Origin of the sequence: Paenibacillus caseinilyticus (assembly GCF_027533645.1) — a bacterium.
GTDB classification, from domain to species: domain Bacteria; phylum Bacillota; class Bacilli; order Paenibacillales; family NBRC-103111; genus Paenibacillus_G; species Paenibacillus_G caseinilyticus.
This window is the reverse complement of record NZ_JAQAGY010000004.1, coordinates 57,672-173,014: the sequence shown is the minus strand read 5'-3', so window position 1 is coordinate 173,014 and position 115,343 is coordinate 57,672. Positions and strand designations below refer to the sequence as shown.

The following is a 115,343-nucleotide window of genomic DNA, read 5'->3' as shown; positions in this document are numbered from 1 at the left end:
GCTGCCGGCTGCCCTGATCCCGGCACAGCTGATCCGGCTGCGTGCGATGCCGCTCACGGTGAACGGCAAGGTGGACGAAGCCGGGCTCCTGTCAGCAGGCCATGCAGCTGCTGCGGGCGCCCAGGCCTCATCGCCTTACGTGACCCCGGTGACGGAGACGGAGAAGGTGCTGGTCCGCCTGTGGGAAGATCTGCTCGAGACCTCGCCGGTCGGGGTCCGCGACTCCTTCCTGGAGCGGGGAGGCCAGTCCCTGAAAGCGGTGACCCTGCTGTCCCGCATCCATGAGCGGTATGGGATCGACGTGCCGATCAAGGTGCTGTTCAGCGAACCGACCGTGGAACGGCTGGCCGCCTATATCGATTCGGCCGAGCCTGCGTCCGGTCCGGGACGAACGCCGATTCCTGCCGTGTCCCCGCAAGCCTTCTATCCCGTATCCTCCGCACAAAAACGGATGTATGTCCTGGACCGACTGGAGGGCAGCGGCATCTCCTACAATATTCCGGTTGTGCTGTCCCTTCGCGGAGAACTGGATGAACAGCGTCTCGGCCTGGCGTTCACTGAGCTGATCCGCCGCCACGAAGCGCTCCGCACCTCTTTTCATACGGTGGAAGGGGAACCGGTGCAGCAGGTGCACGATACCTTTGATTTTCAAATGAAGGTTATGGACGGAGAGCAGAGCACCCGGGAGGAGATCCTGGCTTCATTCAACCGGCCCTTCGATATTTCCCTGCCATGCCTGCCGCACGTGGGGCTGGCCCGCCTGGAAGAGGAGCATCACCTGCTCTTCATTAACATCCATCATATTGCGGCGGACGGGACATCGCTCGGCGTGCTCGTCCGGGAACTGACGGCCCTATATGACGGCAGCCATCTGCCTGCTCCCCGTACCCAGTACAAGGATTATGCGGTATGGGAGCAGAGAGGGGAAGGGGCGCAGCGCAGCAGAGCGCAGGAGGCCTTCTGGCTGGAGCAGATCACGCCGGACTGGCCGCTGCTCCACCTGCCTGCCGACCGCCCCCGGCCGCCTGTACAGAGCTTTGCGGGAGATCAGCTCCACTTCTCGCTGCCGCAGGAGGCGGCGGCTTCGGTGCGGAGACTGGCTGCAGAAGAAGGGGCAACGCTGCAGATGGTGCTCCTGGCGGGATTCAAAAAGCTCCTGTCCCGCTATGCCGGCAGTGAAGATATCGTGGTCGGCACGGGAGCGGCGGGACGGACGCATACGGATACCGAGGCGATGATCGGCATGTTCGTCAATATGCTCGTTCTCCGCAGCCGCCCGTCGAGCGGCAAGACCTTCCGTGCGTATCTAGCCGAGATCCGGAGCCTCTCGCTGGATGCCTATGCGCACCAGGAGTATCCGTTCGAAGAGCTCGCCCGGCGCTGCGGACTGCAGCGGGAGCCGGGGCGCAGCCCGCTGTTCGACGCGGCCTTCGTCGTCCAGAACATGGACCTGCCGGACCTCCGGCTGGGGGATCTGTCCGTCGAAGCCGTGCCTTATACGGGCGGCACCTCCAAGTTCGATCTCACGCTCTTTGTCTGGGAGCGGGGGGAAGAGATCCGCTTTCAGCTCGAATACAGCACGGATTTGTTCGACCGCTCCACGATGGAGAGATTCAGCCGGCATCTGGTGCGGGTGATCGGGGAGGCCGCCGGACAGCCGGACCGTCCGATGTCCGGGATCGAGCTGCTAACGGAGGATGAACGCAGGCAGCTGCTGGCGGAGCGCGGGAACATGCCGGCGGAGTATCTGCCCGAGGGGACCCTGCACTCCATGTTCGAAGAGCAGGCAGACCGGACGCCGGAGGAGACCGCCGTCGTCAGCGGGACGGATTCGTGGACTTACCGGCAGCTGGAGGAGGAGGCGAACCGGATTGCGGCGCTGCTCCGGACCTGCCCGGACGCGGGGCAGGAGCACCCTGTAGCCGTGCTGATGCAGCCGTCGCCCCGCCGGATTGCGGCTATCCTCGGCATCCTGAAGGCCGGTGCGCCCTATGTGCCGCTCGATCCGGATCTGCCGGCCGAACGGATCCGCAATGTGCTCGGCGATGCAGGATCGGGCGTGGTGCTGACGGACCGTGCCCAGCTGCCGCTGCTGAACCGGCTGCAGTGGGAATGCCCGGCCTTCCGCGCCTACCTCTGCCTCGACAGCTACGAGGTGTATGCCGAGACGGAAGGCGAACACAACGACCTGATGGCCGAAGCGCTCTGGGAGCAAGTCGGCGAACAAGCGGACGACGACATCACCGGCGGCGGCTGGACGAGCAGCTACACGCGGGAGCCGCTCTCCCGCGAGGAGATGGACGAGTACGGCGAGAATGTGCTGCAGAAGCTCCGTCCGTACCTCCATCCGGAGCTGCGCGTGCTGGAGATCGGCTGTGCCACAGGGATCTCGATGTTCCGGATCGCCCCTAAGGTAGGTCTGTATTACGGTACCGATCTGTCGCGGGTCATCATCGAGAAGGACCGGGAGCGCGTAGAGCGGGAAGGACACCAGAACATCCGGCTGCAGTGCCTGCCTGCCCACCGGATCGGCGAAGTGGAGGAAGGAGATTTTGACCTCATCATCCTGAACAGCGTGGTGCAGGTGTTCCATGGCCACCATTACCTGCGCCAGGTGCTTGCCCAGGCGGCAGGGCTGCTGAAGGCGCAGGGGATGCTGTTTATCGGCGACGTCATGGACCAGGACAGCAAGGCGGACCTGCTGGAGTCTCTGCATGCCTACAAGCGGGCACACCCGCAGGCACTTACCAAAACGGATTTCCATTCGGAGCTGTTCCTCTCTCGCGGGTTCTTCGAGGATTGGGCTGCTGACCACGGCGGGGTGAGGGGGCTGGATTTCTCCGCCAAGCTCGGCACGATCCCGAACGAGCTGACCCGCTACCGCTATGATGTGCTGATCCGCATCGACAAGGGGGCGGCCGCTCTTCCTGCCGGCCGCAGCCGCCCCAAGTGGAAACACCAATGGGGACGCACGGAGCTGGAGTCTTTCTCTGCTGTACGAGCCGGCGCTTCAGGTGATCCGGACCCGGGCAGCCTGGCCTATCTCATCTATACCTCCGGCACGACCGGGCGCCCCAAGGGCGTGATGGTCGAGCACCGCAGCGTCGTGCAGCTGGCCCGCTGGCACATCCGGCACTTTGGCTTAACCGCCGCGGACCGCTGTACGCTGTACGCCGGCTTCGGGTTCGACGCCGCGGTCTGGGAGCTGTTCCCCGCGCTGCTCTGCGGGGCCTCCCTGCATATCGTGCCTGCCGCCCTCCGGCTGGAGATGGAGGGACTGCGGGACTATTATGAGCGAGAAGGCATCACCGTGTCGTTCCTGCCCACGCAGCTCTGCGAGCGGTTCATGGAAGGGAAGGCGCCATCCCGTCTGCGTGCTCTCCTCACCGGCGGCGACCAGCTCAAGCAGTACCGGCCGCAGCCGTACCAGCTTCACAACAATTACGGCCCCACCGAGAATACCGTCGTTACCACAAGCTGCCTCGTGGAGCGCCAGGAGTCCCTGATCCCGATCGGCGCTCCGATCGACGGAGTCCAGATCTACGTGCTCGGCCCCTATGGCCAGCTGCAGCCGGAAGGCATTCCCGGCGAACTCTGCATCGTAGGGGGAGGATTGGCCCGCGGATACTGGCGTGCCCCGGAGCTCACCTTGGCTGCGTTCGTCCCGGATCCCTTCACGGAGGGCGGCCGCATGTACCGGACAGGCGATCTCGTGAGACGGCGGCCGGACGGGAATCTGGAATTCCTGGGACGGCTCGATACCCAGGTGAAAATCCGCGGTTACCGCATCGAGCTCGGCGAGATCGAGAGCCGGCTGCTTCAGCACCCGGCCATTCGGGAAGCTGTTGTCGTCGCCAAAGAGACCTCCAGCGGAAGCAGGGAGCTGTGGGCTTATATCAGCGCCCCCGAAGGGCTGACGGAAGCGTCGATCCGCGAGACGCTCTCCCTGACGCTGCCGGACTATATGGTTCCCGCTCGGGTAGTGCAGCTGGAACAGCTTCCCCTGACGGTGAACGGCAAGGTGGACCGGCGCGCACTGGAGCGCACCGCCGATCGAAGCAAGGGTGCATCCTTCGTCCCGCCAAGAACCGCGATGGAATCCCTGCTGGCGCGGATCTGGGAAGAGCTGCTGGGCAGCGGTCCCATTGGGATTTACGAACCGTTCTTTGAGCTGGGGGGCGACTCGATCAAAGGGATTCAGATGGCCGCGCGCCTGCACGCCGAGGGCTTCCGGCTCGAGATGAAGGAGCTGTTCCGCCACGGGACCATTGCCGCCCTGGCCCCGAGAGTATGGCCGCTCGAGAAGGAGCTGCCCCAGGAGGCGGTCGAAGGCGAGGTGCCTATGACCGCCATCCAGAAGTGGTTCTGGAGCCTTGGCTTGGCGGACCGTCACCACTGGAATCAATCCGTCATGCTGTTCCATCCGCAGGGGTTCGACGAACCTGTGCTGCGCGAAGTCTGGACGCTGCTCACAGGACATCACGATGCGCTGCGGATGCTCTTCCGCGAAGCGGAGGACGCCCCCGTGCAGTGGAACCGCAGCATCGAAGCGGCGCAGGGCCGTGCGTTCCGGCTCGAGTCGTTTGACTTCCGCTCGGAGCAAGAGCCGCAGCACCGGATCGAAGCCGAATGCCGCAGGCTGCAGGCGGGCCACAATCTCGCGGAGGGACCGCTGATCGCACTGGGCCTCTTCCGTACGGCGGAAGGGGATCATCTGCTGGTCTCCATCCATCATCTGGTGATCGATGCCGTCTCGTGGCGCATTCTCCTGGAAGACTTCGGAGCAGCCTACGAACAGGCGATGCAGGGCCGGGAGATCCGGCTGCCGGCGAAGACGCTGTCCTGGCAGGCGTGGTCGGAGCAGGTTCATGCCTACGCTTCCTCTCCGAAGCTGCTTGCCGAAATCCCGTATTGGTCCAAAGTAGAACAGCTGACGCAGGAAGCCGGCAGGCTGCCTCAAGCAGGCGCGGGGAAGATAGAGGAACGGGGAGACTCCCGCACGATAGAGCTCACGCCCGAAGAATCCAAGCGGGTTGCCGCTGATTGCCACCGGGTCTACCGCACGGAGATCAACGATGTGCTGCTGACGTCATTGGCACGGGCCGTGAACGGATGGACTGGGGGTTCCGTTACCGCTATTGAGTGGGAAGGACACGGCCGGGAGCCGGCCGGCGAGGAGCTCCCTGTCTCCCGGACCGTCGGCTGGTTCACCTCCGTGTTCCCTGTGGCGCTGAGGCTGGAGCCCGGTCTTCCGCCTGGCGACTGCCTGATGGAGGTCAAAGAGGCACTTCGGCGCGTGCCGAACAAAGGGATGGGATACGGCATTCTGCGTTACCTGACGCCGGAGCATCTGCGCAAGGGGCAGCACTTCGGCGTCAGACCGGAGATCAGCTTCAATTATCTCGGCGACATCGGCAGCTCCGCCGCATCGGGAGATCCGCAGGGAATCGGGATTTCGCCGCTCTCGGGTTATTCGGGCGACCAGATCTCCCCAGCCGCTGGTCCGCTGAACCGGCTGCTCGTCAGCGGCTGGATGTCGGATGGGAGGCTGCAGTTCAGCTTCGGATTCACACCCGGGGACTTGGAGGAAGCCGCGGTGCGGAGGCTGGCGGACGCCTTCCGCTCGGAGCTCCTGCTGCTGGCGGACCACTGCCTGGCGCAGCAGGAAGGGCTGCCGACGCCTTCCGATCTGGGCTGCACCCGCCTGTCGATCCGTGAGCTGCGAAGCTGGGAGGCCGAGCTGCGCGGGCGCAGCGCAAAAGCTTCAGATGAAGCCTCATCAGAAGCCTTATTCGAAGCCTCATTAGAAGCCTCATTAGAAGCCTCATCTAGAGCCATATCGGAAGCTTTATCGGAAGCCATATCAGAAGCCTCATCGGAAGCTTCATCCGAACTCCCGGTCATCGAGCGGATCTACCCGCTGTCCCCGCTGCAGGAAGGCCTGCTGTTCCACGCGCGGTTCGATCCGGACTCGCCGGCTTACTTCGAGCAGCTGACGCTCTCCTTCGAGGGCCGGCTGGATATGCCGGCATTCGCGGAATGCGTCCGGGCTATCGCTTCGCGTCATGATATCCTGCGCACGGTATTCCGCCATGGCACCGAGGGAGGTGCGCTTCAAGCCGTACTTACCCGGAGGAGCCTGGAGGTGAGATACGAGGACTTGCGCAGCTTGACCGCGGAGGAGCAGCGACGCCGGATCCAAGCTTTCCAAAGGGAAGACCGGTCGGACGGCTTTGATCTCAGCAGCGGCGGGCTCATGCGGTTCGCCGTGTTCGGGACGGGGGAAAGCACCTTCGAGGTCGTGTGGAGCCATCATCATATTCTGATGGACGGCTGGAGCGTCGGCATCCTGCTGCGCGAATTTCAAGCCCTGTATACCGCAGCCATCGCCGGCCGGCCAGCCGCGCTGCCGCAGACGGAGCCTTACCGCCATTTCATCGAATGGCTGGAGAAGAGAGACAAGGAGCAGGCCGCAGCCTACTGGGAAGAGGTGCTGGCCGGCTGCGAACAGCAGACGGGCGTGCCGGCTTTGGGCAGAGTACAAGCCTCATCTGGAGGTCAGACGTATCTCCAGCGCAATCACAGCTTTTCCCTGGGCCCTGAGCTGCTCCGGCGCCTGGAGGCGGCCGCAGCCCGGAGCGGGGCCACGATGAATCTGCTCCTGCAGTCCGCCTGGGCGCTGCTGCTGTCCAAGTACAACCACACCACCGATGTGATCTTCGGTACGGTCGTATCCGGGCGTCCTGCCGGCCTGCCCGGCGCCGAATCGATGGTCGGACTGTTCATCAACACGATACCAGTCCGCCTCCGGACAGGGTCCGCGATGACCTTCCAGGAGCTTCTTACCCAAGCGGTTGCGGGCTCGGCCGCTTCTGCACCGCATGATTGGTTCCCGCTCTCCGAGATGCTCGGAGGCCAGGGTGCCGGACTGATATCCCACCTGTTCGTCTATGAGAACTTCCCCCTGAAGGGCACCGGGCCGGAAGACGGGCCGGACTCCTCCGCACTCCGGCTCCAGGAGGTCGAGCTCTACGAACAGACGAATTATGACTTCAACCTGCTCGTGCTGCCGGAGAACGGGCTGACGATCAAATTCGCATTCAACGCTCTCGTATACAGGGATACCGACATCGGGCGGATCGAAGACCACCTGCTGCGGCTGCTCGAGGGGATTGCCGCAGATCCGGCGGCTGGGCTCGGCGCCCTGGGCATCCTGTCGCCCGCAGAGCTGCAGCAGACAGTAATGGCATTCAACGAGACGGCCTCCCCGTATCCGCGGGACATGACGCTGGACGGATTATTCCTGGCCCGGGCGGAACAGGCCGAGGGGCGCACGGCGCTCGTCCACGGTCATCAGTCGATGACCTACGGTGAATTGAGGCAGCGGTCCGCCGCATGGGCCGAGGCCCTGCGCGAGGCCGGGATCGGACGCGGACACTGCGTGGCGTTGATTGCCGGGCGGGGCTTCGACGCGGCTTCGGGGATGCTGGGCATTCTCCTGGCCGGTGCGGCGTATGTGCCTGTCGACCCGGATTATCCGCCCGAGCGGCAGGCTTATCTCGTCCGGCATTCGGAAGCCGCTGCGATCCTGACCGATGCTCCGCCGGTTTTTGACACGGCAGGGCTGCCAGTCCTCCGGATGGATCTCGGACCTTCCGGAGGAAGCGCTGCAGGGACGGCTGCGAACGGCCGTGTGATTCACTCTGCATGGGGGGGAGAACGGAGCCCAGACGACCTGGCTTATGTGATCTACACCTCAGGCTCCACCGGTCAGCCCAAAGGCGTACGCATCCGGCACCGTTCAGCGGTCAATCTGATTCACTGGGTGAACGGAGCCTACCATGTGAGTGCAGCCGACCGGCTGCTCTGGGTGACTTCGTTGTGCTTCGATCTGTCGGTCTACGACCTCCTTGGTATCCTCGCCGCCGGAGGGACCGTGGTCATCGCGGACAAGGAAGACATTCAAGACCCCGCAGAGCTGTGGAGGCTGCTCCGGGAGCAGAAGATTACCTTCTGGGATTCGGTGCCGACCACCCTTAGCTACCTCGTCCAATCGCTGGAGGAGGCAGGGGATGAGTGCAGGCAGCACGAGCTGCGGCTTGCGTTCCTGAGCGGGGATTGGATTCCCGTGACGCTGCACCAAAGGCTCGCCCGCCGCTTCCCGGAAGTTCAAGTCGTGGGACTCGGGGGAGCAACGGAAGCCGCCGTCTGGTCGAACCACTATCCGATTCGCGGTACCTGCGAAGGACAGACCAGCATCCCTTACGGGAAGCCGATCGCCAACACCCGCTATTATGTCCTCGACCCTTATGGACAGCCGGTACCCGCCGGCATGACGGGAGAGCTGTGCATCGGCGGCATCGGGGTGGCGGACGGTTACATGAACGACCCCGATCGGACGGCGGCTGCTTTCGTACGGGACCCGTTCCACCCTGACGGCCAGGCCGGTGCCATGATGTACAGGACCGGGGACTTCGGACGGCTGCAGGAGGAGGGGAACCTCGAGTTCCTCGGGCGCAAGGACCATCAGGTCAAAGTGCGCGGCTACCGGATCGAGCTCGGCGAGCTCGAGCAGAGACTGCTTCAGCATGAAGCCGTAGTAGCGGCAGCAGCCACCGCACGGCCCGGCACCGGAGGGACGCAGCTCTGCGTGTATCTGGTGTCGGAGCCCCGGCTGACCGCTTCCGAGGTGCGCGAATACTTGGCCCGGACGCTGCCGGTATATATGCTTCCGGCGCAGGTGATCCCGCTTGCGGCGATGCCGCTGTCGGCCAACGGCAAGATCGACCGCAGCAGGCTGGCCCAGATCGGCGCCTCGATGACGGCGGAAGGGCAGGAGCCGCGAACGGAGACAGAGCGGCGGCTTGCGGCGATCTGGCGCGAGCTGCTCGGCCTGGAGCGCATCGAAGTGAGGGAGGACTTCTTCGCCATCGGCGGGCATTCGCTGCTCGCAGCGGCGCTCACCGTCCGCATCCGGGCCGAGTTCGGCATCGAAGCGCCCCTGCCGCTGGTCTTCCGCTGCCGCACCATAGAGACGCTTGCCGAGCAGCTCGAGAGCCTGGAGCGGATGCGCGGCACGGCCGAGCAGCCGGTCGTCCGGCTGAACGAGGGCGGAGGCACCGGCAGCATCTTCTGCTTCCCGCCGGTCGCAGGCTATGGCTTCGAGTACCGAGGCCTGGCTGACGCCCTGCCGGACTATACGTGGTTTGCTTTTGATTTTCATCCCGGCGCCCCCTCGGAGTTACCCGAGGATCGAGCTGAAGCATACGCGGATTGGGTCCGGCGCATGCAGCCGGATGGTCCCTATGTGCTTCTGGGCTATTCGGCCGGCGGCAATCTCGCGTACGAAGTCGCAGCCATCCTCGAAGCGCGCGGAGAAGAGGTGGCCGGGCTGATTCTGATCGATACGGCGCGCAAGGATGAGGCGATCCAGATCTCCGAAGAGCAGCTGCACCTGGGGACGGAGGAAGCGCTCCGGGGAGCGGAGGCACGCTATGGCGGCCTGCTCGCGGTGCCGGCACTCCGGAGGGAAGCGGCGGAGCGGATGAACGGCTACCGCCGCTGCCTGAACGGGATAGTGAACTCGGCCCGGCTTCACGCACGCATTCATCTTCTCGAAGCGGAGGGCTCGGGCGTATCCGCTTCGTGGAACAAGGCGCCGGCTGCGGGATCTATAGCCGTCCACCAGGGCAGCGGCACGCATACCGACATGCTGGAGCGGGAACATCTGGCACGCAACGCGGAGATCCTGCATCTTCTGCTGAGCCCATCTGCCGCGGGGCAGCAAGTCCTGTAGCACCGCGCCCCGCTGACTTCTTCACCGGCTCACTCGGCGGCCCCACGGGTAGCGGATCCTTCGGACCCGGCCGGGCCGCCGATTCTTTTTAGTAGAGAGCAGCTTCAAGCAACACGCGGTTCAACGTCAAGCCCCAAGACAACAATCCACCCAAGGACGGAAGAAGGGACAGGCCGAATGACCTCAAACATTGAAATTCAAAACATATACGGGTTAACTCCGCTTCAGGAAGGCATGCTGTTTCATTCCCGGACGGAAAACGGGAGCGGCGCCTACGTGCAGCAGCTCCTGATCCGTGGGAGCGGGTACCTGAACTTGGACGCTGTCCGCAGCAGTTATCAGGACCTTGCTGCCCGCCATGATATTCTCCGGACCGTCTTCCGCACCTCGAACACGGACAAGCCGCTGCAGGTCGTACTGAAGGAACGCCATGTGAGGGTGGAAGAAGAGGATTGGAGCCGCATGCCGCCTTCCGAGAGGGAGAACAGGCTGAAGGACTATAGGGAAGAAGAGCGCAGACAAGGGTTCGATCTCTCCAAAGAAGTCCCCATGCGCCTTACGGTGATCTGGATGGAGGCGGATCGCTGGGCGCTCCATCTCAGCTTCCACCATATCCTCCTCGACGGCTGGTCGCTCGGTCTGCTGCTCAGAGAACTGTTCAACCGATACACGGCGTACCTCGGCGGAGATGCGTATGCGCCTGCTTCCACGCCTTTTGCCTTCGGGAGGTATCTGCAGTGGCTCTCCAGGCGGGACGGGAAGAAGGACGAATCCTACTGGCAGGCGTATCTCTCCGGTTACGAAGGTATCACAAGCCTGCCCCGTGCACGATCTTATGCGCCCGAGGCCGAAGCCTATGACACGTATGCGTTCTCCTTCGATGAAGAGCTCACCTCCGGGCTGAACGCCCTCGCCCAGGCACACGGTGTGACCCTAAGCACGGTGTTCCAAACGCTGTGGGGCGTGCTGCTGCACCGCTATGGATGTACGGAGGATGCGGTATTCGGATCCGTCGTATCGGGACGGCCGGCCGGACTTCCGGGGATCGAACAAGCCTTGGGCCTGTATATCCACACGCTTCCCGTCCGGGTGCGTGCGGGCAGTCAGAGCTTCGCCGAGCTCTTGCAGGAGGTCCAGCGGGATGCCCTCGCCTCCGCCGAACACGAATCGTACCCGCTCTATGCCATGCAGGCCGCCCGGAAGGAACGCAGCCCGCTCTTCGATCATGTGGTGGCCTTCGAGAATTATCCCCTAGACCGGGATACGCTCCTGGATGCATCGTCAGGCTGTACGGTCACGGACTTCGAATGGCACGAGCAGACCCACTATGACGCCCATGTGATCGTGCTTCCGGGCCGGGAACTGACCGTCCGCTGCTACTACCGGACAGCCGTCTTCGAGCGGGAGGTCTTCCGGCGGCTGGAGGGCCATCTGAGCCGTCTGGCGGCTTCGGCGGTCCGTCATCCGGAGCGTCCGGCAGGGGAGCTGGAGTATGTGACGGAAGCGGAAAAGAATGCTCTGCTCGCGTTGGCCCGGGGGGAAGAGGGGGACTATCCGCGGGAAGCGACGCTGACCTCGCTCTTCGAGTCGCAGGCTGAGCGGAACCCCGGGAAGACGGCCGTGGTATGCGGCGGAGAGCGGCTCAGCTACGCGGAGCTGAACCGGCGTGCCAACGCTCTGGCGCATACGCTGCGGGAGCATGGTATCGGCCCCGGCAAGCTGACGGCTCTGCTGCTGGAGCGCTCAGCCGATACCGTGGCGGCGATGCTCGCCGTATTGAAGGCTGGCGGCGCCTATGTTCCGGTCGATCCCTCGTATCCTGCAGAGCGGATTCGCTTCATGCTGGAGGACAGCCGGGCCGCCGTGCTGATGACCGATGGCTCTCTCCCTGGCGGATGGACAGCCGGGCAGAAGGAGGAATGGCTGCCGGACAGCATCGAGTCGGTGATCCACACGGGGAGCATCGGGCAGGCAGAAGACGGGGAGGCGGGGGAGCGGACGGCGAACCTGCCGGCGGTACACGAGCCCCATGATCTCGCCTATGTCATCTATACTTCGGGGACGACCGGCACGCCTAAGGGCGTGATGATCGAGCACCGGCATGTGGTCCGGCTGCTCGTGCATGATCACATGCCGTTCGACTTCGGTCCGGACGACGTGTGGAGTGTGTTTCATTCCTTCAGCTTCGACTTCGCGGTATGGGAAATGTATGGGGGGCTGCTCTACGGAGGCACCTGCGTGATCGTGCCGAAGGAAACGGCGCAGAGCCCTTCGGCCTTCCTGCAGCTCTGCAGGGAAGAAGGCTTGACTGTGCTGAATCAGACGCCGACCGCCTTCTACGCCCTCATCCAGGAAGCCTGCGGCCATGAAGGGAACCCGCCGGGGCTTGCGGTACGCATGGTGATCCTGGGCGGCGAAGCCCTTCAGCCGTCACGTCTAGCGCCTTGGGCGGCGGCCTACCCGGCCGTGCGTCTTGTCAACATGTACGGGATCACCGAGACCACCGTACACGTGACCTGGAAAAAGCTGGGACCGGCGGACCTCGCCTCCGGGACGAGTGTCATCGGCCGGCCGATCCCTACGCTGGCCTGCCATATTCTGGACGAGCGGCAGCAGCCGGTGCCTGTGGGCGTAGCGGGGGAGCTCTATGTCGGGGGTGCGGGCGTGGCCCGGGGCTATCTGAACCGGGATGAACTGACCCGGCAGCGGTTCCTGCCCGATCCAGATCTTCCTGGAGGGCGGCTGTACCGGACGGGAGACCTCGTCAGACGGCTGGAGAGCGGAGAGCTCGAATATCTCGGCCGGATCGACGGGCAGGTCAAAGTACGGGGCCACCGGATCGAAACCGGCGAAATCGAACACCGGCTGCTGCAGCATCCCCTGGTGCAGGAAGCATTCGTAGCGGCTCTGGAGCAGGAAGGTCAGACCGAGCTTGCCGCCTACCTGGTGGCGCACCCGGAAGCAGCCGAAGAGCTCAGGGCGAACCCGTCAGCCTTGCGCGCCCACGCGGCAGAAGCCTTGCCGGAATACATGCTTCCGTCGTATTGGATCGTGCTGGACCTCCTGCCGCTGACGGTTAACGGCAAGATCGACCGCCGGGCGCTTCCTCTTCCTGAGACTGGCAATCGCCATGCCGAATACGCCCCTCCCCGGAGCGAGAATGAGCGCCTGCTTGCCGGGCTGTGGCAGGAAGTGCTCGGCGTGGAGCGGGCCGGCATCCACGACGATTTCTTCGCGCTTGGCGGGCACTCGCTGAAGGCGGCGCGGCTCGCCTCGCAGATCTCCAGGCACATGGGTGTCCAGGTGCCGCTCACACGGATCTTCGCCGAGCCCACGCTGGCCGGGCTTGCGGCGGAAGTGGAGGCTTTGAAGGAAGCTGCGGGTAAGGGTCTGAAAGAAGGTTCAAATGAAGGTTCAAATGAAGGTCCGAATGAAGACTTGAATGAAGGTTCGAATGAAGACTTGAATGGAGCTTTGAATGGAGCGGCCATGGCTGGCGCCATTCCCCAGGCAGAAGAGAGAGCAGATTATCCGGTCTCCATGGCTCAGGAGAGGGTGCTGCTTGCAGGCCAGTTCGATCTCGCGGGAACCGGCTACAACATCCCAGCTGCGCTGCTCGTGGAAGGGCCTGCGGATGATCGGATCTGGAAGGAGGCATTCGACCGGATTATCGAGCGGCATGAATCGCTGCGGACGACCTTTCATCCGGAAGGAGACGGCTGGGTGCAGAGGGTACATCCGCCTTTTGAACTGGAGATCCCGGTATGGACCACCGAAGAGGGGGATCTGCCGACCCTGATCCGCCAGCGGATCCGGCCCTTCGATCCGTCCCGGCTGCCTCTGATCCGCGTGGAGCGGGTGGAGCTAGGACCGAACCGTTCGCTGCTCTTCCTCGATCTCCACCACGTGGTCGCGGACGGCACCTCGCTCGGCATTCTTATCCGGGAATTCACGGAGCTGTGCCAGGGCCGAAGCGTAGAGGCGCCAGCCGTGCAGTACAAAGATTACGCGGTATGGCACCAGTCCCGGTGGAGGAGCGGAGCGCTGAAGGAGCAGGAAGCGTATTGGCTGGACCGGCTGCAGGAGCTTCCGCCGGCATTGGAGCTCCCGGTCCTTGGCGCTGTGAAGGAGGATACCGTCATATCGGCGGGCGATGGGGATGGGCAAGAGGCCGGCTCCCTGCGCCCGGATGGAATGGAAGCATCAGCGCAAGCGGCCGAACCCGCCGCCGAGGCTGGCCTGCATCCGTTCCGGATCGGTAGGAAGATGACGGACCAGCTGAGGCAGCTCGCCAAAGAAACCGGCACGACGCTGTACTCTGTGCTCCTGTCGGTCTTCGGAGCAGTGTTTGGCAGAACGGCGGGGCAGGACGACTTCCTGATCGGGACGGCGGCGGCAGGCCGGCCTCACGCCGATCTCGAGCGCACGTTCGGCATGTTCGTGAATCTGCTGCCCCTGCGGGTGCGCCCGGAGGCCGGCCTCCCGTTCCGGGACTATCTCCGGCGCACGGGAGCAGAAGCGCTGTCCGCCTTCGAGCACCAGGAATACCCCCTCGAGCTCCTAGCCGGGAAGCTGAACATCGACCGGGCGCCGGGGCGGCATCCGTTCTTCGAGACGGCCTTCGTGATGCAGAACATGGAGCTGCCGGAAGTCCGGCTGCCGGGGCTTCACCTTCGTCCCTATGAGCTGGAGCACCGCGCGGCGAAGTTCGACTTCACCCTCCACGCCTGGGAGGACGCGGAGGGAATCCGGCTGCTGGCGGAATACCGCGTCTCCCGGCACGCTGCGGAGACGGTCCAGAAGCTGATAAGCCGGTTCTATGCACTCGCAGCCGGCGTGGCGGCGGCTCCCGACAGCCGGATCGGCGACCCGCGGCTGATGCCTGAGGCAGAGCGCCTGCAGCTCGCCGGCTGGAACCGTGTCAGCACGCGGCCGGTGGACTCGCGTACGATTCCGGCGCTGCTCCTGGAGCAGTCCCGGCTGGTGCCAGACCGTACGGCGGTCGAATGCGAAGGGGAGCGCCTGACCTATCGGGAGCTCCAGGAGCAAGCAGAACGTATCGCGCGGGGCCTGCGGCGGCGCGGCACAGGACGCGGCAGCGTCACGGCATTAATGACGGGCCCGTCGATCCGGCTGGCCCCGGCCCTGCTCGGCATCTGGCTCGCCGGCTCGGCTTATGTGCCAGTAGATCCCGAGACACCGCCGGAGCGGCTGTGCGGCATCCTGGAGGACAGCGGGGCAGCCGCGCTGCTGACTGCAGCGCAGACGGCCCCAAGCGCCATGAGCCTGCTTGCGGAAGGGGCATTCGGCGCAGCCGCCGTATATGATCTCGATGAGCTGCTCCGGGACGCGGAGGGGGGACATGGCAGTGACAGCCTTCACCCGGATGCTCTGCCGGAGCCCGTGGACCTGGCTTACCTCATCTACACCTCAGGCACCACGGGTGTGCCCAAGGGGGTACCCATCCGGCATGCAGCGGCTGCCGGAACCCTGCTGTGGCGCAGGGAGGAGTACGCGCTGACCGCGGAGCATGCCGTGCTCCCGCTGCTCGATTACACGTTCGATGCGTTTATCAGCTCCTTTTTCACCCCGCTGATCAGCGGCTCCCGTGCCGTGCTGCTGGGCAGGGAGGGCCGCCGGGATCCGCAGCGGATCCGGGAAGCCGTGGAGCTCTCGCGCATCACCCATCTCGTCTGCGTACCGAGTCTGTATCAGGCGCTGCTGGATGTATTCGGGGAGCAAGAAGCCAAGCTCATCCGCACGGTGACCTTGGGCGGAGCGCCGTTGACCCGCACCTTAGCCGCCAAGAGCGCCGCCTGGAGTCCCGCAGCCGAGCTCGTGAACGAATACGGCCCGACAGAGAACAGCATCGTCACCACCATCCTGCGGGATGCCGGGCATCCTGAGACGCAGGGCATCGGACGGCCTGCCGCCGGGAGCCGGGTCTACATCCTCGACGGCGCCGGAGCCCTGCTGCCGCCAGGCACGCCGGGCGAGCTGTGCATCGCGGGCCCGGGACTTGCCGAGGGCTATTGGAGACGGCCGCAGGAGACCGCCGCCGCATTCTTCCGGAGCGGCTTCGTGGCCGAGGAACGGTTGTACCGTACGGGCGACCGGGCCCGCTGGCTGCCGGACGGCACACTGGAGTACCTGGGCCGCCGGGACGAGCAGGTCAAGGTCCGGGGCTACCGGATCGAGCTCGCCGAGATCGAATCGGCTCTGCTCCGGCTGCCGGGCCTGCGGGAAGCCGCCGCTGCCGTGCTGGAGGAGGAGAACGCCTCCCGCCTGTGCGTGTACTTCACCGCCGGGGAGACCCGCAGCCCGGCGGAATTGAAGCAGGCGCTTGCCGCTCTGCTGCCGGATTATATGCTTCCTGCCTACTACGTGCAGCTGGAAGCCCTGCCGCTGACTGCGAACGGCAAACCGGACCGCAGGTCGCTGCCGAAGCCGCAGCGCAGCCATGCCCCTGCGGGCCGGTATGAGGCGCCGCGCACGGAGCAGGAGCAGGAGCTCGCCTCGCTGTTCGCCGAAGTGCTGGGGCAGGAGCCCATCGGGCTTCACGATTCCTTCTTTGAGCTCGGCGGCCATTCGCTCAAGGCGATGGGGCTGCTCACGCGGATCGAAGCCCGCTGGGGCCGCCGCCTGCCTCTGGCGGAAGTGTTCCGGCAGCCGACCGTATACGGGCTGGCCAGCTTGCTGCCGGGCACAGGAGGAGCACAGCCGGAGAGCGGGGCCACTGCCCTGCAGGCCATCGCTCCGGCCGCTCCCGGCACCTCCTACCCCGTCACTCCGGAGCAGCGCAGGCTGCTCGCCCTGCACGGGCTGGAAGGCGCATGGCTCGCCTACAATATGCCGACCTTCCTGCGCCTGAAGGGGCCGCTCGATAAGAGCCGGCTCGCCGGGGCATTCCAGGAGCTCATAAGGCGGCATGAGGCGCTTCGGACGTCATTCGGAACGCTGCAAGGGGAACCGGTCCAGTACATCGCCAGTGAGGTAAATCTGGAAATGGAACTGGAGCTGGAAGCCTTCGGTCCGGAAGAAAGTGAGGCTGCCGGGCTGGAGCGGATCAAAGAAGCCTTTGTGCGGCCGTTCGACCCGGGACAAGCCCCCCTCTTCCGTGTGGGACTTGCCAAATGCCGTGAGGATGAGCACCTGCTGCTCATCGATCTGCATCACCTGATCGCCGACGGCACATCGGTGAACCTGCTCCTCCAAGAGTGGCTGGAGCTGTACGAAGGCCGTCCGCTGCCGGGGCCCGTGCTGCAGTACAAGGACTATGCCGTATGGCGCGGCACCGCAGCCGCAGCAGAGATCCGGGAAGCGCAAAAAGCCTACTGGCACAACGCTTTGGCCGGCGGGCTGCCCGTATTGGAGCTGCCGTCTGACCGGCCCCGTCCCCGGGAGCAGTGCTTTGAAGGCGCCCAGCATCTGTTTGACCTGAGCCCTGAGCTGTCTTCCCGTATCCGCAAGCGGGCACAGGAGAGCGGAGCGACCTTGTACATGCTGCTGCTTGCAGCCTATGGCCTGCTGTTGGCAAAGCATGCCGGTCAAGAAGAGATCATCGTCGGCACGCCGGTATCCGGCCGGCCCCGCATGGAGCTTGACCAGGTAGTCGGCATGTTCGTCGGCACCCTGCCGCTGCGGCTGCATCCCGAGCCGCAGAAGCGCTTCGGCACCTACCTCGAAGAAGTGAAGGACACCGTGCTCGGGGCGCTGGCCCACCGGGATGTGCCGTTCGAGGAGATCGTGGAGATGCTCGGGGTGCCCCGCGACGTCAGCCGCAACCCGCTGTTCGATGCGATGTTCGTGCTCCACAATATGGAGCTGGCCCGGCTGCAGGGGGAAGCGCTGATCCTGCTGCCCGAAGAGGCGGGACAGCGTACGGCCAAGTTCGATCTTACGCTGGCCGCTTATGAGGAAGGCGGTGCGATCCGCTTCGTGCTGGAGTACAACACTGCGCTGTTCGGTTCGCAGACCGTGCAAGGGTGGGCAGAGCGCTTCGTCCGGCTGCTGGAATCGCTCACGGCTGCGGGAGCGGATTCGCACAGCCTGGGGGCGGCGGATCTGCTCAGCGGAGAAGAGAAGCGCCGCCTGCTGTACGGGGATCAAGGAGCTCCAGCCGGAACTCCGCGCTATCCTACGGTTCATGCGTGGTTTGAAGCCCGGGCGGCTGAGCAGCCGCACCGGACGGCGGTCGTCTGCGAGGGGACCCGGCTCACCTACGGGGAGTTGAACGCGGAGGCCAACCGCATCGCCCATGCCCTGCGCAGCCGCGGGGCCGGCCGCGAGACGCCTGTCGTTCTCCTCATGGAACGGTCAGCCTCGTTCGTTGCTTCCGTACTTGGCATCCTGAAAGCGGGGGCTGTGCTGGTTCCGGTGGCCCCCGCTTATCCGGAGGAGCGGATCGCGGGCATTCTGTCGGATAGCGGCGCTGATTTTATTGTGACGAGTTCCCGTGTCCGGCAGCTGAGCGACTCCGTCCAAGAACGGACTGAAGGCCGCTTCCTGGATTACGATACCCTCCTCGGCGAGAGCCTGTGCCGGAGCAATCCGGAGCCTGTCAACGAGGGAGCGGACCTGATCTACGTGATCTACACCTCGGGCACGACCGGTACGCCCAAGGGCGTCATGCTCGAGCACCGGAATCTGCTGAACCTCCTCCAGGATCAGATCGGCAGCGGAGGCGCCGATTGCACGGGGCGCGTCACGCAGTTCGCCTCCTGCGGATTCGATGTCTGCTACCAGGAGATCTTCACCACCTTGCTGTCCGGAGGCGAACTCCACGTGCTCGCGGAGGAAACCCGTCTCGATCCTCAGCTGCTTCTGGGCTATCTCGGGAAGGAGGAGATCGGCACCGTGTTCTGGCCGCCGTCTCTGCTGCGCACCTTGTTCGGCAGCCCCGTCTATGCCGCCCGGTTCCCGGCTGGCGTCCGCCATATCGTCACGGCAGGCGAGCAGCTCGTGATTCCGGAGGAGCTGCGAACGCATATGCGTGTGCATGGTGTCACCCTGCACAATCATTACGGGCCTTCGGAGACCCATGTGGTCACGACCCTTACGCTCCGGCCGGAGGACCCGCTGCCGGATCTTCCGGCCATCGGCAGGCCGATACTCGGAATCCGTCTGTATGTGATGGACGCCGGGCTGCAGCTGGTGCCGGAAGGCTCGCCGGGCGAGCTGTTCGTCGCAGGCGGCAGTGTCGGACGGGGATATTACCGCTCCCCGGACCGGACCTCCGAACGGTATATCACCAATCCGCACGTACCGGGGGAGCGGCTGTACCGCACCGGCGATGTGGTCCGCAAGCTGCCGGACGGCGTCTATGCGTATCTCGGCCGGACGGACCAGCAGCTCAAGATCCGGGGCCACCGGGTAGAACCCGCGGAGATCGAAACCGTGCTGCAGCGCCACCCGGATATCCTGGAAGCTGTGGTAACCGCCCCCCGAGGAACGGATGAAGCCCTGCAGCTGTGCGCTTACTTCGTTGCGGCCGGCGGCAGGAAGCTGTCCGCTCCCGAGATCCGGGCCTACGCGGCAGAATCGCTGCCCGCTTACATGGTCCCCGACTATTATGTGCCGCTGGAGCTCCTGCCGCTGACACCGAACGGCAAGCTGGACCGCCGCGCGCTGCCGGCGCCGGCCGCTTCCCTGCACGCCGGCCGGCAGTATGAGGCGCCGCAGACGGAGGCGCAGCGCATGCTGGCGGTCCTGTGGCAGGACGCGCTCAGCGTGGAGCGCATAGGCCTAGACGACAACTTCTTCGAGCTCGGCGGTCACTCGCTGAAGGCGATGGCCTTCGCCGCCCGGATGGAGCACGAGCAGGGGATCCGCCTGCCCCTCCGCGAGCTGTTCAGCCACCCCACGATCCGCGGGCTCGCCGGACGGCTGCAGGAGACGAGGGGTGAGGAGCTGCCGGCCATCCGGCGGCAGGATTCCCGCGGGAGCTATCCCGCCTCCTCCGGACAACGGCGGATGCTCATCCTCCATGAGCTCGAAGGGGCGCAGCTCAGCTACAATCTGCCCGCCGCTTTCCTTCTCCGGGGAAGCCTGGATGTGGAACGGTTCAAGGCCGCTCTGCAGCATTTGATGCACCGCCATGAGATCCTCCGCACTTCTTTCGAGACGAGCGGGAGAGGGTTCATCCAGCGTCCCGCCGCCGGCCTGGAGCTGCCCTGGATCTACCTGGAGATGGATGAGGCAGACGCTAAGGCATGGTCGGAGGGGTTCGTCCGGGCGTTCGATCCGGCACAAGCCCCCTTGTTCCGCGCCGCGCTGCTGCGCACCGGCCCGGACACGCACCGGCTGCTGATCGACATGCATCATCTGATTACGGACGGGTTGTCCGTCCAGCTGTTCACCCGGGAGCTGTCCCGGCTCTATGCCGGGCAGACGCTGGAGCAGCCGGAGCTGCAGTACGGCGATTATGCCTTATGGCAGGCATCGCTGAGCGAAGGACGGCTCTACGCCGCCCACCGGGAGTATTGGCTGCAGGCTCTGGGGGGCGAGCTGCCGGTGCTGGAGCTTCCGCTCGACCGGCCGCGTCCCCGCCACCGGGATTTTGCGGGAGGGTATGTGCCGCTGCGGATCGGCAGAGAGCTGACTTCGGCCTTGAAGGGACTCGCCCGGGAGAGCGGAAGCACCTTGTATATGGTACTGCTGGCCGCCTACGGAGCACTGCTCTCGGGGTATGCGGGCCAGGAGGAGCTGCTCGTGGGCACGCCGGTCAGCGGCCGGCCGCGGGCCGAGCTGGAGTCGATGCTGGGACTGTTCACGGGAACCGTCGCCATGCGGCTGCGCCCCGAGGCGGACCTGCCTTTCCTGGACTATCTTAGGGCAGTTAAAGAAACGGCAATAGACGCATTCGATCATGCGGACTATCCGTTCGAGGAGCTCGTGGAGGAACTCGGAGTCCGGCGGGACTTCAGCCGCAGCCCGGTCTTCGATACGTTGTTCGTCCTTCAGTCGCAAGGGACGCCCGGATGGAGCATGCCGGGGATCGAAGTGGAGGCTCAGGAGCTGGGCCACACGGCTTCCAAATTCGACCTCTCCCTCTATGCGGCTGAATCGGATGAGGGGATCGACTGCGTGTTCGAATACGCAGCCGCTCTGTTCCTTCCAGAGACGGTGGAGCGGTGGGCCGGACACTTCGAGAGACTCCTTCATTCCGTCGTCAGGCGTCCCGGCAAAAAAATTGGGAGGCTGGAGAGAATCAGCGAAGAGGAGAGGGGCCGGATACTGGAGCACGACAATGCGACCGATGCCCCGTTCCCAAGCGGGCAGACGCTGCACGGCTTGTTCGAGAGGCAGGCACAGGCTGCGCCGGATGCCCCTGCGTTGCAGTTCGGCGGCGCGACCCTGACCTACGGGGAGCTGAATCACCGTGCAGACCTGCTGGCTTCAGAGCTCCGGCGGCGCGGCGCGCAGCCCGATGACATCATCGCCATCCGGATGGACCGCTCTCTGGCACTCATGACAGGCATTCTAGCCATTCTCAAGGCGGGAGCGGCGTATCTGCCGATCCATCCGGAGTGGCCGGCCGAGCGCATGAAGTTCGTGCTCGAAGACAGCCAGGCGCGAATCGTACTCTGCGACGGGGAGGGCAAGGATGACGTCCTGCGGGCTGGACCCGAAGCCGCCGTGTTCGTGCTGGATCCGGGAGGCAAGGTGCTGGAGACCGTCGACCTGCCTGACGCCGGAGACGCTAAGAGACAGGAGCCCGGGACCGCCCGTGCCGCTGCCGCAGAGGCCGCGCCACAGGCCCAGCCGCTTCTCGGCCCGGAGGCCGGTGAGACGCCGCAGCCGCCGGGAAGCACGGCCGGGCCGGAACATCTGGCTTACGTCATGTATACGTCCGGCTCGACCGGCCAGCCCAAAGGGGTCATGATCGAGCACCGTTCGATCGTGAACCGGCTGCATTGGATGCAGAAGCAGTATCCGCTGCTCCCCGGCGATGCGATCCTGCACAAAACGCCCTTTACCTTCGACGTCTCCGTCTGGGAGTTGTTCTGGTGGGCGCTCGCAGGCGCCCGGGTCGTCCTGCTCGCACCTGGCGAGGAGAAGGATCCGGCCGCTGTAGCCGAAGCCGTGAGAGCGGAGGGCATTACCGTGATGCACTTCGTGCCTTCTATGCTGCAAGCGTTCCTGGCCCATGCCGGGACACCGGGCGCAGCCCTTGACTTGTCCGGACTGTGCCGCGTCTTCGCGAGCGGGGAGGCGCTGCAGCCATGGCAGGCTGAAAGCTTCCTGCGGCTGCTGACCCGGCCTTATGGCACGACGCTGCACAATCTGTACGGGCCGACGGAAGCATCGGTGGACGTATCCTACCATGACGTCACGGAGCAGGACGGCGCGGGCCCGGTGCCGATCGGCCGGCCCATCGACAATATGCGGCTGTATGTGCTCAGTGCTGCCGGGCTGCAGCAGCCGGTCGGCGTGCCCGGCGAGCTCTATATCGCGGGTGTGGGACTGGCCCGCGGGTATCTCGGACGGCCGGAGCTGACGGCCTCCGTCTTCCAGCCGGACCCGTTCCGGGCAGGCGGGCGGATGTACCGCTCCGGCGACCGGGCCCGGCGGCGCTCGGACGGCTCCATCGAATATCTCGGACGCAGCGACCATCAGGTGAAGGTGCGCGGCTACCGTATCGAGCCGGGCGAGATTGAGTCGCTTCTCGCGGAGCTGCCTTTTGTCACCGACGCCGTAGTTGCCGCCCATACGGATGCGGCAGGGGATACGGAACTGTGCGCTTACCTGGTGACGACTCCGGGAGCCTCCTGGACGCCCGGCGAAGTGCGGAGCAAGTTAGCCGAAGCGCTGCCGTCCTATATGATCCCTTCGCGCTATGCGTCACTCCACCGGCTCCCGCTCACGCCTAGCGGCAAAGTGGACCGGAGAGCGCTGCCCCGTCCGGAAGCGGGCCATGGGGTGGAGGAAGCGCCGGAGCTGCCGCTCGGAGAGCGTGAACAGGAGCTGGCATCCCGCTGGTCCGAAGTGCTCGGGCTGCCGGTGATCGGACGGGACCAGTCCTTCTTCGACCTCGGCGGCCATTCGCTCAAAGCCGTGAATCTGATCCAGACCGTTAGGCAGGACCTGGGCTGGGAGCTGTCCCTGCGGGATGTATTCGATCATCCCACGGTTCGCAGCATGGCGGCTGCGGCAGCCGGGCGGAGCAAGAGTGTGGACCGCGGACGGATCGCACAAGCCCCGGTGCAGGAGACCTACCCTGTATCCTCGGCGCAAAAGAGACTGTACGTGCTCCAGCAGCTTCAAGGGGCGGGGGTCAGCTACAACATGCCGGCCGTCTTCGTCCTGCAGGGGCGCCCGGACCCCGCGCGCATAGAAGAAGCGCTGACCCGCCTGATCGTGCGGCATGAGGCGCTGCGGAGCTCCTTTGAGCTGTCGGACGGCGAGGTGGTTCAGCGGATCCAGCCTCCGGCTCCGATGGGGATCGTCCGGTATACAGCAGAGAACGAGGCGGCGGGGAGGGACCGGGTCCGGGCTTTTATCCGTCCGTTTGATCTCGGCGGAGGCCCGCTCCTCCGCGCCGGGCTGATCGAGTTCACCGGTGCCGCCGAAGCTTGGCTGCTCCTGGATATGCACCATATCGTCTCCGACGGGGTCACACTCAGCGTGCTCACGGAAGAATTCGTGAAGCTGTATGCCGGGGAGCCCCTGCCGGAGCCCGGCCTGCAGTACAAAGATTACGCCGTGTGGCAGCGTTCCTTCCTCGGGAGCGGAGACTGCCGGGCCCAGGAGGCTTACTGGCTGAATCAGCTGGGCGGCGAGCTGCCCGTGCTGCAATTGCCCGGCGATGCCTCGCGGCCCCCGGTCCGGTCGTTCGCGGGAGGGCGCGTCTTCCTCGAGATCGGGGAAGAGACCGCCGCAGGCTTGTACCGTCTAACCACAGAGACGGGGACGACGCTGTATATGGTGCTTCTCGCCGTATATTCCGTCCTGCTGTCGAGGCTTGGGGGCACCGAAGAACTTACCGTGGGTACCCCGGCTGCAGGCCGTTCCCGTCCGGAGCTTCAGCGGATGGCGGGCGTCTTCGTCAACACCCTGGTGATGCGGGTACAGCTTCTGCCGCAGATGACGCTTCACACTTACCTCGCCTCCCTGAGGAAGACGGTGCTGGAGGCGTTCGAACACGGCGATTACCCCTTCGAAGAGCTGGTGGACCAGCTGCCTCAGCGGCGGGACCCGGGACGCAATCCGCTCTTCGACGCGATGCTCGTGCTGCAGAACATGCAGGCGCAGACGCTGAGCACCACGGATGTAACCCTGACGGAATACAACTATGATCCCGGGACCGCCAAAGTCGACTTGGCCCTGTATGTGTCCGAGGAGGAAGGCCGTCTCCGCTGCATGCTGGAATACGATGCGGACTTGTTCCTGCCTCAGACCGTGGAGCGGTGGGCGGGTTATCTCCTCCGGCTGGCAGAAGAAGCGGCCCGGAACCCGCACCTGGAGATCGGACAGCTGGAGTGGATTGGCGAGGCGGAGCGTCATACGCTGGTGCATGGGTTCAATGACACGGAGGCCGGCTTCCCGGCGGACGAGACCCTGGTCTCTCTCTTCGAAAAGCAGGTCCGCCGCTCGCCCGATGCTACAGCAGTCATCGCAGCAGACGGCAGCAGGCTGACTTACGGCGAGCTGAACGCGCGGGCCGGCAGGCTGGCCGTTACCCTGCGCCGGGAAGGACTCAAGCCTGGCACAGTGGCCGCCGTCCTGGCGCAGCGGTCTGTTGAGACGCTGGTCGGCTTGTATGCCATCCTGAAGGCCGGGGGGGCGTACCTGCCGATTGATCCGGGATACCCGGCGAAGCGGATCGCCTACCTGCTGGAGGACAGCGGAGCGCATCTTCTCCTGACGCACTCTTCCGCGGCAGCGGAAGGGGGAGCGGCGGAAGCTCTATCCGTTTATGGGGGCCGCATGCTGCTGCTGGACGAAGCGGACCGCGAACAAGGCCGTACCGACGAAGAGCGGATCGAAGCGGAGACGGCGCTGACAGATGGCGCATCCCCGGACGATCTGGCCTATATCATCTACACCTCCGGCTCCACCGGCATGCCGAAGGGCGTCATGATCGAGCACCGGTCGGCGGTCAACCGGATTCATTGGATGCAGAAGGCTTTTCCGCTCAGCGGGGACGATGTGATCCTGCACAAAACGCCGTTCACCTTCGACGTCTCCGTCTGGGAGCTGTTCTGGTGGCCGCTGGCCGGTGCGGCGCTCTGCCTCCTGGCTCCGGGGGGCGAGAAGGATCCTGCCGTGCTCGTCGATGCGATCGAAAGAGGGCGGGTCAGCGCCGTGCATTTTGTGCCGTCGATGCTCCAGGCGTTCCTCGAGCATGCGGAAGGCCGGGCGTGCGCAGACCAGCTGGCCGGTCTCCGGCATGTGTTCGCGAGCGGGGAAGCTCTGCCGCTGCCGCAGGCACGCCAGTTCCACCGGCTGCTCCATGAGCCGAACGGCACCCGGCTGATCAACCTGTACGGACCGACAGAGGCGGCCGTGGACGTCACGTACTTCGACTGCTCCGCGCAAGGGGATCTGCAGTGCGTGCCGATCGGACGGCCGATCGATAATATCCGGCTGTACGTTATGGGCCCGGGCGGGGAGCTGCAGCCCACCGGTGTGCCCGGCGAGCTCTGCATTGCCGGCGTCGGCGTAGGGCGCGGGTATTGGAACCGGCCCGAGCTGACGGCCGAGAAATTCACATCGAACCCATTCGAGCCCGGCGGCCGGATGTACCGTACCGGGGACCGCGCCCGCTGGCTGCCTGACGGCAACCTCGAATACCTCGGCCGGATCGACCACCAGGTCAAGATCCGCGGCTACCGGGTGGAGCCCGGCGAGATCGAAGCGGCGCTGCTGCGGACCGGCCTCGCCCGCGAAGCTGCGGTGACCGCCGCTGCCTCGGCGCAGGGCCACAGTGAGCTGGTCGCCTACCTCGTAGCAGAGGGAGAGCCCAGCGCAGCGGCCCTGCGGGAGGAGCTCGCCCGGATGCTGCCCGCGTATATGATCCCATCCCGCTTCACGATGGTGGCGGCGATGCCGCTTACCCCGAGCGGCAAACTGGACCGCAGGGCGCTGCCTCAGCCGGAGGCCGTCTTCCTCGCGGAGACGGAGTATATCCCGCCCCGCGAGCCGCTGGAGGTCCTGCTAGCGGAGCTGTGGCAGGACCTGCTCGGCTGCGGCCGGGTGGGACTGCACGACAATTTCTTCGCGCTCGGCGGCGATTCGATCAAGGCCCTTCAGATCGTCTCCCGTCTGCATACGCTGGAGTGGGAGCTGTCGGTCCGCGACCTGCTGGAATACCCGACCGTCGCGGAGCTTGCGCCTTGGGTACGGGCATCCCGGATGACGTCGGAACAGGGCGCCGTTCAAGGGGAAGCTGGGCTGAGCGCGGTGCAGTCCTGGTTCTTCCGTACGCAGCGAGGGGAGACCCGGCACTTCAACCAGGTCGTTATGCTGTACCGCCGGGAAGGCTGGGATCCTGGACGCCTGCAGGAGGCGGCAGCACGGCTGGTCGAACACCACGACGCATTGCGGACGGTTTTCCCGGTGAAGGACGGCAGACGTGTCCAGGTCTTCCGGGAGACAGGGGAGCCGGAAACCTTGTGGAACCTGACCGTCTGCGATGTTAGAGAGCTCTCCGATCCCTCCGGCCGCATCCTTGAAGAAGCCGAAGCGCTGCAGCGGGGGATGAACCTGGAGGAAGGCCCGCTCTTGCGGTTCGGTCTCTTCCAGACCACAGAAGGGGACCACCTGCTGATCGCCATTCATCACCTGGTGGTGGACGGCGTATCCTGGCGCATCCTGCTCGAGGATCTCGCCAGCTTATACGTCCAGGCAGAGGCAGGGACGCCGGTCGTTCTGCCGCCCAAAACCGACTCTTATCTCGCTTATACGCTTGCCCTGCGGGAATACGCGGAGAGCGGACGGCTGCAGAAGGAGGAGGCTTACTGGACCGCCTTGTCCGGCACTCCCGTGGACCCGCTGCCCAAGAACGGTGAGATCGTGCCTGAGCGGCTGCGCCAAGATACGCGCCATACGGAATCGTATCTGGGAAGAACTGAGACGGAGCTGCTGCTAAGAGGGGTCCACCATGCTTACGGGACGGATGCCGAAGATCTCCTTCTCACCGCGCTCGGACTGGCACTGAGAGAGTGGACCGGAGGGGAGCGTTATCGGGTCACGCTGGAAGGCCATGGCCGCGATGCGCTGCCCGCCGGGCTGAACGTCAGCCGTACGGTGGGCTGGTTCACGACATTGTATCCGGCTCTGCTCGATCTGAGTGAAGCGGCCAAGGAAGCAGCCTCTTCAGCTGTCCATCGGCCGGCCAAGCCAGTCCCTGCTGCCGTATCCGTTCCGGCCGGAGCCGAAGATCAACCGGGTGGATCCCATCTATCGAAGGCCATCCGCAGCATCAAGGACGGACTGAGGCGCATACCGGACAAGGGGCTGGGCTGCGGGCTTCTCACGGAACTGAAACAGCCGGCTCTGCCGCCTATCCCGGCCGAGATCCTGTTCAATTATCTTGGTCAAACGGACAGCGAGCTGCAAGGAGAACTGTTCGGCCTCTCCCCCTACGGGACAGGAGAGATGATGTCTCCGGAAGGGGAGAGACTTGCGGCGATCGAGATCACCGCCATGATTCTGGACGGCGAGCTGCGGGTCCGGCTCGGGCATGACCCCCGCGAATATGCGCCGGACACGATGGACCGGCTGATGGCCGGCATGATCCGCGCCCTGCGCGAACTGATCGACCACTGCGCGGCCTGCGGGACCGGGGAGAAGACGCTCAGCGATTACAGCGACGGGGAGCTGACGGAAGAGGCGTTCGCGAGTATTGAAGAGCTGCTGGAGCTGTTGTAGACCGCCGGAGTCGCCCTGACCCGCTGAGCTGCCGGACGCGGAAGCTCCCGTGTACAGGTAAGCGGGGCGGGCCAAGCGGCGGCAGGCAGCCGCCCAGCGCCGATTTCACATAGATCTGTCTCACGAAAGGAACGAACATGGCCAAAAAACCGGAAATCCAAGACATCTATCCCTTGTCCCCGATGCAAAAGGGGATGCTGTTCGCCTCCTTGGTGGACGAGGGGGCATCCGCTTATCTGGAGCAGGCCGTATTCACCATCCGAGGCCCGCTGGACCCCCTGCGCTTCCAGCGCTGCTGGGACAGGGTCGTTCAGCGCCATGATGTGCTCCGCACGCTGTTCCTCCATCAAGGCATTGCAGGGATCACGGAGCCGAGGCAGGTGGTGCTGAAGGAACGCGCTTGCAGCGTACGATTCGAAGACCTGTCCTATCTCTCCGCCGTAGAAGTGCAGGAAGCGCTGCAGCGCTTCAAGGCGGAGGATCAGGCCCGGGGCTTCCGGCTGGACAAGGACCCGTTGATGCGGGCCGTCGTGCTGCGCACCGGACCGGAGGAGAGTGTCTGCATCTGGAGCCACCACCACATCATCATGGACGGCTGGTGCCTCGGCACGGTGATCGGCGACTTTTTCCTCGCCTACCATGGCGAAGACGGGGAGACGGCCCTGCCGTCCGCCCCTCCGCCATACAGCAGCTACATCCGCTGGCTGCAGACGCAGCAGGCCGGGGAGGCCGGCTCCTATTGGAAGACTTACCTGGAAGGCAGCAGCCAGCCTTCCTATCCGCTGGGACGCCGGTCAGGCTCCTCCGCCGGGACCCGGCCTCGAACACATACGTTCCGGCTGGATGAAGCGCTGACCGCCCGCTTGACCGGCCTTGCACAGAGCCTGCAGGTCACGTTGAACAGCGTGGTCATGTCGCTGTGGGGGATCCTGCTGCAGCGGTATAACGGAACGGAGGATGCGGTGTTCGGTACGGTCGTATCCGGCCGGCCGGCGGAGATCCGGGGCGTGGAACGGATGGTGGGTCTCTTCATCAATACGATTCCGCTGCGTATACGGACAGAGGGCCGAAGCTTCGCGGAGCTGGCGCAGGAGGTGCAGAAGGCCGCCTTGGCTTCGGAGCCCTACCAGCACCATCCGCTCTATGAGATCCAGAAGGAGAGCGAAGCGGGCCAGGAGCTCATCACCCATGTGATCGGCTTTGAGAATTACCCGGTGCAGGAAGAACTCGGGGCTCTGATGAAAGCTTCCGAGCTGCGGGTCGAGGAGTTTCGGATCGAGGAGCGGACGCATTATGACTTCGATGCGGCGGTCAGCACCGGCAGGGAACTCGGATTCCGGCTGAACTATAATGCGCTCCGGTACGGGGAGGAGCATATGCGGTGGATCGAAGGGCATCTGCGCAAGGCGGCGCAAGCGGCTGCGGCCGACCCGTCAATCCTTGCGGATACAATCGATATCGTAACGGACGCGGAAAAAGAAGAGCAGCTGGACCGATATCCCGCAGGAGAGTGCGCATCGGAACATCGGACGGTACATGGATGGTTCGCCGAGCAGGCGGCCCGCACGCCGGACCGGCCGGCCGTCATCTTCGGCGGCGATGCGCTTTCCTACCGCGAGCTGGAAGCGGAGTCGGCCCGGCTGGCCGGTTCCCTCCGGAATAAAGCGATTCGTCCGGGGAAGCTTGTCGGGGTCCTGCTGGAGCCCTCGGTTCACCGGGTGACGGTCGTGCTCGCGGTCCTGAAGAGCGGGGGGGCCTTCGTGCCGATTGACCCCAGCCTTCCTTATGAGCGCATCCGCGCGCTTGCGGAGCATGCCCAGCTCTCCGTGATCGTGTCGTCCGAGACGCACACCGGGGTGCTGCGGAAGCTGCTGGAAGAATGCGGGGAGCTGCAAGCTTGTCTCTGCCTCGATTCGCAGGAGATCCTCGAATCAGGGAAGGAGCGCGGGGGGGCAGACACCTCGGAGGCGCACCCGGCACCTCTGCCGCACCGCGGAGCATTCGCCGCCGGTTCGCCGGATCGGCGGGAGGAGGGCGGCGGCTCCGTGCCGGATGCTGCCGAACAAGACCGCCTTGATGCCGGCCCGCGGGATCTGGCCTACGTGATCTACACCTCGGGCACGACCGGACAGCCCAAGGGCGTCATGGTCGAGCACCGCAGCCTCGTGAAGCTGGCGCAGTGGCACATCCGGCACTTCCGCCTGACGCCGGAAGACCGCTGCCTGCACTATGCGGGGTTCGGGTTCGACGCAGCCGTATGGGAGCTCTTCCCGCCGCTGCTCGCCGGAGCTTCGCTGTACCCGGTGCCGGGTCCGCTGCGGATGGATCTCGCGGGGCTCAGCCGGTTCATGGAAGACCATGCGGTGACCCAAGCCTTCCTTCCGACCGCGCTCGCTGAAGCCTTCATGGAGGAGCCCGCACCCCGGCACCTCCGGCTGCTCCTGACGGGAGGGGACCGGCTCCAGCGGGTGGGGCATATACCCTATGAGCTCCACAACAACTACGGCCCAACCGAGAATACGGTCGTTGCCGCGAGCGGCCGGGTCGAACCCGCGGACGGTCCGGTACCCATCGGCAGACCGATCGATCATGTGCGGCTGTATGTCCTGGACGCCAAAGGCCGACTGCTCCCGGCCGGGGCGCCGGGGGAGCTGTGCATCGCGGGCGGAGGGCTCGCCCGCGGCTACTGGCGCGATCCGGAGCAGACCGCGCTCCGCTTCGTCCCGGACCCGTTCGTCCCCGGAGAGCGGATGTACCGCTCCGGCGACCGGGTGCGATGGCTTCCGGACGGCACGCTGGAGTTCCTCGGCCGAACGGATGCCCAGCTCAAGATCCGCGGCTACCGGATCGAGCCCGGGGAGATCGAAGCCTGCCTGCTCCGGATGCCTTCCGTGAGAGAAGCCTCCGTGGTGGTCAAGGAGGAAGGGCAGGGCACCCGGGAGCTGTGGGCCTACTACACCGGTGCCGGGGAGGAACCCGGCCTAGATGAGCTGAAGCGGCATATGGCAGCGGCCCTGCCCGGCTATATGGTGCCATCCCGCTTCGTCCGACTGCCCCGGCTGCCGCTCACGCCGAACGGCAAGGTCGACCGGCGGGCGCTCTCCCTGCGGCCGGACGCCATACCGCCCGGCGCCACCCATACCGCTCCGCGCACTGCGATGGAGGCCCGCCTGGCCGCGCTGTGGCAGGAAGTGCTGGGAGGCCCGGCGGCCGGCATCCACGACAGCTTCTTCGAGAGGGGAGGCGACTCGATCAAGGCCATTCAGCTGGCGGCGAGGCTGCACAAAGAGAACCTTCGGCTGGAGGTCCGGGATCTGTTCCGCTATCCGGTGCTGGCTGATCTGGCCGAAGTCGTTGTGCCGCTGGACGCTTCCACTCTTCAGACCGCTCAGGCCCCTCGCGCACCCCAGACCGCTCAGATCCCTCAGACTGCGCCGCAGAGCGAAACCAAGCCTGCACCGGCGGAGCCGGTCTTGCCGCAGGAAGAGCTCGATGCGTGGCACAACGGGCTGCGCAAGGAGCATCCGGGAGCAGGGATCGCCAAGCTCTATCCCTTGACCCCGCTGCAGGAGGGAATGCTGTTCCATGCCCAGTACGATCCGCAGAACGAAGCATACTTTGAACAGCTGCGGCTGACGCTCCACGGGCCGCTGGATCTGGACGGTTTCCGGCTCAGCGCCGCACGGCTCGTTCAGCGGCACGATATCCTGCGCACGGTGTTCCGCATCGCCCGCGCAGGACGCCCGCTGCAGGCGGTGCTGGAAGGCTGGCACGCACCGGTGCATTATGAGGATCTGCGGGGGCTGTCCCAAGAGGAGCAGGAACGCCGAGCGGATGCCTACTGCCGCGGTGACCGGCAGGCCGGCTTCGATCTGGCGGGCACGCCCGCGCTGCGCTTCGCCGTGCTGCATACCGGCGAAGCGGCCTGGGATGTGGTCGGGAGCTACCACCACATCCTGCTCGACGGCTGGTGCCTCGGCATCCTCATGCGCGAGTTCATGCAGCTATATGCGCAGCCGGAGCGGGAGCTGCCTTCTTCGGTCCCGTACAGCCATTTTATCGATTGGCTGGAGCGCCGGGACCGGGAAGAAGCGGCCCGATACTGGAACAGCCTGCTCGCAGGCTGCGAGGGAGCGACGCCCGTGCCCTCATTCAGAGAAGGGAAAGCGAAGGAAGCCGGCGGCCTCTACCGGCACCAGCTCCATGAATTCCGTCCAGACCCTGAGCTGGCGGAGCGGCTGAGGGCGCTTGCGGCCTCCTGCCAGACCACGCTCAACCACGTCATTCAGGCCGCATGGGCCCTGCTGCTCGCCAAGTACAACCATGCGACGGATATCGTCTTCGGAACCGTGGTATCGGGACGTCCCGCCGACCTGCCGGGCGTGGAAGCGATGGTCGGCCTGTTCATCAATACGATCCCGGTGCGGGTCCGCTTCGAAGGCACCAATAACCTGCCCCAGCTCCTGCAACAGATGACAAGGACCGCCCTGGACTCTGCCGTCTATGACTGGTTCCCGCTCGCCGGGATGAACGGAGGCGCCGGCGCTTCGCTGGTCTCGCACCTCTGCGTGTTCGAGAACTACCCGCTTTCCTCCCCTCTGTCAGGCACGGAGAGCGGGCCGGACGGCGGAGTCGCAGCAACTCGGGCCGAGCTCTTCGAGCACACGAACTATGATTTTAATCTCATCGTGCTGCCCCACGAAGAGCTGAGCTTCAAGCTCTCTTACAATGCCGCGGCCTATGAGGCGGAGGATATGGAGCGGATCGAAGGGCACCTGCTCCGCCTCCTGGAACACATGGCGGAGGAGCCGGAAGCCGATCTGGACCGGCTCGGCATTCTGCAGCCCGCCGAGTTCAGGGAGACGGTTGCAGCGTTCAACCGGACGGCGGCTCCCTATCCGGAGCATTCGACGCTCATCAGCCTGTTCGAAGATCAGGCGCAGCGGGCTCCGGAGCGTCCGGCTCTCCTCCATGGAGACACCCTCATTACCTACGGTCTCCTGAATGCCCATGCGGAAGCGGTGGCAGCGGGACTGGCGGAAGCGGTGGTGCAGCCCGGAGACTGCGTAGCCCTGATCGCAGGCCGGGGCATGCCGGCGGTCTCCGGCATGCTCGGCATCCTGAAGGCCGGGGCCGCTTACGTGCCGGTCGACCCGGAATACCCGCCGCAGCGGCAGGCCCGCCTCGCCGCTCATGCGCAGGTCAGCGCCATTCTGACGGACAGGCCGCTCTCCTTCGAACCGGACCCCGGCGTGGCGGTCATCCGCCTGGACGGGGCGCCGGCTGTCCTCCAGGGGGGCCGTACCGAAGCCTTGAAGCCAAGTCGGCAGGCCTCCCCCGATGATCTGGCTTATATCATCTACACCTCGGGAACGACAGGGGAACCGAAGGGCGTACGGATCCGGCACCGTTCGGCCGTCAATCTGATTCACTGGGTCAACGATACGTATGGGATAGGTTCCGACGACCGTCTGCTCTGGGTGACTTCCCTGTGCTTCGATCTGTCGGTGTATGATCTGTTCGGTATGTTCGCCGCCGGGGGACTGGTGGTTATCGCGGAGAAAGAGGAGGTGCAGGATCCCCGCACGCTGTGGAGGCTTCTCATTACGCAGGGGATCACCTTCTGGGATTCCGTTCCGACCACGATGAACTATCTCGTCCAGGCCCTCGAAGAAGCCGGCGAGGCCGGGCAGCACCCGCTGCTGCGTCTGGTCTTCCTCAGCGGGGACTGGATTCCTGTGAACCTGCGGCGCCGTCTGCTCGCTTACTTCCCCCATGCGAGGACAATCGGTCTAGGCGGGGCAACCGAGGCGGCCGTCTGGTCGAACTATCACGAGATCGGCGAAGCGGACGAAGCCCTGCGAAGCATTCCGTACGGCAGACCGCTCGCCAACAACCGGTTCTACGTGCTGGATCCGTTCGGCCTCCCCGTCCCGCACGGCGTGCCGGGTGAGCTGTATATCGGCGGCATCGGCGTGGCCGACGGGTATATGAATGACGGGGACAAGACCGCCGCCGCCTTCCTGCCGGATCCGTTCCTTGCGGCGGCCGGCGGCATCGGCACCCGGATGTACCGCACGGGGGACCTCGGCCGCCTGCTTCCGGACGGCCGCATGGAGTTCCTCGGCCGCAAGGACGGGCAAGCCAAGGTGCGCGGATACCGGATCGAGCCCGGCGAGATCGAGCAGGCGCTGCTTCAGCTGGAGGAGGTCCGCGAAGCGGTGGTCACCACCCGCAGGACCGAAGCCGGACACGTGCAGCTCTGCGCCTACTTTACCGCGGGGCGGGAGCTCTCCGCTTCCGAAGCGCAGCTCCATCTGGCCCGGACGCTGCCGGCCTATATGGTACCGGAGCTGCTCATGCAGCTGGAGTCGCTGCCGCTCTCGGCCAACGGCAAGATCGACCGCCGGGCGCTGCCCGCACCGCAGGTTGCGACGGCAGACATCGTCGAGCCGCGGACGGAGAGCGAGTTCCACCTCGCCGCGATCTGGAGCGAGCTGCTGGGCGTAGAGCATGTCGGCGTGCACTCCGATTTCTTCCTCATCGGCGGCCACTCGCTGCTCGCTGCCGTCCTGTCGGCCAGAATATCCGAGCGCCTCGGCATAGAGGTGCCGCTGCACCTGATCTTTCGTCACCGGACCGTTGAGGCCTTGGCCGCAAAGCTGGATACCGTGCATGAGCTTCAAGGTGGGGGAGAAGAGTCCGTTACGAAGCTGAGCGAAGGAGGGGAGGGGCTGAATGTCTTCTGCTTCCCGCCCGTCGCCGGCTACGGCTTCGAGTACCGCGCCCTGGCCTCCATGCTGCCCGCGTATACGTGGTATGCCTTTGACTTCCTCCCCGGTTCGGAAGAAGAAGACCGGCCGGCCGAAGCGTACGCCTCCCGGATCCGCCGGCTGCAGCCCGAAGGTCCCTATATCCTGCTGGGCTATTCTGCCGGCGGCTGTCTGGCCTATGAGACCGCCGCGCTGCTGGAAGCCGAAGGGTCGGAGGTCGCCGGCCTGCTGATGCTCGATGCGGAGCGGAAGACCGGCGCGGACCCGGTTCCGGACGAAGAGCTGCTCCGCGACACAGAGGCGCAGTTGGCTGCCGCAGAGAACCGCTATGGCGATCTGCTCTCGGTGCCGTCCGTGCGCCGGGAGGCGGCAGCCCGCATGTACGCTTACCGCCGCTACCTTCAGCGGACGGTCAATGGCGCGGCACTCCGCGCGCCGGTACATCTGGTGCTCGCCGAAGGATCGGACGCCCGGCTCTCGTGGAACGGAGCGGAGACCGGCGGGCTGACCACATATCAGGGACACGGCAGCCATATGGCGATGCTGGAAGAACCCGCGATCAGACACAACGCCGGGCTGCTCGGGGAGATTCTGCAGTCTGCCGGGCAGACCGTCTTGACCTGAGGCCGTAAGCGGGAACGCTCTGATAGGAACAGCCTGATGGGAACACAAGGAAGTCCGTCCAAGAACCTCCGGGTAAGAGGGCCTTGGACGGACTTCATTTTACATCAGCGGCCTGATTCCCTGCGCTCTGCCGCCTTGCACTAGAGCAGGAACTTGGTAATAAACCTTCCTTTTTCATTAATGCCGGTCTTGCGGTACACCGTCTTGATCATATTCCTTACGGTTCCTTCCGTAATATACAGCTCGCATGAGATCTGGACTGTCGTCTCATGGTGCATCCAGCGGTAGGCGACCTCTTTCTCCCGCGGGGTTAATCCGTATTCGTCCAGCTTCGCGTAGATTTCTTCCCGGGTCCACGAGGAGGACGAATCCTGGTTGAGCTTGTCCTCCATATTCGCCGTAACCTTCTGCAGCAGCGCCACCGCCATCTCAATATCATCCTGGCGCTGAATGGCCAGTCCCATATAGCCGGTAAGCTGGCCCTTCACCTGGACGGGGGAGCAGATCGCCGTGAAATTCCCGAAGATCCGGCACGTATTCTCGTGGCCTTCCATCACAGACGTACGGCCCAGCTGCATGGACACCGACAGGGCGTTGAGCCCCGCACTCTCCAGCGCCATGCTGACCCCCGGAACCCGGTGGGCGGCAAGCTTGTTCAGGATCGGGCTGCTGCCGACCATCTGCAGCAGGTAGCCTTTCGTATCGAATAGAACGTACAGATGCAGCTTGGACAAAAAGGATCCTGCTCCGGAGAGCTCCTTCTTCATTTCTTCAATCAAACGGTTGTGCTGATTACGCCTGTACTGCAGTTCGCCGCTATCCAGCCGCAGACGGACACGGAGCATGGACTCCGTGATCTGGGATAGGGCAACCGTACGCTTCCAATCCGCTAACTGCTGGGGAGGGATATCGGAAAGATAACTCCAAGTGCGTTTGCTCGTCGGTTCTGCCTCAGGTTCAAACAAGATGAACATGCGAACAGGCTCCTTTCACTCCCGGTTTTCATGTCCAGTATAGTGCACCTTTTTTTATTCCTACTAGTTAAGTTTTTGCGAAGATGGAAATAAGTCAAGTTTTTGTCAAGGTGAAAAATTGGAAAAAAAGCCAGGTCCCCGGACGTCAATCGCCCTTGGGACCTGGCTTTTTTCACTTTGAAATCTATCTTATAAGAACCGGAACGGCTCAGCTCTAAGTGCCTTGAGCGGAGGAAGTACGCTCCTTCACGGCATGGGGCGCGAGCAGAATCGGCAGCATGGCCAGCAGGGCGGCAGCGAAGAATACGGCTGCGATATAATACAGCGCCGACAGCGGAAGGAGAGACTTCAGCCAGCCGCTGAGACTCATAGAAGCGACAATGGAGCCCATGAACAAGGGACTGAGCAGGCCGTTGACCCGGCCGATGAAGCTCTCCTCCGTGTGCGAGAGAATCAGGGCATTGACCGACATCTGAATGCCGGGAAGCATCAGCCCGCAGAAGAACTGCCCTGCGAGCACACCGGGGAGCGTGCTCGACATCCCGATCGCCGCGATTGCCAGCACGCTGACCCCCATGCCGGCGAACAGAATCCGCTGGGGCGCGAGCTTCCGGGACAGGGCGATGGCCGCGCCACCGCCCATCAGCATGGCCACACCGTTCACGACGGTCAGCCACTGCAGATATTCCTTCGGGAGCGCCAGCTTCTCGATAATCACGAAGATGCCCAGCGGGTTCACCAGCCCCATGCCGAAGCCGGAGAGCAGGAAGCACGCGCCGGTAATGACCAAAACCCTGCGCGTCCGCACATAGCTGAGGGCGCCAAGAATCTCTGACTTCAAGTGGGACAAGGGTCTTTGGCCTTCCGGTTCGGCGTCCCCCTGTACCGCCGAGAGCACGAGGGCAGACAGCAGAAACGCCGTTCCCATGAGCCCAATGGCCGTATTCATCCCCCAGTGGACGTACACCCACGTTCCGAGCACCGGCCCGCCCATCATGAACACCGCCATCATCGTCTGGTAGAGCGAGAGGGCCAGGGGAATCTGCCCTTCGGTGAGGTGGAGCTTGAACAGCTTCATCGCGGAGGGTTGGGAAATCTGGGACAGTATGGAAGAAACAAGCGTCGAGAAGAAGATGGCCTGCCAGGAACCGAGCAGCAGAGCCCCAAGGATCAGGAATACGGACAGCGCACTGAGCAGGTCGCACCAGACCATCGTTCGCTTGGGTCGCCAGCGGTCGGCGAGCGTGCCTCCAAGAAAAGAGAACAGGAAGATGGGCGCGTACTCCGCCACGGCGATCAAGGTGATCGCGAACGGATCGCCTTGCGTACGGTCGGTCACGTACAGCAGCACGGCAAAATTGCGGATCCAGATGCCGGTCTGCAGAATCATCCCCGAGAGCAGGATGAGAATCATAAAACGATGCCGGAACAGAGAAGGAGTATCCGCTGGAGCAGGGGTGGACTGAGACGACATGCCATGTCACTTCTTTCCTGAGTGAGCCTGATATTCTGTTCACATTGTACAAGAACGGGCTCCGCGGCAATATATCCCATTTGGGATATAGGCCCGGGGGAAGGCGGTTCGCTATGCTGTATACAGCAAAATGGCAGGATGCCGGGCGTAGGCCCGCAGCCATTAAAGAATGAACAAAAGAGGTGCAGGATGCCGGTGATGTATGGGTTCGATACGGTAAGGGAGCTGCTTCCGCAGAGCTATCCGATGATTATGATCGATACGGTAGAGGAGCTCGAGCGCGGCAGGGCGATCGTATGCCGCAAGAATATATCCGCAGGCGACTGGTGCTTTCCCGGTCATTTTCCGCGAAAGGCCATCTACCCCGGGGTCTTGATTACGGAAGGGATGGCTCAGACCGGGATCCTGCTCTACCGGCTCAGCGAGCCCGAGGCATCCGAAGAAGCGGAGTTCCTGCTGACAGCGGTCAAATCCCGCTTCCTGAAGCCCGTCGTTCCCGGAGACAGCCTGCTGATCCGCTGTGAGACCGTCAAGTGGATGAGCCATGCGGGAATCGTCTCCTGCACGGCCTCTGTCCATGGGGAGACGGTATCCCAAGCGGAGCTTACCTTCGGAATCCTACACGGGTCCGGGGACGAGAAGGAGCGAGTCTGATGCCATACGCGACGCTTGTGGACATGCTGGAAGCGGCAGGCGGCAGAGAAGACCGCGGCATCACCTTCATTACAGGGGAGCAGGAAGCCAGCCGCAGGACGTATAAGGAGCTGTTCGAGGATGCACTGCATGTGCTTGGCCACCTGCAGCTGAAGGGGGTGCGTGCTGGGGACGAGGTGATTCTCATGGCCGATGAGCCGCAGCACTTCGTGGAGGGCTTGTGGGCCTGCCTGCTCGGCGGATTCATCCCCATCCCGGTCTCCCCGGGAACAAGCCGGGAGCACCGGCGCAAGCTGTTCGGGATCTGGCCGATGCTGGTGCGCCCGCATCTTCTTACCGAGGCGAGGATCCAGCGGATGCTCTCCCACCAGGCCCCGCTGCTGGGCCAGCAAGAAGCCTTCGATGCGATGCTGCGGGATACCGTGCTCATCGACGGGCTGCGGGAAGAGCCGACGGCAGGACGCATTCACAGACCAAGTCCGAAGGAACTGGCCCTCATCCAATATTCCTCCGGATCGACAGGAGATCCCAAAGGCGTCATGCTGACGCATGAGAATCTGCTATCCAACATCGACGGCATTCTGGACAGCGACCCTGACCGGTGGTCGAAGGATACGTTCCTGAGCTGGATGCCGTTAACCCATGACCTGGGATTGATCGGATTCCACCTGACGCCGGCAGCTGCCGGACTCGATCACTGCCTGATGCCTACCCCGCTGTTTGTCCGTTCCCCGCTGTTCTGGATGCAATCCGCTCTAGAGCACCGGGCCACCGTACTCGCCTCCCCGAACTTCGGCCTGAGTTATTTTCTGGAATTCTACACTCCCGAGAAGGGAAGGCACTGGGATCTGTCCCCCATCCGCAAGATCGTGAATGGAGCCGAACCGGTCATGCCCGGGGTATGCCGGCAGTTCATAGACACCCTGGGCGGCTGCGGGCTCTCCCCGGGCGTAATGGTCCCGGCCTACGGGCTGGCCGAAGCCTCGGTAGGCGTCACGCTGCCGGCAGCCGAAGGGAAGCTGCAAGTCATCGGTACGGACCGCCTGTCGCTGTCCATCGGCTCCCATGTCCGGCTCATGGAGGAGGAAGCCGAAGGGGCACTGAGCTTCGTCGGGCTCGGCACGCCGATCCGCGGCGTAGAGCTGTGCATCTGCGGGGAAGACGGGGCCGTGCTAGGAGAGCTGCGGGTAGGCCACATCCGGATCCGGGGTGCCAATGTAACCTCGAGCTACTACCGCAATCCGGAAGCGACGGCCAAGCTGCAGTGCGCAGACGGCTGGATCGACACGGGGGACCTTGGATTCCTATACCAGGGACGGCTCGTGGTGACCGGCCGGGTGAAGGAAGTCTTGATGGTCAACGGACAGAATATTTATGCCCACGATCTGGAACAGGTCGCCGGGGAGGCCGGCGGGCTCGGCCTTGGACGGCTGGCCGCCTGCGGGGCAAGAAAGCCGGGCGCTTCCCGCGAGGAAGTGCTTCTCTTCGCGGCTGTACGCAGGGAGCCTGCCGAGTTTGCGGCACTCGCCGAGGAGATCCGCTCCCATGTGAGCGTCCGGATGGGCATCGAGATTGACCGGATCATCCCCCTCCAGGTGCTCCCCAAGACGACCAGCGGCAAAATCCAGCGGGGCAGCCTCGCGCGCAGGTACGAGCTTGGCGAGTTTGATGAGACCCTTGCCGCTCTGCAGGCCGGTGAAAGAGCAGCGGCCTCAGCTTCCGATACCGTCCGTCCTGCGAACCGGACCGAAGAGGAGCTGCTGCAGCTCTGGCAGGAGGTGCTCGGGAAGGAAGGCTTCGGCACCGGTGAGGACTTCTTCGAGCTCGGCGGCCATTCGCTGAAGGCCGGCATCCTGGCCGCCCGCATTCATCCCAGCTTCGACGTCGAGCTCTCGCTGGAGGACATGTACCGGCTGCGGACCGTCCGCGAACAGGCCGCCTATATCCGGGCAGCGGACCGCAAGGCCTTCGCGCCCATTGTGCCGGCAGCCATAGGCAGTACCATCCCGGCTACTTCCGTCCAGCAGCGGCTCTTTGTCCTCCAGCATCAGGAGGGGGTCGGGACAGCCTACAACGTTACCTACGCGGCATGGCTCGAGGGGGATCTCGACCGCAGCCGCCTGGAAGCCGGATGGCGCACGCTTGTGCGGCAGCATAGCCTGCTGCGGACATCATTTGCCTTGGAGGACACAGGCATCGTCCAGCGGATCTCAGAGGAAGCGGATATGCAGGTGGACTGGCTGCAGGCCGGCGGGATGGAGGAACTTCAGGAGGCCGTCCGCGCTTGGATCCGCCCCTTCGACCTCGGAGCGGCTCCGCTGCTGCGTGTGGGGGTGATGCAGGCCGCTGATGGCAGGCACCTGCTCCTGGTCGATGCGCACCATACGATCGTCGACCGATCCTCCATGATTCTCCTGCTGGAGCAGTGGACCCGGCTCTATAACGGCGAATCCCCCGCGGAACCAAGGGTGGAATACAAGGATTATGCGGTCTGGTTGGCCGGGCAGCTGTCGTCCGGCCTCCTGGAGACCGCAGGGGCCTATTGGGCTGAAGAGCTGGCCGGCGAGCTGCCCGTCCTGCAGCTGCCGGCAGACCGGGCCCGCCAGGCGATGCAGCAGTTCCAGGGAGATGAAGTCCGGCTGGAGCTGGGAGCGGAGATCTCGCAGCGCATTCGCAGGCTGGCCTCGAAGACCGGCACAACGCCGTTCGCTGTCCTGTTCTCCGCCTACCAGGCGCTGTTGTACCGGTATACAGCACAGACGGATGTGATCGTTGGTGTGCCGGCAGCCGGACGAACCCACGCGGATCTCGGCGGCATGCCCGGCATGTTCGTCAACACCTTGCCGGTCCGCTGCAGGCCGTATGGGGACAAGGCTTTTCACCAGCTTGTCCGGGAGACGGACGCCAGGCTGCGCAGCGCCTTCAGCCATCAGCACTACCCGCTGGAGAAGCTGCTGGAGCGTCTCCAGGTTCCCAGGGATACCGGACGCAACCCCTTGTTCGATACAGTATTCGTCATGCAGAATATGGACGAAACGCCGCTCGAGCCGGACGGCCTCCGTGTCGTGCCTTATCCCCTCCCGTGTGACAGTGCCAAATTCGATCTCACCGTGGAAGTGCTGGAAGCGGGGGAGGGCTATCACATCCATCTGCAGTATGCCCTATCGCTGTTCGACCGGGAGACGGCCGAGCGGATGGGAGCCCACTACCACCGGCTGCTGCAGGGTGCGATTGCCCATCCGGCGAAGCTTCTGGACGAACTCGCTATCGTGGACCCTGCCGAGGCGGAGCTGCTCGCTCATCAGTGGAACCGCACGGCAGGTGTCGTTCCCGAGGGAGAGACGATCCACGGGCTGTTCGAGAAGCAGGCGGCCCGCACACCGGGAGCCGTCGCGCTGATCGCCGAAGAGGGCGAGCTGACGTACCTGCAGCTGCAGGAGCGCACGGACGCGTTGGCCGCCCGCCTGCGTGCCGAGGGGCTCGGCCCCGGACGCTTCGTCGGCGTACTCGCGGAGCGCTCGATCGGCATGGTCTGCGCTGCGCTCGCCGTGCTGAAGGCCGGCGCCTCCTACGTGCCGCTCGACGCGGAGCTGCCGGAGAGCCGGCTGCAGCACATCGCTGCCGCTCTCGGCATGGGCGCGGTCGTTGCCTCTGCAGCGAAGAGCGCGCAGGCACTGGCGCTACTGGCAGCATCCCCGCTCATGGCCTGCGTCGTAGACGCCGGGACCGGGGCCGTCCTCGGGCGGCCATCGCATGCCGCCGGGCCGGGCCATCCGGAGCCAGCCGCTGACCCGTCTGCGCCGTCCTCCCGCGCCGCCGGTCCCGAAGACCCGGCTTACGCCATCTTCACCTCCGGCTCGACGGGCACCCCGAAGGGCGTTATCGTCCCGCACCGTCCGGTCGTGAATCTCCTGACCTGGGTGAACGAGACCTACGCGATCGGGCCCCGGGACCGCATCCTCTTCGTCACCTCGCTGAGCTTCGACCTCTCGGTCTATGACATCTTCGGCCTGCTCGCGGCAGGCGGCTCCGTGCGCATCGTCCCGGAGCAGGACCTGCGCAGCCCGCCGCGGCTGCTCGGGCTGCTGCAGAGCGAGCCGGTCACCCTCTGGGACTCCGCTCCCGCTGCCTTGGCGCAGCTGGGGCCGTTCTTCCCGGAAGCCGCGGCCGCTGCCGCCAAGCTGCGCCTTGTGCTGCTCAGCGGCGACTGGATTCCGCTGACGCTGCCGCCGGCTGTGCGCCGGGTGTTCCCCGGCGCACGGGTCATCGCGCTTGGCGGGGCGACCGAGGCTGCGGTCTGGTCGAACTACCATGAAGTCGGGGACATCGATCCCGACTGGACGAGCATCCCGTACGGCCGGCCCATCCGGGGTGCCCGCTACTATGTGCTCGACAGCCGCAGGCAGCTGTGCCCTGTCGGCGTACCGGGCGAGCTGTACATCGGCGGCGAATGCCTCGCATCCGGCTATGCCGGCGACCCGGCGCTGACGGCGGAGCGCTTCGTCCCGGACCCTTACGGGTTGTTCCCGGGCGCCCGGATGTACCGGACCGGCGACCGGGCTCGGTGGCGTGCCGGCGGCTGGCTCGAATTCCTCGGCCGGGCGGACCACCAGGTGAAGATCCGCGGGTACCGCATCGAGCCGGGCGAGATCCAGGCCGCGCTGCTCGCTCACCCGGAGATCACGGCAGCCGTGGTGACGCCCAGGGAGAGCGGGGCAGGGGAGAAGACGCTGTGCGCTTACCTCGTCTCGGACCGCGAGCTTCCGGTGATCGAGCTCCGCGAGTTTCTGGGAGGCCGCCTGCCGGGCTATATGATCCCTTCGCACTTTGTCCGGCTCCCCGCCATGCCGGTGACGGCTAATGGCAAGCTGGATGTGAAGGCGCTGCCTGCGCCGCCGGCGGAAGTGCGGACCGGGGCGCCGTACGAAGGGCCGAGGAACGAGCAGGAAGCGCTGCTCGTTCAGCTGTGGCAGGAAGTGCTGCAGGTAGAGAAGGCGGGCATCCACGACCCGTTCTTCTCCCTCGGCGGCGACTCGATCAAGGCGATCCAGGTGATGTCCCGGCTCCACAAGCACGGCCTCCGGCTCGATGTACGGGACTTCTTCCAGTATCCGACGATTGCCGCCCTGAGCCTGCACCTTCAGGCGGAAGGCTCCCAGGCCCCGCAGGAGGAGATCACCGGAGAGAGCGCCCTGACGCCGGTTCAGCACTGGTTCTTTGGCACACTGGGCCGGGAGGCGCACTTCAACCAGGCGATGATGCTGTTCCGCAGGGAGGGCTTCCTTGAGACCACCGTACGGGAGGTATTCAGCGCTCTGATCCGGCATCATGACGCGCTGCGGCTGGTCTTCCCGGATCCGGGAGATGCGGCGCCGACAGCGCTCCACCGGCCTGCGGATGAGCCGGGCTTTACGATCGAATGCCGGGATATGACCGGCCCGGCCTTCGAAGCAGCCAGCGGCGCTGCCTGGGGCCCAGGCCCTAGCCTGGAACAACGGATCGAGGCGGAGTGCACCCGCATCCAGGCCGGTATGGATCTGGAGCGGGGTCCGCTTGTGCGGCTCGGCTTGTTCCACACGGACGATGGCAGCCATCTGCTGATCGCCGTACATCATCTCGTCATTGACGGCGTCTCGTGGCGCATCCTCCTGGAAGATTTCGCGGCGCTGTACGAAGCGTTCGGCCGAGGAGAGACGCAGGACGCGGCAGGGCTGCTCTCCCCGAAGACCCATCCGTTCCGGGACTGGGCCGCCGGGCTCAAGAATCATGCCTCCTCCCCGGCTCTCCTCCAGGAGAAGCCGTACTGGCAGGAAGTGGAGCAGGGGCCGCATGCTCCGCTGCAGGCCTCAGCGGATACCGGCTTGACCGGCAGCAGAATCGTTACGGCAGCCTGGTCCAAGGAGACGACCGCCTTGCTTACGGCCGAGGCTCAGCGGGTCTACAATGCGGACGTGGAGATCATGCTGCTCACCGCGCTGGGGCTGGCCGCGCAAGAGACGCACGGCCTCCGGTCTCTGCTGATCCAGCTGGAAGGCCATGGCCGGGAAGGGCTGCTGCCGGACTTGAATGTGTCGCGCACCGTGGGATGGTTCACCGCCATGTATCCGGTCCTGCTCGACATGGGACAGCAGGGTGACCTGGGCTCCCGGATCAAGACAGTGAAGGAGAAGCTGCGGCGGGTACCCGGCAGGGGCACCGGATGGGGGCTTCTGCAATATCTGACTCCTTCCGCAGACAAGGAAAGCCTGAGTTGTACGCTGAAGCCGGAGATCTCCTTCAATTACCTGGGAGAGTTCCAGGAAGAGCTCGGCTCGGGAGACATAATGATGTCTTGGATGCCGGCGGGGCGTACGGGAAGCCCGGCTTCCTCTCTGCTGTACGGCTGGAATCTCAATGCTTACATCCGGGGCGGGGAACTTCGGCTCCAGTTGGAGTACGATGCGCGCCAATACGGCGAAGGGGCTATGCTTACGCTGGCGGCTTCCCTGGAGCGGCAGGTATCCCTGCTGCTGGAGCACTGCTCCGGACAGCGCGGGACGGAATCCACGCCTAGCGATTTTATCTACAACGAATGGGACATGGAAGAATACGACGAATTCCTGAAGGAACTGGCGGCAGATTTGACGCTCGATTGACGGCAGAGGCGCCCCAAGACCAAGGGGACAGACGTCAGCCGGGCGGAGATGGCTGCCATACCAATGAATTTCATAACAGAAAACTCAGTACAAAAAACTCATCCAACGTAACTTATACCAAGAGAAACTATAGGAAAGTGGAGCGTAAGCGATGGCGACAAAACCGCAAGTGCAGGACATCATCGGCCTGACGCCGATGCAGGAAGGTATGCTCTACGACTCGCTCCGGGAGGAATCCGGCCCGGCTTATATAGAGCAGTTGACAGTGAAGCTGACCGGGCAGCTCGAGCCGGCTCATGCGGAGGAAACGTTCCGCAGGCTCATGGCACGCCATGACCTCTTCCGGACCATCTTCAAAACTTCTCCGTCCGACAAGCCGGTGGGGATTGTGCTTCAGGAGCGCAGCGCACGGGTCCATATGAAAGACTGGAGCACTCTCTCCCCGGAGGAGATGAAGGCTTGCACGCTGGCTTACCGGCGGCAGGATCTGGCGCGGGGCTTCCGCCTGGACCGGGATATCCCGATTCGCCTCTCCGTGCTGAGAACCGGGGAGGACACCTGTGAGCTGCTGTTCACCTTTCATCATATGATTCTCGACGGCTGGTCTCTCGGCATTGTGCTGCAGGAGTTCATGTCTATCTATACAGGCCTGTGCGCAGGCAGCCCCCCGGAGCTGCCGCCTGCCCAGCCCTTCAGCCGGTATGTGCACTGGCTGGAGAAGCAGGACCGCGAGGAGGCCGCAGCTTACTGGGCCCGGCAGCTGGAAGGCTATGACACCGCAGCCGAGTGGCCGAACCACGGCATGTCGGCTGCCGCTGCGGAGGTGTACGACAAGCGCGAGGCTTCCTTCACTTTCAGCCGGGAGCTGACCGAAGGGCTGCAGACGCTGGCACGGCAGGCGTCGGCCACGCTGCATGCCCTCGTCCAATGCCTCTGGGGCATGCTGCTTCAGCGCTACAGCGGCACCCGGGACGCTGTGTTCGGTTCGGTGGTGTCGGGCCGGCCGGCCGATCTGCCGGGTATGGAACGCGCTGTAGGGCTCTTCATCAACACGGTGCCGATGCGGATCCGTGATGAGGGCCAGACGCTCGGGGAGCTCGTGGCAGCGGTGAACCGCAGTGTCTGGGACGCCAAGCCCTACGAAACGTTCCCCCTGTATGAGATTCAGGCGAAGTCCCTGCTGAAGCAGGGGCTGTTCGATCATGTCGTCGCGTTCGAGAATATGCCGATGCCGGAGCGTTCGGGCTCCGGGGAAGACAGTCTGCGCGTCGATGGGCTGTTCATGGAAGAACAGACGGGCTATCCGCTGCACCTCAATATTTTCCCCGAAGATGAGCTCCGCTTCCGGATGACCTACAACGCCGGGGTCATCGATCCTGCCGTGGTTGGAGGCATTCACAGGCATCTGGCCGAACTGGCGCGGCAGGCGGTGGAAGGAGGGCCCGGGCAGAAGATATCGCAGATGGCCCTGCTCTCCCGCGAGGAAGAGCGGGAGATTCTCCTGCTCTCGGAAGCGGGGGAGGGGGGCGGCTATCCGCAGGAGGCCACCCTGACTTCCTTGTTCGAGGAGCAAGTGCGGAGACAGCCCGACCGTCCTTCCCTTGTCTGCGGCAGCCGGGAGCTGACCTTCGCGGGGCTGAATGCGCTGGCTAACCGGATCGCATGGAAGCTGCGGGAGCTTGGGATCCGTCCCGAGGTCCGGGTGGCGCTGCTGCTGGACCGGTCCCCCGAGATGGTTGCGGCCATGCTTGGCGTGCTCAAGGCCGGAGGAGCTTATGTGCCGATCGATCCGGATCACCCGCCGGACCGCATCTCGATGATTCTGCGCGACAGCGGAGCAGCGGTGCTGCTGACGGACAACCGCCCTGCATTCCCTGTGGGGGGAGCAGCCGTTCTGCTGCCCAGCGATCCGTCTCTGTCCGGCTATCCCGGGGAGAATCCGCCCGCCGTGCATGCCCCGGAGCATCTGGCCTATGTGCTGTACACCTCCGGTACGACCGGTACGCCCAAGGGCGTCATGGTGGAGCACCGTCATGTGGTCCAGCTGCTGACACAGGAAGGGCTGCCTCTGTCCTTCGGACCGGAAGACATCTGGACCGTGTTTCATGCTTATACATTCGACTTCTCGGTGTGGGAAATTTTCGGAGCGCTGCTATCCGGGGGCCGGTGTGTGATCGTGCCCAAAACTGCAGCGCAGCAGCCTGCCCTCTTCGTAGAGCTGCTCGAGCAGCATGCGGTTACAGTGCTGAACCAGACGCCGACCGCCTTCGCCGCACTGACCCAGGAGATCAAGGAACAATCCCGTCCGCCTCGGCTTGCGTTGAAAGTGGTCATTTTTGGCGGCGAGGCGCTGCAGCCCAGGATGCTTCTTCCGTGGAAGAAGATGTTCGGACAGCTTCGGTTTGTGAATATGTACGGGATCACGGAGACGACCGTGCATGTTACATGGAAGGACATCGGGGAGCGCGAAATGGCATCCGGGCGCAGTCTGATCGGGAAGCCGCTGCCAGCCCTCCGCTGCCGGGTGCTTGATGAGCAGGGCCGTCTCGTCCCAGCAGGCGTCGCCGGCGAATTGTATGTGGGCGGTGCGGGCGTGACCCGCGGCTATGCCGGACTCGAGGAACTCACGCGGGAGAGGTTCACCCAAGACCCGTATCTGCCGCAGGGGCGCCTGTACCGTACCGGTGACCGGGTTCGTCTGCTTCCCGGCGGAGAGCTCGAGTATCTCGGACGGCTGGATCACCAGGTCAAAATCCGGGGCCACCGGATCGAAACCGGAGAGATTGAGTATGCGCTGCTGTCCCACCCCGATGTCGAGGAGTCGCTCGTACTTGCCCTGAAGGAGGAGAGCGGCGATTTTCTATGTGCTTACGTCGTCCTCCGGACAGGCGGGGTGACGGACGGGCTCCGCCCCTTTCTGCAGGGCAGGCTGCCGGATTATATGATCCCTGCCAGCTTCGTATCCCTGCCTTCCATGCCGCGGACGGCAACCGGCAAGCTCGACCGGCGTGCGCTGCCGGCGCCGGTCACCGGACCGGCTGCCGAGGCGTATGCCGCTCCGCGCGACGAGCTCGAAGCGGAGCTGTCCCGTCTCTGGTCGGAGGTACTCGGCAGGCCGCAGGTCGGCATCCGGGATTCCTTCTTCGAGCTCGGCGGCCACTCGCTGAAGGCAGCGGCCCTGACGGCCAGGCTGACGCGCAAGCTGGGACGCTCCGTCACCTTGAAGCAGCTGTTCGAAGGTCCGACGATCGAGGAGATGGCCCTCCTCCTGAGAGAGGCTGAGAAGTCGGAAGCGCCGGGTGACGAGACCGGCCGCTCCTCGGCCATCCCGCCGGCCCCCCCGGCGGACCGTTATCCGCTTACGCCCGCCCAGCGGAGGATGTATGTGCTGAGCGAGCTGGAGAGCGAAAGCACGCACTACCATATCACCGGAGCGGCCCTGCTTCAGGGGAACCTGGACAGAGAACGCCTGCTGGAGGCTTTTCATGCCTTGATCCAGCGCCATGAAGCGCTGCGCACCTCTTTCGGCGTCCATGGGGACGAGCTTGCTCAATACATACACCCGGAAGCGGCCTTCGAAGTAGAGGCCTATACAGCGGAAGAGCGGGAGATGCCAGCACTGATCCGCAGGTTCGTCCGGCCCTTCGATCCCGGCCGTGCGCCGCTCCTGCGCGCCGCCGTGGTGCGGTTCTCCGATGAACGGCATGTCCTGCTGCTCGATGTCCACCATCTGGTCTCGGATGCGGTCTCCCTGCAGGTGATGCTCTCCGAGCTCTCCGCCCTGTACCGCCGGGAGGCCTTGGCGCCGCTGCCTCTCCAGTACAAGGATTATGCCGTCTGGCTGAAAGAGAGCGAAGGACGGGAGGAGGAGCGGCAGGCCGAGGCCTTCTGGCTGGAGTGCATGAGCGGAGAACTGCCGACCCGCGAGCTGCCTGCAGACCGCCCGCGTTCCTTGCGTCAGACCTATGGAGGGGATCGGCTGTCGGTCCGGCTGGATGGCGAGCTCGCCGGCGGGATCCGGGAGCTCACCCGGAGCACCGGGACCACCGTCTTCATGGTGCTGCTCTCGGCGTACCAGATCCTGCTGGCCAAATATACCGGCCAGGAGGACATGATCGTCGGTACGCCGGTGGCCGGCCGCAGACATGCCGATGTACAGGGCCTTATCGGCCTCTTCATGAATACGCTGGCGATGCGCGGACACCCGGCAGCTTCCCGCCCGTTCGCCGAATACCTGGAGGAAACCAAGGCATTAGCCTTGGCCGCCTTCGAGCATGCCGGGTATCCGCTGGAGAGGCTCTTGGAGAAGCTCGATATCCCGCGGGAGCTCGGCCGCAATCCCTTGTACGACGCCATGCTCATCATGCAGAACGCAGAGAAGCCGCGTCTGGTGCTGGACGGGGAGACGGCTGCCGTCCCGTATCCGGTCGAGAACCGTACGGCCCCGCTGGAGCTGATCCTCGAAGCGGAGGAGACAGAGGATGGAGGCCTGCAGCTGACCCTGCAGTATAATACGGCGTTGTTCCTTCAGACCACGGCCGGGCGGATTCTCGCTCATTACGTCTACTTGCTGAAGCAGGCCGTCGACCATCCCGACAAGACCATCGGTGAGCTCGAGCTGGCAGACGCAGCTGAACAAGATCGGCTGTTGGCCGTATCCCTCGGAAGAGAGGATCTGCCCCTTACGGAGGGCACGGTGCATACCCGTCTGGAGTCGCAGGCCGAGCTTGACGGGAGCAGGGCCGCGGTCGTCTTCGAAGGCGCCTACATGACGTATGGAGAGCTGAACCGGCAGGCCAACCGGTGGGCCCGCGCGCTTCAGGCGCTGGGTGCCCGTCCCGGCAGCCTCGTGGCCGTCCGGCTCGAACGGTCGCCCCGGCTGCTGCCGGCGCTGCTCGCCGTACTGAAATCGGGCGCGGCTTACGTGCCGGTGGACCCGGCTTATCCGTCCGATGCGGTTCAGCGCATGCTGACCCACAGCGGGGCAGCCCTGCTGCTCACGGAGGAGCAGCCGCAAGAAGGCGGCTCAGCGAGCGCCTGGGGAACAGGCTTCGGCGGACGGGTGCTGGCCCTCGCGGAGCTGGAGGCGCTTAGCGCAGGACTTGCGGACTCGAACCTGCCGCCTGCCTCGGGAGCCGGTGACCTGGCTTATGTGATCTACACTTCCGGATCGACCGGGACGCCGAAGGGCGTCATGATCGAACACGGAGCTGTGGTTCACTACATCGACGCTCTGTGCGCCGATTGTGCCTTCGGATCCCATACCTGTCTTCTTTCCCTTACGACCGTATCTTTCGATATCTTCGTTACCGAGTCTCTCGCTGCGCTTGCCTCAGGGATGACCGTCTTCCTGGCGAGCCGGGAGGAGCAGGACAGCCCGGAGGAATGGGCGCGCCTCCTGCAGCGGCATGACATTGAGGTGCTGCAGACGACGCCTTCGCGTCTTCAGATGCTGGAGCATACGCTTGGTGGGTTCCATGCCCTGCACGGTCTCAAGCTGTTGATGGTGGGCGGGGAAGCATTCCCCGAAGCGCTGCTGAGCGAGCTGCAGCTGGCGCTGCATGCCCGGATTCTCAATGTGTACGGGCCGACGGAAACGACGGTGTGGTCTACCTGGCATGATGTCACCGCGGAGGAACGGGCGCCGATCGGCCGTCCCCTGGGCCGCACACGGGCCTATGTCCTCAGCCGGGAGGGCCGCCTGCTTCCGGACGGGCTTCCCGGCGAGCTAGGGCTTGGCGGTCCCGGGGTCGCCCGGGGTTACCTCCATGACGAAGCCCGTACGGCGGAGCGCTTCGCCGAGGACCCTTGGTGCCCCGGCGGCCGAATGTACCGCACGGGGGACCGGGTCAAGCGCCGGAGCGACGGGGCCCTGGAGTATATGGGCCGCATGGACGAGCAGCTCAAGATCCGGGGATACCGGATCGAGCCGGGCGAGATCGAAGCGATGCTGACGGCCCATCCGGCCGTCGATCAGGCGGCTGTGGTCTCCCGGACCGACACGCACGGAGACCTCTATCTCTGTGCCTACGTGTCCGGTCCCGAGGAACCGGAGGCGGCCGAGCTGCGGATGCACCTGGCGGAGAGGCTGCCCGCTTATAAGATTCCGTCCCGCTTCGTCCGGCTCCCATCGATGCCGCTCACGCCGAGCGGCAAGATCAACCGCAAATCGCTGCCCGAGCCGGAGGGGGAGCAGAGCGCCATGGCCGGCCTTCCGCCTCTCACGGACACGGAGAGGCGCCTGGCGGAGCTGTGGCGCGAAGTGCTTGGCCGCTGGAATGCAGGGGCCGGCGACTCGTTCTTCGATCTGGGAGGCACCTCGCTGAAGGCAGCCCGGCTGGTGCATGCGCTGCAGACCAGTCTCGATGTGCAGCTCCCGCTGCGGGATATTTTCCGCTTCCCGGTACTCGGGGACCTGGCCCGTCACGTGGAAGGGCAGCAGCGCAGGAAGCTGGAGCCGATTCCTTCTGCAGGCGGGCCGGGCGTCTACCCGATGTCCCCTGCACAGCGACGGATGTATTTTATGAACGAGCTCGCCCCGGGTAACACGGCTTATCATATGCCGGCGGTCTTCCTGGCCGAGGGCTTCCTTGATCTTCACCGATTCCGGAGAGCGGCGGAGGAGCTGGCTGCAAGGCACGAGTCCCTTCGCACATCCTTCTCTGTGGAAGAGGGGATACCGGTACAACGAGTACACGCACTGCCCGAGGTTGCTATCGAAATGTTCACGGCGGCCGATCTCGATGGAGCAATGGAGCACGCCAGGAGCTTCATCCGGCCGTTCGAGCTGAGCCGCGCCCCGCTGCTGCGCATCGGCATCGTGCGGATCAGCGAGCGCCTGAACGTCGTGCTGACCGACATGCATCACACCATCAGCGACGGCACGTCACTGGAGGTGCTGCGTTCCGAGCTTGCCGCCATCTATGCGGGCAGTCCGCTTGCGGCTCTGCCTGTGCAGTACAAAGATTACGCGGTGTGGCAGGAGGAACGGACCGATCAGCAGGAATTCAGGGAGCAGGAAGCCTACTGGCTGGACAAATTCTCGGACGGCGTACCTGTGCTCTCTCTCGGCACGGACCGGAGCCGGCCTCCCGAGCGGGACCCGCAAGGGGATTCCGTACGGTTTCAGGCAGATCCCGCGCTCTACCGGCGCCTCACCCGGCTTGCCAAGTCATCCGGAACGACGATGTACATGGTGCTGCTCGCGGGCTTTAAGCTCCTGCTCCACAAATATACCGGAGGGGAGGACCTTGTCGTCGGCTCGCCGTCGGCCGCCCGGCCGCATCCGCAGCTGCAGGACGTCATCGGCATGTTCGTCAATATGCTCTCCCTGCGCTCGAAACCGCAGGCGGGCAAGACCTTCCTCCCCTATCTCCATGAAGTGAAACAGGAGGTGCTGGATGCGGAAGCCCACAGCGGGTATCCCTTCGAAATGCTGGTGGACCGGCTGCAGCCGGAGCGCGACCTGAGCCGCAATCCGCTGTTCGACGTCGTATTCCTGCATCAGAAAACCAAAGCGAGCACCCTCATGGCGGGGGACCTCGAGCTGCAGGCTGTGCCAACTGAGCCATCCGCCGCCAAATTCGACTGGACGCTCGAAGCGGTCGAGACGGAGACGGGACTGGTGTTCTCGCTGCAGTATGCTTCCCGTCTGTTCGACCGGACCACGGCCGAACGGGCGGCCGGCCATCTGCTCCGGCTCCTGCAGCAGATCACGCTCTTCCCGGAGGCGGAACTCGGCGATCTCTCCCTCCTGGACGAAGCGCAAGAGCGGCTGGTCCTCCAGACGTTCAACCCAGCGCCTTCAGCCTATCCCTCTGGCCGGACCATTCATGGCTTATTCGAAGAGCAGGCGAAGCGGCGGCCGGAGGCCATCGCCGTGCAGACTCCGGAAGAGACGGTCACCTATGGTGAACTGGACCGGCAGGCGGATCAGCTGGCAGCTGTGCTTCGCAGCAAGAATATCGGCAGGGATCGCGTTGTCGGCGTCCTGACGGACCGGGGCAGCGCCCATTTTGTTGCCACGCTTGCGATCCTCAAAACCGGAGGCGCATATCTGCACCTCGACCCCGACTTGCCGGGCGAGAGGCTCCGCTATCTGCTGCAGGACAGCGGAGCCGCAGCCGTCTTCACGTCTGAGGCTTACCGCAGCCTGGTGCCGGAGGGCCTCGCAGTTCTGGATCCTACTACGATCTTGGATCCCGAACTCACGGCTTGTCCGGAGCTTGCGGCCGGGGAGAACGGCCGGGCAGAGGAAGCCGGGGACCTTGGCCGCTCCCTGGCGTACGTGATGTATACGTCCGGTTCCACCGGGAACCCCAAGGGCGTCATGGTCGAGCACCGCAGTGTGCTCCGGCTGCTGTTCGGGACAAATTACACCGAGTTCCGGGAGGATGACCGGCTGCTGCTGACCGGCGGCATCGGATTCGACGCGACGACCTTCGAGATCTGGGGCGCTCTGCTGCACGGGCTCCCGCTGTATGTGTGCCCTAAGGAGACGCTGCTGGACGCCGAACGCCTCAAGACCGTGATCGAGGAGAATGGCATCACCATGATGTGGCTCACCTCCCCGCTGCACCATGCCCTGCTGCAGGTGAGGGAAGACTGCTTCGCCGCCCTGCGCGTGCTGATCGTCGGAGGAGACACCGTATCGCCCCGGCAGGCGGAGCTTACGCTGCGCCATGCGCCTCAGCTGGAGCTCATCAACGGCTACGGGCCGACGGAGAATACGACGTTCACAGCCGCTTACCCCATCCGGATGCCTGTGGGCGAAGTGATTCCCGTCGGGCGTCCCCTGGCCAACTCCTCCGTGTACATCCTGGACAGCCGCCTGCGTCCGCAGCCTGTGGGCGTACCCGGCGAGCTCTATGCGGGCGGGGACGGGGTGGCCCGGGGCTATCTGAACAATCCGGAGCTGACCGCGGAACGATTCGTCCCTGACCCGTTCCGGCCGGGCGGCCGGATGTACCGTACTGGAGACTTCGCCAAGTGGCTGCCGGACGGCAATATCCTGTTCCTCGGGCGGGCCGATACCCAGATGAAAATCCGGGGCTACCGGATCGAGCCGGGGGAGATCGAGGCCAAGCTGCTGAGCTTGCCGCCGGTTCGGCAGGCTCTTGTCACGGAATGTAAGGAAGCGGGAACCACGCCTGCTTTGTGTGCTTATATCGTTGCCGCTGCCCTGGATGCAGGCGGCGGGACGGACGAAGCGGCGGAATCACCGGATACCTGGTTGGAGACGGTGAGGGAGAAGCTCTCCGCCGAGCTGCCTGCTTACATGGTTCCTGAATTTCTCATGCTGGTGGACGAGCTGCCGCTGACCCCGAACGGCAAAGTAGACCGAAGCCGGCTGCCGCAGCCGGTGAGAAAGAGCAGGAATTCGGAGCATAGGACAGGTGCGGCTGAGCCTGCAGCCGGTACGGAAGCCCTGCTGCTCGGCATATGGCGCGAAGTTCTGGGCAGGGCGGACTATGGCGTCCACGAGAATTTCTTCGAAGGGGGAGGGGACTCGATCAAGGGCATCCAGATGGCGGCCCGGCTGAGACAGCAAGGGCTTCGTCTGGAGATCCGCGACCTGTTCCGCTATCCGTCCGTATCGCAGCTGGCCCCTCATCTTCAGCCGTACAAAGCAACCATACCGCAAGAACCGGTGGAAGGCCCTGTACCGTTCACGCCTGTACAGCTGTGGTGGCTGGAGCAGCAGGGGGGCAAGCCCCTGCACCACTTCAACCAAAGCATGCTGCTGTACAGCGCCGCCCGGCTGGCTCCCGGACCGCTGGAGCGCGCACTGCGGCGCCTGGCCGAGCACCATGATGCGCTCAGGCTGCGGCTCGCATCCGGCGAAGATGGAGGTCTGCATCAGCACAACGCGGGACCGGATGAACCGTCGGTCCGCTTCCTGTGCGCCGACGTGCGGGGAGAAGCCGGGGAAGCGGAGAAGGTGATGCAGGCATGCGAGGCCCTTCACCGCTCGCTGAACCTGTATGACGGGCCCTTGCTGGCGGCAGGGCTGTTCCATGCCACGGATGGCGACCATCTCCTGATCGCCGTGCATCATCTTGCCGTAGACGGGGTATCCTGGCGTATTCTGCTGCAGGATCTGCTGCAGGCCTACGAGCAGGCGGCACGCGGGGAAGAAGCGATCCACCTGCCGGACAAAACTACCTCCTTCCGCACCTGGGCCGAGGAGCTGCAATGGTATGCCCGGAGCCGGAATCTGCTCCGGCAGGCGGATTATTGGGCCTCCGTGGAAGCGGCGGATGCCGGACCAATGTTCGAACCTCACGTACATACCTTGCACGGGGAGCAGGACAGCATGCCGGTTACCGTGGCTTGGACTGCCGAAGAGACGCAGCGTCTCCATTCGGCTAACCGGACCTATGCGACCGAGTTGAACGATCTGCTCCTGACGGCCCTGGCCCGCGCCTTGTGCCGGGAGACCGGACAACGGGCCGCACGGATCCACTTGGAAGGACACGGAAGAGAAGAGATCCTGCCGTCGGCCGACTTGACAAGGACCGTAGGATGGTTCACTTCCATCTTCCCGGTGGTTCTGCAGAGCTCCCAGGAACGATCCTTGGGCAACGATCTCATCACCACCAAAGAAATGCTGCGGAGCATCCCGGACAAAGGCTTCGGCTACGGCGTCCTGAAGTACTTGACTCCGCCCGAGCTCCGTCCTCAGCTGGCGTGCCGGGCGAAGCCGGACGTCTCCTTCAACTACCTCGGCGAATTCGGCCAGGAAGCAGGCGCCGAACGCTTCGCGCCTTCCCGGTTCAACGGGGGAGCGGCAGCCGATCCGGGAATGAAGCGGGCGCATGCGCTGGAGATCATCGGGGTCTCGAATCAAGGCTGCCTGCAGATCGACTGGATCTATGACCCGGAGCGGATTCCGGCGCCGATCGTGAGATCGCTGGCGGAACGCTTCCGGCTCGAGCTGCAAGAGCTGACGCAGCACTGCCTGGGGAAGGAAGAAACAGTGGCTACCCCGTCGGATGTAGGCATGGGGATCGATCTGTCCATGGACGAGTTAGATGAAATATCACAGCTGGTAAGCGGGAAACTCAAACGCTAGAGGCTAGATGGAGGTTTGCCGATGGGTGCCAAGTCCAATATTCAGCGGATCTATCCGCTCTCTCCCCTGCAGCAGGGAATGCTCTTCCACGCGCTGCTGCAGCCGGAGTCGACGGCTTATTACGAGCAAATTGCCTTGACAATGCAGGGGGAGATAGACCCTCTGCGGTTCGAGGAAGCGCTGAACCGGACCGTCAGCCGTCACGATGTGCTCCGTACGATGTTCCTGTACGAGAAAGTGCAGCAGCCCGTCCAGATCGTGCTGAAGGAGCGCCCGGTCCAGATCCGCTTCGAGGATTTGGCCGGAGGTGCCGCAGACGAGATTACCGATCGAATCGAAGCTTACAAGAAGGAAGACCGCAGGCGCGGGTTCGACCTGTCGCAAGACGAGCTGCTGCGGGTCGCCCTGTTCCGTACAGGGGCGTCGCAGTACGTCTCCGTCTGGAGCTTCCATCATATTCTGATGGACGGCTGGTGCCTCGGGATCGTGCTGAACGATTTTACTTCGGCCTATTCCAAGCTTGGCAGCGGCTCCTCTGCGGGCGAAGAGTCCGGGATGGCTGCGGTACCATACGGTCATTTCATCGAATGGCTGGGCCGTCAGGAGCCGGAGGAAGCGCAAACCTACTGGCGGGACGTCCTGCAGGGCTATGAAGAAGCCGCCGTGCTTCCCGCGCGCAGAGGATCCGGCGAGTTCACTGGCGAGTATATGACGGAAGAGGTGACCGGCGGATTGGAACTTGAGGTGACCCGGGAACTGGAGCGGGCAGCCTCGGGGTGCGGCATCACCTTGAGCTCGCTGGTGCAGACGGTGTGGGGAAGCGTGCTGGGAAGATACAACCGCAAGCGGGATGTCGTCTTCGGTGCGGTGGTGTCCGGACGCCCGGCCGAGCTGGCCGGCGTGGAGCAGACGGTAGGCTTGTTCATTAATTCGGTCCCCGTCCGGGTGCGCTGGGAGGAAGGCATGGCGTGGAGCGAAGCGGCCAAGAGAGTGCAGCAGGCCGCGCTCGACAGCGCGCCCTATGAATACTATTCGCTGGCCGATATCCAGCGATTGTCTCCCATCGGCGGCACCCTGTTCGACCATCTCCTTGTGTTCGAGAACTATCCGCTGGACCGCCAGGTCTCTTCCGGATCCGCCAGCGGCCGCAGCGGGGTATTCGAGATTACCGGGGCTGAATTCAACGAGCATACGAGTTATCCTATGACCCTCCTGGTGTTCCCGGGAGAAGCCCTGCATTTCAAATTCTCTTACAATTCTCTTCGCTATGACCGGGAAACCATCCGTCAGCTCGCCCAGCGGTTCACCGAGGCGCTGAAGCAGGCGGCGAAGCATCCGGGAGCGGCGATGGATTCGCTTAGCCGGATGACCCGTGACGAGGAGGAGAAGGTGCTTCGTGACTTCAACCTCACGGAGATGGATTATCCGAAGAAGCAGCCCCTTCACACGTGGCTGGAAGAGGCGGCCGCCGCCGATCCGGACCGGATCGCCGTGCGAACCGATGAGGCTTCATGGACTTACGGCGAGCTGAACACTTGGGCGAACCGGCTGGCCTGGACACTGCGTGCCGGCGGAGTCGGCCCCGACACAGTCGTGGGCCTGGCGGTTCCGCGTTCTCCGGAGATGCTGGCGGGCATTTACGCGGTGCTGAAGGCGGGCGGCGCCTACCTGCCGATCGATCCGTTAACGCCTCCGGAACGCTTGGCTTATATTCTCGGGGACAGCGGAGCCGGCGTACTGCTCACCGTGAACGGTTCCAACGGACCGGAGGACGGAAGCTTCTCCGGCGTCCGGATTGCGCTGGACACGGGGGAGAGCCTCAGCGGAGATACCTCGAACCCACCGTTCTCCGGCACGCCGCGCCACCTCGCTTATGTGATCTATACGTCGGGCTCCACCGGACGCCCTAAGGGCGTCATGATCGAGCACGAAGCGGCTGTCAACCGGATTCACTGGATGCAGAGAGCCTATCCGCTTGACGCGCAAGACGTCATCATGCAGAAAACGCCGTACACCTTCGACGTCTCCGTCTGGGAGCTGATCTGGTGGTCGGCCGCCGGCGCCTCCTTGTACTTGCCGCCGGCCGGCGCAGAGAAGGATCCTTCCCTGCTTGTACAGGGGATACGCCGGCACAGGGTCACGGCGATGCACTTCGTGCCCTCCATGCTCCAAGCCTTCTTGTCCCATGTGGAGGAGGACGACGGAGCCCTGGGAATGCTCTCCTCGCTGCGGTATGTGTTCGCCAGCGGGGAGGCGCTTGCGCTGAACCAGGTGCGGCGGTTCCGCGGGCACCTCGGCCGCGTGAACGGCACGGAGCTCGTGAACCTCTACGGCCCGACCGAAGCCGCAGTCGACGTCACGCACTTCCGCTGCAGCGGGGAGGAAGAGGAGCTGGGCCTTGTGCCGATCGGCAGCCCGATCGACAATATCCGGCTGTTCATTCTGGATGAAGCCGATCAGCCGATGCCCATCGGGGTGCCGGGAGAGCTCTGCATCGCAGGCGCGGGACTGGCGAGAGGGTATCTCGGCAGGCCGGACCTGACGGAAGCGGCCTTCACCGGCTGCCCGTTCCTGCCGGGCGAGCGGATGTACCGCACGGGCGATCTGGCCCGGTGGCTGCCGGACGGCCGGGTGGACTATCTCGGACGGATCGACGGACAGCTGAAGATCCGCGGCTACCGGATCGAGCCCGGGGAGATCGAAGCGGCGCTGCTGGCTCACGAAGGCCTGCGGGAAGCCGCGGTCGCGGCCTTCACAGAAGAGGAGGGAACCCGGAATCTCTGCGCGTATCTTGTTCCGGAGCCGGGAGCTGCCGCTGCAGAAGAGCTGTCGGCGCTTCAGCTGCGCTCCTTCTTGTCGCGTACCCTGCCGGAGTACATGATCCCGGCCCGCTTCGTAACCTTGGAGACGATGCCGCTCACCCCGAGCGGCAAGCTGGACCGCAAAGCGCTGCCGGCCCCGGACCGGTCCCATGCCCTGAATGGAGGCGCGCCATACGAAGCGCCGGAGACCGAAGCTGAGCAGAAGCTGGCCGCCCTGTGGCAGGCGGTGCTCGGCGTGGAGCGGGTTGGCCGCGGCGATTCGTTCTTCGGGCTCGGCGGGCATTCCCTCAAGGCGACCGTTCTCTTCTCGCGTATCCGCAAGGAGTGGGAAGGGGACATTCCGCTGCGCCTGATCTATGAGCGGCCGACGCTGCGAGAGCTCGCCGCCAGCCTGGAGTCGCCCGGTGCGGAGACAGGAGAGACAAGCGGGCAGACCGGTCCCGTGCCCTGCACCGGGGAGCGTGACGGCTACCCCTTGTCACCGGCTCAGCGGAGGATCTATGCGCAGCAGTGCCTGCAGCCTGCGCTTACCGCCTACCATATGCCCTCGCGCTATCTGCTGCGCGGTCCGCTGGACACCGTCCGGCTGGAAGCTGCCTTCCGCTCGCTGATTGCCCGTCATGAGACACTGAGGACCTCCTTCGAGGTAAGGGAAGAAGGGCCGGTGCAGATCGTTCACGGGCAGGCGGGGTTCGAGCTGCCTGTGGCCCGCCGCGGCTCGGAAGCCTGGTTCACGCTCCAGGAGGAGGCAGGCAGGCCCTTCGATCTCACCTCGGCACCGCTGCTGCGCGCCTCCCTGACGGCTTGCGGCGCGGAGGAACACGAGCTGTGGCTGGACATCCATCATATCGTGTCCGACGGCGTCTCCCAGGGGCTCTTGCTCCGGGAGCTCCTGACCTTCTATGAGCAGGGGGCGGGTGCCCGCTTGCCGGAGCTGCCCGTGCAGTACAAGGATTATGCGGTCTGGCAGCAGGAGCGCCTGCGTTCCGGCACCATGGGCAAGAGCGAGGCCTACTGGCTGGATCATCTCTCCGGCGAGCTGCCGGTGCTGGAGCTCCCGACGGACCGGCCGAGAACCTCGGCCGGCGCAGCGGAAGGCGCCGTCTATGCCTTCGAGCTCGATGAAGCCTTGACCGCCAGCGTCAAGGAGCTTGCCTCCGAGGCTGGCGCCACCCTCTATATGGTGCTGCTGGCGGCCTACTATGTTCTCCTGGCGCGCTACAGCCGGCAGGACGATCTCATCGTCGGCAGCCCGGCCGCCGGCCGGACCCACGGGGAGCTCGAACCGATGATCGGCATGTTCGTCCAGACGCTCCCCCTCCGGGGCCGTCCGCGCAGCGGGCTCGGGGTGCTGGAGTGGATCTCCGAAGTGAAAGAGCTCACCCTGGCGGCCTGGGAGCATCAGGAATACCCGTTCGAGGAGCTCGTGGCGAAGCTCGGCCTTCAGGGAGCCGCCGGACGTAATCCCTTGTTCGACGCTTTCTTCGTGCTGCAGAATATGGAGCTGGTTCCAGGGGATGCCGGACGGACGGAACTGCAGATCGAAGCGCTGCGGGTGGAGCGGAGAACGGCCAAGTTCGATCTCACGCTGGAAGGGATGGAGCTTGGCGGCAAGCTGATCTTTGCCTTCGAGTATAACAAGGGGCTGTTCGATGAGGCAGCGGTCCGCGGGATGGCCAGCCATTACTCCCGGCTGCTGGAGGCGATGTGCGAGAAGCCGGAGACCGGGCTGGGCGGGCTTCCGCTCATGGAGGCGGAGGAAGAGCGCCTCGTCCTGCGGACCTTCAATAACACAGCAAGGGCCTTTCCGCTCGAGCGGACCATCCAGAGCTGGCTGGAGGAGCGTGCAGCCGCCGAGCCGCACCGGACTGCCGTCCGCACGGACGAGACGGTCTGGACCTATGGCGAGCTCAATGAACGGGCGAACCGGCTGGCCTGGACACTGCAGCGGCATGGCACAGGTCCGGACCGTATCGTCGGCATCGCGGCCCGGCGTTCGCCCGAGATGCTCGTCGGCATCCTCGCCATTCTCAAGGCAGGCGGCGCCTACCTGCCGCTCGACCCGGGGACGCCCCCGGAGCGGATGGCGTATGTGCTCCGGGACAGCGAAGCCTCCGTGCTCCTTACGATGGAGGGCAGCAGCGATCCGGGAGCCGGCTTCGAAGGGCTGCGGCTGCGCCTGGATGCGGGGGAGAGCTACAGTCCACAGGCGGATACGCCGCCGTGCAGCAGGGCTCCGCATCATCTCGCCTATGTCATCTACACCTCGGGATCGACAGGCCGGCCCAAGGGCGTCATGATCGAGCACGAGGCCGTTATCAACCGGATCCACTGGATGCAGCAGGCATATCCACTGTCAGAGCGTGACGTCATAATGCAGAAGACGCCCTATACGTTCGACGTCTCCGTCTGGGAACTGTTCTGGTGGGCCGCTGCCGGCGCTTCGGTGTATCTCCCGCCGGCGGGCGCGGAGAAAGATCCCGCCAGGCTGGCTGCGGGCATCCGGCAGCACGGCGTCACGGTCATGCACTTCGTGCCTTCGATGCTGCAAGCCTTTCTGACCCATGCGGCGCAGGAACAGGAGAGCCGCTACCAGCTCTCCGGCCTGAGGCTTGTCTTCGCCAGCGGGGAAGCGCTGCCTCTGCGGCAGGTGCAGCAGTTCCGCAAGCTCCTGAGCGGCCCCTGCGGGACGGAGCTGATCAACTTGTATGGCCCGACGGAAGCGACAGTCGATGTGACGCATGTGGACTGTACGCGCGAAGAGGAAGTCGGCGACCGCGTGCCCATCGGCCGGCCGATTGACAATATTCATCTCTTTATCCTGGGTCCTGACCATCAGCCGGTGCCTGTCGGTGTTCCCGGGGAGCTCTGCATCGCGGGAGTGGGTCTGGCACGGGGGTATCTTGGACAGCCGGAGCTCACGGCGGAGAAGTTCGTTCCCTGCCCGTTCCTGCCCGGCGAACGCATGTACCGGACGGGAGACCTCGCCCGGTGGCTGCCGGATGGACACGTGGACTATCTGGGACGGATCGACGGGCAGGTCAAAGTCCGGGGCTACCGGATCGAGCCCGGCGAGATTGAAGCCGCGCTGCTGGCGCATGAGCGGATCAGCGAAGCCGCGGTTATCGTGCGCAGCGTGACGGAGGAGACCAAGGCCTTGTGCGCCTACATCGTAGAGGAAGGGCACCTCGCAGGTGCGGATCCGCTTACGGCGCGGGAGCTGCGCACCTTCCTGTCCGGGAAGCTGCCGGATTATATGATCCCGCTGCACTATGCTCTCCTGGAACGGCTGCCCCTGACCTCAAGCGGCAAGCTGGACCGCAAGGCGCTGCCGGAGCCAGGCGGAGACCGGGCCCTGCCGGCCGGCACAGCGTATGAAGCGCCCGCTTCCGACATCGAGTGCCGCCTGGCGGCGGTCTGGCAGGACGTGCTCGGCAGGGAAGCCGTAGGCCTTCACGACGACTTCTTCCTGCTGGGCGGAGATTCCATCCAGGCCATCCAGGTCGCCTCCCGGCTGCGCAGGCACGGGCTGCTGCTCGATCTGCCCGATCTGTTCCGGCTTCCGACGATTGCCGCGCTTAAGAGCCGCATCCGCTCCCTGGGAGAGGACGCCGAACAGGAAGCCGCGAGCGGGGAAGTGCCGTTCACTCCGATGCAGAGCTGGTTCCTGGAACAGGATTTTGCCGAGCCGGATTACTGGAACCAGTCTATCCTGCTCCGGGCCCCTGGACGGCTGCGGGAAGATACGGTACGACAAGCATTCCATGAAGTGAGAATCCATCACGAGGCGCTTCGAATGACCTTCGGTAAGCGCGAAAGCAGAGGCAGCGGGGAGGCCGAAGTGGCGGCATGGATCCGGGAAGCAACGGAGCTGCCGGATGTGATGCTGCACACCGTGGACCTTCGCTCGGAACAACGATGGCGCGAGAGGCTTGCGCACGAAGGCGGGAAGCTCAAGGGCTCGCTGCGCCCGGCGGAGGGACGGCTCTGCGCGCTCGGCCTGTTCCGTACGCCGGAAGCGGACTATCTGCTGATTACCGTGCATCATCTGGCCGTCGACGGGGTGTCGTGGCGCATCCTCCTGGAGGACTTGGCGGATGCGTATGCCCAGCTTGAATCCGGAGGGAACGCCCCCGCTCCGGTACGGCTCCCGCGCAAAAGCGCCCCGCTCCCGTCCTGGACCCGTCAGCTGCAGCGTTATGCTGTCTCCCCCCGGCTGCTGGAGGAGCTCCCCTATTGGAGCGCGCTCGAGCAGAGGGAGCCGGCCAAGCTGCCAAGGGCGGCAGGAGAGGGCGCGCCTGCCGACGGGCCGGCGGTCTTCACCGTGGAGCTTACATGCGACGAGACGATGCAACTCACCCGGGACAGCAGGCAGGCTTACCGGACCGATCCTTCCGAGCTCGTGCTCACGGCGCTTGGACGCAGTCTGCTGCCCTTGCTGCAGGGGGGGCCGCTGTGTATCGCCATGGAGGGACACGGACGCGAAGCCCATCTGGAGCCCCTCGATACGACCCGCACGGTGGGTTGGTTCACCTCCCTGTATCCGGTGCTGCTGGATTTGGCGGATACGGACGAGCCTGCCGAGCACCTCATCCGGGTCAAGGAAACCCTGCGGAGCGTGCCGCGCAAAGGATCGGGATACGGCATCCTTCGGTATGTGACGCCGCCGGAGCAGCGGCCCGGGCTGACCTTCGGGCTGCAGCCTGAGCTCGCTTTTAACTACCTCGGCGAGGTCGATTCCGCAGGAGTGGGCGGCTTCACCGTCGCCTCCCTGGCTTCCGGCAGCGACAGCTCCCCGCGCAATCATGCCCCCTATGCCCTGGAATGCAACGGCATGATCACGGACGGCAGACTCCTGCTGCTGGTCCGCTGCGAGCCGGCCCTGCTGGAGACAGCGGAAGCCGAGCGGCTCTGCGGCCGGCTCCGGGAGGAGCTGCTCCTGCTCATCCGCCACTGCGCGGAGCACAAGGGGGCGGGGCAGTTGACCCCGTCTGACGCGGGTCTGTCCACCGATCTCCGCAGCTTCCGTAGGCTGCTCGCCGATCTGGGTGCCCGTGTGCCGGGTGCCTTGCTGGAGCGGGCTTATCCGCTCGGCGCCATGGGGCTCGGCATGATCTACCAGGCGATGGCGGAGCCGGAATCGCCGGCCTATACGGAGCAGCTTGTCCTCCAGTTCAGGGGGAGCTTCGACGAGCAGCCGTTCCGGCAGGCGCTTCGCCTGCTGACCCGCAGGCATGAAGCGCTGCGCTCCGTGTTCCTGTACGGGCCTTCCGTGGAAGAACCGCTGCAGCTGGTACTCACGGAGCGGGAGCCGACACTTGCCGTCATCGACCTGCGGAACCAGGAAGCGGCGCATCAGGCGGTGCAGACGGAGGCCGTCATCAGCGAAGACCGCAGGCAGGGCTTCGACCTGTCGAGAGAGGTGCCGATCCGCTTCACCGTGTTGCGGACTGGCGGCGAGACGTTCACGCTGCTCTGGACGCATCACCATATTGTGATGGACGGCTGGTGCCTGAATCTGCTCATGAAGGATTTCATGGCAGTATACCCTCTTCTGCGGGAAGGGCAGGCGGTCCAGCTCGAGCCGGCCGTCTCTCTGAGCGGATATGCAGCGTGGATCAAGGAGCAGAGCAAGGCGGAGGCCGCCGCCTATTGGGGCCGCCTCCTGGAAGGATACGAACCGCCAGGCCCGCTGCTGCAGCATCACCGCCGAAGAAGCGGCACGGGCGCCGAAGGCGGGACAGACATGCAGGAACTCGTCTGCCGCCTCTCCGAGGCGAAGACGCGGGAGCTCGAGAGAGCGGCCGCCGGCCGCCAGGCTACGGTAAGCACCTTGATGCAGGCCGCATGGGGCATCCTGCTCGGGCTCTATCACCGGCGCACGGACGTGGTATTCGGCCACGTCGTCTCCGGCCGTCCGCCTGAGGTGGACGGGGTGGAGGAGATGGTCGGCCTGTTCATCCAGACCATCCCGGTCCGTGTCACCTGGGACCCGGAGACTTCCTTCGGCGAATTGCTCAAGGGGCTGCAGGAGCAGGCGCTGAGTTCAAGCAGCCACTCGCATATCGGGCTGCCTGCCGCCCTCCGGGGCTCGGCTCTCGGGCCGGACGGGCTCGATCATATCATGGTTATGGAGAATTATCCGGTGGAGCGGACGCTGCGCGAGCAGATGACCCCAGCCGCCGGAGCCCTGGAAGTCACCGGAGTGAAGGCGTACGAACAGACGCCTTATCCGCTCAGCTTCTACCTGATTCCAGGAGCGGAATTGACCCTTCGCTTCCAGTACGACGGACGCCGGGTGGACCCCCGGCTCGCCGATGCCTGCATGAAGCACCTGCTCCGGCTGACGGAGCGGCTGGTGGAAGAGCCGGACGCGGCCATCGGGCAGCTCGATTGGATCGCCCCCGAGGAACGGAGGCGGATCATGAAGCAGTTTAACGCTGCGCCAGCCCCGTATCCCCGGGAGACCAGCCTGCCAGAGCTGGTGCTGGGGCAAGTTCGCCGGCACGGGGATGCACAGGCCCTGCAGGATGAACAAGGCAGCCTGACCTATAGAGAGCTGTGGGACCAAAGCCTGCACGCGGCAGCCGGGCTCCGCGCCTATGGGGTAGGGCCGGGCAGCGTGGCTGCGCTGTGGGCGGAACGCACGAAGGAAACCGTCGTGCTGCAGCTTGCCGTCCTGATCGCCGGAGGCATCTATCTGCCGCTCGACCCATCCTATCCGGCAGAGCGCATTGCCTACATGCTGAAGGATGCCGATGCGGTCTGCATTGCGTCGGCGGGCATGGAGCCGGATCTCATGCGGACGGGGCCGGCAGGGTACGGATGCCCGCTGTTCTCCCTGGAGCAGCTGGCAGCGGAAGGCAGGGGCCTTCTTGGGAAGGCGCACCCTCTGTCTGAGGCTCGCATTCCGGACTTCGGTCTGCCAGCCGGAGGCGGGGAACCGGCCTATATTATGTATACCTCCGGCACGACAGGCCGGCCCAAGGGAGTCCAGATTACCCACCGGGGAATCCTCAGGCTGGTGCTGGGTACCGACTATGTGACATTCCAGCCCGGCGACCGGCTGCTGCAGACCGGCGCCCCTGTCTTTGACGCGGCCACCTTCGAGGTGTGGGGGGCGCTGCTCAACGGCTTGTCGCTGTACATTCCGGGGGAGGAGACGCTCCTCGATCCCCGGAAGCTGGAAGCCTTGATTGCGGGGCAGGGGATCACCACCCTGTGGCTGACGGCTCCGCTGTTCCATCAGCTGGCCCAGCTGCGGCCGGGGATGTTCCGCGGCGTACGGCAGCTCATCGCCGGCGGGGATGAACTGCTTGCTATGCATGTCCGCCGCGTCATGGACGCCTGCCCCGGACTGCGGGTGCTGAACGGCTACGGGCCGACGGAGAATACGACCTTCTCCGTCGTGGCCGAGATCGACCGGGGAGCCGGCAGCCCTCTGCCGATCGGCCGTCCGATCGCCAACTCTACAGCCTATGTGCTGGACTCCATGATGAGGCTGTGCCCGCCCGGCATGCCAGGCGAACTCTTCGTCGGGGGAGACGGGCTGGCGACCGGGTATGTGGGTCTCCCCGAACTGACAGCGGAGAAGTTCGTACCGTCGCCATTCGCCGGGGGAGAGCGGCTGTACCGCACCGGAGATCTGGCGCGGTGGACGGAAGAGGGCGTTCTGGAATTCCTCGGGCGGATCGATACCCAGGTCAAAATCCGCGGCTACCGGATCGAAACGGGAGAGATCGTCCAGGCGCTGCTCGGGCATCCAGGAGTGGCGCAAGCGGATGTCGTCGTGCGGCGCACGAAGGAAGATCAAACGGAGCTGTGCGCCTATTATGCCCCCGGGCAGGAGGCAGTTGAGCCGGGAGCGCTGCGGGCCTACCTGCAGGAGCGTCTGCCGGACTACATGGTGCCGGCCGCCTGCGTGAGGCTGGACGCCTTCCCGCTCAACGTCAACGGGAAGATCGACCGGACGCGCCTGCCCGAACCGCCTGCCGACGCCAATGCCTATGCCGCACCGGGCTTCGAGGCGCCGAATACGGAGACTCAAGCGGTGCTGGCCGAGGTATGGGCCCAGGTACTGGGCAAAGATCAGGTGGGCATCCGGGACAATTATTTCGAGCTCGGCGGCGATTCCATCAAAGCGATCCAGCTGGCGGCAAGACTGCAGGCCCGCGGGCTGAAGCTTGCGGTGAAGAGCCTGTTCCGCCATCCGACGATTGCCGAATGCGCCCCTCTCGTGCAGCCGGACGATGCTCCGGCAGCCTCCCAGGAAGAAGTGAGCGGACCGGTCGTCCTCGCACCGATTCAGCGCTGGTATCTCAGCCTGGAACAGCCTGATCCGCACCATTTTAACCAAAGTGTCATGCTCTTCCGCGAGAACGGCTGGGAGGCCACGCTGCTTGGGCGTGCGTATGAAGCCTTGGCCGTGCATCATGACGCGCTGAGGATGCGGTACGCAGCGGAGGAGAGTGGGGCCGTACAAATCAGCCGCGAAGCGGCTGCAGCCGCAGCATGCTTCCGGCTGGACGAAGTGGATCTAGGGAGCTTCAGCGACGAAGATTCGGAAGTACAGACCTGCATACAGGACAAAGCGGAAGAACTGCAGCGCAGCCTCTCCCTGGATGGAGGCAGAATGGCCGCACTCGGCTTGTTCCACACCGCCGGGGGAGACCATCTCCTGATCGTCCTGCATCACCTGGTGGTGGACGGGGTATCGTGGCGCATTCTGCTCGAAGACCTGATCCTTGCTTATGATGCCCTGGACAGGGGAGAAGACCCCGCGTTCCCGGCCAAAACCGCCTCCTACCAAGCGTGGACTCACAGCCTCTTGACCTATGCGGCAGGCAGGCAGCTGCAGGAAGAACTCCCGTTCTGGATCGAAACCGAGGGCAGGGGCGTCTCTTCGCTTCCTGTGACGGGAGCGGACAGGCTGGACCGCCGGATAGAAAATCGGGTCCACATTCCCGTGGAGTTCACCGAAGCGCAAACCTCCCGTATTCTCAGGGATGCCCACCGGGCCTACCGCACCGAGATCAATGACCTGCTCCTGACGGCGCTCGCCGCTTCACTGCAGGAATGGACCGGAGAAGCGTGGTGCACCATCGACCTGGAAGGCCATGGACGCGAGGACATTCTGCCCGGTATGAACCTGACGCGGACGGCCGGCTGGTTTACGTCCAAATACCCGGTATGCCTTCAGGTGCCGGCAGGAGATCCGGGAGAGCAGCTCATCGCGGTCAAAGAGTCGCTGCGCCGGATTCCGAACAAGGGCGTCGGGTACGGCATCCTAACCTACCTGACGGAGCCCGCTATGCGGGAAGGCTTGAGGGGAGGGATGACGCCGCTGACCGCCTTCAACTACTTAGGGGACTTTGGTTCCGGTCCGGGGGGAGACGGAGCGACCGGTGTGACCTTCTCGCCGCTGATCGGGCTGTCCGGAGCGCAGGTATCGCCGAATCACCTGGCCACCCACCTGCTGTCCGTGAACGGCATGACCGCGGGCGGCCGGCTGCAGTTCACCTTCAGCGCTCCTGCGGGTGCCTTCGAAGTCGGAGCGCTGGAGCGTCTGGCGGCTCTCTTCAGCCAGGAGTTGAATGCGCTGGCCGAGCACTGCCGGAGCCGGCCGGCTGCCGAACTTACCCCGTCGGATCTCGGCGGAGGAGCCTGGCTCGGCATGGAAGAGCTGCGGGGCTGGAGAAGGGAGCTCGCAGCTTCTCTGCCAGGCAGCGAGATCGAGCGGATCTACCCGCTGTCGCCGCTCCAGGAGGGGATGCTGTTCCATGCACAGCTCGATCCTTCCTCCACGGCGTACTTCGAGCAGATGACGCTGAATCTGGCAGATGAGCTCGATGCCGATGCGCTGGAGCTCAGCCTGCAGTCCCTGACGCAGCGCCACGAGAGCCTGCGGACCGTCTTCCGGCATACGTCCGGCGGCCTGCGCCTCCAAGCGGTCTGGTCGGGAGCCGAGACACGCCTCCTGCGCGAAGATCTGTCCGATCTTCCCCGCACCCTCGCAGAGGAACGGTTCGCCGCCTATCGCGCGGAAGACCGGCGATCCGGCTTCGATCCGGCCCGCGGGCCGCTGATGAGGTTCGCCCTGTTCCGGCTGGGCGATCAGGAGCACCGGCTGGTCTGGAGCTATCACCATGCCCTGATGGACGGCTGGTGCCTCGGTCTGCTCGTCGGCGAGTTCTTGAAGCTCTACGAGAGCCGGCTCAGCGGTGTCCCGGCCGGACTGCCGGCCACCCAGCCCTACAGCCGGTATATCGAATGGCTCCGGGGGCAGGATGCGGATTCCGCGAGAGTTTACTGGCGGCAGAGATTAGCCGGATGCAGCCAGAGAGCGGAGATCCCGGTATGGCCGGAGGATCAGCCGCAGCGCGTATCCGCGGGATCGGAGCGGTCCAAGGCCTACGTCCCCGGGCAGCTGGAATTCGAGCTCGGCAAGGACGTCACGGCCCGGCTCGAGGCTATGGCGGCGGCTCACCGGACTACAGTGAGCACGGTGCTGCAGGCTGTATGGGGACTGCTCCTGGCAAAGTTCAACCACAGCCTCGACATCGTCTTCGGCACGGTCGTCTCCGGACGCCCGCCGGAGCTGGACGGCGTCGAGACCATGGTCGGCCTCTTCATCAACACGATAGCTGTCCGTATGGAGCTCCACCCGGACGACACGTTCGCGGAGCTGCTGCGGCGGCTGCAGCAGGACGCGCTGGAGAGCGGCAGCCATGACTATCTCTCCCTGGCCGACATCCAGAAGCAGAGCGGCATCCAGGGCGAGCTCGCGAGCCATCTCTTCGTCTTCGAGAATTACCCGCTGGATGCGGGCGGTTATGGGAACGCAGCAGAAACCGGCCTGCATCTGGCCGGGATCGAGATGTTCGAGCACACGAACTATGACTTCACGCTGATCGCGCTGCCGTCCGAATCGCTGCGCATCCGCTTCGCCTACAATGCGGAAGTATTCCCGCATCGGAGCATGGAACGCATCCGCGGGCACCTGCTCACGCTGGTGGAGCATCTCGCCAGGACGCCGGATCCGCTCCTGCGGGAGCTGGACATCCTCCCGGCGGCGGAGCGGCAGGAGACCGTGCGGGCGCTGCAGCGGCTGGATCAGCCTTATCCCCGCGAGCAGACGGTCGACGGGATGATCCGCCTGCAGGCCGCAAGAACACCGGAGCGGACAGCCGTCACGGACGCTGGCGGCGAGATCACCTACGGTGAACTCGAAGAGGCTGCCTCCCGGCTGGCACTGGCGCTGCTGACCCACGGAGCGGGCCGGGGCAGCCGGGTCGGGCTGGTCGTATCGCGCGGCATCCGGACCGTACTCGGCATGCTGGCCATTCTGAAGGCCGGCGCCGCCTATGTGCCGATCGAGCCGGGCGATCCGGCCGAACGTAAGCTTCACGCGATCCGCCAGGCCGGGGTGAGCCTGCTGCTGGCCGAGACCGGATGCGGCGCGGAGGAGCTCGGGCTGCCGGTCATCGGGTTCGAGGCGGGATCCGGCTCGGCGAAAGACGAACAGGAGGGAATACCGACTCCAGGCACCGCTCCCGGAATCGCCTCCGGAATCACCGAAGCGCAGCACACGCCGGACGATCTGGCGTATATCCTGTTCACCTCGGGCTCGACCGGCCAGCCCAAAGGCGTCATGATCACGCACCGCTCAGCGGTCAATCTGATTCACGCGGTGAATCAGGAGTACGGCGTCGGGGGCGAAGACCGGATGCTGTGGGTCACCTCCATGGGCTTCGACTTGTCGGTGTACGACTTGTTCGGCATTCTGGCCGCCGGCGGTACGGTTGTCACCGCCCAAAAAGAGGATGTACAGGATCCCGGCCGGCTGTGGAAGCTCATGAGGGAGGAGCGGATCACCTGCTGGGACTCCGTGCCGACCACCATGAGCTATCTGGTGGACACGCTGGAGCGCGCCGCCGCCGGCCAGGTCCAGTCCGACCTGAGGCTCGTTCTGCTCAGCGGGGACTGGATCCCTGTACCGCTCAAGGACCGGATCAACCGATTCTTCCCGGGAGCCCGCGTCATTGGACTCGGCGGTGCGACCGAAGCGACCGTCTGGTCGAATCACTACCCGATCCGCGGGACGACCGAGGGCCAGCGGAGCATCCCTTACGGCAGGCCGCTGGCCAACAACGCCTTCTATATCCTCGACCCTCTCGGCCATCCCGTACCGCGCGGCATCCCGGGAGAGCTCTACATTGGGGGGCTCGGGGTGGCCGAGGGCTATGTGAACGATCCTGAGCGCACCTCGCAGTCTTTTGTGCCCGATCCCTTCAATGCCGGAGGCCGGTTGTATCGGACCGGAGACCTCGGCCGGTTGCTGCCGTGCGGCAATATGGAATTCCTGGGCCGCAAGGATCATCAGGTCAAAATCCGAGGCTACCGCGTCGAGCTCGGCGAGATCGAATACCGGCTCCGGCAGCTGCCTGGAGTAACAGAGGCCCTGGCGCTTGTTACGGAGGGGGAAGAGGGCCGGGAGGGCCAGCTCTGCGCCTATATCGTGGCGGAGCAGCCGCTTGCGGTCTACTCCGTCCGCGCTCATCTTGCCAAGACGCTGCCCGGCTACATGCTTCCGCAGCATGTGGTGACCCTGGAGGCGCTGCCGCTCACGGCCAACGGCAAGATCGACCGCCGGGCGCTGCCAAGGCCGGCCGCCCTGGCAGCGGAGTATACGGCGGCGGAACCCCAGGATGAACTCGAACGGCAGCTCCTGGAAGTCTGGCAGGAAGCACTCGGTCTGCACGGCCTGGGGATCGACGACGATTTCTTCGCTTGCGGCGGCCACTCGCTCCTCGCGGCGGGTACCGCCGCCAAAATCGGGAACCTGCTCGGGCGTTCGATGCCGCTGCAGCTGCTCTTCCGCTGCCCGACCGTCCGCGAGCTCGCTGAGAAGCTCCGGCTTCTGCAGGAGTGGCAGGGCGGGCAGGACCGCCCGTACACCGTCTTCGGCACGCCCGAAGGACCGCCGGTGTTCTGTTTCCCGCCGGTCGCCGGGTACGGATTCGAATACCGCGGGATGGCGGATGAGCTGCCGGACTATGCCTGGATTGCTTTTGATTTCGTCGATGGATCCGATCCTGTCGGAGAATACGTCGAGCAGATTATTACCAGGCAGCCCGAAGGTCCTCACGTGCTGCTCGGATACTCGGCGGGCGGCAACCTCGCTCACGCTGCCGCTCAGCGGCTGGAGGAACTGGGACGCACCGTGTCCGGGCTCATCCTCCTGGATTCGATCCGCAGGCTGGAGCCCCTGAACCTGAGCGCTTCGGAGATGGAGCGGGACACCCGGGAGCTCCTCACGCTCGCCGCAGCCGGAGAGCGCAGCGAACTGCTGGCCCTGCCGGAGGTCCGGATGGAAGCGGAACGCCGGATGAACGCCTACCGGGCATGGATGAATCACATGACGAACACCGGGTCATTGGAGGCACCGCTCTACATCCTAGACACGGAAGAAACCGGCGCCGGATTCTCATGGACCGGGGCATCCCGCCGGGGCTGCGCCATCCACAGAGCCGCAGGCACACACACCGGCATGCTGCAGGCACCGGAGCTGGCAGGGAATGCAGGCCTGGTCGGCGGGATCGTATCGAAGCTGCATGCAAACTTGCACCGCAGCGAGATGGCTATCGACAGCAGGTAATCGACAGGCAGGTAAGTCAGAACCGACGCTAGTGTTGGAATCAGGCGGCATCCGGCAGGGTGCCGCCGTTTTTTTTGAACGAAGGAACGAAGCCCCTCTGTACCGGTGCATGAGCCTTTCCCGGCAGAGTCCGTACCTCTCCCGAATCCCCTTACGAATGAAAGGATGACCCCTTATGAAATTGTTCTGTATCCCTTATGCCGGCGGATCGGCCGCCATCTACTCCCGCTGGAAAGCCGTGCTGCACCCGGCGATCGAGCTTGTGCCCCTGGAGCTGCCCGGACGCGGCAGCCGGATCGGAGAAAAGCTGTGCGGGGACCTCGGTTCTCTTGTACGCGATGCCGTCACCCGGATCCGGACGGAAGCGGGGGAAGGCCCCTACGCCGTATTCGGACACAGCCTCGGCAGCCTGATTGCTTACGAGGCGGTTCACGATCTGCTGGGGCATGGAGGCCCGGCGCCCCAGCACCTCTTCCTGTCGGGACGGGGGGCCGTACATCTCGAACCGGAGCGCGAACGCCTCCTGTACCCGCTTCCCGACGAGGAGTTCATGGAAGCGATCTATGAGCTCGGCGGCACGCCGCGGGAGGTCCTGCAGCACAAGGAAATCGTGTCTCTGTTCCTTCCGATCCTTCGGGCGGATTACCGGATCGCCGAGACGTATGCGTACCGGGAGCGCCCGCCTTTTGCCATCGATCTTACCGTCATGTACGGCACGGGGGATCGGCCGCATCTGCCGAACATGCCGGAGTGGAATCGGCATACGCAGGGCACATGCCGGCTGATCGCTTATGAGGGAGACCACTTCTTCCTGAACGACAGCTCGCACCGGACGGAGATGATCCGAGCCATCAACGATACGCTGAGAGCCCCTATGCCTGCCGGATGGGCAGGTTCCCTGCACCGATTATAAATCCCCTGGACTGGATCACCGGCAAGCCTGTCATGCGGGATGGCTCCCCTAGATCAAGGAGGCTCTGCCTGCATCTATCCCATTTGGGATATTTCGGGGGAGCACGCCATCGATTATGCTTACCGTTGAACAGGACTGTGTCCGAAGGGGTACTGGCCGATACATTATGTAACATTCTTGCATCAGCATTGGGCTTGATTATGATAACGAGGTGTATAAGCAGATGGACAACCGTATGCCGTTAGAGCCAATCGCCATCATCGGGGTCGGGTGCCGTTTTCCCGGCGGCGCTCATTCTCCCGAACAGTATTGGAAGCTGCTCACCGAAGGCAGGGACGCCGTCACCGAAGTGCCGGCCGACCGTTGGAGCATTTCCTCCTACTATGACCCCGAGCGTTCTAAGCATGGCAAAACCGTAACGAAATGGGGCGGATTCCTGGACCGCATCGACGAATTCGATGCCGGGTTCTTCGGCATGTCACCGCGGGAAGCCTCCTTCCTCGACCCCCAGCAGCGGCTGCTGCTCGAGGTGGCCATGGAAGCCATGGAGGACGGAGGCCAGCCGCTGGAGCAGATGGCAGGCAGCCGTACGGGAGTGTACATCGGGGGATTCACCCTGGACTATAAACTGCTTCAATTCACAGAGAGCAACCGCCATCTGGTGGATTCCCATACCGCTACGGGCGCTATGATGACCCTGCTGTCGAACCGCCTCTCCTATGTGTTCGACCTGCGGGGACCGAGCGTCTCCGTCGACACGGCCTGCTCTTCCTCGCTGGTCGCCGTCCATCTGGCCTGCCAAAGCCTGTGGTGCGGCGAGAGCGAGATGGCGCTGGCCGGCGGCGTCAATGTCATGCTGAAGCCCGAATATACGATCGCCGAATCGAAAGCCGGGATGCTGTCCCCCGACGGCCGTTCGAAGGCGTTCGACGCCTCGGCGAACGGCTACGTACGCGGGGAGGGCGCCGGCATCGTCCTCCTGAAGCCGCTGGCCCGCGCGCTCGCGGACGGAGACCCGGTGTACGCCTGCATCCGGGGAACGGCCGTCAATCAAGACGGTCACTCGAGCGGGCTGACCGTCCCCCGTGGCGAAGCCCAGGAGTCGCTGCTGGTTGAAGCCTATGCCAAAGCAGGAATTACGCCGGACCAGATCCAATACGTCGAAGCCCACGGGACGGGCACTCCGGTCGGCGATCCGATCGAAGTCAACGCGCTGGGGCGCATTCTCTCCCGCAGCCGGGACGCCGCATCCCCGTGCTACATCGGCTCGGTCAAAACCAACTTCGGCCACACCGAAGCTGCGGCCGGCATCGCCGGGCTGATCAAGACGGCGCTCTCGCTGAGGCACCGCCTGATCCCGCCGCATCTTCACCTGCAGCAACCGAACCCGCAGATCCTGTTCGGCGAGCACCTGCTGCAGGTACCGTCCACCGTGACCCCATGGCCTGCCGCCGATGGCCTGGCCCTCGCGGGCGTCAATTCCTTCGGCTTCGGCGGCACGAATGCGCATGTCGTCCTGGAAGAAGCGCCGGCCATCGCGAAGCGGGTCGTGGAAGAGGAAGAAGCCGGCGGCATCGGTCTCTTCCCCGCCAGCGCGCGGAGCAAGGAGGCCCTGCAGGCACTCGCCGCTTCCTATGCGGAGCGGATCGCAGAAGACCGCAGCTCGTCAGGGCAGCCATCGCTTCAGGATTGGTGCTATACGGCAAGCCTCCGGCGCAGCCACCACCGGTACCGCCTGAGCGCTGTCGCCGGGTCTTGGGACGAGCTGGAGGCCCAGCTGCAGGCGGCGGCGAAGGGAGAAGCTGCTGCAGGTCTGCACATGGCGGCGGAAGGTGCCCAAACCGCCGAGCCCGTGTTCGTATTCACCGGGATGGGACCCCAGTGGTGGGGGATGGGGCAGGAGCTTTACCGGACGGACGCCGTCTTCCGTGAAGCAGCCAACCAGTGCGACGAAGCATTCCGCCAGGCGGCCGGCTGGTCGATCCTCGAAGAGATGCTGAAGTCCGAGGAGACTTCCCGGATGGAGGAGACAGAGATCGCGCAGCCCGCGAACTTCGTGCTGCAGGTGGCCTTGGCCGCGATGCTGCAGGCCAGAGGCATCCGGCCGAAGGCCATTGTCGGCCACAGCGCAGGGGAGGCTGCAGCCGCGTATGTAGCCGGTGCGCTCGACCTCGAGGACGCCGCAGCACTCATCTACCACCGCAGCCGGCTGCAGCAGATGACCACCGGACAAGGACGGCTGGCCGCCGTTGGCCTGCCACAGGAGGAAGTGCTGCCGCGCCTGGCCGGATTCGAGGACCGCGTATCGTTCGCCGCCGTGAATTCGCCCGGCTCCGTGACGCTGGTTGGCGAGCCTCAGGCACTCGAGCGGATCGTCTCCTCCTTCGAGGCGGAAGGCGTCTTCTGCCGCTATCTGAGGGGCAAAGTGCCTTATCACAGCCACTATATGGATCCTCTGCGGGACGAACTGCTCGCTTCCTTATCCAGCCTGAACCCGCGGGAAGAGCAGGTCCCCCTGTATTCCACCGTGACCGGGATGCGGATCAGCGGAGAGGAGCTCGGAGCCGGCTATTGGTGGCACAATGTGCGGGAGACGGTCCGGTTCGCCGATGCGGCAGCCGCTCTGATCGGAGAAGGCCATACCGTCTTCATCGAGATCGGCCCGCACCCCGTGCTCGCTTCGTCGCTTCAGGAAGGACTGAGGCATCTGGGCAAAATGGGAACCTCTACCGCCACGCTCCGGCGCGGGGAAGAGGAGAACCGCAAAGTGCTGGAGGCGATCGGAGCGATGTATACGACCGGCGTCTCCCTCGATTGGAGCAGCCTGCATCCCCTGGGAGGAGACTGCGTGTCCCTTCCTGGGTATCCATGGCAGCGCGAGCGTCATTGGCAGGAATCCCCTGCGTCCGAGGCGGACCGGCTGGGTCTGGAATGCCATCCGCTGCTCGGCAAACGGCTTGCCTCCCCGCTGCCCACCTGGGAAAAGGAACTGAATCTGACAAGCCTCGGCTATCTGCGGGACCATGAAATCCAGAGCACCATCGTCTACCCGGGAGCTGCCTATGTAGAGATGGGGATGTCGGCGGCACGCGAAGTCTACGGCGATGCCGTATCCGGACTAGCTGGGGAAGTTCGCTTCCGCAAAGCCCTCTTCATTCCTGCCGGGATGAACGTGCTGCTCCGGCTCGTGCTCGATCCGGACAAAGCCGAATTCCAAATCTACAGCACGAGCCGGCCGGACCGGCAGGAGTGGACGCTGCATGCCGCCGGCAAGCTCCTCGCTCACGTCGGGATGGGACCGGGTGTACAGCATCTCCCGCTGCTGCAGGCACGCTGCACACAAGAAATCGACCGCGAACGCTGCTACAGCCATTTTCGCAAGCTGGGTCTGGAATACGGACCTGCCTTCCGCGGTATCCACAGGCTGTTCCAGGGAGGAGAGGAAGCGCTCGCCCAAGTGGAAATCCCGTCAGCAATTGAGCCCGAGCTGGAGCAGTATTCGATCCATCCTGCCGTGCTCGATGTGGGCTTCCAGGTGCTCGCCGCCGCACTCCCCTTCCGCGATGAAGAAGCTGCAGCCGCCGTGTATATGCCTACCGGAGTAAAGCAGGGCACGCTGTACCGGAGCCTGCGGCATAAGATGTGGATTCATGCCCGGATCACGAGCCAGACCGACCAGTCTCTCTACGGGGACATCCGGTTCCTGGATGAAGAAGGGAACGTCTTAATGGAGATTCTGGACTGTGAAGCCCGGTCGCTCCAGGAGGATACCGCACAGAAATGGGTCAAGCCCCAGTCGTTCTATGAGATGAAGTGGAATGCGGCCGAACCGCAAGCGGATACTCCGGCTAGAGAGTGGCCCCAGCAGTCCAATGCCTGGCTTGTGTTCGCCGACGAATCCGGACTCGGCGAGGACCTCGCTGCCGCTGTGCGCGAACGCGGCCTGACGGCTGTGATGCTGAGACCGGGAGACGTGTTCGAAAAGACAGCCTCAGCGGAGTACCGGATCGACCCCCGGAATCCCGATCACTATGAAGCCCTGCTGCAGATGACCTTGGCGGACGGGCTGCGCTTCCAGGGCATGCTGCACCTGTGGAACCTGGATGCGGTCCGGCCGGAGGAAGCCGATCCGCAGGCGCTGCACCGCTCCGAAGTCACAGGCTGCCACTCCGTGGTGTACCTGATCCAGGCGTTGTCCAAAGGGCTCCACCGAACCGCGCCCAAGCTGTGGATCGTGACCCGGGGGGCCCAGGCGGTCGGAGAGCTGCCGGAACCGGGGAGTATCCAAATTGCCCAGGCGCCGGTATGGGGTCTCGGCAAAGTCATCGGCCATCAGGAGCACTCGGAATTCTGGGGAGGGCTCATCGATCTCGATCCCCGGTCCACCGACCGGAGCGGCGATGCCGGGCTCCTGTGGAACCAGGTATGCCGTGCGGACCGTGAAGACCTGACGGCATTCCGGGGGGAGCAGCGATATACCGTCCGGCTCGAGCTGCGTGCGGACCACGTGCTTCCCGTCCCGCCCGCGATGCGGCCTGATGGCGCTTATCTGATCACCGGAGGCCTTGGCGGACTCGGGCTGGTCACGGCCGCGTGGATGGCTAAGCAGGGAGCCCGTCATCTTATCCTCATGGGCCGTCAGCCCCTGCCGCCGCGTGCGGAGTGGAGCCGGATCGATCCGAACAGCGCGGCCGGTCAGCGGATTGCCGCCGTACGAGAGATCGAGCTGCTGGGAGCCTCGGTGCATACAGCCGCCGTGGACGTGACGGACAGTAATGCCCTGGCCGCATGGATGGAAAGCTATACCGCTGAGCAGCGGCCGCCGATCCGGGGCGTGCTGCATACCGCGGGAGTCGCCCGTCCGAAACTGCTGCTGCATATGACAGGGGAGGAGTTCAGCGATGTCATGCGTCCCAAGGCGGCGGGCGCCTGGAATCTGCACCGCCAGTTCGAAGGGCACGCCCTGGACTTCTTCATCCTGTTCTCCTCCATTGCTTCCGTGATCGTATCGACGGGACAGAGCAACTACTCCGCGGGCAATACGTTCCTGGATGCCCTGGCACAGTACCGGAAGTCGCTGGGAATGCCTGCCGTGAGCATCAACTGGGGGCCGTGGGGCGACGTAGGCCTCGCCACGCAGCTGGACCTGCTCGAATACTTCGTGAAACGGGGCTTCTACCCGATGACCCCGGAGCAAGGGCTGGATGCGCTCGGCTTCCTGATGAGCCGCCCCGATGCCCAGTGCACGGTCATCGGAGCGGACTGGCCTACCGTGGCGGACTTCAACTATCCGCTCGGACAGGCTCCCGCCATGCTGGAGGCCGTGCTTGCCCGCAGCGGGGAAGAGGAGCGGACCGAGACGGACGGACGGGATGCGTTCCGTGCCGAGGTGCTCTCCCTGGAGAACCGGCAGGAGAGGAAAGCGCTGCTGGAGTCCTACCTGCTGGAGCTTACGGCATCCGTCCTCAGAATCCAGAGTTCCAAGCTGGCAACCGACCAGTCGATGTCCTTCTGGGGTCTCGACTCCATGATGGCCATTGAACTCAAAGGCCGGATCGACAGCCAGCTGCACATATCCCTGACGATCGTGGACCTGCTCAAAGGCCCGTCGATCAGCGAACTGGCGGACATCATTATGGAGCTGCTGGAAGATGGGGGAAGCCACACGGCCGATGCCGAGGAACAACAGCTCATGGAGGAGCTGGAGAAGCTGACGGACGGCGAGCTGACAGCCATGCTCCAGGAAGTATCGGCAGGAGGAGAGCCCCAGTGAGTGATCTGATCCGCAGGCTACAGCATCTCCCGCCGCAGCAGCGGGCCGCGCTCCTTGAACGGATGAAACGCCGGCTCGCGGGGGAAGAAGAGGGCGCGCCAGTGCCGGGGCGAAGACAGGAAGAAAGTCCCCTGTCCTTCACCCAGCAGCGGCTCTGGTTTCAACAGATGATGGACCCCCGCAGTCCCTTTTACAACCTCCCCGTGGGTCTTCGTATACGGGGGACTCTGGATATCGATGCCCTGCAGAGCAGCTTCACGCTGACCGCCGAACGGCATGAGATTCTGAGAACGGTGATCCGGACCGGGAATGACGGCCAAGCGTTCCAGGTGCCGGCTGACCTGGAAGGCCGGCCTGTACAATATCTGGCCTGCAGCGGAGATTCCCCCGAGAGCCGTTTGGCCGACGTGCGGGCGCAAATCCGGGAGCAGCTGAGCGAAGGCCTTGACCTGTCCCGCCCCTTGTGGCGGGCAAGCGTATGGAGCGTAGGGGAGCAGGACCATGTCCTGTTCCTCATCCTGCATCATGTGATCTTTGACGGCTGGTCGCTCGGCGTGCTGATCCGGGATCTGCTCACCTTCTATCGGTCGGGCACGCAGACTCAGGCGCCCCTTCCGGAGCCGCTTGCAATCCAGTATCCGGACTACGCCTTATGGCAGCGCAGCCGCCAGGACAGCCCCGCATGGCAGGAGCAGCTCTCCTATTGGCAGGAGGAGCTGGCCGGCGTGCCGCCCCTGCAGCTGTTCACCGATCTTCCGCGGCCGCCCGTCCAAACCTTCAACGGCTCCTCCTCGATGGTCTTTCTGCCCAAATCCTTATGGAACAGCCTGAAGGAGTTCAGCCGGCGGGAGGGCGTCACGCATTTTGTGACCCTGCTCACCGCTTTCCAAGTGATGCTGTACCAGCAGACCGGACAAAGCGACTTTGCGGTGGGGACCCCAGTGTCGGGCAGAAGCAGGCCCGAGTTCGAACCGGTCCTCGGCCCGTTCATCAACACCCTTGCTATCCGGACCGATCTGACGGGCCATCCGGCGTTCTTGTCCGTGCTGGGGCATGTCCGTCAGAAGGTGCTCGGCGCCTTCGGGCGCCAGGATGTCCCGTTCGACCGCGTCGTCGATGCGCTGCGTCCCGAGCGGATGATGAGCCACAGCCCTTTGTACCAGGTGATGTTCACCCTTCAAAAACCGCTGCCTCCCCTGGAAGGCATGGTACCTGGACTCGACTGGGAGTTCATGCTCATCGACCGGCATACGTCGCAGTACGATCTCTCCATGGAAATCTTCGAAGGGGCCGAAGGCGCCGCCTGCGTGCTCGAATACAACACGGACCTGTTCCGTCCGGACCGGATGGAGAAGCTGGCTGCTTACTACCGTACGCTGCTCGAGAGTATCCTTCTGCACCCCCTCACCACCATTGATGACCTCGGCAGCGAAGGCCGGCTGACACCGCAAGAGCAGGCACAGCTGGCCAGCTTCAACCCGCCGGAACGGGAAGAGGGGCTGGGAGGGGCACAGGCCACGCTTCACGGCCTGTTCGCCGAACGGGTGAAGGAGACGCCGGAGCGCACCGCCCTCGTCAGCGGCTCGGGGCAGTGGAGCTACCGCAAGCTGAACGAGCGCGCGGAGCGCGCAGCCCAAGCGCTGCGTCGTGCCGGCGTCCGGCGGGGAGACATCGTCGCCGTGCTCAGCGGGCGGTCGCCGGGGCTGGTGGCCGGCATCCTCGGCATCCTCAAGGCGGGGGCCGCCTACATGCCGCTGGATCCGTCGCATCCGGCAGAGCGTACGGCCTACCTGCTGCAGGACAGCGGGGCGGCCGCGCTCCTTGCCTTGGCTCCGCTGCCGGAAGGACTCCTCTGCCCGCTACCTGTCATCGATGCGGGGAGATTGGGCGTGGGAGACGCTTGGATGCCGGACATGGAGGCAGCGCCTGCCGCCGGATGTGAGCCTGAGGCTGGCACCGCGAGTGGCACCGAGCATGACAGCGAGTTTGACAGAGCGTATGATTCTGGGTTTGACCAAGAGCATGATTCCGAGTTTAACCAAGACTGTGATTTCGATTTTGACAAAGAGTATGATTTCGATTTTAACCAGGACTATGACCCCGGGTCGCTGGCCTATGTCATCTATACCTCCGGCTCCACCGGCCTGCCCAAGGGCGTACATGTCGAGCACCGTTCGGCGGTCAATACGCTGCGTGCCCTGCAGGAGCGCTACCCGGTGGAAGCGGACAGCCGCTTCCTGTTCAAAACGCCGTACACCTTCGACGTGTCGGTGCCCGAGCTGTTCGCCGGCCTGCTCGAAGGGGCCGCGCTGGCCGTGCTGCCGGAAGGCGGCGAGAAGGACCCGCGGGCGATCGTGCAGGCGATCGAGCGCTTCGAAGTCACCCATGTGAACTTCGTGCCCTCGATGCTCCGCCTGTTCCTCGAAGACGTCACGGCGGGGGCGCTGCCCCGGCTGCAGTACGTGTTCTCCGCCGGCGAAGCGCTCGCTGCCGAGACGGCGCGGGCCTGTCTGGAGCGGCTGCCGCATGTGCGGCTCGTGAACCTGTACGGCCCGACCGAGGCGGCCGTGTATGCCGTCGGCACGGAGCTGACGCTGCAGGATCTCACGCAGGCCAGCGTCCCGATCGGGACGCCGCTCGCGGGTACCCGCGCCTACGTGCTGAACGCTGCCGACGGCCTGCAGGGCATCGGCGTGCCCGGCGAGCTGTGCCTCGCGGGCGCGGGCGTCGCCCGGGGCTACGGCAGCCGGCCGGAGCTTACGACTGCGAAGTTCGCCGCCGACCCCTTCGTGCCCGGCGCGCGGATGTACCGCACCGGCGACCTGGCCCGCTGGCTGCCGGACGGGCGCCTCGAGTATCTCGGGCGGATCGACCAGCAGATCAAGCTGAGGGGCTACCGCATCGAGCCGGGCGAGATCGAAGCGCGGCTGCTGGAGCTCCCCGGTGTGCAGGGAGCTGCGGTCATCCTGCGCCAGGATGCGCAGGGGGACCCGTACCTGTGCGCCTATGCAGCAGGCAGCAGCCTGCCTGAGCCGGAGGAGCTGCTCCGCGCGCTGCAGCTCGTACTGCCGCCGTACATGGTGCCGGCGCACATCGTACCGCTCGCGGAGCTGCCGGTCACCCCAAGCGGCAAGCTCGACCGCCGGGCGCTGCCGAAGCCGGAGCTTCAGGCACTGGATAGCACGGTTCCCCCGCGCACAGCCATGGAAGCCGCACTCCTCCGCCTCTGGCAGGAGGTGCTCGGGCGCGAAGGCTTCGGCATCCGCGACGATTTCTTCCGCATCGGCGGACATTCGCTGAAGGCGGCCATGCTCGTGTCGCGGATTCATGCGCAGCTGCAGCGGGAAGTATCGCTGCGCGACCTCTTCCGCTGCCCGACGATCGAGTCGCTTGCCCGCCTGCTCGAGGAGCAGTCGGACAGCCCGTATGCGGACATCGCCGCTGCTCCGCCGCAGGCATCGTATCCGGTGTCCTCAGCGCAGAAGCGGCTGTATATCCTGCAGCAGCTCGAAGGCGCCGAGCTCAGCTACAATATGCCCGGCGTCCTGGAGCTCGCGGGCGGGCTGGACCGTGCCCGCCTCGAGCAGTCACTGCAGGCCTTGGTCCGCCGGCACGAGGCGCTCAGAACTTCCTTCGTCCTGGTGGACGGCGAACCCCGGCAGCGCGTCCTCCCAGTGGAGGAGTTGCAGCTGGAGCTGAGCTATGTCCACGCGGAGGAGCTCTGGCAGAACGGCAGCGGGGAAGCGGGAGGCAGGCGCGAAGCAGGGCAGGATATGATCCATGCAGCGCATAAAACAGCGGACAGTCAGTCTTCTGCGGGAGCTGCATGGGAACCCGGGGCGGACACGATGGCATCTGACTCCACACGTGAGGCAGACCGACAACCCGTCCAAGATCACAGCAGCCCTGATCGGCTATCCGCCCCTGTGCAGGCCTACATCCGGGACTTCGTCCGTCCCTTCCGGCTGGAAGATGCGCCGCTGGTTCGCGCCGGACTCATCGGGCTCGCTCCAGAGCGGCACCTGCTGCTGATCGACATGCATCACATCGTCGCCGACGGCGTCACGATGGAGCTGCTGGCTGGCGATTGGATGCGGCTGTACGAAGGGGAAGAGCTGACGCCGCTGCCCTTGCAGTACAAAGACTATGCGTGCTGGCAGGAAGAGTTCCTGCGCAGCGAGCGGGTCCTGGGGCAGCAGCGCTACTGGGAAGAGCAGCTGGCGGGCGAGCTGACGCCGCTGGAGCTGCCGGCGGACCGCGTGCGGCCGGCTGTGCGCAGCTTCGCCGGAGACCGACTCCGCTTCGAACTGGACGCCCCCCTCACCGAAGGGCTGCGGCAGCTTGCCGCAGAGACGGGCAGCACGATGTACATGGTGCTGCTCGCCCTCTACACCGCCTGGCTCAGCCGACTCTCCGGCCAGGAGGAGGTGCTGGTCGGCACGCCAGTGGCGGGCAGGCCGCACCGCGCGCTCGAAGGCATTGCCGGCATGTTCGTCAATACGCTGGTGATCCGTTCCCGGCCGCAGTACCGCAAAGTCTTCCGTGACTACCTGCAGGAGATCCGGCAGACGTCGCTCGAAGCGCTCGAACACGCGGATGTGCCGTTCGAGACCTTGGTGGAGAGGATGCAGGCGCAGCGCGACCTCAGCCGCAATCCGTTGTTCGATGCGATGTTTGCCTGGCAGAACATGGACAAGGCAGGACGGCAGAGCCCGTCGCTGCGCATGCAGCCGCGTACTCTGGACAACCCGGCCGCCAAGTTCGACCTCACCTTGTATGCGGAAGAGCGGGAGGGAAGGATCGTCTGCGAGCTGGAGTACAGCACGACTCTGTTCCGCCGGGACACCGTCGGGCGGTGGGCCGCAGGCTTCCTCGAGCTGTCCCGCGCCTTCGCCGCGAGCCCGCAGCTGCGCCTCACCGAAGCTCCGCTGCTGAGTGAATCCCAGCAGCAGGATCTGCTCGGGATCTGCAGCGGACCGCAACCGCTCTATTCGGCAGACGGACCGGTGGCGACCCTCCATGGCCTGTTCGCCGAACGGGTGAAGGTGACGCCGGAGCGCACCGCCCTCGTCAGCAGCTCTGGGCAGTGGACCTACCGCGAGCTGAACGTGCGCGCGGAGCGGGCAGCCCAAGCTTTGCGCCATGCCGGCGTCCGGCCGGGAGGCATCGTCGCCGTGCTCGGCGGGCGGTCGCCAGAGCTTGTGGCCGGCATCCTCGGCATCCTCAAGGCGGGGGCCGCCTACATGCCGTTGGATCCGTCGCATCCGGCGGAGCGCACGGCGTACCTGCTGCTGGACAGCGGGGCGGCCGCTCTGCTTGCCTTGGCTCCGCTGCCGGAAGGACTCCTCTGTCCGCTGCCTGTCATCGATACGGGGACGCTGAGCGTTGAAGAGAGCGGGGACGCTTGGATGCCGGAAATAGCGGAAGAGCCTGCCGCCGGATGTGAGTCTGAGGATGGCACCGTGTATGATTCCGAGTTTGATACAGAGCATGATCCCGAGTCTGACACCAACTATGTTACCGAGTATGATCCCGGGTCGCTGGCCTATGTCATCTATACCTCCGGCTCCACCGGCCTGCCCAAGGGCGTACATGTCGAGCACCGTTCGGCGGTCAATACGCTGCGTGCCCTGCAGGAGCGCTACCCGGTGGAAGCGGACAGCCGCTTCCTGTTCAAAACGCCGTACACCTTCGACGTGTCGGTGCCCGAGCTGTTCGCCGGCCTGCTCGAAGGGGCCGCGCTGGCCGTGCTGCCGGAAGGCGGCGAGAAGGACCCGCGGGCGATCGTGCAGGCGATCGAGCGCTTCGAAGTCACCCATGTGAACTTCGTGCCCTCGATGCTCCGCCTGTTCCTCGAAGACGTCCCGGCAGGCGCGCTATCCCGGCTGCAGTACGTGTGCTCCGCCGGCGAAGCGCTCGCTGCCGAGACGGCGCGGGCCTGCCTGGAGCGGCTGCCGCACGTGCGGCTCGTGAACCTGTACGGCCCGACCGAGGCGGCCGTGTATGCCGTCGGCACGGAGCTGACGCTGCAGGATCTCACGCAGGCCAGCGTCCCGATCGGGACGCCGCTGGCGGGTACCCGCGCCTACGTGCTGAACGCTGCCGGCGGCCTGCAGGGCATCGGCGTGCCCGGCGAGCTGTGCCTCGCGGGCGCGGGCGTCGCCCGGGGCTACGGCAGCCAGCCGGAACTTACGGCTGCGAAGTTCGCCGCCGACCCCTTCGTGCCCGGCGCGCGGATGTACCGCACCGGCGACCTGGCCCGCTGGCTGCCGGACGGGCGCCTCGAGTATCTCGGGCGGATCGACCAGCAGATCAAGCTGAGGGGCTACCGCATCGAGCCGGGCGAGATCGAAGCGCGGCTGCTGGAGCTCCCCGGCGTGCAGGGCGCGGCGGTCATCCTGCACCACGATGCGCAGGGGGACCCGTACCTGTGCGCCTATGCGGCCGGCAGCAGACTGCCTGAGCCGGAGGAGCTGCGCAGCGCGCTGCAGCTCGTGCTGCCGCCGTACATGGTGCCGGCGCACATCGTACCGCTCGCGGAGCTGCCGGTCACCCCAAGCGGCAAGCTCGACCGCCGGGCGCTGCCGAAGCCTGAGCTTCAGGCACTGGATAGCACGGTTCCCCCGCGCACAGCCATGGAAGCCGCACTGTTCCGCCTCTGGCAGGAGGTGCTGGGGCGCGAAGGCTTAGGCATCGGCGACGATTTCTTCCGCATCGGCGGGCATTCGCTGAAGGCGGCCATGCTCGTGTCGCGGATTCATGCGCAGCTGCAGCGGGAAGTATCGCTGCGCGACATCTTCCGCTGCCCGACGATCGAGTCGCTTGCCCGTCTGCTCGAAGAGGGGACGGACAGCCCGTATGCGGACATCGCCGCTGCTCCGCCGCAGGCATCGTATCCGGTGTCCTCAGCGCAGAAGCGGCTGTATATCCTGCAGCAGCTCGAAGGCGCCGAGCTCAGCTACAATATGCCCGGCGTCCTGGAGCTCGCGGGCGGGCTGGACCGTGCCCGCCTCGAGCAGGCGCTGCAGGCCTTGGTCCGCCGGCACGAGGCGCTCAGAACTTCCTTCGTCCTGGTGGACGGCGAACCCCGGCAGCGCATCCTCCCGGTGGAGGAGCTGCAGCTGGAGCTGAGCTATATCCATGCGGAGGAGCTCTGGCAGAACGGCAGCGGGGAAGCGGGAGGCAGGCGCGAAGCAGGGCAGGATATGACCTATGCAGCGCATAAGACAGCGGTCAGCGAGTCTACTGCGGGAGCTGCATGGGAACCGGGGGCTAACACGCTGCCATCTGATGCACCTGACGCCAGCTCAAAAACAAGCAGCCAAGCCGCCCCTGATCACAGCAGCCCTGACCGGCTATCCGCCCCTGTGCAGGCCTACATCCGGGACTTCGTCCGTCCCTTCCGGCTGGAAGAAGCGCCGCTGGTACGCGCCGGACTCATCGAGCTCGGTCCAGAGCGGCACCTGCTGCTGATCGACATGCATCACATCGTTGCCGACGGCGTCACGATGGAGCTGCTGGCTGGCGATTGGATGCGACTGTACGAAGGGGAAGAGCTGACGCGGCTGACCCTGCAGTACAAAGACTATGCGTGCTGGCAGGAAGAGTTCCTGCGCAGCGGGCGGGTCCGGCAGCAGCAGCGCTACTGGGAAGCGCAGCTGGCGGGCGAGCTGACGCCGCTGGAGCTGCCAGCGGACCGCGTGCGGCCGGCTGTGCGCAGCTTCGCCGGAGACCGACTCCGCTTCGAGCTGGACGCCCCCCTCACCGAAGGGCTGCGGCAGCTTGCCGCAGAGACGGGCAGCACGATGTACATGGTGCTGCTCGCCCTCTACACCGCCTGGCTCAGCCGCCTCTCCGGCCAGGAGGAGGTGCTGGTCGGCACGCCTGTGGCGGGCAGACCGCACAGCGCGCTCGAAGGCATCGCCGGCATGTTCGTCAATACGCTGGTGATCCGCACCCGGCCGCAGTACCACGCAGCCTTCCGCGACTACCTGCAGGAGATCCGGCAGACGTCGCTCGAAGCGCTTGAACACGCGGATGTGCCGTTCGAGACCTTGGTGGAGTCGCTGCAAGCGCAGCGCGACCTCAGCCGCAATCCGCTGTTCGATGCGATGTTTGCCTGGCAGAACATGGATAAGGCAGGACGGCAGAGCCCGTCGCTGCGCATGCAGCCGCGCCCCCTGGAGAGCCCGGCCGCCAAGTTCGATCTCACCTTGTATGCCGAAGAAGGGGAGGGAAGGATCGTCTGCGAGCTGGAGTACAGCACGGCCCTGTTCCGCCGGGACACCATCAGGCGGTGGACCGCAGGCTTCCTCGAGCTGGCCCGCGCCTTCTCGGCGAACCCGGGGCTCCCCTTGACGGAAGCCCCGCTGCTGAGCGAAGCCCAGCAGCGGGATCTGATCGAAGTCTGCAGCGGTTCGCAGCCCCCGTACCCGACAGAAGGGGCGCCGGCGACCCTCCACGGCCTGTTCGCGGAGCGGGTGAAGCTTACGCCAGAGCGGACCGCCCTGATCTCGGGAGACGCCTCATGGACCTTCAGCGAGCTTGACGGGCTGGCAGCCCGAACCGCGGCCCTGCTCCGGCGATATGGCGTGAAGCCTGGAGGGACGGCTGCCATTATGGCGGAACGCTCTCCGGAGATGGTGGCAAGCATTCTGGGCGTCCTGAGGACCGGCGCCGCTTATGTTCCTCTGGACGCGGGGTACCCGGCAGAGCGCACGGCTTATCTGCTCGAGGACAGCGGAGCCGCCGTCCTGCTTGCGCTGACCGACCCACCCGCAGGGCTGCAGCTTTCCGTTCCGGTCATCACGTGGGAGCAGGTGCTGAACGAACAACCGGACCTGATGCCGGAAGCCGTCCCTACGGACATCTATCAGCCGCAGCATCCGGCCTACTTGATCTATACCTCCGGTTCCACCGGACTGCCCAAGGGCGTGGTGATCCGGCATGATTCGGCAGTGAATCTGCTGCGCGCCATGCAGGACCGTTACCCGGTAGGGCCGGAAGACCGGCATCTGTTCAAAACCGCCTACACCTTCGACGTCTCGGTCGCCGAGCTGTTCTCGGGACTGCTTGCGGGCTCCGCGCTGGTTATCCTCCCTCCGGGGCAGGAGAAGGACCCGCTTGCGATCGCCCGCACGATGAACCAGCATGGGGTGACCCACGTGAATTTCGTTCCTTCCATGCTGCGGGCCTTTCTCGAACATACGGGTTCCTCAGGAGCCGACGCGCTGAACCGGATGAAGTACGTGTTCTCCGTGGGCGAAGCCATCCCATCCGAGCTCCTGCGCGAGTTCTATACGGTAACCCGGGATGTGCCGATCGTGAATTTGTACGGTCCGACGGAAGCTACGATCTATGCGACGACGGGAATCCTGCCTGCGCATCCGGCCAGCCCCAACTGCTTCATCGGCACGCCGCTGAACCATATGCGCGCCTACGTGCTGAACCCCTCGGACTGCCTGCAGCCGGCCGGGGTCCCGGGGGAGCTTCACCTGGCGGGCATCGGTACGGCTGCTGGCTATCGGAACCGGGAAGAGCTGAACAGGGACCGGTTCGTCCCGGACCCCTTCGTCCCGGGCGGGATGATGTACCGGACCGGAGACCTTGCGCTCCTGCGGCCGGACGGAACGCTCGAGTATATCGGCCGGACGGACCACCAGGTCAAAATCCGGGGATACCGCATCGAACTCGGAGAGATCGAGTCGCAGCTGCTCCGCATCGACGGGATCAGGCAGGCGGTCGCAGCGGCACAGCCGGACGACCGGGGGGACAAGGTGCTGTGCGCCTACCTGGCCGGGGACGCCGTCCCCGATGCATCCGTACTCCGCGGGAAGCTCTCAAGCCATCTCCCGCAGTACATGGTTCCGGCGCACTTCATCCGCCTGGACAGCCTCCCGCTGAACGCCAACGGCAAAGTGGACCGCAAGGCCCTGCCGCTGCCGGGGGCGCAATCGGCCGCCGCGGAGGATTATGCGCCTCCGCGCAATGACTCGGAGGCGATGCTGGTCCGGCTGTACCAGGAGGTGCTCCGGGTGGAGCAGGTGGGCATCGACGACCATTTCTTCTGGCTGGGCGGCGATTCGATCAAAGCGCTGCAGGTGATCTCGAGGCTGCATGCCCTGGGAATGAACCTGATGCTGAAGGATCTGTTCGAAGCGCCGACCGTCCGCGGGCTGGCTCCCCATCTGACGGCAGCGCATCACGCCGCGGATCAGGGGCCGGTGACCGGAGATATCCCGCTAAGCCCGATTCAGCGCTGGTTCTTCGGGCAGCATCTCGAAGAGGCCCATCATTATAACCAATCGGTACTCCTGCATGCTTCGCAGGGCTTCGATGAGGCGGCCGTGCGGATCGCACTGCAGAAGCTGTGCGCCCATCACGACGCGCTAAGGACGATCTTCATTCCGCCAGCTGCCGAAGACGGCTTATGGCAGCAGAGGAACCTTGGGACGGATGGCGACCACTTCCGCTTGGAGGTTCTTCATGTAGAAGCTCATATAGAAGCTCATATAGAAGCTCAAGTAGAAGCTCAAGTAGAAGCTCATGCGGAGGCGGGCGTACTTACCCCGATCCTCCGGGAGCTGCAAAGCGGATTCCGGCTGACGGAGGGCCCGCTGCTTCAGGCAGGATTGCTGCGCGGAGAAAAGGGGGATAGCCTGCTTCTCGCGATTCATCACCTGGTGGTCGACGGCGTATCATGGCGCATCGTGGTGGAAGATTTTCTGATGGCTTACCGCGATGCGGTCAGAGGGGAGAGCCCTGCGCCGTTTCCTCCCAAAACCCGCTCTTTCCAGGAATTCTCACGCCGTCTAACCGGCTATGCCGAAGAAGCGCAGCTTCACAGCGAGCTTCCTTATTGGCTGGAGACCGTGGAATCGGTATCCGGCGGTCTGCCTTACGACCATCCGCTCGAAGAAGACCTTGCCGGAGACGAAGCCTTCGAGCGGGTGGAGCTGCCGGAAGAGATGACTCGGAACCTGCTGACGGACGCCAACCGGGCTTACTTAACAGAGATCAACGAGCTTCTGTTGTCGGCTCTGGGACTTGCCGTCTCGCGCTGGTCGGGCCTGCCTTCGGTGCCCGTCATGCTGGAGGGCCATGGCAGGGAGGACCTGTGGGGGGATATGGACGTATCGAGAACAGTCGGCTGGTTTACCTCCATGTATCCGGTCAACCTTCCGGTCCGTCCCGAAGGCGACAACGCAATGGCCAGGGTGATCGTTGGCGTGAAGGAGGCCCTGCGCCGCATTCCGGACAAGGGGCTGGGCTACGGCGTGCTGCGCTGGCTTCATGAACCGGGCGGCAGTCACCTTCAGGCGGCGGAGAGGAAGCCGGAGATCGGCTTCAACTACCTCGGCCAGTGGGACGAAGACCGCCTCGCGGACTACGGGATCTCCCTCGTCTCCGTCGAGCCTTCGGCCATGACGGGAGCGCGCAACGCCAGACCTTTTGCGCTGGAAGTCACTGGTTCGGTGATCCGGGGCAGGCTGCAGCTGGATCTCCGTTACAGTGCAAAGCGGTTCCGCTCCGAGTCGGTCCGGCGTCTGGCAGCACTGCTGCAGGAGGCGCTCGAAGAGACGGTCTCCCACTGCCAGCACGTCGAGGAGCCTGTGCAATCCTTATCGGACTTCCAGGACCAAGAGCTTACGGACGATGAGCTCGAAAGCATTTTGACGAAAATCGGAACGTGGTAGAGAGGCAGGCAAACAGATGAGCAGGAACCCGGCCATTGAAAATATATATGCTTTATCCCCTCTGCAGCAGGGTATTCTGTTCCACTCGATCGGGAATGCGGAGAACGGCGCTTACTATGAGAGCCTGGATATGACGTTCCTCGGGGAGGTGGACGTGCCCCGCTTCGAGCAGGCTATGAATGGGCTCATCCGCAGGTACGAAGTGCTGCGCACCGCCTTCCTCTACGAGGATTTGGCCAAACCCCGGCAGGTGGTGCTGAGGGAGCGGCCTTTCAATGCCCACTATGAGGATCTGACCGCCCTGGGGTCGGGAGAGCGAGAAGCCTATCTGCGCGAATGGAGCAGGAAGGATGCGGAGCGGGGCTTCAACCTGCAGCAGGACCCGCTCTTGCGGGTCTCCCTGTTCCGCGTGGGCCCCCAGGAGTACCGCTGCATGTGGAGACATCACCATATCATCCTGGACGGCTGGTGCCTCGGCATCCTGTTCCGTGAGCTTCTAGATACTTATGCGTCCCTGAAGGAAGGGGGCTTGCCGTCTCTGCCCCCGGCCCCCAAGTATGCGTCCTATATCGCCTGGCTGGAGAAGCGGGATCCTGCAGAGGCCAAGGCTTATTGGCAGCCGTATGTAGAAGGATTGGATGCTCTGACAGGCCTCCCTCAATCCGAGAAAAGGGGAACAGGCTACCGGCACGAGGTGGAGGTGCTCATCTTCAGCGAGGCGGTAACGGAGCAGCTGCAGCAGCTGGCCCGCACGCACTCGGTCACGCTGAATATCGTGGTCCAGGCCTTGTGGGGCCTGCTCCTTCAAGCTTACAACGACTGCGATGACGCGGTGTTCGGGGCCGTGGTCTCCGGACGTCCCGCGCTGATTCCGGATGTGGAGAAGCTGGTCGGCCTGTGCATCAATACGATTCCCGTCCGGCTGCGGGACAGGCAGATGACCTTCGAGGAAGTGCTCCGTGCGCTGCAGGAGGCTTCCCTCGCCTCGGAACCGTACAGCACGTTCCCTCTGCATGAGATCCAGGCGCTGAACCAGGGACAGACAGCGCTGTTCGATCACCTGCTCGCCTTCGAGAATTTCCCCTTCGAAGGGGAAGTCGAACGGCTCTGTTCACCGGATGCGACCGGCTTCCGGATCACTAATGTCCTCTTCCGGGAGCAGACCAACTATAACCTGGATATCACGGTCATCCCCGGACCGCAGCTCACCATGAAGTTCAGCTATAATGCCTGCGCCTACTCCAAGGAAACCATTCTGCGCATGACCGAGCACCTCCGCCGAACCGTGGATTGGGTGCTCCGCCATCCGGACCGGCCGGTCCGTGAGCTCTGCTATGTGCCGGAAGAGGAAGCAGCCCGGCTGCTCGCATGGAACGGCCCTGCGGAAGGCATCCCCGCTGGAGAGACGATCCACGGGCTGTTCGCGAAGCAGGCAGCCCGCACGCCGGATGCCGTAGCGCTTGTGGCCGAGGATGGCGAGCTGACCTACCGGCAGCTCCAGGAGCGCACCCGCGCTCTGGCTGAGGAGCTGCGTGCCGAGGGCATCGGTGCGGGCTGCTTCGTCGGCGTGCTCGCGGAACGCTCGATCGGCATGGTCTGCGCAGCGCTCGCCGTGCTGAAGGCCGGCGCAGCCTATGTGCCGCTCGACGCCGCGCTGCCGGAGAGCCGTCTGCTGCACATCGCCGCCTCGCTTAGCATGCGGGCAGTCGCCGCCACCCCTGCGCACGGTGCGCAGGCCGTGGCCCTGCTGCAGGCATCGCCGTTCATGCACTGCGTCATGGACGCGGAGCGCCATACAGTCATCGGGCGGCAGACGGGCACAGATGAAGCGGAGGAGGGGCAGACGGCCTCTTACGCCGGTTCCGTGCCGCCATCCCGCCAGGCCGGACCGGAAGACCCGGCCTATGCGATCTTCACCTCCGGCTCCACCGGCACGCCGAAGGGCGTCATCGTCCCGCACCGCCCGGTCGTGAATCTCTTGACCTGGGTGAACGAGACCTACGCGGTCGGACCCCAGGACCGCGTCCTCTTCGTCACCTCGCTGAGCTTCGACCTCTCGGTCTACGATATCTTCGGCCTGCTCGCGGCAGGCGGCTCCGTGCGCATCGTCCCGGAGCAGGACCTGCGCAGCCCGCAGCGGCTGCTCCAGCTGCTGCAGAGCGAGCCGGTTACCCTCTGGGACTCGGCACCAGCCGCCCTGGCGCAGCTCGAGCCGTTCTTCCCGGAAGCGGCGATGGCAGCCGCCAAGCTGCGCCTCGTGCTGCTCAGCGGCGACTGGATTCCGCTGACGCTGACGCCGGCTGTGCGCCGGGTGTTTCCCGGCGCGCGCGTCATCGCGCTTGGCGGGGCGACCGAGGCCGCGGTCTGGTCGAACTTCCATGAAGTCGGGGAGATCAACCCCGACTGGACGAGCATCCCGTACGGCCGGCCCATCCGGGGAGCCCGTTACTATGTGCTCGACAGCCGCGGGCAGCTGTGCCCGGTTGGCGTACCCGGCGAGCTCTATATCGGCGGCGAATGCCTCGCAGCCGGCTATGCCGGAGACCCATCGCTGACGGCGGAGCGCTTCGTCCCGGACCCATACGGGTTGTACCCGGGCGCCCGGATGTACCGGACCGGTGACCGGGCCCGGTGGCGTGCCGGCGGCTGGCTCGAATTCCTCGGCCGGGCGGACCACCAGGTGAAGATCCGCGGGTACCGCATCGAGCCGGGCGAGATCCAGGCCGCGCTGCTCGCTCACCCGGAGATCACCGCAGCCGTGGTGACGGCCAGGGAGAGCGGGGCAGGGGAGCGGGCGCTGTGCGCCTACCTCGTCTCGGAGCGGGAACTGCCGGTCATCGAGATCCGCGAGTTCCTCGGAAGCCGCCTGCCGGGGTATATGATTCCTTCGCACTTCGTCCGTCTCCCTGCCATGCCGGTGACGGCCAATGGCAAGCTCGATGTGAAGGCGCTGCCTGCACCGCCGGCGGAAGTGCTGACCGGTGCACCGTATGAGGCGCCCCGCAGCGGAGCGGAGGAGCTGCTCGCGGGCCTGTGGCAGGAGGTGCTGCAGGTGGAGAAGGTGGGCGTCCACGATCCGTTCTTCTCCCTCGGCGGCGATTCGATCAAGGCGATCCAGGTGATGTCGAGACTGCATAAGCACGGTCTCCGGCTCGATGTGCGGGACTTCTTCCAGTATCCGACGATTGCCGGACTGAGCCTGCATCTGCAGGCGGAATCTTCCACGGCCCCGCAGGAAGAGATCTCAGGGGATAGCGCCCTGACGCCGGTACAGAAGTGGTTCTTCGACAGACTGGGCCGCGAAGCGCACTTCAACCAGAGCGTGATGCTATACCGTAAGGATGGCTTCCGGGAGGAGGCCGTACGCAGCGTGCTCGCCGCACTGGTCGCACACCATGACGCGCTGCGTCTGGTATTCCCGGCCGGCAGGACCGAGGGACGCCCAGCGGTGCACCGCCCGTCGACCGAAGCCGGCTTCACCCTGGAATGCCTGGACCTGACCGTCTCCGGCGGGAGCCTCTTGGAAAGCCGGATCGAAGCCGAATGCTCCCGCATTCAGGCCGGCATGGACCTGGAGCGCGGACCGCTTGTACGCCTCGGTCTGTTCCATACGGGGGAGGGGGACCATCTGCTGTTCGCGGTGCATCATCTCGTGATCGACGGCGTATCCTGGCGCATCTTGCTTGAGGATTTCCTCACCTTATACAGCGGGGTGAACGCAGGGCTGTCCGCCGGGTCCCTGCTGCCGCCGAAGACCCATCCGCTGCGCGACTGGGCCGCCGGGCTGGAGCGGTATGCGTTCAGCGCCGGGCTGCTGCAGGAAAAAAGCCACTGGAGAGAGCTCGAGCGCGGGGCGCAGATCAGACTACCCAAGGAAGAAACCGGAGAGACGGGACGGCGCACCATGCGGCTCACCTGGCCGCCGGACCTCATCCGGAAGCTGCTGCAGGAGGCAGGGCGAGTGTATAACGCGGATATGGACATCCTGCTGCTGACCGCGCTCTCCCTGACGCTCGAAGAGGAATGGGGCCTGCCCGGGGCAGCGGTCCAGCTGGAAGGCCACGGGCGGGAAGACCTGCTCCCGGAGCTCAACGTCACCCGGACGGTCGGCTGGTTCACTTCCATGTATCCCGTAAGGCTCCCCATGGACAAGGGGGACGGGCTCAGCAGGCGAATCAAGTCCGTCAAGGAAAGCCTGCGGCAGGTTCCCCGCAGAGGGACCGGGTATGGAGTACTGAAATACCTGTCGCCGGCCGCCCACCGGGAGGATCTCGCGTTCTCCCTCGAACCCGAAATCAGCTTCAACTATATGGGGGACTATCAGCAGCGCCTGGATGCCGAAGGGACGGAGTTCTCTCCCCTGAGCGGAGGCAGCTCATTCACCCCCGGCATGCCGCTCCTGTACGTCTGGAATCTGAATGCCCACCTGGAGCAGGAGGCGCTGGTCCTGGATCTGGAATACGACGCGGGGCTCCATCGCAGTGCAACCATGGAGCGTATCGCCGGCCGCCTTCACGGGCAGCTCGCCCGGTTGGCCGGCCACTGTGAGGGCATACGGGAGAGTGAGCATACACCGACCGACTTCGCTTATCAAAATCTCGGGCTGGATGAACTGGATGAGCTTCTGGATGAAGTAGCCGCCGGCTTGATTGAAGAGGAGTAATACCTGAATGGATACCGGATTAGCTACGATTCAAATGGGGCTTGTGATCATCTTCCTCTTGTCGGCGGTCATGAAGCTGAGGGATCTGTCCGCTTTCCTTCAGCTCGCAGCCGACTATGAAGTGCTGCCCCGGCGGCTGTCAGCCGTGTATGGCGTATTGACGCCTTTTCTCGAGATCGCAGGCGCCCTCATGCTGCTCTTTCCCGTCACCCGGATCGCGGGGGCCTCGCTGCTGCTCGCCCTGCTCGCCAGCTTCGGCGGCGCCGTACTCGCCGTGATCCTCAGCGGACGCGAGGTCTCCTGCGGATGCTACGGGAAATGGATGGAATCCAAAGCGGATGGCTTCACACTTGTGAAGATCGTGCTGCTGCTTCTGCTGCTTGTTACGCTGCTGCTGTTCCCGGAGGAAGCCATGCGCCTCAGCTGGCCCTCCATCACGCTGGGGCTGCTCCTCGCACTGGTGTTTTTCCTCCTGCAGATGATCTGGAATTATTATCAGGAGAACATGAAGCTTTTTTAGAGCGAAAGCATGAAACGGTTTTAACCAAATTCCCAACACGCTAGGGGGGTATCCCATGAATTCATTTTTGTTTTATTCCGTGATCGCTTTATGGCTGCTGCAGATTCCCATCATTTTCTTCCTCGTCGTCATGATCCGCTCGCTGAATGTGGTCTATATGCAGGCCATGTCGAACGCCGGCATTCGTGAAGGCGGAGAGCTGCCGGCATTCGAGGCCAAGTCGATGACTTCCGGCCGCACCCTCACCAAGGAGAGCCTATCCGGCAAGCCTACGCTGATCGGCTTCGTGGCGCCAGGCTGCAAACGCTGCAAGGCGATGCTGCCGCACTGGAATGCCGCCTACGCGAAGTACCACGACCAGGTTAATTTTGTCCTGATCGGCTACGGCAGCGCGGCGAAGTTCGAAGCGATGCTCCGAACCCATCCGGTCCAAGGGGAGCTGCTTCCAGGCAAAGAGCTGTTCGAGCTCATGCGTTCCAAGCTCGCGGCCTTCGCTTACTACGCGGACGCGGATGGCCGGGTACGCCGCAAGGGACTCTGCGAGAATATGGAGGATCTGCGGGGGCTGCTCGACGCCGATGCGCTTGACGTCAGCCATGCCGAGCCCAAGCCGCAGTACCCGGGCTCCGTCGCCGTGACGTCCGCGGGATAATCTATCCCATTTGGGATATGGAGCCCATCGCGCTCTTTCGCTATGCTTGGAATGAAAATGTGGAATGCTGCGAATAAGCAGCGATCGAACCTCCGGGAGGCTAACTTCGGTATGCAGGATGTGATCATCATTGGTTCAGGCCTGGGAGGGCTTGTGACCGGCGCTTACTTGTCCATGGAAGGCAGCAATAACGTAACCGTATTGGAGAGGCACTACGTCCACGGGGGGTTCGCCACCTCCTTCCGCCGCAGGCCCTGGGAGTTCGATGTCTCCCTGCACTGTTTGAGCGGACTTGCCGAAGGGGGCAGGGTGGGGCAAATCTTCAAAGAACTGGGCCTGTTCGAGAGGGTGGAGTTCCACCGGGCCGAGAACCTGTACCGCGCGGTATTCCCGGAGCATGATCTCTCCGTGTCCGGCGATCTGCCCGCTTACCGGGATACCCTGCACCGCTTGTTCCCGCAGGAGAGCGAGGCCATCGACGGCTTCTTCCGCACCTGCGCCGACATACGGGAAGAGATGATTCACTACCATTCCCGCAAACCTTCAACCATCATCGCTTACAAGGATTGCTCCCTGCAGGAGATGATGGAACGCTTCACCGCATCGAAGGAGCTGCAGAGCATGCTGGCCCAGTTCTGGGTCTACTTCGGACTTCAGCCGTCCGAGCTGTCCGCGGTCTACTTCGCGTACGCCTGGACCGATTACCATCACTTCGGCGGCTACTACCCGCAGGGGCGGTCCCAGCGGATCTCCGATGCGCTGAAGAGCATCATCGAGGAGAACGGCGGCCGGGTCATCACCCGGGAGGAAGTCGAAGAGATCTCGGTCGGGGGAGGCCGGGTGGACGGCGTGCGGACGAAGCGGGGGAATCACTATCCGGCGGATCTCGTGATCTCCAATATTCACCCGGGCCAGACCCTCTCGCGGATCTCCGACCCGGGCACCGTGCCCGCTGCCTACCGGGACAAGGTCCGCAGGCTCCAGCCCAGCTATTCGTGCCTTCAGGCTTACCTCATCATGCGGGGGAGTCTGCGCGAAGAATACGGCGAGACGCACCACGAGATTTTCCTCAATCCGTCCTACGACCTCAATACGATCGGGGAAACGATCCGGGCGGAACAGTACGAAGCGATGCCTCTATGCATCACGGCATACGAGAATATCGCTCCCGGCTATCAGCCGCAGCCCGTGACGACCTTGACCGTGATGCAGCTGTGCGGGGCAGAGGGCTGGACCGGGCTGGACGATGCAGCCTATAAAGCGAAGAAAGAACAGTTTCTCGCCCTGTATCTGGAGCGGCTGGAATCGCTGTATCCGGGCATCAGCGGCCGGATGGAGCATATGGAGCTGGCCACGCCGCGGACGGTGGTCCGGTATACGAATCATCCGCAGGGGGCCATCTACGGAGCAGCCCCTACGGTAGAGCAGGCGCTCACCAAGGGATTGTCGCAGACCACGCCGATCGAAGGACTGTATCTGGTCGGCGCCTGGAGCCGTCCGGGAGCGGGCTACAGCGGCGTGGTCTCGGGCGGACATAATCTGGCCAAGCAGCTGATGGGCGTGCGGGTCTAAGGGAGACATAATCGTGCATACGGACCGATGTTATTTGGTTACCGGGGGAACCCGGGGAATCGGCAGAGCGGTGACGGAGGAGCTCCTGCGCTCCGGGGCCCGGGTCGCCTTCACCTACCGCAGCAGCAGTGAGGCCGCAGAGGAGCTCAAGGCCCGGTACGGGGACCAGGTGCTGGCTATCCAAGCGGATGCGGAAGACCTGCAGCAGGCTCGCGATGCGGTGACTCACGTCAGGGAAGCCTTCGGCGCGCTGGACGGCCTGGTCATCAATGCGGGGATCACCCGGGACAAGCCCCTGTTCCTGATGCAGGAAGAGGAATGGGACGAAGTCCTGCGTATCAATCTCAAGGGTACATACAATTACGCCCGTGCGGCCATCTACGATTTTGTGAAGCAAAAAGCCGGCCGGATCGTCTGCATGACGTCGGTGAGCGGCCTGTCGGGCAGCGCCGGGCAGACCAACTATTCCGCCGCCAAGGCGGGGCAGATCGGCTTCGTCCGCTCCCTGTCCAAGGAAACCGCCCGGTACGGGATCACGGTCAATGCCGTGGCCCCCGGCTATATCGAGACGGACATGTGGGAGGCTATGAAAGAGGAAGCAAGGAATCAGGCACTCTCGTCCATTCCTATGGGAAAAGCGGGGAGGGCGGAGGACGTGGCCCATGCCGTCAGCTTCCTCCTGTCCCCGCGTGCCGGCTATGTGACCGGCACGGTCCTGGTCGTGGACGGAGGGCTCAGCTCTTAGAAGACCCGCCCGCAGCGGAAGTCATTAACCAAATGGAGGAATGCAGCGTGACACACGAAGAAGTAAAGAGCCAGCTTAGGGAAATCATCGCGGACCTGGTAGAGATCAACGAGTTTGCGGACAGCGACGACTTTAACCGGGACCTCGGCATCGATTCCATGATGACCATCGAGATTATTGCGCAGATCGAGCGTAAGATGAACATCGTCATTCCAGAATCCGCCCTGCCCGAATTCGTAGATCTCGAACGCACGGCGAACCGGATCTATGAACTGCTTGCGGATCAGAGCGGCGCCCCGGCAGCTTCGGCTTCCATCATAGCGTGAGCGGTACGTCCATGAAACGGCGGATTGCCGTCACCGGTCTCGGCGTGCTGTCCCCCGCAGGCTCGGGGAAAGTGAAGTTCTGGCAAGCGATCACCCGGGGCGAACAAGGCATCGGCGAGATCCAGGCCTTCGACACCTCGGTGTTCACGGTCAGCCGGGGCGGTGAGGTGACAGATCTGGACCCGGCTGCTCTGCTGCAAGTCATTGACCCGTCCGGCATCTCCCGGACCTCCCGGCTCGCTGCGGCGGCCGCTAGAATGGCCGCTGACGATGCCCGGCTCGAGGACGCCGGTTACCCGGCGGAACGGCTCGGCGTCTGCATCGGTACGACCATGGGCAACCACACCATCCTTGAACAGCAGCATGACGAGGAGCTCAGCGGCGTCATGCCGGATGAGCGGCTCGGCGCCCATTATCCGTACTCCTGCATCTCGTCGGCGGTGTCCGAGGAACTCGGCTGCGAAGGCCCCAGCTTCCTGATTCCTACCGCATGCGCGGCAGGCAACTATGCCATTGCATGGGGCAAGGAGCTTATCGAAGACGGTATCCTGGATGCGGCGATCGTCGGCGGCTCCGACGCGCTCTCGCGAACCTGCTTCGCCATGTTCCACCGGCTTGGGGCCATTGCGCCTGAGCGCTGTCGGCCCTTCGATCTGGACCGCGAAGGGATGATGGTCAGCGAAGGGGCGGCCGCGCTGATCCTGGAAGACCTGGATCGGGCGAGGGAGAGGGGCGCCGTCATCTATGCGGAGCTGCTCGGGTACGGTCTGTCCTGCGACGCCAGCCATGCAACGGCCCCTCATCCGGAAGGGCTCGGCGCCATGCTGGCCATGAACCGGGCGATGGAGGATGCGGGAGTGGAGCCCGCCGACATCTCTTATATCTCCGCCCACGGCACGGGAACCCGCGCCAACGACTCCACCGAGTCGGCCGCTGTCAGGCGGACCTTCGGCCCCCTGGCGGAGACCCTCCCAGTAAGCTCGATCAAATCGATGCTCGGCCATACGATGGGAGCCGCCAGCGCCATCGAGGCGGTCGCCTGCGCACTGGCCGTCCATCACGGCGTGATCCCGCCAACGATGAATGTGGAGACGCCCGACCCGGACTGCGTGCCGAATACGGTCGCCGGCTCGGCGCAGAGCATGCCGGTATCCGTGGCTATGAGCAATGCCTTCGCCTTCGGAGGCAATATCTCGACGATCCTGCTGGGAGGTGCTTCCGAATGAACAAAGAGACAGACGATGTGGTGATCACGGGAATGGGTACCGTATCTTCCTTCGGCTTGAACAGCGATGCGTTATGGGACGCGATCCAAAACGGCCGCTACAATCCCGGTGATGAAGACGCCGAGAGCGGTCACCGCACGATCCGCGTGCGCCCGGAAGACTTGGTGCCGGTGCTCGGCACCAAGGGGCTGCGGTTCGTCCATCGGGCCTCCCGCTTCCTGCTCGCCGCAGCAGCGGCGGCTGTAGAGGAGGCGGGACTGCCGTCCGGCGGGGTGGATCCCGACCGGTTCGGCATCGTGGTCGGAAGCAACTATGCGAACCTGCATACCGCCGATCTGTACGACCGGACGCTGCTGACGGAAGGTCCCCGCGCGGTATCCGCTATGGAAGCGCCGAATCTGCTCGTCAATGCACCGGCCGCCCTGCTGGCGATCCGGCTGCAGGCGAGGGCCTGCAACACGACGATCTCGACCGGAGCCTGCGCGGGGCTCGATGCCCTTGGCTATGCAATGACCCTCCTGCGCAGAGGCAAAGCGGATTGTATCCTCGTCGGCGGCACGGAGGAACTCAGCCGGCAGCTGCTCGGGATCTATACGATGGCCGGAGCGCTGCCTGCCGTTCCCTCCGAAGAAACCGGCAGGCCTTTCGACGCCTTCAGCCGGGGGATCACCCCCGGCGAAGGAGCCGTCGCCGTCATGCTGGAGCGGCGTTCCTTCGCGGAGGGGCGCGGAGCCCGGATCCAGGCGCAGCTGGCTTCCTGGACCTCCGGCTGTGCCGCGGGCCGGACGGCAGCTAAGCGGGAGCATAGCTTGACGCGGGTGGTCGGCGAAGCGCTGGGCAAGGCCGAGGCGGACCTGCGCGAGGTGGGACTCGTGGTCTCCGGCGCCGGCGGGCTGGCTGCACTGGACGGGCCGGAAGCCGAGGCGCTGCATTCCCTCTTCGGCGGCATGCAGACGCCGGTCTGCGCTGTCAAAGGGGTCACCGGCGAGACCGGCGGTGCAGGCGGCTTGTTCCAGCTCTTCGCGGCTGTGCGGTCGCAGGTCTCCGGGATCGTCCCAGCTACAGCCGGTGCCCGGGTGACGGTCCCGGCTCTGCCGCCGATGGGCCTCTCGGTACAGCCGGCGCGGAGGGAGAGCGGCGGCCGGCGGCCGGCTGTGCTGACCGCGCAGGATCTCTCCGGCACCGTCAGCGCGGTGGTGATCCGCTAGCCGGCTGTACCGAACGGAAGGGAATGAAGTATAAGCCATGGCTGTGCGGGAGGACAAAAAGGAACGGATTATCGAAAGCGCGGTAGCCATTTTTGCAGAAAACGGGTACTACAAGACGACGACCGGCCAAATCGCCAAAGCGGCCGGCGTCACGCAGCCGTATGTATTCCATTTTTTTGCGAACAAGGAAGAACTGTTCAAAGCGGTCATCGGCAGGGCCTGCTCCCGAATCAAAGAAGCCTTCGCCGGGGTGGATGAAACGCCGGAGCGGCTGAAGCATGCGATGGGCTGCGTATTCAACCGGATAATGGAGGCCCACCGCAGCGAAATCTTGCTAGCGATGCAGGCTCATGCCGTAGCGGAGCCAAAGATCCGGGAGCATGTCAGAAGGCAATACCGGATGATCCACGATACGGTGGCCGCGAAGTTTGAGGAAGCGGGCGTCGAGCGGGCGCAGGCGGAGGCCAGCCGATTCGTCGGTGTCGGCTTTGTGATTGCGATCTCTGATGTCATGGAGATGCCGGAGCTGGGTGCCTTCCATGATTCCCATGAGGAAGAGGAAGCCTGCGGCAAGGTGAACACAGTAGGTGGCTGAAGGAATGCGGTCCGCGAATAGATTATGGATTCGTAAGGAAGAGTGGCCCGGCTGAGGGCTGCTCTTTTTATTTACATATTTAATTTTATGTAAACATTGATCGAATCCAATAGGGGCCCAAAATATAAATGCATGATTTGGGAGCTGATCGGGAGAATAACTGTACAGTCCCCCCAAATGAAGTTAAAGGAAGATTCATTAGCGCGGAAGGCGCGACGACGGCCCCTCACTGGCGGATACGCTACGGTTCCGTCGACAACCATACGTCTCTAGTGCCAAGAGAAGAATTCTTCATTACCACTAAAGTTCGGATTTCCAACGCTGGTTATAATAAAGCAAAATCATCCATTCAGGAATCCATGAACAAACTCCAGATCGACTATATCGACATGGTCCTGATCCATCAACCATTTCATGATTACTATGGAACGTACCGTGCGATGGAGGAACTTTATAAAGAAGGTAAAATCAGGGCGATCGGGATTAGCAACTTCTATCCGGATAGATATGTCGATCTGGTGGAATTCAGCCTGATTGGCGGTAGCATGGGCGTATTGAGCGCGTAAGATACTAAAAAACAATTCTTTACCGATCGTTCTCAATATGTTATATTGAACTCGGGAGGGAGCCCAATGGCGAGAAGCAAGGAGTTTGATGAGAATGCGGTCTTGGATAAAGCGATGCGGCTCTTTTGGGAACAGGGTTACGAGAAGACATCCATGACCGATTTGGTTGAGCATATGGGTATCCATCGAAGAAGCTTGTATGACACTTTTGGCGACAAGCACAATCTGTTTCTGAAAGCGATGGATCGTTTTGACGACAAAATCAGTGCCGCGCTTGCAGGAGGCGTTAAACGCTCCAAAACGGCAGCGGAAGCGCTTCAGTTTATTTTTGGATTCATGATTGCCGGAGAAGAGGACTCTCCTGCCGGCTGCTTAATGGTGAATTCGGCCGTGGAATTGGCCATGCGCGATGACGAGGTTAACACGAAGTCTACCAAATCGTTCAGGACAACAGAGCAGCTTCTCAAGGAAATTATTCTTTGGGGGCAGCGGGACGGTGATTTCACCTCGGAATATGATGCCGGGGAATTGGCGGAATATCTGCATAATGTATGGGTTGGCTTGAGGGTAATTGCAAAAACCTCGGCTGCCAAAGAAAAACTTCATCGTATAGCTAACATATCGATGAAATTATTAGAAACTTAATAGCATTAGAATGAAATGATAGTCAGTGCATGTATGCAGGAGTCATCCTTCTGCATAGGCTATTCTTTATAAGATAGCTGCTACTGCGCTTATTTTAGAATGATCGTTCTCAATAAGAATAAAGAAGATCACTGGCGCATGGAAAAGACACAGTAACAGAGTAGAAGAGCATTTTCATGCGATTTGTAGAATGATCGTTCTCAAATGATGAGACAAAAGATTACAACACACATTGAAACAAGGCTATTTACCCAAATTCCAACCCTAAAAGGAGCACATGAAAATGAATATTTCCGAGCAAACTGCATTGATTACCGGCGCAAACCGAGGCTTTGGCCGCCACCTGGCGCAAGAACTTCTGTCCAGAGGGGCTAAGGTTTATGGGGGGGCAAGAAATCCGGATTCCATTGATATTCCGGGTGTAATACCAGTACAGCTTGATATTACCAACCCTCAAGAGGTAGCCGCAGCTGCTATGGCCGCTAAGGATGTCACGCTTCTCATCAACAATGCAGGCTCGTCTACCGGCGCTTCCTTGCTTGACGGCGACCTCGATCAAATCCAATTGGAGTTGAATACGCACTTCTTTGGCACGCTTTCTATGATTCGCGCCTTCGCACCCATTCTTGCAAACCATGGCGGCGGGTCCATTTTGAATATTCTTTCTGTATTATCTTGGGTCAGCATCGGAAGCGCAGGCGCCTATACGGCGGCAAAGGCGGCAGAGTGGGCACTGACGAACGAGCTGCGCTTGCATCTGTATCCTCAAGGTGTGAGAGTAGCTGGCTTGCATGTGGGCTTCATGGATACGGACATGACCTCAGGCATTGAAGCTCCCAAGGTCAACCCGGCGGATATCGCCAAAATTGCTATTGATGGTCTAGAGTCCGACAGCTTAGAAATTGTTGCCGATGACTTGAGCCGCGAGGTCCAAAGAGCTCTGGCCGATGGTGTGACAGCGATATATCCACAGCTCTCCTAATACAAATGGATAAACTAACTAACGATATAGGTGGTTCCAAGATGAACAAAACGGTACTCATCACGGGTGAGCCCTGGCGGGATTGGCAAAGAGCTGGCGGATCGTTTTGCCAAAAACGGATAGGTTTTGGGTGCTGGTAGCTCGTAACGAAGACAAGCTCGCAGAGCTCGCGAAGGAATATCGGGAAAGCTGCCGCGTCCAAGTGACGGTCTTCGCCAAGGATCTAGCCTTGCCTGGTATGACCCGTGCCTTCAGATCCGCACAGGGCAAAGTGGAGAGATGAGCGAATGGAGGCAGCGGCCTCCTGAATTAGAGTGAGCTAACCATACACTGAAATGGCAGAGGATGACAAAGATGAGAGCCGCTCAAATGCATAATTATTCAAAAGAAGTGCAATTGGAATTGAATCATGTCAAGATACCAGAAATCAATACCCATGAGGTACTCGTTAAAGTGAAAGCGGCGGGAGTCAATCCGTTAGATATTCTTTTATTAAATGGCAGTATTCGAATGATTGCTGATTATGATCTCCCACTAACCTTAGGAAATGAATTATCTGGCGTGATTGAGGCTGTTGGCAAAGATGTTGTAAATTTCAAGGTAGGTGACCCCGTTTATACGAGGCTGCCGATGAATAGAATCGGGGCTTTTGCTGAATATGCAGCCGTCAATGAAGATGCCCTGTCCCTAATGCCTAAAAATCTATCCTTTATTGAAGCTGCCGCTGTCCCCCTCACTGCTTTGACTGCTTATCAAGCATTGCATGACGTACTCAACGTTCAGCCTAATACCAAGCTATTTATTCCTGGAGGAACAGGAGGCTTTGGTGCGATGGCCATCCCTATTGCCAAATCCATGGGTCTATATGTGATTACAAGCGGCAGTGAAAGAGGCAGATCCCGTACACTGTCCATTGGCGCTGATCGATTCATCAATTATAAAGAGGAAAACTATGCTGACCTACTATCTGATATAGACTATGTTATCGACACCTTAGGAACAAAAGAGATCAAGAATGAACTTGCTATTCTGAAACCTCAAGGGAAATTAGTATCATTGAAAGCCTTACCCAATTACCGGTTTGCTCATGACAATCATTTTCCCATGTGGAAAAAAATATTGTTTGGTATAGCAGGTGCCCGCTTAGATTGGCTAGCAGCTCGGCATAATAAAGAATATCGATTCTTATTCGTGCAGGCCAATGGCAGTCAATTACAAGAAATGACTACTCTTATTGAGAAAGAAAAGATTACGCCCTCTATCGATTCGATTTATCATTTTGATGACATGAACAAGGCATTACTAAAAGTTTCTACGGGCCGCTCACAAGGAAAAGTGGTTGTAACCTTATGAGGAGGCTGCCGATTGCCAGTCGGCGGGCCGCTTCAAGCGTGCCGGATACGCCAAACGTACAGTCCTATGGCCGCTCCCGCCGGATACAACGCCGGCCAGCCGAGGAGCGGATATAAGGCGAGCACGGCTGCCAGCGAGAGGACGGCGCAGCTTCGGCCCCAGCGGCTGTCCCGCAGCAGCCGCACGCAGGGCATGCAGCCGCCGATGTAGGCGGCGATGAAGGCCGCATTCGGCAGCGCAATCAGCTCCGCGAGCGAGACGGCTTCGCTGTACAGCGGGAGCAGGGCGCCCATGCGGCCCGCCGCGATAAAGATCAGCCCGCCGACCGGCGTGCCGTACTTGAGATGCAGGGCGCCGAACCACTTGGGCGCGACCCCTTCCTGGGCCAGAGCGTAGGCGGCACGCGAAGACGCGTTATGGGCCGCAAAGCAGATGAGCAAGTCGGTTGCGGCGACGGCCCAGCCTCCCTCGGCTTCGGAGGGCTCGCTGAAGCCGAGATCGCCTAGGGATTGAAGCGCCTGAGCAGGCCTGGGCGAAGGTATGGGAGACGGATTCTCCCACCGCCTGGTGCGCGAAGGCGGCCTCGCAGTTCTGAAGGACGGCAGGGCAGGGCCGCTGTGAAGGTATGTCATGGACCGGCCGAATCCCTCCCCAACAAAAAAGATTGTCTAAATAAACCACTCACGTGACTTACCGGTCTCTCCGATAAATTAGGTAAAGTAAATTACCTTTTTAAAGGAGTGTGTATTATGGGTGGACAGTCCCTGTTTTATAGAGTAAAGAACATGTCTCTGCGATTGAAACTGCCATTGCTGATCAGCGTCCTGGTGGTGGTTGTCCTGTCGGCAACCACGAGCGGAATGTATATGTTCTCATCCCAGCTTCTGTTCCGCAAGAGTATTGATGAAATCAACGCCAACTCGGACCGAATCGCGGAAGGGTTATGGACTGCACTGCAGCTGCAGGAGCAGGCCGCTTATTTGTTGTCATCCCACAACACGTTCCGTGAACTGCTCGAGCTCCGGGCGGCGGGAAGCTTGACGGATGCCGATTTTTTCTCCGCCAACAATTCGCTCTATACGCGGGCCAACGACACACTGGCGAAGAGCTTTAAGGGTTCCAAAGGGAGCAAGTCGTTTTTGGTGATCGATGCCAAGGGTACGATTGTGGCAGGAACAAACCAAGAGAATATTGGACAATCGCGTGCAGACCGCGAGTATTTCATTGAGGGGATGAAGGGCAGTTCGTTTATCAGTGATGCGATCATCTCCAAGAGTGACGGAAGCGTGCTGCTCGCTTTCTCGCAGCCGATCAAGAATCTGAGCGGGACCGTACTTGGCGTATACGTGACCACGGTAGATACCTCATTTTTTACAGATAAATTGGGGGATATTAAGATCAACGCCGAGGGACAGATCGAGATCACAAGCCGCGGCGGAATCATACTCTATAACAATATTGATCCATCCAGAGTGGGCCAAAGCTTGGGGGACTCGCCGGAGATCAAAGCGTTCTTGGCGGACCGCGCAATCGGAGAAATCAAAACAGTGTCTACCGACTTAGGGGGCGCTTACCTTCGTACAAACAAGATACCGAATTCGGATGTGTATATATCGGTGGTAGACAGCCACGAAGACATTGGGCGTCCGATCAAAGACTTTCTTATGAAAGTCCTCATGATGGCCGGCGGAGCGATTGTCCTTGCCGTTGGCTTCGGCCTGCTGCTGTCCCGTTACATCACCAGACCGATTATCCGCTTGTCTGCCCTGTTCAAGCAGCTCGCTTCGGGTGACCTGACGGTACGTTCCGATGACAAATATGACAGCGAGTTTAAGGTGCTGGCAGACAGCTTCAACCAGATGGTCGATCAGAACAAGTCGCTCATCAGCAGCATGAATCAATCGATTCTGGTTCTCAAGGACAATACCGATGAGCTTGATGCCTCTTCCAAAGCCACGGCCTCTTCGATTCATGAAACGACGACAACCACGGCGGAGATTGCCAAAGCGATGGAGTCCCAAGCGGATGACACGGAGAAGATCGTAGATAAATTCAATGGGTTTGGTGAAAAATTTGCTTCGATGAATATCAAAGCACAGCTTGTCAGTGAACGGGCTGAACAAATCGTAGATGTGTTCCATACCAGCAGCGAAGTGGTAGACAGCTTGAGCCAAATCAATGATAAGAATGAAGAAGAAGTGCAAAAAATCTCTAACATTACCCTTCAGCTTCAGGAGAGCTCGGACAACATCCGGAAGATCACCGGAGCGATCAGCGACATCGCCGCTCAAACCAATCTGCTTGCCTTGAATGCCTCCATCGAGGCTTCGAGAGCGGGGGAACACGGCCGTGGTTTTGCGGTTGTAGCCGATGAGATCCGTAAACTTGCGGAGCAGAGCTCGAAGCAGTCCAGCGAGATCAATGCCATTATTCAGCAGAACCTCGCTTATGTATCCGAGAACAATCAAAGCGTAGCCCAGATCAAAGAAATCTCCTTACTTCAAGATCAATATGTAGGAAAAACGAAGCAAGCGTTCCAGACAATCCTCGATAACATTACCGATATCACCGAGCAGATCAAAATCATGGTTAAGGACGTAGCCAGTCTGGAGCGGGATAAAGACCTCATGCAGGATTCGGCGCAAAGCCTCTCTGCGGCAGGAGAAGAAGTATCCGCCTCCGTCGAGGAAGTGACGGCCACCATGCATGAACAAACCGCTATGGTTCAGCAAGTCGCGGATATGGTCGAATCAATTGATGCGCTCACCAAACAGCTTGCAGGCGAAGTATCCAAGTTCAAGCTATAAAAACTCCCCAACCAATGCCGCGGCCAGCGGCTTGGTTGTTTTTTTTGTGTTCCCCCTGGCTCCAGAAGCCGCCGCTGCCCCGATCCTCCGTTCGCAGGCGATCCGCTCTCCATTTCTAACAAATATCCATGAATTCTTTCCAAAATTCTATTACATAACCAGACGGTATAAAGTAGAATACCCATGCAGTTCAAGAAATGCAGTTCAAAAATGGAGGGGTCAAGGGATGACAACCTATAGGATAGGAATAGACTTGGGTGGAACGAACATCAAATCTGCCGTCTTTGATTCCGAGTTCCAGCTGCTTCTCGAAAGGAGTGATCCTACAGAAGCCATTCGGGGGCCGGGTCATGTATTACATCTAATGAAAACCATCATCAAACAGATGCTGCGGGACTTAGCGATCGACCAGAACGCCGTGCTATGCATGGGAATGGGGATCCCGGGCCTGCTCGATCCCCAGGAAGGACGATCCATATTCTCCCCCAACTTTCCGCAATGGGAAGATATCCACGTTGTCCGCGAGATGCAGAGCGAATTCTCATTCCCGGTATGGATAGATAATGATGTCCGGGTCAATCTGTATGGGGAATGGCTGTTCGGAGCGGGAAGAGGTTATCGGAACATCGTTCTGCTCACGCTGGGTACGGGAGTAGGATCCGGGATTGTAGCGGATGGAAGGGTACTCTATGGACATACCTCATCCGCCGGGGAGCTCGGCCATATGAATATGTATAGGGAAGGAAGGCCATGCCGTTGCGGCAGCTCGGGTTGTCTTGGGCGGTATGTCTCCGCTACAGGAATGGTACAAAGCTTGAAGGAAGAACTCGAAGCAGGCCAACCCAGCATCATCAGCAGCTGGATTCAAGGGGAGTATCATAGACTCACTTCCCAACTGATTTCGGAAGCATACGATCAAGGAGACGCCTTAGCGATAGAAGTGATGCATGAGACAGGAAGGCTTCTAGGGTTCGGTCTCTCTAACGTGATCAACCTTCTGAATCCCGAACTTCTAATTATTGGCGGGGGGATGTCGGCAGCGGGGGACCGGTTGCTGCACTCTGTCCGTGACACCATAGGGAAGCATGCTTTGAAGCTCTCTTCCCAAGGATGTGCTGTGGTGCAAGCGTCATTAGGAAGCAGAGCGGGCATGGTGGGCGCCGCCGCTTATGCCCACATGAGAATCTCCCGCTAAGCTATGCCTCTGGATAGAAAAGTAGCCGGATGCCAAAACTGGAAGGGGAGGGACATGGGGAGTTCAGGAACAAGGGCAGAGCATCCGCCTCATGACGCCTGCCGGATCCTGGCCGGGCACTGCGCCATTTGACAGACCACCATGTAACCATTACAATAACTATTGTTATGATAAGTAACTAATCATAATTTTATAAGTAACATACATTTTCACCCATACACAAGGGTTGCATGTTCAGGAGGGTCTACATATGAGCACGAACGAAGCCAAACGCCAAGAGATTCTGGAGGCTTTTCAATTCAGGCACGCTACCAAGAGCTTCGACGCGGAGCGTAAAATATCCGATGAGGATTTTCAAGTCATTCTTGAAGCCGGCCGCCTGTCGCCGAGCTCGGTAGGCCTGGAGCCGTGGAAGTTCCTCGTGGTCCAGAATCCCGAGCTGCGCGGAAGGATGCGCGAGATCTCCTGGGGCGCCCAGGGACAGCTGCCTACGGCCAGTCACTTTGTCATCCTGCTCGCACGCAAAAACGGGCGCTACGATACGGATTACTTCTGGCATCAGATGACCGGGACGAAGCAAATTCCCGAGGAGACGGTGCGGACCATGATGTCCAGATACTCGAGCTTCCAGGGAGAAGACTTCAAGCTGTTCGAGAGCGAGCGCACGCTGTTCGACTGGGCATCGAAACAAACTTATATTGCGCTGGCCAACATGATGACAGCGGCCGCTCTGCTCGGGATTGATTCTTGTCCGATCGAAGGGTACAGCATGGAGCGAATGAACGAGCTGCTGGAGCAGGAGGGACTGCTCGAAGACGGGGCGTATGGAGTCAGCGTTATGGCTGCCTTCGGCTACCGCGAGAAAGATCCCCGTCCCAAAGCCAGAAGAACGGCGGAAGACGTCATCCAGTGGATCGAGTAAGCGACCCATTCTCGACAGCGCCGCCGATCTGCAAAAGCGCAGCTCGTCGATTTTGACATCATCGAAGCGCTTCCTACACCGCATCCTGTCCAATGACGGATGACATGAGTCTGCTCTCATAATAACGCCGCCCACAGGGCGGCTTATTTGTGTTATTAAACCAATTTTTGATGTATGGGGCGACATATTCATACATATTCTCCTTCATGGATCGGGTAACATGCCGTGTCCTTCCACTTGTGATGACAAAGGAGTGTATTCATGCTTAAGGAGAGGTACGGCAAAGCTATGAGGCTCATGCGGTGGGTGATGGTCTTCTTGATGATCGTACCGGCTGCGGCTTGGTTCCACACCGAACCGGCATCTGCTGCGGGCCGGCAGTCCGTTCGGATCCTCCACTACAATGTGCAGGGGATCACGGATTTATTTAATGGCGAGGAATACAATCTGACTCCCTATGAAAGAGGCCAGCAGATCGGGGATCGAATCTTGGCCGGCGACTATGACGTCGTCACGCTTAACGAAGTGTTCGACGGGGGAATGAAGGAAGGCATCACCGACAAACTAAAGCCGCACTATGATTACGCACTAACGGAACTCGGTGATACGAGCGTGCTGGACGGCGTACTCGGTAACAGCGGTTTGGCGGTCTTCTCCAAGTTGAAGCCGCTGCCCCGCAGCGACCTGGGTTCGATCGTCGCCAAACAAATTCAGGTGGAGAAGCCGTGTCCCGTCCCGAATGGAGGCTGCCCGCTCGAATACGAAATGGTGGACGTTTCAGTCCAAGAGTTGATCTGTGGAACGTACCATATCGTGGATTCCTACGGATTCGACAGCCATTGCAGCAACGGTTTCTTGCCTTACGACGATTTGTATCATGACGATTCGTACAGCAACAAGGGCGTCGGCTGGGTGCGGCTGGAGGATCCATCCGGCCTGCCGTTCAACGTATTCTTCTCGCATACCCAGGCCACCTATTCGATACCCGATACGGAGGCTGAGGCCGGCCGCGCCAGCAATTTTGCGCAGATCGCGGATATGATTCGCTTCGTCCTGCCCGGACAGAGCCTCAAGAATGAAGCGATCGTGCTGACCGGCGATCTCAATGTCATGGCCGGCAGCGCGGAATACGACGCTCTGATCGGTACAGCGAGCGAGCTGCATCAGCTCGGATTGGCAGATACGTGGGCGGTCCACAATTCCCCCAAAGGCCAAGATCCCGGATTCACGAGACGGCTTATGAATACCCATGTGCTGATCGACGAGGAGTTCAAATCCGACCAGCGGCTCGATTATATATTGGCCAACTATCCGCGCGGCTGTTTCCTTCATTCCACTGTCAAACGGGACTACAAGGATACGAAAGGGACGGATTTATCGGACCATTACGGCGTGGACATCGCCATCGGGACCAGCGCAGCCTATTGCTCGCCCAAAACAGCCAAAGTTGACCCTCCGGAAGGCGCGAATTCCATGCTGCTGTCCACAGCGGGCAATTACCAATGGATGTACTTCCCAGACCCGGGAACGTATACGTTCAAGGCGTGGGCGGGGATGCCGCCGGCCGCCTTCGAGCTTACCGCCTTCGCGGAGAATGAGATGTCCTTCCCTGTCAAACCGTGGGAAGGGAAGCCAGCTCTGAAATCGCGCGGAGAGTCGGTTGTATACACTGCGCCCGGCCCGTTCTTCCTGCGGATTCGCCCCGTCAAGGCGGACGGTACGCACGATAAGAGCTGGAGCGGACCGTATTCCGTCCAAGTTCATCAAGCCAAGGGAGCGACTTGGGAGGACGCGATCGTGCTTCACCCGGCACAGCCCCTGAACGCGGCGATGGCCAAGGACGACGGCATCAGCCCGCTGCAGAAAGAGGTATATTTCAATTTCAGGACAGAGCTGTCGGATGCCGGACAGCAGTCTTGGTCGACCTTCAAGCTGAAGCAGAAGGAGCTAACAGGCGGCCAATATGCCGATCCCGCGCCGAATAGCCCGCCGAAGTCGTTCGGATACGCGATACGTCAGTCGAAGAACGGTCCGGCCTTGTATGGAAGCGGTCCTTCGCAGGTATCGTCCAACACCTTCGACCAGACGTTCGGCAGCACGGCACAGACGCTGAACACAGGCGAATACAGGCTGATCGTAACCCGGACGCAGCCCGCCATGAATGAGGAGGCCCATTTCTCCCTCACCTACGAAACGAATTTGCGTCTCCTGGATGTGGTCGTACTTTACTGCATCGAGCAGGAGGACTGGACGGGGGATGATGACCCTTACTTGAACTTGATTATCGACGATACCGCAGCCAGCACGTTCCATTATCCGGATACGGACAGCGACCAAGGCCATAACAATCCATCGAGTGTAACCGGAGCTGCGCTCAAACCGCATGGGATCCGAATGATTGCGAAGTCCGAAATCAAGCTTCTGGAAGAGGATGACATCGATGACGACGATTGGATCGACTCCATAACGGTAACCGTCGGGCCAGGCGATAACGGCGCACTGCAGCAGGAGAAATTGCAAGGGGACGACGCGGATTATCGATTGAAATACACGGTGAGTCAACCCTATTAGAACCAAAGAACCGGCCAAGGAAGGGCAGCAGATCCTCCGCGCTTGGCGGTCTTACTATATCCGAAGGTCAATCCGGGTGAAATGTACCCTTAGGCTGTTCGGGTGGAAGAGCAGGCCCGGGCCGCACGCCTTATCGGAACCACACAGGTTGTAGATCCACTCCGATTATGGTAGACTGGATGTAATTTTGATGACGGGAGTGGAACGGATATATGTAGAACTTTTCTTGCTGCGAGATCTCGAATAGAACGTACCCAGCGAACGGCTGCGCTCGTTTTATTTCGTCTTCTGCAAGAAAGGCCTGCATTTCGTCTGCGCTCCCAATCCGGACACCTCCGCTCCCCGTAACGGGACTGGATTTTTTCCGTATGGATTCGAGCCGCGAGAAAGCTACCTTTCTTGCGGCTCTTTTGATTTCCATACGAAAGGATGACCGCTATGACCGCCATTCAAGTATCCAATCTCACGTTTGCCTATCCGGGCAGTTATGACCCTATTTTCGACAAGGTGAATTTTCAAATCGATACCGACTGGAAGCTTGGATTCACCGGGCGCAACGGGAGGGGCAAAACGACGTTCTTGAACCTGCTCCAGGGGAAGTACGAATACAGCGGCACAATCTCCGCTCCCGTCGAGTTTGATTATTTTCCGTTTCCCGTCGAGCATCCGGAGAATCTGACCGTCGATGTCGTCGAAGAGATGGTGCCAGGCTACGAGCTATGGAAGCTGGTGCGCGAGCTGAACCTGCTGAAGGTGTCGGAAGACGTACTGTACCGGCCCTTCGAATCGCTGTCCCAGGGAGAGCAGACGAAGGTGCTGCTAGCCGCTCTCTTCCTCCAGGACAACCGGTTTCTGCTCATCGACGAGCCGACCAACCATCTCGACCTGCATGCCCGCAAGCTTGTCGGCGATTACCTGAATACGAAGCGCGGCTTTATTCTTGTGTCTCACGACCGGGCATTCCTCGACCGCTGCGTCGATCATATCCTGTCGATCAACAAGACGAATATCGAGATCCAGAAGGGCAGCTTCTCCAGTTGGTGGACGAATAAAGCCCGCCAGGACTCGTTCGAGCTGGCAGAGAACGAAAAACTGCACAAAGACATTCAGCGCCTGTCCTCATCTGCCAAACGTACAAGCGGCTGGTCCGACGAGATCGAAAAATCGAAAAACGGAACCCGCAATTCCGGTTCCAAGCTTGACAAGGGATACGTCGGCCACAAAGCCGCCAAAATGATGAAGCGCGCGAAATCCATCGAACATCGGCAGCACGCCGCGGTAGAAGAGAAGTCGAAGCTGCTGAAAAATATCGAGCAGGCCGAAAGCCTGGCGATCTCCCAGCTGGCGTATCCCAAATCCGAGCTGGCCGCACTCGACGACATTACGATTTATTACGGGGACAAACCGGTATGTGCGAACGTCCGCCTCACGCTCGAGCGGGGAGACCGGATTGCCATCTCCGGCCCGAACGGTTCGGGCAAGTCCAGCCTGCTCCGCCTGCTGTGCGGAGAGACGCTGCGTTATACAGGCACGCTTCGGCGGGAGCCGCAGCTTCGTATTTCCCACGTTTCTCAGGATACTTCTCATCTGCGCGGATCGCTTGCCGAGTATGCAGCAGAACACGGAGTCGATGAAAGTTTGTTTAAAGCTATTTTGCGCAAGCTCGACTTCTCCCGCGCCCAGTTCGAGAAGGACATGGCGGCCTTCAGCGGCGGACAGAAGAAAAAGGTGCTGATCGCGCGAAGCCTGTGCGAGGAGGCGCACCTGCATATATGGGACGAACCGCTCAACTTCGTCGATGTCATCTCCCGCATGCAGATCGAAGAGCTGCTGATGGAGTATGCCCCGACCATCGTGTTCGTCGAGCATGACCAGGAATTCCGCGACAGGGTCGCCACCAAAACGGTGGTGCTCGGCTGACCGGGAGGGCGGCAGCGTTGAGTAAAGCAGTTCCCATTTGGTGCCTATCGAACCAAATGGGAACGACCATACAAAAAAGTGCGTACTTTTCAACAAAGAGAGGGGTTGTTAATCTAGAAACAATAGGAGGTGGCGC

At 63.2% G+C, this 115,343-nt stretch carries 30 protein-coding genes and 1 pseudogene (1 of these 31 only partly in view); 28 read left to right on the top strand and 3 right to left on the bottom strand.

Annotation, left to right across the window (positions count from 1 at the left end; translation table 11 throughout):
- From O9H32_RS08270 to O9H32_RS08260, 3 genes are all read left to right on the top strand, one after another.
- A protein-coding gene (locus tag O9H32_RS08270) for a non-ribosomal peptide synthetase (RefSeq protein ID WP_269865484.1) crosses the window boundary here: on the top strand, positions 1–9,796 show its 3' portion. It extends 2,198 nt beyond the left edge of the window; 9,796 of the gene's 11,994 nt are visible here — the last part of the coding sequence; its start codon lies off the left edge, out of view; the stop codon is at positions 9,794–9,796.
- 177 nt (positions 9,797–9,973) lie between these two features.
- Positions 9,974–27,670, top strand: coding sequence for a non-ribosomal peptide synthase/polyketide synthase (locus tag O9H32_RS08265; protein WP_269865483.1), 17,697 nt, complete (start codon positions 9,974–9,976; stop codon positions 27,668–27,670).
- 137 nt (positions 27,671–27,807) lie between these two features.
- Positions 27,808–35,067: a non-ribosomal peptide synthetase gene (locus tag O9H32_RS08260; protein ID WP_269865482.1), complete on the top strand. Its 7,260-nt coding sequence runs from the start codon at positions 27,808–27,810 to the stop codon at positions 35,065–35,067.
- A 140-nt stretch (positions 35,068–35,207) separates the two neighbouring features.
- Here the strand turns inward: O9H32_RS08260 and O9H32_RS08255 are convergent, their stop codons facing one another.
- Together O9H32_RS08255 and O9H32_RS08250 are read right to left on the bottom strand one after the other, a co-directional pair.
- The gene (locus O9H32_RS08255) at positions 35,208–36,041 is read right to left on the bottom strand and encodes a helix-turn-helix transcriptional regulator (protein WP_269865481.1); all 834 of its coding nucleotides are present in this window, start codon (positions 36,039–36,041) and stop codon (positions 35,208–35,210) included.
- A gap of 214 nt (positions 36,042–36,255) precedes the next feature.
- Positions 36,256–37,455 (bottom strand): MFS transporter, encoded by a 1,200-nt coding sequence (locus O9H32_RS08250; RefSeq protein WP_319946931.1) that lies wholly within the window; start codon positions 37,453–37,455, stop codon positions 36,256–36,258.
- 249 nt (positions 37,456–37,704) lie between these two features.
- Here O9H32_RS08250 and fabZ point away from each other — a divergent pair, with 249 nt between their 5' ends.
- From fabZ to O9H32_RS08150, 20 genes and pseudogenes are all read left to right on the top strand, one after another.
- On the top strand, positions 37,705–38,169 hold the full coding sequence (gene fabZ / locus O9H32_RS08245) for a 3-hydroxyacyl-ACP dehydratase FabZ (RefSeq protein ID WP_269865479.1): 465 nt from the start codon (positions 37,705–37,707) through the stop codon (positions 38,167–38,169).
- Entirely contained in the window at positions 38,169–44,804 is a 6,636-nt protein-coding gene (locus O9H32_RS08240; protein WP_269865478.1) for a non-ribosomal peptide synthetase, read from the top strand. Before fabZ ends, O9H32_RS08240 begins: the two co-directional genes overlap by 1 nt.
- Positions 44,805–44,955: 151 nt before the next feature.
- Positions 44,956–55,878: a non-ribosomal peptide synthetase gene (locus O9H32_RS08235; RefSeq protein ID WP_269865477.1), complete on the top strand. Its 10,923-nt coding sequence runs from the start codon at positions 44,956–44,958 to the stop codon at positions 55,876–55,878.
- A gap of 21 nt (positions 55,879–55,899) precedes the next feature.
- Positions 55,900–72,357, top strand: a complete 16,458-nt coding sequence (locus tag O9H32_RS08230) for a non-ribosomal peptide synthetase (protein WP_269865476.1) — start codon at positions 55,900–55,902, stop codon at positions 72,355–72,357.
- 175 nt (positions 72,358–72,532) lie between these two features.
- Positions 72,533–73,270, top strand: a complete 738-nt coding sequence (locus O9H32_RS08225) for a thioesterase II family protein (RefSeq protein WP_269865475.1) — start codon at positions 72,533–72,535, stop codon at positions 73,268–73,270.
- Between the two features lie 235 nt (positions 73,271–73,505).
- Complete coding sequence (locus O9H32_RS08220; RefSeq protein WP_269865474.1) at positions 73,506–79,043, top strand: type I polyketide synthase; 5,538 nt, start codon at positions 73,506–73,508, stop codon at positions 79,041–79,043.
- Positions 79,040–90,739 (top strand): non-ribosomal peptide synthetase, encoded by an 11,700-nt coding sequence (locus tag O9H32_RS08215; protein ID WP_269865473.1) that lies wholly within the window; start codon positions 79,040–79,042, stop codon positions 90,737–90,739. Before O9H32_RS08220 ends, O9H32_RS08215 begins: the two co-directional genes overlap by 4 nt.
- Positions 90,740–90,755: 16 nt before the next feature.
- On the top strand, positions 90,756–95,402 hold the full coding sequence (locus tag O9H32_RS08210; RefSeq protein ID WP_269865472.1) for a non-ribosomal peptide synthetase: 4,647 nt from the start codon (positions 90,756–90,758) through the stop codon (positions 95,400–95,402).
- Positions 95,403–95,409: 7 nt separating this feature from the next.
- On the top strand, positions 95,410–95,922 hold the full coding sequence (locus O9H32_RS08205) for a MauE/DoxX family redox-associated membrane protein (RefSeq protein WP_269865471.1): 513 nt from the start codon (positions 95,410–95,412) through the stop codon (positions 95,920–95,922).
- Positions 95,923–95,977: 55 nt separating this feature from the next.
- Positions 95,978–96,574 carry a TlpA family protein disulfide reductase gene (locus O9H32_RS08200; protein WP_269865470.1) on the top strand — a complete coding sequence of 199 codons (597 nt, stop codon included), beginning with the start codon at positions 95,978–95,980 and terminating at the stop codon, positions 96,572–96,574.
- A gap of 51 nt (positions 96,575–96,625) precedes the next feature.
- A complete protein-coding gene (locus tag O9H32_RS08195) occupies positions 96,626–98,146 on the top strand; it encodes a phytoene desaturase family protein (protein WP_269865469.1) in 1,521 nt (506 codons plus the stop codon).
- Positions 98,147–98,159: 13 nt separating this feature from the next.
- Positions 98,160–98,891: a 3-oxoacyl-ACP reductase FabG gene (gene fabG / locus O9H32_RS08190; RefSeq protein ID WP_269865468.1), complete on the top strand. Its 732-nt coding sequence runs from the start codon at positions 98,160–98,162 to the stop codon at positions 98,889–98,891.
- A gap of 47 nt (positions 98,892–98,938) precedes the next feature.
- Entirely contained in the window at positions 98,939–99,217 is a 279-nt protein-coding gene (locus tag O9H32_RS08185; protein WP_269865467.1) for an acyl carrier protein, read from the top strand.
- A gap of 11 nt (positions 99,218–99,228) precedes the next feature.
- The gene (locus O9H32_RS08180; protein ID WP_269865466.1) at positions 99,229–100,443 is read left to right on the top strand and encodes a beta-ketoacyl-[acyl-carrier-protein] synthase family protein; all 1,215 of its coding nucleotides are present in this window, start codon (positions 99,229–99,231) and stop codon (positions 100,441–100,443) included.
- Positions 100,440–101,651 carry a beta-ketoacyl synthase N-terminal-like domain-containing protein gene (locus O9H32_RS08175; RefSeq protein WP_269865465.1) on the top strand — a complete coding sequence of 404 codons (1,212 nt, stop codon included), beginning with the start codon at positions 100,440–100,442 and terminating at the stop codon, positions 101,649–101,651. Before O9H32_RS08180 ends, O9H32_RS08175 begins: the two co-directional genes overlap by 4 nt.
- Before the next feature lie 37 nt (positions 101,652–101,688).
- Entirely contained in the window at positions 101,689–102,246 is a 558-nt protein-coding gene (locus O9H32_RS08170; protein ID WP_269865464.1) for a TetR/AcrR family transcriptional regulator, read from the top strand.
- A 272-nt stretch (positions 102,247–102,518) separates the two neighbouring features.
- Positions 102,519–102,767 (top strand): annotated as a pseudogene (locus O9H32_RS08165) (aldo/keto reductase); the annotation flags it as partial.
- Between the two features lie 111 nt (positions 102,768–102,878).
- Positions 102,879–103,457: a TetR/AcrR family transcriptional regulator gene (locus tag O9H32_RS08160; RefSeq protein WP_269865463.1), complete on the top strand. Its 579-nt coding sequence runs from the start codon at positions 102,879–102,881 to the stop codon at positions 103,455–103,457.
- A gap of 283 nt (positions 103,458–103,740) precedes the next feature.
- Positions 103,741–104,439 (top strand): SDR family oxidoreductase, encoded by a 699-nt coding sequence (locus O9H32_RS08155; RefSeq protein ID WP_269865462.1) that lies wholly within the window; start codon positions 103,741–103,743, stop codon positions 104,437–104,439.
- Between the two features lie 354 nt (positions 104,440–104,793).
- A complete protein-coding gene (locus tag O9H32_RS08150; protein ID WP_269865461.1) occupies positions 104,794–105,792 on the top strand; it encodes an NADP-dependent oxidoreductase in 999 nt (332 codons plus the stop codon).
- 32 nt (positions 105,793–105,824) lie between these two features.
- On the opposite strand, the gene O9H32_RS08145 is transcribed toward O9H32_RS08150, so the two are convergent.
- The gene (locus O9H32_RS08145; RefSeq protein WP_269865460.1) at positions 105,825–106,424 is read right to left on the bottom strand and encodes an APC family permease; all 600 of its coding nucleotides are present in this window, start codon (positions 106,422–106,424) and stop codon (positions 105,825–105,827) included.
- A gap of 165 nt (positions 106,425–106,589) precedes the next feature.
- Between O9H32_RS08145 and O9H32_RS08140 the strand changes: the two genes are divergently transcribed.
- From O9H32_RS08140 to abc-f, 5 genes are all read left to right on the top strand, one after another.
- Positions 106,590–108,599, top strand: a complete 2,010-nt coding sequence (locus tag O9H32_RS08140; protein ID WP_269865458.1) for a methyl-accepting chemotaxis protein — start codon at positions 106,590–106,592, stop codon at positions 108,597–108,599.
- Positions 108,568–109,794 (top strand): ROK family protein, encoded by a 1,227-nt coding sequence (locus O9H32_RS08135; RefSeq protein WP_269865457.1) that lies wholly within the window; start codon positions 108,568–108,570, stop codon positions 109,792–109,794. The genes O9H32_RS08140 and O9H32_RS08135 overlap by 32 nt, the downstream gene beginning before the upstream one ends.
- Before the next feature lie 250 nt (positions 109,795–110,044).
- Positions 110,045–110,716 carry an NAD(P)H-dependent oxidoreductase gene (locus O9H32_RS08130; RefSeq protein WP_269865456.1) on the top strand — a complete coding sequence of 224 codons (672 nt, stop codon included), beginning with the start codon at positions 110,045–110,047 and terminating at the stop codon, positions 110,714–110,716.
- Positions 110,717–110,977: 261 nt separating this feature from the next.
- Entirely contained in the window at positions 110,978–113,287 is a 2,310-nt protein-coding gene (locus O9H32_RS08125) for an endonuclease/exonuclease/phosphatase family protein (protein WP_269865455.1), read from the top strand.
- A 438-nt stretch (positions 113,288–113,725) separates the two neighbouring features.
- The gene (gene abc-f / locus O9H32_RS08120; protein WP_269865454.1) at positions 113,726–115,207 is read left to right on the top strand and encodes a ribosomal protection-like ABC-F family protein; all 1,482 of its coding nucleotides are present in this window, start codon (positions 113,726–113,728) and stop codon (positions 115,205–115,207) included.
- Positions 115,208–115,343 lie beyond the last annotated feature (136 nt).

What these genes read in the sequence shown, in the direction of transcription:
- O9H32_RS08265 (WP_269865483.1), top strand. Translation starts at nt 9,974, where the DNA reads ATGACCTCAAACATTGAAATTCAAAACATATACGGGTTAACTCCGCTT.
- O9H32_RS08260 (WP_269865482.1), top strand. Translation starts at nt 27,808, where the DNA reads ATGGCCAAAAAACCGGAAATCCAAGACATCTATCCCTTGTCCCCGATG.
- O9H32_RS08255 (WP_269865481.1), bottom strand. Translation starts at nt 36,041, where the DNA reads ATGTTCATCTTGTTTGAACCTGAGGCAGAACCGACGAGCAAACGCACT.
- O9H32_RS08250 (WP_319946931.1), bottom strand. Translation starts at nt 37,455, where the DNA reads ATGATTCTCATCCTGCTCTCGGGGATGATTCTGCAGACCGGCATCTGG.
- fabZ (WP_269865479.1), top strand. Translation starts at nt 37,705, where the DNA reads ATGCCGGTGATGTATGGGTTCGATACGGTAAGGGAGCTGCTTCCGCAG.
- O9H32_RS08240 (WP_269865478.1), top strand. Translation starts at nt 38,169, where the DNA reads ATGCCATACGCGACGCTTGTGGACATGCTGGAAGCGGCAGGCGGCAGA.
- O9H32_RS08235 (WP_269865477.1), top strand. Translation starts at nt 44,956, where the DNA reads ATGGCGACAAAACCGCAAGTGCAGGACATCATCGGCCTGACGCCGATG.
- O9H32_RS08230 (WP_269865476.1), top strand. Translation starts at nt 55,900, where the DNA reads ATGGGTGCCAAGTCCAATATTCAGCGGATCTATCCGCTCTCTCCCCTG.
- O9H32_RS08225 (WP_269865475.1), top strand. Translation starts at nt 72,533, where the DNA reads ATGAAATTGTTCTGTATCCCTTATGCCGGCGGATCGGCCGCCATCTAC.
- O9H32_RS08220 (WP_269865474.1), top strand. Translation starts at nt 73,506, where the DNA reads ATGCCGTTAGAGCCAATCGCCATCATCGGGGTCGGGTGCCGTTTTCCC.
- O9H32_RS08210 (WP_269865472.1), top strand. Translation starts at nt 90,756, where the DNA reads ATGAGCAGGAACCCGGCCATTGAAAATATATATGCTTTATCCCCTCTG.
- O9H32_RS08205 (WP_269865471.1), top strand. Translation starts at nt 95,410, where the DNA reads ATGGATACCGGATTAGCTACGATTCAAATGGGGCTTGTGATCATCTTC.
- O9H32_RS08200 (WP_269865470.1), top strand. Translation starts at nt 95,978, where the DNA reads ATGAATTCATTTTTGTTTTATTCCGTGATCGCTTTATGGCTGCTGCAG.
- O9H32_RS08195 (WP_269865469.1), top strand. Translation starts at nt 96,626, where the DNA reads ATGAAAATGTGGAATGCTGCGAATAAGCAGCGATCGAACCTCCGGGAG.
- O9H32_RS08180 (WP_269865466.1), top strand. Translation starts at nt 99,229, where the DNA reads ATGAAACGGCGGATTGCCGTCACCGGTCTCGGCGTGCTGTCCCCCGCA.
- O9H32_RS08175 (WP_269865465.1), top strand. Translation starts at nt 100,440, where the DNA reads ATGAACAAAGAGACAGACGATGTGGTGATCACGGGAATGGGTACCGTA.
- O9H32_RS08170 (WP_269865464.1), top strand. Translation starts at nt 101,689, where the DNA reads ATGGCTGTGCGGGAGGACAAAAAGGAACGGATTATCGAAAGCGCGGTA.
- O9H32_RS08160 (WP_269865463.1), top strand. Translation starts at nt 102,879, where the DNA reads ATGGCGAGAAGCAAGGAGTTTGATGAGAATGCGGTCTTGGATAAAGCG.
- O9H32_RS08155 (WP_269865462.1), top strand. Translation starts at nt 103,741, where the DNA reads ATGAATATTTCCGAGCAAACTGCATTGATTACCGGCGCAAACCGAGGC.
- O9H32_RS08150 (WP_269865461.1), top strand. Translation starts at nt 104,794, where the DNA reads ATGAGAGCCGCTCAAATGCATAATTATTCAAAAGAAGTGCAATTGGAA.
- O9H32_RS08145 (WP_269865460.1), bottom strand. Translation starts at nt 106,424, where the DNA reads ATGACATACCTTCACAGCGGCCCTGCCCTGCCGTCCTTCAGAACTGCG.
- O9H32_RS08130 (WP_269865456.1), top strand. Translation starts at nt 110,045, where the DNA reads ATGAGCACGAACGAAGCCAAACGCCAAGAGATTCTGGAGGCTTTTCAA.
- O9H32_RS08125 (WP_269865455.1), top strand. Translation starts at nt 110,978, where the DNA reads ATGCTTAAGGAGAGGTACGGCAAAGCTATGAGGCTCATGCGGTGGGTG.
- abc-f (WP_269865454.1), top strand. Translation starts at nt 113,726, where the DNA reads ATGACCGCCATTCAAGTATCCAATCTCACGTTTGCCTATCCGGGCAGT.